This is a genomic window from Geomonas diazotrophica (assembly GCF_018919385.1).
Classification (GTDB): Bacteria; Desulfobacterota; Desulfuromonadia; order Geobacterales; family Geobacteraceae; genus Geomonas; species Geomonas diazotrophica.
In genome coordinates, this window is the sequence record NZ_JAHLMF010000007.1 from 113,505 (window position 1) to 227,122 (window position 113,618).

Genomic DNA, 113,618 nt, shown 5'->3' on the forward strand with positions numbered 1-113,618 from the left:
CAAGAGGTACAGATGACGCAATCCTTCATCCACATCGAATCCCCCAACTACCTTAGACTTCAAGACCTTCCCACCCCTCCCGACTGGCAGGGCATTTTCGGCAACGACAACAGGCTCGCCCTGGAGATCGGCTGCGGCGTGGGTGACTTCATGCTGAAGACCGCGCTGGACCAGCCGGAGACCAACTTCATCGCCATAGACTTCTACAACAAGGGGTGCGACAAGACCTGCCGCCGCATAGACCGCCACGGCGTCGGCAACGTGCGCGTGGTCCGTGACGAGGCGCGCGCCTTCGTCACCGAGCGCATCCCCAAGGGGAGCCTCTCCGCGATCTACATCAACTGCCCCGACCCGTGGCCCAAGAAACGGCATCGCAAAAGGCGTCTGGTGAACAAGGAGTTCATCGAATTCCTCCTCGATTACATGGTCCCCGGTGCCGATTTCTTCTTCGCCACCGATTTCGACGACTACGGCATCGACGTCGCCAACGCCCTCCCCGGGGTGACCGCGCTGGAGAACCAGTTCCTCCCGGACCTGTACCGCCACGAGTTCCCCGGCTACCACCTCTCCAAGTACATGCGCAAGTTCATGGCCGAAGGGAAGCAGATCTACTTCATGCACTACAAGGTGAAGTAGGGAGGCGGACAAGACGAGAAGAGGGGGACCCTGACTTTAGGGCCCCCCTCTTTTGCGTCTGACCCTGCGCAGCCTACTCCCCGAACATCCGCATCAGGTGCCCCTTGAGGGTCGCCTCGAAATCCGCCTCCCGGTCGCCGCGGTAGACCAGCGAAGAGCCGATCTCGGCGGCGAGTATCGCGAAGAGGTACTTCTGCGGGAGGTTCCTGATGCGCTTCGCGTACTTGGGTTCCTCCCTGAGCATCTTGGGCAGGTGCGAGAGGATCGCCTTCTTGTAGATCGGCTGAAGGCAGAGTTGCGGCCTTTTCTGGAAGAAGCGGTAGATGGTCGCGTAGTGCTCGTTGATCTCGCCGCTTAGGGCGTCGGAGATCTCGGTGCAAAGAAGCCCAGGCTGCTCGCGGCGCCGCTTCAGGATCAGCCGCGCCTCGTCCGCCGCGCGCTGCTCCAGTATCTCCAGGACGTCCTGGACGTAGCGCTCCTTGTGCGCCATGAACTCCGGCTCGGTGAGCAGCAGGTTGGCGATGATCTCGTAGGAGGAGGAGATGACGCCGCACTTGTTGGCCGAGGCGTCGCGCATGATGATGACCCCCTTCTTCTGCAGCTGCACGCGCGCCTCGGGGGTGATGAAGGAGTTTGCTCCCTCCACGATGGCGCTCGCGGAAGGGGTGCCGTTGGGCAGCAGGTAGCTCTGCCAGTTGTCCTTGTCGATGCTTTCCGGACGCCCCCCCGCCGGGATGAAGAGGTCGGTCTTCACGGTGAAGGGGAGGCTCGCGTAGACCCTGGAAAACTCGTCGGTGGAGATCCATTCCTCCCTCAGCCCCTCCGCGCTCCTGGTCACCTTCCGGTACAGTTCGCGCAGCCCGTCGCGCCGGCTGCCACTGCGGTAGAGCAGGAAACCACCCGGGTGCAGCGCCTGCGGGTCGAAGGCCTCGAGATCCTGCTGCAGCACGATGCGCCCGAGCTCCTTGCGATCCGCCCCCTCGGGGTCGCACAGCGCCGCGGTCCCGTCCAGGATCAGCTTGATCGCCACGTGGGGGGCGCGCTCCAAAAGGATGCGCATGGCGTTGCCCGCCACGTCTCCGTTGGGTCCGCCGGTGAACTTGACGCTGAAGGGATCGCGGTAGATGTCGATCCCCAACTCGGCCATGGTGATCTCGGCGAACTTCACCACCCCCGTTGAGGTGACGCCGTATTCCTTGTGGTTGATCCCCACCTCCTTGCTGGACATGATGCCGATGCCAAGGATGTAGCCGCGCCGCTTGGAGATCCGGGCGATGTTCTCGATCATGGAATCGTGCATGTTCTCGTCAGGTCCCAGTTCGATCGGCTCGTCCTCGCGGTAGTAATCAACCACCGCAGGCGACCTCGCCACCCCGTGGTCGGTGACGAAGATGTCCAAAAAGGCGTTGGTGACGCCGTGCTGCAGCTTGTACAGCCGCCAGTTCTCCATCTGGCGCTCGCCGCCCCGCTGCAGGTCGGAGGAGTCCAGGATCAGCACGAGCTTTGAGCCCCCTTCGTAGATGTCCTTGTTCTTCAGGTGCTGGGTGTGCGCCAGAACGAAGTTCTCCCTGAAGATGGTGTTCGAGTTGGTGATGAAGTCGTCCATGTTGCGGGCGATGACGGTGCGCCAGCCGCCGCGCGCGATGTCGGAGAAGCCGATGTGGTAGCCGAACCCGAAGCGGCTGAAGAAGAAGGTGACCCGGAAGGGAAGGGCCTGCGGCAGGTCGGCGGTGAAGGCCGGTCCGAGCTCGGTGAGGTAGGTGGGGTCGAGCCGGAAGGCGAAGGCCTGTTTCTCGAGCACGAAGAAATTCGTCTTCAGGGTATGGGTGATGAAGATGAGGCAGCAGCGGTAGATGGCCCTGCGCACCTCGTCCAGGTAGCGGTGACCGGTGTTGTAGTCGTTCACCGCCTGCACCGTTTCTGCCAGGATCGAGCCGTAGAGCGGATGGCTCTCGGTTATGGCCGGGTCGAAGCGCGCCTTGAACAGCTTCACGAGCTGCAGCGACATCTCGGGGTGCGCGTGAAAGGCGTTTTGCACGTCGTCCGGGCCGAAGCGGTCCGGCTGGTTGTGGGCGAGGTTCGTGTGGCAGAAGGCGATGAACGCGTTCACGAGGGACGCTTCCTCTCCGGTCATCACGTTGTTGGTGACGAACTCGCGGTAGGTGTGACTCTTGGTCGACACGATCTGGGTGTTGTAGAGCTCCTGCTGCAGCCTGCGGAACAGCTCCGAGCCCGGTTCCAGCACCTCGCCCGAGCGTCGGTTCACCAGGAAGGTCCCCAGGAAATAGGGGTGGACCCCGTTGGAGATGGTGAGGCAGTAGGCGCGGTTCACGCCGAGGTCGAGCCGGTTGAACACCTCCATGAGCTGCAGGAGGAACTCCTTCTGGGGCGGGTTGGCGACCGCGAAATGGACCCGCGATGTCTTCACGTCCGGGGTCGGCTCCACGTGCAGGTACAAGCCGCCGCTGCGGCTCGACTTCTGCAGCAGCTGCAGCACCTGGGCCACGCGCAGCGGCGAGGCCACCTTCACGTAGCTTTCGTTGTTGAGCCAGAGGATCTTGAGCAGTCGGTCGAACTCTTTCAGGTCGAACTCAGGGTAGGTGCTGCGCAGTTCCGCGGCGGTCCTGCGCATCAGCCCCTGCGGGAGTTGCACCTCTCTCCAGGCCTGGATGTCTTCGTTGCTCTTGCGGTCGAACTCGAAGCGCTGAATCTCCAGGGCCTGGCTCATCTCCGGCATGGGGGCGTCGGAGTGGGTGATCATGGCATAGGAGATCTCCCGGTCCTGGAAGTGCCGCAGCGAGTCGTACAGGGATCCCGGCTCGTTCACCCTGGCCAGGATGAGGCTCTTGTCGCGGTCGGCCAGGATCAGGCGCCTGTTGGTCTTGAGGGAACGAAGCTCGCGCTCCAGAAGCATCAGTGCTTCCGGCTCGTCCTGCATCGACGTGAAGAAGTAAGGATTGATCTGCTCTCTCAGCCATTTGCGGTTTTCGGAAAGCTCACTGGCGGCGCTTCTTCTGACACTGGCCTTGCTGGTCATGCTTCATTCCCCTTTAGCTTCGATATAACTGCTTCGAAACCAGTATATCAGCGACGACGGCATTTGCTAAATCGATCTTGCTTCTGGTTGAAAAAAAGTTTGTTCTGGGTAAACGTGGCATTCGCTGTCACCGTTGGTGAAGATTCTCGCTTCCGAGGTAACTTGGGCAGCGGTCGCGGGAATCTGTCAGGATCGGCGTGCAGGAACTCGGCAAAATCAGGAAGGGAAGACGATTTGGCTGCCGTGACAAAACCAGTTGAAACGGGGTCCCCGACTGAGTATGATGCCGTGATCGATAAAACGTTCGGGATGGAGGAGCGGTGCAGAGATATCTAACCGCCGAGGTACCTGGTACCGGCGGCACTATAAAGAACACCCCCGAGGACTTCATCGTCGAGGAGATTCCGGCGTACCTCCCCAGCGGGCAGGGGGAGCATTGCTACGTCGCCATCGAGAAGCGCGGCATCGCCACCCTCGAAGCGGTGCGCCGTCTCGCCAAGGCGCTGGGGGTGCAGGAGCGCGACATCGGCTACGCAGGCATGAAGGACGCAGTGGGCATCACCCGCCAGAGCGTCTCCATCCCCCGCGTTGCGCCGGAGAAGGTGCGCGCGCTCGAAGTTCCGGGGATCAAGGTGCTCTCCGCCGTGTTGCACGGCAACAAGCTGAGGCTTGGTCATCTGAAGGGCAACCGCTTCGAGATCAGGGTTCGCGATGTTGCAGCCGGGGCGCTGGCGCAGGCCGAGACCGTGCTTGCCGTCCTGACGACTCGCGGCGTACCCAACCGGTTCGGCGTGCAGCGCTACGGCGTGCAGGGGAACAGCCACGCCATCGGTGCCGCCATGCTGCGTCGCGACTTCAAGGCCGCGGTCGATACCCTGATAGGTGACCCCGCGCAGGTGACCGACGAACGCTGGCGTCAGGCCATCGAGGCTTACCGGCAGGGAGATTTAGCGGAAAGCCTCCACCTGTTTCCCGGCCACTTCCGGACCGAGCGCGAGCTGCTCGGACGGTTGCAGCAGCGTCCCGACGCGTACGAGAAGGCTTTCCACGCGGTGCAGCCGCGTATGAAAAGGCTGTACCTCTCCGCATTCCAGTCCTCGTTGTTTGACATGGTGCTGGAACAGAGGCTGGAGCGACTCGATCGGATCGAAGAGGGCGACATCGCCTTCAAGCATGACAACGGCGCCTGTTTCCTGGTGCAGGATGCCGCCGCCGAGGCGCCGCGGGTCGAGACCTTCGAGATTTCGGCGACCGGCCCCATATTCGGTTGCACCATGATGGAAGCCAAGGGTGCACAAGGTGAGCTGGAAGCCGGGATCCTGGCAGCCGAGGGGCTGACACCGGAGAGCTTCAACCTTTCCGGTGGGCTGCGCATGGAAGGTGAACGCCGCCCTCTGCGCGTACCGCTCTCGGCCGCATCGGTGCGGCAGGATGGGGGCGATCTGCTTTTCGATTTCTCCCTGCCGCGCGGAGCCTACGCCACCTGCGTTCTGGGCGAAGTGATGAAAGATCAATAAATCGCGTCCCTTTGTGGGGTGTAAGGAGCAAATCGTGGAAAAACTGCAACTGCTGGCGCCCGCCAAGGTGAATTACCGGTTGGACGTACTGGGGAAGAGGGCGGACGGCTACCATGAGCTGCGCATGGTCATGCAGCGGGTCGGCCTTTGCGACGAGATCAGCATTGCCCTGAGCGAGACTCCGGGCATCCGCGTTACCTGCGGCAAGAAGGGGGTGCCCGACGGGCCGGGCAACATCGCATGGCGTGCGGCCGAGGCACTCTTGAAGCTTTCCGGAAAAGAGATAGGCATCGACATCGCCATCGACAAGCGGATCCCGGTGGCGGCCGGCCTGGGTGGGGGAAGCAGCGACGCCGCGACCGTGCTCATGGGGGTGAACCAGCTTTTGGGATTGGGGCTTTCCGACGAGCGGCTCATGGAGATAGGTGTGAAGCTCGGGGCCGACGTACCCTTTTTCATCTTCAAGAAGACCGCGCTGGCAGAAGGGATCGGGGACAAGCTCACCGCCATGGAGTCGATGCCGAGACTGTGGGTGGTCCTGGTCAATCCCGGGATCCATGTCTCTACCGCCTGGGTCTACCAAAATTTAATATTGACAGCGAAAGGGGCTGCCACTATAATTCGCGGTTCGTACGGCAGCGCGGCAGAAGTTGCCGAGCTCTTGTCCAACGATCTCGAGCCGGTTACCTGCGGAAAGCATCCGCTTCTGAACGAGTTGAAGGACATGCTGCTGGCAGCCGGAGCAAGCGGTTCCTTGATGTCCGGAAGCGGCGCCACCGTCTTCGGTATATTCGAGGACGAGGCAGTAGCCCGCAAGGCCGCAGCGGAGATAGCGGCGGAGCGAGGCTGGTTCGCGGAAGCTGTGCAGACGCTGTAGGAAAAAAACAAATCATTGGGGCGTCGCCAAGCGGTAAGGCAACGGGTTTTGATCCCGTCATTCCCAGGTTCGATCCCTGGCGCCCCAGCCAAAAATAACGGGCATTTACCTTTTTAGGTAAGTGCCCGTTTCTACTTTGGTGACCTTTTTCGTGACCGTTTTGGGTACGCATTCAGATGCTGCATCAGGAGGGGAAACGCCCCCAGCCAGAAGCTCCTGAAGAAACTTATTGTGCTTATTTCTTGCTGCAACACCTTGCTCTTCCAGGCTGACCCTTTTCTTCCCGGCCCCGCCACGCCCCCCAACCCCATTTGCCCCGTATCAGCCTCTGCTTCTCCTCCATCCTCAATGAGCGCCAAATCAGGAACCTCTGTAAGGTAACGAATTAGAAATGTTTACATTAGAACAAAGTCACGATATATTGGCGTTCCCGCTCAAGCTTCTCGTGGAGGCGTTGTTGCAAATCTTCCATCTGAAACACATCTGGTGAGATTTTGCAGGGCGTTGATACCATTTTGACTCAAATTCGCGCTTCTCAAACGCAGGAAGCCTCAGAGGTGTCTGCAGCCTTTGGCTTCTTTTTGCTGATGTACATATAGCGGTCGATTAAGCATGGATTGAACAGGAGGAGTAGTATGAGACAGGGAGAACCTGCCAGCGAACACACGATCCTTCTCGTCGATGACGAGGCCCAAATCCGGTCGATGCTTCATGACCTCCTGGTTTGCCACGGTTATAAAGTGATACAGGCCGCTGATGGCTTAGATGCACTTGAAAAATTCAAGCTCAACGTACAAGAAATAAAGCTCGTCGTAACAGACATTGTTATGCCTCGACTGGACGGTTTGTCGAGCATCAAGATAATGAGGACCATCACTCCATCCGTCAAAGTTCTTCTTATGAGCGGATATGCTTCAGATCAACCAGCGCCCGATGGAGTTAGTCTCATCCCAAAACCCTTCACCCCTGCGGACTTTCTTCAAGCCATTCGCTCGAGCCTTGGTGACTAGCAACAAAGCGCCAATCTCTACATCCGGCCTCCGCTCAGTTCCGTGATTCGCCCGCTCCTCCTGCGCTCCTGTTCCGCAGCTCTCCAGAAAATCTCGGCAGGCGGATGCTCCCGCGTCTACAGAGCGGTGCGACCAGCTCGCAACTGTCAACCTTCGGCGTGTTGACAAGCGGTGATACCTGCCACATCTCCAACAGGTCGGACCACCCAGGCCATCGATGTCATCAATCACCGAGTCTTGGAATTACTGGAGCAAGGAACGGTTCCACCTGCTTAGATCCCGGTGCCCCAAGCCAATTTTCGTCTAACAGCCCGCACGTCCCTTCTGTTCTACCTTTCTCGCCAACATCAGGCGACCGGTCGGATTTTTTCATCCATATCAGCGCCTCATAAAGTTGCCCATGCCCTTTTCCTTCCCGGGAGTAGTTACCAATAACCGTTCATCAGCGAGTCGGGTCAAAGTAGAGTAACCATGATGTCTCTTGACTCGAATCGAGTCCCGATCTGATGTAGAATTACCCCCAACCAGACGCTCAGACCATGACCAGGCGATAAAGCGTCGCCCGGTAGTCAAGCGCCGCCTGTAAGACACATGGAGATTCTTATAATGCCGCGACCTCAAGGCGAATCTCACAAATCGAACAGAATTGGTTGGCTTCGAGCCGCCGTGCTTGGTGCTAATGACGGAACAATTTCGATCGCAAGCCTTGTCGTCGGCGTTGCTGCCTCTGGAGCACCACAAAATAGTATTCTGCTTACCGGTGTAGCCGGTCTGGTAGCTGGAGCTATGTCAATGGCGGCCGGCGAGTATGTCTCGGTTCAATCGCAGGCTGATACTGAAGGCGCAGACATTAAAAGAGAAAAGAGCGAGCTACAGACTCAACCAGAGAGCGAACTCGCGGAGTTGACGTCAATTTATGTGAGCCGAGGTCTCGATCAACCGTTAGCACGCCTGGTAGCAGAAAAGCTGACGTCCCGCGATGCACTTTTGGCACACGCTCGTGACGAACTAGGCATCACCGAGACCCTACGGGCTCGGCCGGTTCAAGCTGCTCTCGCGTCTGCCATTTCTTTCGCGGTGGGTGCCATTGTTCCGATAGTAGCTCTGTTGCTCGCTCCTACAGCCTGGGTTACCGAGGTTTTATCTGCGACCGCGCTGGTTACTTTAGCCATACTGGGGGCAACCGCAGCATACGCCGGTGGCGCGCCTATTGTGAAGGGTGCAATTCGTGTCGCTTTCTGGGGGGCGTTAGCAATGGGACTAACCGCTGGCGTCGGTAAGCTCTTCGGCACGGTTGTCTGAGTAATATGGCCCAACCATGCCATAGGTTGCTTCGATGACTGTGCCTCTAAAGCCGTACCACCTCTATGGCTACACTGGTATCAGAGGCTTAGTTTCGAAATTTTCGCAAGCCCCTGACTGATGTTCTTCCGCCCTGCGCCTTCTGTCGCCAATCTCAGGCGGGTGGCACCGATAAATGCATCCCCCGTTGTTGCGGTATGTTCAGATTTGATCGATTCCTGCCACACCGTTTCGCCGGTGGCGACCCGCTTCAGCGTCCAACCAGCCTCCATCTTCACGGTAAAGGACAACCCGAAAACCGGTTGCTCCATTGAGAAAATCATCACCGAGAGAAGGTAGTCACCCTCCTTGCCTTCAACGGTCCGTGAAAAAGTACCTGACTTGGTTATGGCGGCCAGCAGCGCCTTCTTGAACTCCTCGTTCGATATCCGTGTCCTCCCCAACTCGTCGAGTTCCTTGCCCCCTCCCACGTCAACGCCCACCGTTTTCTGGTTCTTCGCTCCTGTTTCAAAGGTGGTCGGGGTCATCCCTTCGTGCGTTGCCGTGGTGCAACAACCGGCAACCATGAGCGCGGAGACACAGAGAAAGAGAATCAGTAGCTTCGATATGAGTGTGGCGTCTTCGGGACTTCCATCTCTCTGGCGCATGGCGTCCTCCTTATTTAGCCGGCTTCGCGTTAAAGATGTTGGTCAGTACTTCATCAACCATATCCGCAGGAGGTTTTCTGGTCAGGGAGGCGTGGAGGGAATTGCCGGTGGCTAAGGGGAAGTCGGTCTTAGGATCCCGGAAGATGATGGTAAGCTCAAGCATGTACATCGTGATATCCCACATCCACTTATCGGCGTAGGTAACCACGGCGTCGCTTTGGTATGGTGGCTTCAACTCTGGACCGGTGGTTGCGCCGAATCCCCGCTTTTCCAAATTTTCCTTGATGAGTTGGTAGGTGTTCCTTTTGTCGTCGGGCGCCTGTACGACATAGAAGGTCTTGAGTTTGCCCAAATCTACGCCGGCAGTCAGTGTCCCTGTGGCACGGTTTGCACAGCCAGCCGTGACAGTCAGCGATACACCTAAAAGCAGGAAATAGCCGAGTTTTTTTAACATGGGGCAGTTCCTCCTTGATTGGGATCACTACTGATGCGTACTCAAGATTTTCTTTATACCCGCCATCTGAGATGTCAATTGAGAGGTGGATTATAAACGATTAAATCTGGGAGCAAGGGTGACCCTGCTGAATGGTTTTTACGACGCCACAAGGATCTCGAGCAGGTCCTCTTGCATAATGAAAAGGGATCGGCCTTCTGGCCAATCCCTCGGGCGATACGTCTATTTCTCTCATGATCGTGTGGATGATGTAGAGATGCCGTCGCCGGCGTCTAGACCGGCTGGACGTAGCAGCTGTAGCAGGTCCTGTAGCAGTAACAGCTGTAGCAGTAGCAACTGTAGCAGTAGCAACTGTAGCAGCTATAACAGGTCCCGGTCAGCTGTCCTGCGGCGCCCTCTGCTTGGGCTCCTTCTCCTGCACTCTGCAGGAAGGACTTCGATCCCTGCTGTTGCGGGGGCTGCTGGCTGCCCATCATCGGGTTCTGCACGGCGGTGGGGTTGATGACGTTTATCACCACCCCCTGGGGGCTGCCGCTGCTCTGAGGACCCATCATCTGCTGCCCCATTCCCATCTGGACGTTTTGGGAATACCCGCATCCTGATCCAAGTTTTGCCTGGACCTCTTCTGGGGGGACCTTGTACTGGTCGGCCATGTCGTCAGGAATCTCGTAAAAAGTGCCGTCTAGTCCTCTGGTAATCATGTTCATCCTCCTTTTTCCTGTTGTGGTTACGCGTTGGACAGCAGGTGCTACTCTCCTCCTTGTGCTCCGACCTCGATCTGACATCGGTGGTCGCCGTCTGTCGCTGTCGGTGGTTTCATGCACTGCTGCATTTTTCGCATGGTCATCTCGTGAAGCTTCCGGGCCTGATCGGGGTTGTTGCCGAAGTAGGTCCACATCTGCCTGGTGTAGTTGCAATGGTTCTCCCGGAAGTTTTCGGAAAGGTCGCAGGATATGGGGCAGCCGTGGGTGCAGAAGTGGTTGGCCTTGCAATCGAAGCAGCGGATATACCATGTTCCTTTCCTGGGGAAGTTGTCGCGCAGCCGTTGTACCCCGCATTCGTCGATCTCCTCGCCCAACCGGCCGAGCAGGTAATCCCTGTTCCTGGTTCCACCGCACACGAAGATGTTCCCCTCTGCATCTATGCCGACCTTGTCCTCCGCCGAGTCGCAGGAGCGGTTCCACTGCGGCTGGGAGGCGTTGCCATGGCTGGCGCAGAGGAATTGGTAGGCGAGTCTCCCGATCCTCATGTCGTCCACGGACAAGTCGGTCTTCAGCATGTGCTCTATCATCGCGACGGTGCTCCGGTACATCTGGTCCGCTGAAAGTTGCTCGGCATCGCCACGTCCCTGCGCGACCACGAAGTTCGAGATCATCCCCGCCACCCCCTGCTCACGCAGATACTCCATTACTTCCGGCATCCTGTCGCAGTTGTGCCTGTTTATGGTGGTGACCACGCCCACCTGAATGTTCCGCTTGCGTGCCGCCCCGAACAGTTCGTGGATCTTCGCTCCACCCTCGCGACAGGCGTCGTGGATATGGGGCGGCCCGTCGCAGCTTATCGAGAACGAGACGCCGAGGTCGTGCAGCCTCACCATGCGCTCCTCATCCAGCAGCGTCCCGTTCGTACTCAGGGGAAAGATCACTCCTTTGCCCTGCTGTTGGCCAAGCGCCCTGGCATAGGCGACGAACTCCGCGATCCAGGCGTCCTCGACCAGCAACGGTTCGCCGCCGTATAAATGCAGGACTACTTGTGGGTACTGGGAATTCGCGACCAGGAGACGGGCTATCTCCTTTGCGGTGTCGAGCGACATCCTTGAATCGTTGGCAGGCGTGCAGTCGATGAAACAATACGAGCACCGCAAATTGCAGCGATCGGTGAGCAGCATGGAAACGTTCGAAATTTTGCGAAAGAGCCTCTCCAAAGTGGCGTTGCCAACAGTCATGTTCATCCCTCCGAGGTTAGAAGTGCCGGGCATTGCGACGGAATAAAATTAAAACATGCTAATGGTATCGCGGCCCAGGTGGGAGTCAAGCCGTGATGTGGGCCGTCAGAGGCGACACCGTTGTGGCCGGTATCAACATCGTTGCGATGGTCATCAACACTGCTGCGATGGTCATCAACATCGTTTTGATGGTCATCAACACTGCTGTGATGGTCATCATCATTGTTTAGATGGTCATCAACACTGTTGCGATGGTAATAAACATTGTTGCGATGGTCATAAACATTGTTTTGATAGTCATCAACATTGCTGCGATGGGTATCAACATTGTTTAGATGGTCATCAACATTGTTTAGATGGTCATCAACATTGTTTAGATGGTCATCAACATTGGTGCGATGGTCATCTTCATTGCTACGATGGGTATCAACACCGTTTCGATGGTCATCAACATTGCTACGATGGTCATCAACACTGTTGCGACGGGTACCTTCACTGTCGTGAGGCGTTTCGAACTCGAAAATCAGAGATGGGGGGGCACCGGGGGCGTATTTGTAGAGGAGTTGACGCAGCGGCTGGGAAGGAAGCCCCCCCGGGAACTACGCCATAGGCCGGTTCCTCGGGGGGGATTTCATTTTAGCCTGCTTTAGCTGCTTGGGCCTGACGAAGTGATGTGGTCTTTTTTAACCTGCCATAGGTGCCGGTGCTGTCTTTTTGCGGTACACCGGAACATGGGCGTTGAACCCGGCTTGCATTAGAGCGGGGATATCCTCTTCTGTCGCTACTGACTGTAAGAACGAGACGATTTTCTTGAACATTTCCGTGACGACTTTGCGTGCGTTTTTACGCCTTTGGATCTGTGAACGATTACCGGATTTACCCTCTTCGTGCGCTGCATCATACTCATCTACAGCTTGTTGCACGATATTAATAGGGATGGGGCCGTTCTTGTACAGCTCCAAATCCGCCAATCCACGAGCACAGCGGCGAACGTTGCTTAGGCAGGTGGAGTCTTTACCTTTAACGTCAGCTGATACAGTGATGTAGGACATGGCTATTCTCCTCTTCTCCGGCAGGTTGCGGCCAGCATTAGCAGGATTTCACGAAGTCTAGGGCACGTTTTGGCGGTTTGCAAGCGGCTGAAACCCTCGCGAGCCATTCATTAGTTAAGTGGGGCGTAACGTGATTAATATCTTTGTGGGGAGAGCGGGATTAGCCTTGAAGAAATTGGAATCAATGAGAGCGTCGTCGGTTTAGCGTGCAGCAAAAAAAAGCCGCCCGGCCACGAGGGCAACGGGCGGCCTTCTGGTCTGGTGGGGGGATTACAGCAGGTCAAGCAGCTGCTTTACTTCCGGGGAGCGCTTGCCGGCCTGGCCGGCCGCTATGGTCCTTGGGTCGAGGTTGCCGTAGTATGCGCCGTTGGCATCGTCATCGATCATCAGGGCGGCGCCGTTGAGCGCGATACCGGCAAAGAGACCGCGGCTGCGAGAATAGGAGAGGATCTCGCTTTTCAGGGTGACGTCGGTCGCCCCCTCGGCGCTTCGACCGACCGGCCCTGCGGCCACAGATGCGTCGGCTCCGAGGGTAAACTTGCCCCTGAGGACGCCGTCCACTCCTTTTTTAGTCTTGAAGACCAGGATGAGGTCGGTCGACTCGGCACCGATCTGCCACCCCAGGCTGCCGCCGGCTATTTTTACGAAGACGGGATCGCTCCAGTTCCCTTTCTCGTCGCGTACGGTCAGCACGCCGGTGCCGTACCTGCCGCCGACTACGAAGCCGACCTTCAGCACTTCAGGAATGATCATGATCCCCTGCGCGTTCTTCAGCAGCATCGGGGGTATCCCATCCTCGGGGATGGCCTTGATCGCCTTGACCACCTCGATGCAGTCCTCGATCTTTCTCGACTCCTTCCCGGCATAGGCCGGCGTGACGGAAATGAACATTGCGACAGCCGCGACAGCTGCTGCCAATAGTTTCATCGTTTTCATATGCTCTTGTCCTCCTTTGCGTCCGTGCAGATTGTGGATCCAACCAATGCAAACCCCCTCAGTCTCCCCTTCACAAGGGGGAGGACGCGAGTTCTCGCGCAGCGGTTGATTTAAAAATATAATATTCCTTATATTCCAGGTGCGGACCAAAAAAAAGCCGGGGCCGAATATCAGGTGATAGTTCGGCAACCCGGCTGTCTCGGTGAGACCCTGTAGGCTTTCCGCCCCATCCTCGCGGATGGTTGAGTATTATCGCTTATCGATGCCCCCGCGGCGGCTTGCCTCCAGGTATATGTGTCGGTTCGCAGCTCCCCTTTAGCCGCGCCGGGACTGGGAGTTCAGGTACCTGCCGAAGTCCGCATCGGTTTCCCGTATGTGGTGGGTGACCCAGTTGCAGAGAAACCAGAGCAGCTCGACGGATGCCTTGGTGTCGAGGGGCTGTTTTTTCTTCAGTTGGGAGATCTTGGTGCGAAATTGCCGGTGCTCCTCCTTGTGCGGCCCGAGCTTTGGGTAGGAGGAGTTCTCCATCCAGCGCTCTTCGCAACCGAAATGCTGCATGGAATAGTCGATCAGGATCTCCAGCACGGAGGGGTCCAACGGGTGCCCCTCACGGAAGTGGTCATAGGTTTTGTTGAGATACTGCACCAGGCTTTGGTGGTGTTGATCGATCTCCTGTATGCCAACCACATAACAGTCCTTCCATTCAATTATAGGCATACACTTTCATCTCCTCTACGTTAATGCGCCCCCGGTCCTCCTCTGCGAGGACCGGGGCACTTCATGGCACTCTTATTGCGGAACCAGGACGATTTCACCCAGGTCCCTGGCCTGTCCCTGCACCACCGGTACTGCGGCGGAGGAGTAGAGCGCGAAGCCGTTGGAGTTGACGAAGGCCTTGTAGCCCCACCCCGGTTCGCTCGCCGGCACGAAGGCCGAGAAGGGGGCTTGCCACTTGCCGCTGGTATAGCCGGCGAAGATCTGGCCGGACGCGATGGGCGTGGTGTCGTTGATGGACCCGCGACGCTTGATGGAAACGGTCGCGCTGCTCCAATTCTGGAGGGTGCTGCTGACGTTGCCGATGATGGAGCCGAACTGCGTCAGGACGTCCGCCATCTGTATCAGCCTGATGCCGGTGGGTTTGAGGTTGTACTCGTTGGTGTTGCCGCGCTTGACCACCGCGGTGTTCGGGTCGAAGTCGATCATGACCGCGTTGATCACGCCGGGCTTGACCTCCATCGGCCCGAGGATCTTGAGCCCGGACTGCTGACCGCTCGGGGTGGTCAGCGGGATCTTGGTGTTCGGGTCGCTCTTCAGGGTAAGGTAGTTGACCGGCGCCTGGTTCCCGTTCGGGTTGGGGTACAGCACCAGGCGGATCTGGCGGTAGGTCCCGGCCGGGAGCACCAACTCGCCCAGGGCTTGCTGGACGAATTGCAGGGTCATCACGTCGATGACCTTTTCCTGCGGGTTGAACCTTGCCAGGACCGGGAGGGCGGGGTCGTCATCGGCGGCGTTCTCGTGGCCGGCCGGGACCACCCTGATCTCCTTGACGGAGATGACGAGGTTCTGGAAGTCGTCGCTTTGCTTGTCGGTGATGGCGAGCTTGAGGGTTCCTTTGCCGGCGCTGCTGCCGCCACCGCCGCAGCCGCTCAGGTACAAAAGGGTCGTGGCAACGGCGCAAACGAAAAGGATCATGATACGTAAGGCAGAACGTTTCTCTCGCATGGTGCTATCCTCCTGTCAGTGGGGAGTTATGCTCTCAGTCGCGATGATGTTTCTTGTGCCCTTTCTTTTTACCGTGGTCGTGATGCTCCTTTTCCTTCTGCTTCAGGTACACCCGCTGGTGGTTTTCGACGTAGTAGGGGCGGCCGGATTCGTAATAGATGTGGACTCCCGGCGGGGCGGGGATGTAGCCGTTCAGTTGGACGTTGACGCCGACGGATCCGGCTTGCGCGGTCGGGGCGGTTGCCGCTCCGAGCAGAACGAATGCGGCTCCTGCCGCCAAGACGCTCAGTAACGATTTCATGCTCATGTCAGTTCCTCCTGGGGTACCACTTCGCCCGGCTGGCCACATGAATGTGGAGTCAAAGCAAAGGTGAATACGGGGTTTTGGGCAATAAAAAAGCCGGGGCCGAATATCTAGTCTGATATTTCGGCGACCCGGCTGTCTCGGTGAGACCCAGTAGGCTTTCCGTCCCATCCTCGCGGATGGTTTAGTATTATCGTGTATCGTATGTGGATCTGGAAAATTTGCTGGAACGATAGCGCAAGGCTGGAACCGTGTCAAGGGAGCTTTTGCTTTGTCGGGGCTTTTTCTTCTAATCGAAAGCAGATACTGCAGTCAAAAACACTAAAGTTTCCCGAGCAGTTGCCGAAATCTTACTTCATGGAGGCGATCGTTGCGCCGTCTTCTTTTTAATGATTTCGAGTTGTATCGGGAGAGGGCATGGTTAGAAGCATCCTTGAAATAGGTAATGCCAAGTACAAGATCGACCGGCTTATCTTGGGACGGTTCAAAGAGGAGGTCCGTCAGCACTGGACCAAAGGGGACGCTGGCGTAGAAGCGCCGGTGCCGGGCCCCGCTCCCTCGTTGGATGAGTCGCTGGAGCTTGTGTTCAAGGAAGTGATGCAGTTGTACAACGAATACGCGAAGACCGAGAGTATCGATGTCCTGTTGCGTTTAAAGGACAAACTGGAGCAGGTCTCCCTGAGGTACAAGAGCCTCGCCCTGGCCGAGGAGGTGCTCAATATAAACAGTTGCCTCCCCTACGAGCGGCGCGTTCCCCAAGGCTCGGAGGAAGGCCCCGCAAAGCATTGAGCCGGGGCTAGCGCCGCGGTGATCAGTAGGTGGCCGCCACCGGTTCCGGCATGCCGGCCCTGTCTTCCTCCGCAACTGATTTTCCCTTCTTGAGACTCTCCCACTCCTGCATCAGCTTGTCAGGCTCCGATGTCTTCTGCTTCAGTAATTCGAGCAGTCTCAGTTCCGAATCGCCGGTAAACCCGGTGAACTTCACGCCGATCATCGAGAAGAAGCAGTGCACCACGCTGACCGTGAGGGTCAAAGGTTCTGTGCCCGGTTCGAGGGGGACCGTGAGCCTGCAGGATTCGTTGAGAGGCACCATGAGGCACTCGTCGGCACTGATAAGGGCTCCGCGCAGGGAGACGTTTTCCAGGCGGCAACGATATTTGATGTCATGATGAACCAATTCTCCAGGCGCACTGTATGTGACCCGGTGAAATCGCCGCTGTTCCATCTTGGTACCCTCCTCGCACACATCGGTGATGTTCGCCAGGCATCTTATCGTCAAGATCCCTTACTAGCTGAAGTCTTTTTTGTCAACATTCCGTTGTGCCGGAACTTTTCGACCGCGGCGCGCGAATGGTCCTTCCTGGCGCCGGCCAGAACTCGCCTGCGCGAAGGGGGAGGGAGCCCCGTCACGGTAGGTTTTCCATTGACTTCACCCGGCAACTATTGTATTAAGTAGCGTTTCCTGGGTTTTGGATGCAGGCTGCCCCGCCGTCGCGAGTGGTGCACGCGCAGCCAATTTAAAAAGAAAAAAGTAGAGAGGGCCGGTGCATTGATGGAAAACAAGATCAGGGTGTTCAGCGGTAACTCCAATCCGGTTCTGGCAGAGAAGATCTGTGACTGCCTCAGGGTCCCTCTGGGCAAGGCGAAGGTCAGGACCTTCTCCGACGGCGAGATCATGGTCGAGATCGGCGAGAACGTGCGCGGTCGTGACGTCTACGTGGTTCAGTCCACCTGCTGCCCGACCAACAACAATTTGATGGAACTGCTCATCATGATCGATGCCCTGAAGAGGGCGTCCGCGGCGACCATCACCGCCGTGATCCCCTACTACGGCTACGCGCGCCAGGACCGCAAGGCTGCACCGAGGACCCCGATCACGTCCAAGCTGGTGGCGGACCTGATCACCACCGCGGGCGCGCACAGGGTGGTCACCATCGACCTGCACGCCGGCCAGATCCAGGGCTTCTTCAACATCCCGGTGGACAACCTCTACGCCGCACCGGTGCTTTTGGCCCACCTGAAGAGCCGTTTCGCCGACGACCTGGACAACCTGGTCATGGTTTCCCCCGACGCGGGGGGTACCGAGCGCGCCAGGGCCTTCGCCAAGAGGCTCGGCTGCACCCTGGCCGTGATCGACAAGCGCCGCACCGGTCCCAACGTCGCGGAGATCATGCACCTGATCGGTGACGTGAAGGGGAAGTCCGCCATCATCCTCGACGACATGATCGATACCGCCGGCACCCTGACCCAGGCAGCCCTGGCGCTGAAGGAGCACGGCGCCGCCAGCGTCTACGCCTGCGCCACCCACGGGGTCCTCTCCGGGCCGGCCATCGATAGGATCAACAATTCCGTCATCGAGAAGGTCGTCATCACGGACACCGTTCCGCTGGGCGAGAAGGCGGAACAGACCGACAAGCTCAGGGTGCTTTCCGTGGCAGACCTTCTGGCCGAGGCGATCCGCCGCATCCACGAGGACGAATCCGTCAGCTCCCTTTTCGTGTAGTACTAAAATATAAACTGTCATTGGAAGATCAAATACCAAGATTGACATCGGAGGATGTATGAGTAAGCAGGTGCTTAATGTTGAACTGAGGGAAAAAACCGGCAAGGGGATCTGCCGTCGTCTGCGCGCCGCCGGCCGCGTTCCGGCCGTCGTGTACGGCAAGGGTATCGAGCCGGTCTGCATCTCGCTCGGGCTGAAGGAACTGACCGAAGCCATCGCCGGCGAAGGTGGCCGCAACCACATCCTGACCCTGCAGGGCGTAGCCGCACTGGAAGGCGCCAACGTCATCGTGGCTGACCTGCTGCGCGACTCCCTCAAGAACCACGCACGTCACGTCGACCTGCACAAGATCAACCTCGCCGACAAGGTGAAGGTACAGGTCAAGCTGAACCTGGTCGGCACCCCGACCGGCGTCAAGGCAGGCGGCTTCCTCGACTTTGCGATGCACACCGTTGAAGTCGAGTGCCTCCCGGTTCACATCCCGGGGCACATCAACGTCGACGTCACCGAGCTCGCCATCGGCCACTCCATCCACGTGGGCGACATCAGCGCGCCGGTGGGCGCCGCCATCCTGAGCGATCCGAAGGCTCCGGTGGTCAGCATCCTCGGCCGCAAGGCTACTGCCGAGGAAGAGGCCGCTGCCTAGTCCAGGATCCTTATGGCAGCAAAATTGATCGTAGGGCTCGGCAACCCCGGGCCCAAGTACACATGGACCCGCCACAACGCGGGTTTCATGGTTTTAGACCGTCTGGCGAGCCTGTCCAACATCGCCGTCACCAGGAAGGCGTTTTCCGGCCTTGCCGGTGACGGCAGCTGGGCGGGCGAGCGGGTCTATCTCCTCAAGCCGCAGACCTTCATGAATCTGTCCGGCCGATCGGTGGCCGAGGCGCTCCGCTTCTACAAGCTCTCCCTGTCAGATCTCATCGTGATCCACGACGACCTCGATATCCCGTTCGGCAAGGTGCGGCTCAAGGAAGGGGGCGGGCACGGCGGGCACAACGGCCTGCGCTCGCTGGGGCAGGAGCTGGGCTCCAACGCCTTCGCCCGGGTGCGAGTCGGCATCGGCCGGCCGCTGCACGGCGATGTGGTGAACTTCGTCCTGACCAACTTCGCCAAAGAGGAGATGAACGAGCTGCTGGAAGTGCTGGACACCTCCCTTGACGCCATGGAAATGGCGATCAAGGAGGGGATGCCCAAGGCGATGAGCATCTTCAACGCGAAGTAGCCGAGACCCGGATAGAGAATAACATCGAGACCAAGACCCCCTCGCCCTTTGGGAGAGGGGGGACAGAGATACCCCCTCGAGGGGCTTCAGCCCCGTTGAAGCGGGTTGATTTAAGCTAAAAGGAAACACACATGGGTTTCAACTGCGGCATAGTCGGTCTCCCCAACGTGGGGAAATCCACCATCTTCAACGCGCTCACCTCGGCCGGTGCCGAGTCCGCCAACTATCCCTTCTGCACCATCGACCCCAACGTCGGCATCGTCTCGGTGCCCGATCCCCGCATGGACAAGCTGGCCGAGATCGTGCTCCCGGAGCGGATCCTCCCCACCACCGTCGAGTTCCTCGACATCGCCGGTCTTGTAAAAGGGGCGAGCCAGGGTGAGGGACTGGGGAACAAGTTCCTGGGGCACATCCGCTCCGTGGACGCGATCCTGCACGTGGTGCGCTGCTTCGAGAACGAGAACGTGGTGCACGTAAGCGGCAGCGTCTCGCCGGTGCGCGACATCGAGGTGATCCAGACCGAGCTGGCGCTTGCCGACCTCGATACGGTGGAAAAGCGCATGCAGCGAACCGAGAAGCAAGCGAGAAGCGGCGACAAGAAGGCCAAGGAAGACGTCGAGTTCTGCCAGAAGGTGAAGGCGACCCTGGAGAAGGGGCTCTCGCCGCGGGATCTCCCCGAGAACGAGGACGAGCGGATGATCCTGCGCGACATGCACCTGATGACCGCGAAGCCGGTGCTCTACGTCGCCAACGTGGCCGAAGACGACCTCGAGGGGAAACACCCCTACGTCGACGAGGTGCGCCAGTTCGCCGCCAAGGAAGGAAACGGCGTGGTCACCATCTGCGGCTCCATCGAAGCCGAGATCTCCGAGCTGGCGGGGGAGGAGAAGCAGGCCTTCCTCGAGGAGATGGGGCTCGCCGAATCCGGGCTCGACCGCCTGATCCGTTCCGGCTACGAGCTGCTCGGGCTCATCACCTACTTCACCGCCGGGGTCAAGGAAGTGCGCGCCTGGACCATCACCAAGGGGACCAAGGCCCCCGGCGCCGCGGGCGTTATCCACTCCGACTTCGAGAAGGGGTTCATCCGTGCCGAGGTGATTTCCTACAACGACTACATCGCCTCCGGCGGCGAGAGTGGCGCCAAGGAAAAGGGGCTGATGCGCCTGGAGGGGAAGGAGTACGTGGTGCAGGACGGCGACGTCATGCATTTTAGGTTCAATGTATAAAAGCAGATAAAGATTGAGATTAAGATTAAGAAGACCCGGCCGCCATGGCGGGATTGCGGACAGGGGCTGGAACTTTATCTTAATCTTTGTCTTAATCTGATTCTTTTTCCCTTGTCAAATTTTCATAAGTGTAGTAAGAAGTACCGTTCACCAGAACGGCCTTAGGGCCGTATCTCCTTGCTCCGGGTTGGACCGGGGCTAAATTAACCGTGAGGAGGCTTAACAATGAGCAGGATGTACGAGACGATTTACATCGTCCAGCCGGACCTCGGTGACGAAGAGATCAAAGCTCTTTCCACCAAGGTGCAGGACGTGATCGCCAGCATGAACGGCGATTTCAAGAGGCTTGAAGACTGGGGCACCAGGAAGCTGGCTTACCCGATCAACAAGAACCCGCGTGGCCGTTACTTTTACCTCCGTTTCGACGCCGATGCCCCGCTGATCGCTGAGCTGGAGCGCCGTCTGCGCCTTGACGACAAGGTGATCAGGTACCAGAGCGTTAAGCTCGAGCAGGAAGTGGTTGTCCCGGCAGCCGCTCCGGCCAAGAGTGCCGAGGAAGGGACCGAGGAAGTGGCTGCTGCTGCTACCGAGGCTCCGGCCGAAACGACTACTACGGTGGAGGAATAAAAGATGGCTGACGAAAGAGCACCCCAGAGAACCAGCAGCGGGCCGAGGAAGAAGCGTCCGTTCCAGCGTCGTAAGGTCTGCCGTTTCTGCGCGGACAAGCAGGTTACCATTGACTACAAAGATCCCCGCACCCTCCGTTATTTCGTTTCGGAGCGCGGCAAGATCATCCCGCGCCGCATTTCCGGCAACTGCTCCAAGCACCAGAGGGAAATCACCGAGGCGATCAAGCGCGCCAGGAACATCGCGCTGCTTCCGATTGCCGGCAGCCACGCAACCGCCTAGGTGCCGCTGACGGTGAATCCGTTGCAGGGGAAGATTTTCGATGTGATCAAGGGGAGCGTCGCTACGGTGACGCTCTTCCTTGCTTTCGTCTATCTCCCCGTGGTCGGCACCATTCCCGGGCTCTTTGCCTCGGCTCCTGCCGCGTTCTACGCGGTCAAGCGGGGGAGGGTGACCGGGTTTGCGATTGTCCTTGCCAGCTGCGCCATTCTTCTCGGCGTCGGTGATCCGGCCGCGACGGCCGTCTATCTGTTGCAGGCCGGCGTGCTGTCCCTGGCGCTTCCCGAGTTCCTGCTCAGGAACAAGGGGGGAGCACGCTCCGTCATCTACTCGGTGGCGGTGACCATCGCGGTCCTGTTGGTCGCGGCGGTGGTGTACGGCATGGCGACGGGGGCCGACCTGCATGCCAAGATCAGCAAAGGGGTGCAGACGAGCATCAACCAGACCTCGCAGATCTACCAGAAGGCGGGTGTCAAGGGGGACGAGCTCAAGGCGCTGCAGGATTCGATGTCCCAGGCAGGACAGCTGGTTGTCACCATCTACCCCGCGCTGGTCACCGTGGCCTACGGGATGATCGCCTGCATGAACCTGATGCTGCTGGCCGGGATAGCGGCGCGCCTGCGCATGCCGCTGTTCGTCGGTGACTTCAGGAAGTACAAGAACCCGGAGCCGCTGGTCTGGCTTTTGATCGTGTCCGGTTTCGGCACCCTCGTGCCGGAACCCATCGTGCACCTCGCCTCCCTGAACGTGCTGATCGTTCTGGGCGCCGTGTACTCTGTGCAAGGGTTCGCGATCATCAGCTTTTTCTTCCGTAAGCTCCAGGTTCCGGTCTTTATAAGACTTTTGGCGAGCCTGCTCCTCATCTTTCAGCCCATGATGGTGCTGGCGGTGGCGGCGCTGGGCGTATTCGATCTCTGGGCGGACTTCAGGTCCCCCAATAAACAGGAAAACCTGTAATCAACCAGGCTAGGAGGCAACACATGAAGGTCATTCTCAAAGAAAACGTAGAACATCTCGGCCACATCGGCGACATCGTCAAGGTAGCACCGGGCTACGCAAGGAACTACCTGCTGCCCAAGGGCTTCGCCATCGAGGCCACCGAGAAGAACGCCAAGGCCCTCGAGCACGCCAAGCGCCACCTCGAGTACAAGAAGAACAAGGTCCTCGAAGCTGCCAAGCTGATCGCGGCCAAGATCGAAGGGATCACCCTTTCCATCGCTCACCAGGCCGGTGCTGACGACAAGCTCTTCGGCGCCGTCACCAACATGGAACTGGCCGAGCAGCTCAAAGCTGCCGGCGTGGAAGTCGACCGCAAGCGCATCGTGCTTGCCGAGCCGATCAAGCACCTGGGCGAGTTCACCGCAGCCGTGAAGCTTCACCCGGAAGTGGTCGCCACCCTGAAAGTCGTGATCACCAAGGCCTAAGCCTTGCTGCAAAGCTCGTAGTTTCTGGTAATAATGAAGGGCCGCCTCCCCAGGGAGCGCGGCCCTTTTCCGTTTGGGCCAAGTAACCGCCACAGGGGGAGCCGTGAACATAGAGAAACACCACAAGCAGGATATCGCCACGAAGCAACTGGAGACGGCGCTGTTGCTGTTCTTCGCCCAGAAGGAGCTCTTCAGCATCATCACCCTGGCCGGGGCCGCCGAGGAGATACTGGGGCAATTGCTTGGGTTGCGTGACCGAGGCGATAAGGAGAGCCCGTTTCGGTCGGTCCTGGAACTGCTGCGACCGGCCAAGGGGGGGGCGCGCCGGGACGTTTCGGCGGCGCACGAGACGGAGCTGTACGTGCACATGGACGCGAGGCACGAGGCGGAGTTCCTGCTGGGGCGGGCGATAGACGACTATTTCGCGCTCACCGGCGAGTTGAGCGCCAACATGCGGAAGTACAACGAGGAAGTGAGAAGCAGGAGAGGGTAGGCCGGCGGCGGTAGTAGTAAGGGGACTGCGACGTTCGACGCCGGCAGGACCGGGGCTTCGCCGCCCTGCCCCCCTCCCGCCTTGGCGGACCGTGGCGCTTCGGCGCGCAGGCCCGCAAGGGGAGGGGGTGCCAAGAGACGTCTGAAGGTCGGGGCGGTGACCTTTACTTCTTCAAGGTGGCGTCCTGGATGAGGACGTTGTAGCGGTAGCCGGAGCCGAAGTCGAGGTTGTTATAAAGTATGCCGGAAACGGTTACCACATCCCCTTCCTTGGGAAGGTTCTTCGAAGTGATCACCAGGTCGTCGGTCTTCTGGGCCTTCGATCCGGTGCCGTCCACGAGGTGGATCCAGTTCTTCTTCATGATCTTCTGCGCTACCCGCGCCACGCGTCCGCGGACCACCACCGGCTTTTTCTCCAGTTTCTTGCTCTTGGCGTAGATCTCGGCGATGGTGTAGGCGTTGGGACCCTTGGCTTTGGTCACCTTCTGGTTCTTGGCCAGGGGTGCGGGAGCAACCGCGCGGGCGGGTGCCGGTGCCGCCTTGGCAGCGTCCTGCTGGGCTCCGGGAACCCCCTGGTGCACGGCCTTGATGGCCGACGGGCTCATCTCGATCTTTTCCGCGTCGGCGAGGCCGCCGGAGAAGATAACCCTGTCGAACTTGCGGTTCAGCCCCTTGCTGGTGAAGTTCTTCATCTCGAAGCCGGGCATGAGCGACAACTGCTGCCCGACCTTCACCTTGGTAAGCGGGATGGCGACCCACACCTTTTCCGACCCGTTCTGCAGGTTCACGTAGGTATAGCCGCCGCCGTCCATGGTTTCCAGTACCTTTCCTGAAAGAGGTATTTCCTTGGGCTTGGTGTCCGCTGCACCCACCTGCTGCGCGGTCAGTACGGCGAGGACGATCAACAGAGAGAGAATCTTTACGAGGCGTTTCATTTATTGACTCCTTCAGGGGGTGCTTTTTGTTCACGGCAGACTACTTTTTTCCCGCACTATTGACAAGGTTTTTCTAGAAACGGTGCCGGTCCCCTGCGCGCAAGGCTCCCCTTCGCTTCCTTGCGTTTGGTCTTTCTCCCCCCCTCATGACCGGGCAAGGGTTGCACCCTCGAATTAACCAGTTATATTTTGTGTTGCTACATTAAAGCGCGATTTGCGGTGGATGCCCCAGCGGGGGCGTAGACAACGCCGGTGCGGGGACGCGCGGTGCGCCTGTTCCAATGGGGGGGCGCGAAAGGGGGCATACATGAACAAGAAAGTGGGTGTGCTGCTTGTGCATGGTATGGGGACTTTGGCCGACGATTTCGCTCACGACATGGTCTATGAACTGCGCGAGAGGATCTCCGGGCGCGGTCTGAACCGGGAGGAGATCGCCTGGCAGGGGGTCTACTGGGCTCCGCTGCTGTCAGCCAGGGAGCACCAGATCTGGGTCGACCTGGCGGCGAACAACGACCTGAACTGGGCAAAACTGCGCAAGTTCTTCCTGAACGCCTTCGGCACCATGAGCTCCTACCACGCCTTGGGCAGCCGCACCGACAGTCTCTATCACAGGATCCATGGCGTGGTGCACCAGGGGCTCCAGCAGCTGCGTGCCAAACTGGGCGACCAGGACAAGCCGCTCGTCATCGTGGCGCATTCCATGGGGTCGGTGTTCATGTCGAACTACATCTGGGACCGTCAGAAGGGGTACGACCTGGAGCGCTACGGAAGCACCCCGTTCGAGCGGATGGAAACGCTCACCGGCCTGGTCACGCTGGGGAGCAACATCCCGCTTTTCTGCGTGGACAAGGAGAACCTCGCCTGCATCGAGTTTCCCCCCCGGCACCTCGCCGAGCCGCTCAGGAAAAAGGCGAAGTGGCTGAACCTCTACGATTCCGATGACGTGCTGGGGTGGCCGCTGAAGCCGCTCAGTCTCAGTTACTCGGCATCGGTCTCCGAGGACATCGAGGTGAGCGTCGGCAACATCCTGACCTCATGGAATCCGGCGAACCACTCCGCCTATTGGAGCGACGAGAACGTGATCAAGCCCATGGTCTACCTTCTGAGCAGCATCCTGGAAGCGACCCATGCGCCGGCGACGGGCACCTCGGAGGCGCAGGCCCCGAACGTCGGCGAATGAGAAGCTCCCCCTCCCGCAAAGGGAAGGGGATCGACGAAACAAAAAAGGCGCTCAAACGAGCGCCTTTTTTGTCCTGACTATCCCTGCCTTGAAGACTTACACGATCTTCTGCATACCCTTCATTGCGGCGCGCAGTTCGGCGCCCACTTCCTCGACCAGGTGGTTGCGGATCTCGGCGTTGACCGCGACCAGCAGCTGGTTGTCGACGCTGTTGTCCTTCACGTCGAGCCCCTTGCCGATCACGTCGGTGCCGACCTCGGCCATGAAATCCTTAAGCAGCGGCACGCAGGCGTGGGAGAAGAGGTAGCAGCCGTACTCGGCGGTGTCGGAGATGACGCGGTTCATCTCGTACAGCTTCTTCCTGGCGATGGTGTTGGCGATGAGCGGGGTCTCGTGCAGGGACTCGTAGTAGGCGCTCTCCGGCTCGATGCCGGTGTTGACCATGGTCTCGAAGGCGAGCTCGACACCGGCCTTCACCATGGCCACCATGAGGATGGCCTTGTCGAAGTACTCCTGCTCGGAGATCTCGCCGGCCGCCTCGGTCTTCTCGAAGGCGGTCTGGCCGGTCTGCTCGCGCCAGGTAAGGAGCTTTACGTCGTCGTTGGCCCAGTCCTCCATCATGGTGCGGGAGAACTCGCCGCTCATGATGTCGTCCATGTGCTTTTCGAACAGCGGGCGCATGATGTCCTTTAGCTCGGCCGCAAGCTTGAACGCGACCAGTTTGGCCGGGTTGGAGAGGCGATCCATCATGTTGGTGATGCCGCCGTGCTTGAGGGCCTCGGTGATGGTCTCCCAGCCGTACTGGATCAGCTTGACCGCGTAGGGGGCGGCGATGCCGTTTGCGGTCATCTTGTCAAAGCAAAGGAGCGCGCCCGCCTGCAGCATGCCGCAGAGGATGGTCTGTTCGCCCATGAGGTCGCTTTTCACCTCGGCGACGAAGGAGGACTCGAGCACGCCGGCGCGGTCGCCACCCTGCGCGGAGGCGATCGCCTTGGCGATCTCGAGGCCGTCGCCGTTGGGATCGTTCTCGCGGTGCACCGCGATGAGGGTCGGAACGCCGAAGCCGCGCTTGTACTCGGCGCGCACCTCGGAGCCCGGGCACTTCGGGGCGATCATGACCACGGTCAGGTCCTTGCGGATCTGGGTCCCTTCCTCGACGATGTTGAAGCCGTGGGCGTAGCTGAACACGGCGCCCTGCTTCATGAACGGGATGACGGTCGCGACGACGTTGCTGTGCTGCTTGTCCGGGGCGAGGTTCATGACGATGTCGGCGGTGGGAAGGAGTTCTTCGTAGGAGCCGACCTTGAAGCCGTTGTCCACGGCGTTTAGGTAGGACTGGCGCTTCTGCTCGATGGCCTCTTTCCTGAGGGTGTAGGAGACGTCAAGCCCGCTGTCGCGCATGTTGAGCCCCTGGTTGAGCCCCTGTGCGCCGCAGCCGACGATGACGATCTTCTTGCCTTTCACGTACTCGCAGCCGTTGGCGAACTCGGAAGCGTCCATGAAGCGGCAGGTGCCCAGTTCCTGCAGCTGGCGCCGCAGCGGCAGGGTGTTGAAGTAGTTCTGTCCCATCTTTCCCTCCTGAATATATAGTGTGGTGTGGTTACTCGCGGTCGGTGGTGTGAAAGTGTGGCGAATGTATACCAAATTTCACGTTGCGTAAATTGATTTGTTGTGCATATTGTGTTGCGTGTCGCGCAATAAGTGGCGCGGGCGGTGAAGGCGAGGTCGCGGGTATGACCTCATCCCGACCCACTCCCGGAGGGGGAGGGGGCGGCACGCGTGCATTTATATAGAGGTAGAGGGTTCACATGGATCTTAGAGAGCTGGAGATATTCCTTGCGGTTGCGGAGCTCAGGCACTTCGGCCGGGCCAGCCAGGCCTGCAACCTGAGTCCCTCGGCGCTCACCCGCACCATCCAGCGCATGGAGGAGGAGCTGGAGCAGCCCCTGTTTCTGCGCGACAACCGCACGGTCACGCTATCGCCTGCGGGCGAACGCCTGAAGTCCTACGCGCGGCTTTGCCTCAGCGAATGGCAAAGCCTGCGCTCGTCGGTGAAAAACGAGCAGGCCGTGGCCGGTTCCCTCTCCATCTACGCATCGATCACCGCGGTGTACGGCCTTCTTCCCGAGCTGTTGGAATCGTACCGGGAGAAGTACCCCGAGGTGCAGCTGGAGCTGCGCACGGGTGCCGCGGAGCAGGCGGTGTCCCAGGTGCAAAGCGGCGAGATAGATCTGGCTGTCGCGGCCTTTCCGGACGGGGCGCGCGCGAACATCCAGTTTCTCCCCATCGTCACCATCCCGCTGATCTTCATCGCGCCGCGGCGGTCCGGTGCCGCCGAGGTGCCGGTCGAGGGGGACCGTCTCGATCTCTCCCGGGCGCCGCTTGTGCTGCCGCAGACCGGGCTTTCGCGCCGGCGCCTGGACCAGTGGCTCAAGGAGCACCGCATCACTCCCAACATCACCTCCGAGGTTTCCGGCAACGAGGCGATCATCGCCATGGTTCGCCTGGGGTGCGGGGTCGGCATCGTGCCGCAACTGGTCCTCGAGCGGAGTCCGTTTCGGGACGAGGTGGTTGTCCTGGACAACGCGCCGGTCTTGAAGCCCTACGAGGTAGGGCTCTGCACCAGCAAGAGGAACCTGCAGCGACCGAGCGTGAAGGCGTTCTGGGAACTGGCAGAGGAGCACAACCTGACGGGGATGAAAGGGATAAAAGGGATGAAAGGCAAAAGGTGAGGCCTTTCCTGTGAGGGTACTGTTTTTGGGTTATCCATTTGACCCGTTTTTATCCCTGTCAAAGGTGTCGGCCTGGCGTCTTTGCTGCTTTTCGTGAGTCGGTTTTCGCCTTGCCTTCGTTTCTACCCTGTGCTATATAAGTTTGCTGTTTAAAATTCGCACGCCATTGCAGCCGTGCCGGTGGTGCCCGCCCAGCGGGTTCCGGTATTAATGGGTGGCGGAGGGAAAACCAAAAGGAGAAAGAAAAAATGTCGAACATCACCATGAAAGAACTGCTGGAAGCCGGCGTCCACTTCGGGCACCAGACCAAGAGATGGAACCCGAAAATGAAGCCGTACATCTTCGGCGCACGTAACGGGATCTACATCATCGACCTGCAGAAGACCGTAAGGCTCTTCAAGAACGCCTACAGCTTCGTCACCGACGCGGCCCAGGCAGGCGAGACCATCCTCTTCGTCGGCACCAAGAAGCAGGCACAGGATTCCGTGGCCGAAGAGGCGCTGCGTTGCGGGCAGTTCTTCGTCAACGACCGTTGGCTGGGCGGCATGCTCACCAACTTCTCCACCGTGAAGCAGAGCATCGACCGTCTCAAGCGTCTCGACGCCATGATCGCTGACGGCACCATCGAGGCTTACACCAAGAAAGAGCAGCTCAAGCTCGCCAAGGAGCGCGAGAAGCTCGAGAAGACCCTGGGCGGCATCAAGGGCATGGGCAAGGTTCCGGGCGTGCTGTTCGTGGTTGACCCGAAAAACGAAGAGATCGCCGTCAGCGAAGCCAAGAAACTCGGCATCCCGGTCGTCGCCATCGTCGACACCAACTGCGATCCGGACGACATCAACTACGTCATCCCGGGCAACGACGACGCCATCCGCGCCATCCGCCTTTTGACCAGCAAGATGGCTGATGCAGTCCTCGAGGGTGCCCAGGCTCGCAACGCCCGTCTCCAGACCGGCGCCGAGGAAGAGTTCTCCACCGAGGGCGAGGAAGTGGCTGAAGAGGTTACCGCCGAGGCCTAAGCCTCCCCGTCCGCGGCGACCGCAACACCTTTCAATAACACAATGACTAAGAAACCCGCGCCGCGAGGCGCGGGTGACTGTGGAGGATAACGTGAGCATTACAGCTGCACAGGTAAACGAACTCAGGAAAGTAACCGGCGCCGGCCTCATGGACTGCAAGAAGGCCCTGACCGAAACCAACGGCGATCACGAGAAGGCGATCGACTACCTGCGTACCAAGGGTCTGGCCGCCGCCTCCAAGAAGGCCGGCCGCGCCGCCACCGAGGGTCTGGTCGGTTCCTACATCCACGCCGGCGGCAAGATCGGCGTCCTGGTCGAGGTCAACTGCGAGACCGACTTCGTGGCCAAGAACGAGAACTTCCAGGCCTTCGTGAAGGACATCGCGATGCACATCGCCGCCGCCTCCCCGCTCTACGTACGCCGCGAGGAAGTGCCGGCAGAGCTCATCGAGCGCGAGAAGGCGATCTACCGCGAGAAGGCCAAGGAGAGCGGCAAGCCGGCGGCCATCATCGAGAAGATCCTCGAAGGGCAGATCAACAAGTTCTTCGGCGACATCTGCCTCCTCGAGCAGGCCTACGTGAAGGACCCGGACAAGACCATCCAGACGGTCCTCAACGAGACCATCGCTTCCATCGGCGAGAACATGAGCATCCGCCGCTTCGCCAAGTTCGTACTCGGCGAGGGGCTCGCCAAGAAGGAGAGCGATTTCGCGGCAGAGGTCGCCGCGGCGGCCGGCGTGTAAGACGTTCCAACGGGAGCCGGCCATGAAAATGGGCGGCTCTTTTTTTATCTGCAGCAAGGCAAACGGCCCTGCGCGGGAGGTTCTCGCCCGGGCGGGCGCACCGGGGAGGCAAGCCCCCCCGGAACCTGTTCTGCGTGAAGGCTATTTGCCGTCAAGAAAAGGCAAGGTGACTACGATGGCAGAACCCTATTACAAAAGAGTACTTCTCAAGCTTTCCGGCGAGGCCCTCGGCGGCGAACAGGGGTACGGCATCGACCCGAACACCATCACCGCGATCGCCCGCGAGGTGAAGCAGGTGGTGGATCTCGGCGTCGAGCTGTGCCTGGTCATCGGCGGCGGCAACATCTTCCGCGGCGTCGCAGCCTCCTCCAAGGGGATGGACCGCGCCAGCGCCGACTACATGGGGATGCTCGCCACCATGATCAACTCCCTCGCCATGCAGGACGCCCTGGAGAAGGTCGGCGTCGACACCCGCGTCCAATCCGCCATCGGCATGGCCGAGGTCGCCGAACCCTACATCCGCCGGCGCGCCATCAGGCACCTGGAGAAGGGGAGGGTGGTCATCTTCGGCGCCGGTACCGGCAACCCCTACTTCACCACCGATACCGCGGCGAGCCTCAGGGCCATGGAGATCGGCGCCGACGTGATCCTCAAGGGGACCAAGGTGGACGGCGTCTACTCCGCAGACCCCAACAAGGACAAGAGCGCCACCAAGTACGGCACCCTCAGCTACCTGGAGGTCCTCAGGAAGGGGCTCCAGGTGATGGACGCCACCGCGATCTCGCTCTGCATGGACAACAGCCTTCCGATTATCGTGTTCGATGTGACGACCGACGGCAATGTCGTGCGGGTGGTCAACGGCGAACCGATCGGCACCATCGTCAAAGAAGGAGAATAGCATGATAAAGGATGTCATCGCCGATATGCACGTCCACATGGACAAGTCCATAGATTCGCTCAGGAAGGACTACCAGAAGGTCCGTACCGGCCGCGCCAGCACAGCACTTCTGGACGAGATCAAGGTCGATTCCTACGGGACGCCGTCGCCGCTGAACCAGGTGGCCTCCCTTGCCGTTCCCGAGGCGCGCACCATCACCATCTCTCCCTGGGACAACAAGATGATCGGCCCCATCGAGAAGGCGATCATGAACTCAAACCTGGGGCTCACCCCGGCCAACGACGGCAAGGTGATCCGCCTCGTCCTCCCGCCGCTCACCGAGGAGCGCCGCAAGGACATCGTCAAGCAGCTGAAGCGTGACGCCGAGGAGGCCAAGGTGGCCCTCAGGAACATCCGCCGCGACGCCATCGACAAGCTGAAGAAGCTCGAGAAGGACAAGCAGATCTCCGAGGACGAGCTAAAGCGCGCCGAGAAGGACGTCCAGGACTCCACCAACAAGTACGTCGCCAAGTGCGACGAGGTGCTGGCCCACAAGGAAAAAGAGGTAATGGAGGTCTAAGGACCGACAGATCAGGGGGGAGCTTCGCTCCCCCTTGATCGTCGCCGTCCGGCTGCCGCCGCTCCCTCAAGTGAACCCCCCGATTCAAGGGGATTTTTTGTTTTCAGGATGCTCATGGACAACAGCTTAGACCCGAAGAAACTCCCGAAGCACCTCGCCGTCATCATGGACGGCAACGGCCGCTGGGCCAAGCAGCGCATGCTGCGCAGGATCGTTGGGCATCAAAAAGGTGTGGAGACCGTTCGGGTCATCGTCGAGGAGTGTTCGCGCCTGGGGATCGGCTACCTGACCCTGTTCGCCTTCTCCGCGGAGAACTGGCTGCGCCCCAAGACCGAGGTCAAGGCGCTCATGGCGCTGTTGAAGCAGTACATCCGGAGCGAAACCGCGCGGATGATGCAGAACGACATCCGCTTTAACGTGATCGGCAACCGCGCCGACCTCCCCGAGGACGTGAGCCGGGAGATCCAGCACACCATCGACAAGACGGCCGGCAACGGCGGCATGCTGCTCACCCTGGCGCTCTCCTACGGCAGCCGCCAGGAGATCGTGTCGGCCGCGAAGAGGCTCGCCGGCGAGGTCGCCGCGGGAAGGCTCGATCTCGAGCAGATCGACGAGAGCGCCTTCACCCGGTCCCTTTTCACCGCGGGGATACCGGACCCTGACCTCCTGATCAGGACCAGCGGGGAGATGCGCATCAGCAACTTCCTGCTCTGGCAGCTTGCCTACGCCGAACTTTACTTCACCGATGTCAATTGGCCCGATTTCGACAAGCACGAGCTGGCGCGGGCCTTCCGCGACTTCCAGTCCAGAGAGCGCAGGTTCGGCATGACCAGCGAGCAGCTGGCAGAGACGCCGTCCTAGACCATTTCCGGGGTGCGCCCCGAAGGAGTCCGCCATCAAACGACTAGCCACCGCAGCGGTCCTGCTGCCCCTCGTGATTGTTTTCATCCTGAAGGCGTCGGTGTTCCAGTTCTCGCTGCTGGTGTTCCTGCTGGCCCTTCTGGGGCTGGACGAGTTCTACCGCATGGCGCTGCCGCAGCGCCGGGGGGAGGGGAGGGTCGCCACGGTCGCAGGGGCCTGCGCCGTGTTCGCCGTCTTCTCCACGAACCCGGTACTGCCGCTTTTCACGCTCACCGCCCTGGTGCTGGCCTTCACCCTGGTCGCCCTTTTCAGGCTCCAGGACGTCAAGCAGGCCGCACCCGACGTCGCCCTTGTGCTGATGGGCTTTCTCTACGTGCCGCTTCTGCTGGCGCACCTGGTGCTGGTCCGTTCGCTCCCCAACGGCGTCTCCTGGCTCTTCCTTATCATGGTGATCGTCATGGCGGGTGACAGCGCCGCCTACTACGTCGGCTCCTCCCTGGGGAAGCACCGCCTCTACCCCGCGGTGAGCCCCAAGAAGAGCGTGGAGGGGGCGATCGGGGGGCTTTCCGGGAGCGTCATCGGCGCCCTCATCGCCAAGTTCACCTTCTTCCCCGAGCTTGCCCTGGGCGACTGTTTCGCCGCCGCGCTCCTTCTGGGCACGCTGGGACAGTTGGGCGACCTGTTCGAGTCGCTGATCAAGCGGAGCTGCGGCGTGAAGGATTCCGGCTCCATCATCCCCGGCCACGGAGGCGTCCTGGACCGGCTGGATTCGATTTTGTTCGCGGCGCCGGCAGCTTACTATTACGCCAGTTTCCTGTTTTAGGCACGGCCGCTGCGTCCGTACTTTTTTCCGGTGCAACCCGCCGGCAAACTCGGCAAAAAAATCCGTTAGTTAGCCTGCCGCGCCACTTGACTTGAGGCATCTGCGAGGGAAAATGAAAAATCTTACCATTTTGGGCTCGACAGGATCGATCGGGGCAAGCACTCTCGAGGTCGTTGCCGCCCACCGGGACAAGTTCCGCGTGGTGGCGCTCACCGCGGGATCCAACCTGGAGCTTTTGAAAGAGCAGATCGAAACCTTCCAGCCCGACCTCGTCTCTGTGCTCTGCGCCGACAAGGCCAAGGCTCTCAGCCGTTCGCTGCGTGGTAAAAAACCCGAGATCATGCACGGCGTGGAAGGGCTCATCGCGGCCGCGACCGCCGCAGAGACCACCATGGTGGTGGCTGCCATCGTGGGGGCCGCGGGACTCGTTCCCACCGCGGCGGCCATCATGGCCGGCAAGGACGTGGCGCTGGCCAACAAGGAGACCCTGGTCACGGCGGGGCACCTGATCATGAGGATGGTGCGGGAGAAGGACGTCCGCCTCTACCCGGTCGACAGCGAGCACTGTGCGGTGTTCCAGTCCATGGCCGGCCACCGCAGCCAGGACATCCACCGCGTGATCCTTACCGCGTCGGGTGGGCCCTTTCTCAACTGGGGCAAGGAGAAGCTCGCCTGCGCCACGGTGGCGGATGCGCTGAACCACCCGAACTGGAGCATGGGGAAGAAGATCACCGTGGACTCCGCCAGCATGATGAACAAGGGGCTGGAGGTGATCGAGGCGCGCTGGCTCTTCGACATCCCGGTGGAGCGGATCGCGGTGAACATCCATCCCCAGAGCATCGTCCACTCCATGGTCGAGTACATCGACGGCAGCGTCATGGCGCAGCTCGGGGTGCCCGACATGAAGGGACCGATCGCCTACGCCCTCACCTATCCCGGGCGCGTCGCCTCAGGGGTGAAGCCGCTCGATCTCACCGAGCTTTCGGGGCTCACCTTCCTGAAGCCGGACACCGACCGTTTCCCGGCGCTGAAGCTCGCCTACGACGCGGTTCAGGCGGGAGAAAGCATGCCGGCCGTCATGAACGCGGCCAACGAGATCGCCGTGGAGAACTTCCTGTCCGGCAGGATCGGCTTCATGGCCATCTCCGAGACCATCGCCAGGGTGATGGAGCTGCACACCCCCCGGTCCCTGTACTCCATCGAAGAGGTGCTGGAAGCCGATCGCTGGGGAAGAAGGACCGCCAGGGAGCTCCTCGGCTGCACCAACTAACCTTTTACCGCCTCGTCCGCCGCCTTAACGCCGCAGTGGCGAGGCGCCGGCGTGCCCCCGGGCACACTTTAGAGGGGACCACATGAGCATAATTTTCGCCATCATAGCCCTCGGGGCGCTGATTTTCATACATGAGCTCGGGCACTTCCTGTTCGCCAAGGCCTTCAAGGTCGGGGTCGAGAAGTTCTCCCTGGGGTTCGGTCCCAAGGTGTACAGCAAGCAGGTGGGCGAGACCGAGTACCTGCTCTCCGCGCTGCCGCTTGGGGGGTACGTCAAGATGGTTGGGGAGGGGGAGGAGGTCGAGCTCACCGAGGAGGACCGCAAGCGCTCCTTCGCCGACAAGCCGGTGCTGCAGCGCATCCTCATCGTCGCCGCCGGCCCGGTCTTCAACCTCCTTTTCGCCTACGTCATCTTCGTCGTCATCTACATGTTCCTGGGCGTCCCCGCCGTCACCACCAAGGTGGGCGAGGTGCTCCCGGACAAGCCGGCCGCCCGCGCCGGGATCCTGACCGGCGATGCCATAAGGAGCGTGAACGGCAGGGCGGTGACCCGCTGGGACGAGTTCGCCAGGATCATCGTGGAGGGGAACGCCGCCCCGGTGCAGGTTGAGGTGCAGCGCGGCAAGTCGCTCCTGAAGTTCACCATGGTCCCCGAACGGCGCACCAGCAAGAACCTCCTGGGCGAATCGGTGACCCATCCCGTCATCGGCGTGGTCGCCGCCGGCGAGACCGTCGTCGACCATTTCCCTCCCGGCGAGGCGATCGTCAAGGGAAGCACCCAGTGCTGGAACGTGATCGAACTGACCGTGCTCTCCCTGGTGCGCCTCGTGGAGCGCGCGATCCCCTTGGACAACATCGGCGGCCCGATCATGATCGTCAAGATGGCCGGGGAGCAGGCGGCGGCCGGGGGGGTGAGCTTCCTCGCCTTCGTGGCGCTCTTGTCGGTGAACCTGGGCGTGCTGAACCTCTTGCCGGTGCCGATCCTGGACGGGGGGCACCTGGCCTTCTTCTTCATCGAGCTTGTGACCGGAAGGCCGCTCAGCAAGAGGACCCGCGAGATCGCGCAGCAGGTGGGGCTCGTGCTCCTGATCAGCCTGATGATGCTGGCCTTCTACAACGACATCGCGCGCATGATCGCGAGCAAGGCGTAACTCCTTGAAGATACTCACCGTCGATACCTCCAGCAACTGCTCCTCGGTCTCGCTCAGCGACGACGCGACGCTCCTCGGCGAGTGCCTCCTTGGGGAGGACCGCAGCAACTCGGGGCGCCTCATGGACTCCATCTCGGGTCTCCTGCGGGCCGCCCGGCTCGCCCCCGAGGGGCTCGACTGCCTCGCCGTTTCCCTGGGCCCCGGCTCCTTCACCGGCGTGCGCGTCGGCATCGCCACGGTAAAGGGGCTCGCCCTCGCCACCGGCAAGCCGGTGGTCGGCTTTTCCTCCCTCGCCATGCTCGCCATGAACCTTCCCTACAGCTCCGCGCAGGTCGCCCCCCTGTTCGACGCCAGGAAGGGGGAGGTCTACGGCGCGCTGTACCGCTGCGGCGCCCTTCCCGACGCGGTGGTCGCTGACGCCGTGCTTTCCCCCGCTGACTTCCTGGCCCTGGTCAGGGAACCCACCATCTTCGTCGGCGACGGCGCGCTCCGCTACTGCGACCTGATCCGGGACACCCTGGGAGAGCTCGCCATCTTCCCTCCCTGGCACACCAACCTGCCGCGCGCCAGCGCCGGCGCGGTCATCGCGCGCGAAACCGCCCGCGAGGGGAAGTTCACCCCGCTTGCCCAGTTGAACCCCACCTACCTGCGCGCCTCCGAGGCGGAGATCGCCAAGAGAAAGCGCGACTCTCTTTAACGCCGTTTTAGCCGGTTGACAGCTTGGTTTTAATGTATTATCGTGTCCATTCCTACCGTTCCCGGTAACTGCTTTCAACTATTGAGCTTTTGGTAAGACCAACAGCCGGTTTGGCGAACCTGAACAGGGTTCCCCGCCGGCGTCAGGGAGAAATGCATGCGTAGCGACATGATCACCCAAGGGCTGGAGCGCACCCCGCACCGCGCCCTTTTGAAAGGAACCGGCCTGCCGCAAAGCGAGATGGGGAAACCCTTCATCGGCATCGCCACCAGCTTCACCGATCTCATCCCGGGGCACGTGGGGATGCGTGATCTCGAGCGCTTCATCGAGAAGGGGGTCCACACCGGCGGCGGCTACTCCTTCTTCTTCGGCATCCCCGGCGTCTGCGACGGCATCTCCATGGGGCACAAGGGGATGCACTACTCGCTCCCCACCCGCGAGCTGATCGCCGACATGGTCGAGTCCGTGGCCGAGGCGCACCGCCTGGACGGCCTGGTGCTCCTCACCAACTGCGACAAGATCACCCCGGGCATGCTGATGGCGGCGGCCCGCCTGGACATCCCCTGCATCGTGGTCACCGCCGGTCCCATGATGAGCGGCCGCGGCGACGCGGGGAGGAAATACTCCTTCGTAACCGACACCTTCGAGGCGATGGCCCGCTACAAGGCAGGCGTCATCGACGACCAGGAGCTCGCCCGCTGCGAGGAGAACGCCTGCCCCGGCATGGGCTCCTGCCAGGGGCTCTTCACCGCCAACACCATGGCCATCCTCACCGAGACCATGGGGATGAGCCTGCCGCGCTGCGGCACGGCACTCGCGGTCTCCGCGCTCAAGCGCCGCATCGCCTTCGCCTCCGGCGAGCGCATCGTGGACCTCGTGCGCCAAAACATCACCCCGCGCTCCATCATGACCCGCGAGGCGTTCGAGAACGCGATCCGCGTTGACCTGGCGCTTGGGGGCTCCTCGAACACCGTGCTGCACCTCCTCGCCATCGCGCACGAGGCGGGTGTGGAACTGCCGCTTGAGACCTTCGACATCCTCTCCAAAACGACCCCGCAGATCGCCTCCATGAACCCGGCGGGGGAGCACTTCATGGAGGACCTCGACGCCGCAGGCGGCGTGGCCGGCGTCATGAAGCAGCTGGGCGACAGGATCCACGACTGCCCGACCCTTATGGGGCTCTCCACCAAGGAGATCGCGGCGAGCCTGAAAGGGGTGGACGACTCCGTGATCCGCTCCGTGGACGCGCCGGTCAAGAAAGAGGGTGGCATCGCCGTCCTCTTCGGCAACATCGCCCCGGAAGGCGCCGTGGTCAAGCAGTCCGGCGTGGGCGAGAAGATGATGCAGTTCACCGGCACCGCCCGCTGCTTCGACTCGGAAGACATCGCCATGGCCGCCATCATGAACGGCCAGATCAAGAGCGGCGACGTGGTGGTGATCCGCTACGAAGGTCCCAAGGGTGGGCCCGGCATGAGGGAGATGCTTGCCCCGACCGCGGCCATCATGGGGCTCGGCCTCGGCGATTCCGTGGCGCTCATCACCGACGGCCGCTTCTCCGGCGGCACCCGCGGTCCCTGCATCGGTCACATCTCCCCGGAGGCGGCCGTGGGCGGTCCCATCGCCCTGGTCGAAGACGGCGACAAGATCGAACTCGACATCCCGTCCCGTTCCCTGAAGCTCCTGGTGAGCGACGAGGAGCTGGCCAGCCGGCGTGCCCGCTGGGTCGCGCCCGAGCCGAAGATCAAGAAGGGCTGGCTCGCCCGCTATGCGAAGGTGGTCACTTCCGCCCACACCGGCGCCATCACCACCGCTGAATAAAACCCCGACCCCCTTTACCAAGGGGCAGAGGGAGGCCCTCCTTTCACCGGGGAGGGTCGGCCTCAGGGGAAGTCTTCATTACTAGTGATCCGGCGCTTACCGAGCGCGGGATCGATCAATAGCGGCAGGTTTCTGCCGCGGCATGGGGGTAATACATGAAGCTGAACGGAGCACGCATCCTTTTGGAGTGTCTCAAACGGGAGGGGGTCGACACGATCTTCGGCTATCCCGGTGGGACCGTTATCAACCTCTACGACGAGCTCTTCTCGTTCAAGGAGATCAGGCACATCCTGCCCAGGCACGAGCAGGCCGGGGTCCACGCCGCCGACGGCTACGCACGCGCGACCGGCAAGGTCGGCGTCGCCATCGCCACTTCGGGGCCCGGCGCCACGAACACCATCACCGGCATCGCCACCGCCTACATGGACTCCATCCCGATGGTGATCATCACCGGGCAGGTGCCCACCGCGCTGATCGGCAACGACGCCTTCCAGGAAGCCGACATCATCGGCATCACCCGTCCCTGCACCAAGCACAACTTCCTGGTGAAGGACGTCAAAGACCTCGCCACCATCATGAAGAAGGCGTTCTACATCGCCCGCACCGGCCGCCCCGGCCCGGTCGTGGTCGACCTCCCCAAGGACGTCCAGATCGCCCAGACCGAGTTCCACTACCCCGACAGCGTCGAGATCCGCGGCTACAAGCCGACCGTCGAAGGTCACCCAAAGCAGATCGAGAAGGCGGTCGCCATGATCATGCAGGCGAAGAAGCCGGTGATCTACGTGGGTGGCGGCGTCATCCTCGGCAACGCCTCCGCCGAGATGGTCGCGGTCGCCAAGCGCCTCGGGATACCGGTCACCACCACCCTGATGGGCCTTGGCTCCTATCCGGAGAACGACCCGAACTCCCTGGGGCTCTTGGGGATGCACGGCACCTACTACGCCAACATGGCCGTCTCTCACTGCGACGTGCTGATCGCCATCGGCGCCCGGTTCGACGACCGCGTCACCGGCAAGATCGCCTCGTTTGCGCCCCACGCCAAGATCGTCCACGTCGACGTCGACCCGACCTCGATCAAGAAGAACGTCCGCGTCGACCTCCCGATCGTGGGGGACGTGCGCGACGTCCTCGCCAAGATGCTGAAGGTGGCCGACGAGATCGGGCCGGACGCCAAGGCCTGCCAGGCCGCGCTCGCCCCCTGGATCGCCGAGATCGACGAGTGGAAGACCAAGCACCCGATGACCTACAAGCAGTCCAGCACCGTGATCAAGCCGCAGTACGTGATCCAGAGGCTGCGCGCCCTTTCCGACCCGGACGCCATCGTGGCCACCGACGTCGGCCAGCACCAGATGTGGACCGCGCAGTTCTTCGGCTTCACCGCCCCGAGGACGCTCCTTTCCTCCGGCGGCCTCGGCACCATGGGCTTCGGCCTCCCCGCCGCCATGGGAGCGCAGGCTGGCTTCCCCGAGCGCCAGGTCATTGTGGTCTGCGGCGACGGCGGTTTCCAGATGAACATGCAGGAACTCGCCACCATCGTGCAGAACCGTCTCAACGTAAAGATAGTCATCCTCAACAACAACTTCCTGGGCATGGTACGCCAGTGGCAGGAGCTTTTCTTCGACAAGCGCTACTCCTCGACCTGCATGGAACTCCCCATCGACTTCATAAAGCTCGCCGAGGCCTTCGGGGCCACCGGCCTGCAGGCCACCAAGGTGGAGCAGGTGGACGAGGTCATCAAGAAAGGGTTCGCAACCAACGGGCCCGTCCTGATGGAGTTCAAGGTCGCACGCGAGGAGAAGGTGCTGCCGATGGTCCCGGCCGGCGCTTCGCTGACCGAGATGGTGCTTGCCAGCTAATTTGCCAATTGCCCTAGGAGGTTAACATGAGACATACCATTGCTGTTCTGGTCGAGAACGAGTTCGGCGTTCTCTCCCGCGTGGTCGGACTTTTTTCCGGGCGCGGCTTCAACATAGATTCGCTCACCGTGGCCCCCACCAACGACGAGGCCCTCTCCCGCATCACCCTGGTGACCCGCGGCGACGAGCAGATCATCGAGCAGATCACCAAGCAGCTCAACAAGCTGATCGACGTGATCAAGGTGATCGACTTCGAACCTGAGCACGCCATCGAGCGCGAGATGGTGCTGGTGAAGGTCTCCGCGGAGGAGCAAAGCCGCGCCGAGGTGCTGAGGATCGCGGACATCTTCCGCGCCAAGGTCATCGACGTGACCCCGAAATCCTACACCCTGGAGGCTACCGGGGCTCCCGCCAAGGTGAGCGCCATGGTGGAACTTTTGCGCCCCCTGGGACTCAAGGAACTGGTCAGCACCGGCCCCGTCGTGATCGGGCGGGGGGCCAAGGCCTGGAAGGGGTAGTAGCTTCTTTTATTGCATGAAAGGCCGTTTTCGGGCTATACTCCCGCTTTGGTGCGCAGGGGCCCGGAAACGGCCTTTTTCTGTCCCGGTTCCGCCCGGAGCCTCCCCGGCTCCCGCTGTTCCCGCACGACTACTCAACAAGAGGTACTAGATGCGCAACACACATACCCCGGTCGCAGTCGAGGGGTACCCCTTCATTGCCGGTTTCGCCGCAGTCGCGGCACTGCTGGCGCTGCTCGGTCAGTTCCTGCATTTCGGCTTTTTCATCCTTGCGGCGCTCTTCGTGCTGCTCGCCCTGTTCTCCGTCTTCTTCTTCAGAAACCCCGAGCGCAGCACCCCCGCCGGTGAAAACGTGGTGGTGGCTCCCGCCGACGGCGAGGTGATCTTCCTCGGCAAGGTGACCGAGCCCCATACCGGCGCCGAGATGGAGAAGATCAGCATCTTCATGTCCGTCTTCAACGTGCACGTGAACCGCGCCCCGATCACGGCGAAGGTGGCCGACGCCTTCTACACCAAGGGCAAGTTCTACGACGTGCGCGACGAGCGCGCCAGCTTCGAGAACGAGCAGCAGGGATTGGTGCTGGAGACCGAAAACGGTCTCAGGATGGTGGTGGTCCAGGTGGCGGGCCTGATCGCGCGGCGCATCGTCTGCTACGCCAAGGTCGGAGACCTGTTGACCCGCGGGCGCCGCTACGGCCTGATCCGCTTCGGCTCGCGGCTCGACGTGTACCTGCCGCTTGGCACCCGCATCGACGTGGTCATGGGACAGAAAACCGTTGCCGGTGAAACCGTACTGGGGATACTGCCGTGAGCGAAGAGAAACCGAAAGTAGAAAGGGAAGGGATGCGCAAGGGGATCTACGTCCTCCCCAACCTGTTCACCGCCGGGAGCCTGTTCGCCGGCTTTTACTGCATGGTCTCCACCGTGAACGGCGATTACCGGACCGCGGCCCTGTGGATCCTTGCCTCCTCCATCTTCGACGGTCTGGACGGCAAGGTGGCGCGCCTGACCGGGACCGCCAGCAAGTTCGGCGTTGAGTTCGACTCGCTTGCCGACGTGGTTTCCTTCGGTGCCGCGCCGGGGCTTCTCATGTACTGCTGGGCCTTGAAGCCCTTCGGGCGACTGGGGTGGCTGGCCGGATTCCTGTTCCTCGCCTGCGCGGCGCTCAGGCTCGCGCGTTTCAACGTCCAGGTGGAGACGGTGGAGAGCAAGCGTTTCGTCGGCCTTCCGACGCCGGCTGCGGCCAGCATGGTATCCGCCACGGTCCTCTTCTTCTACCACATGGGGTGGCCCGCCTCCTACAACAAGCTCGCCATACTGGTGCTGATCTACTTCCTGGCACTGCTCATGGTCTCCAACGTGAGGTACTACTCGTTCAAGGACCCGAGCCTCATCAAGCGGCAGCCCTTCGCCATCCTGGTGCTCGCGATACTGCTGCTGATCGTGATCGCGGCGGAGCCGGTGATCATGCTCTTCACCATCTTCATCTGCTACATCCTCTCCGGTCCCATCGGCTTCGTGATCACCTACCCGCGCCGGCGCCGCCTGGAGCGCGCCATAAACCGCGGCCACGAGGTGAAGAAGAACCACTAGTCAGGTTCTGCGTTCTACGTTCTACGCAAAACCGGACTTCGTGCCGGGACATCAAATTGCGGTTTCGTCGGCTCAAAAGATGACGGCGTTGTCATAGCGACAACGCCGTTTTAGTAGCGGCTGCACGAAAATAAAACAAAAAGCGCTTGACAGCCGTCGGCGCCTTTTCTATTATCTCCCGAAACTAAAGGCAGTGATGAGGAGTAGTAGCCTTTCCCTTCCCCTACAGAGAGCCGGTGGTTGGTGCAAACCGGTGAGGAAGCAGGTGAACTCGCCTTGGAGCCGTCACGGTGAACAACGGTCGTTCTATTTCTGAAACGGGAACCGCCGGTAGTAGCCGTGGTCGTTGGCCCGCGTAAAGGGCGCAAGAGGTCCGTCGTTGACGGATGAATGAGGGTGGTACCGCGGAAGCTTTCAAAAGCCTTCGCCCCTTACTGGGGCGGAGGCTTTTTTTATTTCGGCCTGCTGGTTTTTACCACCCCGTCTGTTTTAATTAGCAGGCGGGGGAGGGTAGGCTAACGAGGCAGTACAACCACACAAGGGGGAAGCGCAAGTGAACAACACGGAACCGAAGACCATCAAGATCTTTGACACCACGCTCAGAGACGGGGAGCAGTCCCCGGGCGCCAGCATGAACATCGAGGAGAAACTTCGCCTCGCCAAGCAGCTCCAGAAACTGAACGTCGACGTCATCGAGGCGGGTTTCCCGATCGCCTCGGAAGGGGATTTTGAGGCGGTGAAAAAGGTGGCCCAGACCATCAAGGGGCCGGAGATCGCCGGCCTTTGCCGCGCCGGTTTCAAGGACATCGATCGCGCCTGGGAGGCCCTTAAGTACGCCGAGGAGAAGGGACGCATCCACACCTTCATCGCCACCTCCGACATCCACATGAAGTACAAGCTGCAGATGACCCCGGCCCAGGTGCTGGAGGCGGCGGTGAAAGGGGTGAAAAGGGCACGCTCCTACACGGGGAACGTGGAGTTCTCCTGCGAAGACGCGGTCCGCACCGATCTCAAGTTTCTGGCCGAGGTGGTGGGCGCCGTCATCGACGCGGGCGCCACCGTGGTCAACATCCCCGACACCGTCGGTTACACCATCCCCTTCGAGTACTTCAACATCATCAAGTACCTGAAGGACAACGTGAAGAACATCGACGACGCCGTCATCTCGGTGCACTGCCACAACGACCTCGGGCTCTCGGTGGCCAACTCCATCGCCGCCGTCCAGGCGGGCGCGGGGCAGGTCGAGTGTACCATCAACGGCATCGGCGAGCGTGCCGGCAACTGCTCCCTTGAGGAGTTCGTCATGGCCATCCGGACCCGCGGCGACATCCTCCCCTTCAAGACCAACGTGGTCACCGAACAGCTCACCCCGGCCAGCCGGCTCCTGACCCAGGTGACCGGGATCGCGGTACAGCAGAACAAGGCCATCGTCGGCGCCAACGCCTTCGCCCACGAGGCGGGGATCCACCAGCACGGCATGCTGATGGACAAGTCGACCTACGAGATCATGACCCCGGAGTCGGTCGGCCTCAAGGCGAGCGCCCTGGTGCTCGGCAAGCACTCCGGCCGCCACGCCTTCAAGAAGAGACTCGAGGAGCTGGGACACGAGCTGGACGAGGACGCGTTGAACAAGGCCTTCACCCGCTTCAAGGCCCTCGCCGACCTGAAAAAGGAGGTCTACGACGAGGACCTGGATACCATCGTCGCCGACCAGACCAAGAAGATCGACGAGAAGTACAAGCTCTCCCACATCACCGTGACCTGCGGCTCCTTCGCCGTCGCCACCGCGACCGTGCAGATGGAGATCGACGGCATGCAGGTGCGGACCGCCGAACTGGGCGACGGCCCGGTCGACGCGACGCTGAAGGCGATCAAGAAACTCGCCAAGCGCGACGCGCAGCTCTTGCAGTACAACGTGGGCTCCATCACCGGCGGCACCGATGCGCTTGGTGAGGTCACCGTGCGCATCACCGAAGGGGAGCGCACCCCCGTCGTCGGCCGCGGTTCCTCCACCGACATCATCGAGGCGTCGGCCAAGGCCTACATCGACGCCCTCAACCGTCTCTACTTCGCGACCGACCGCGACGTAGAGTCTCTCTAAGCCAACCTCCCCATAGGGAACAGGAAGCCCCGCTCTTGCAGTTTGAAGCTGTGAGTGCGGGGCTTTTGTTTCTCCGCTTCGCCCTGTCGGCGATGACGGCTTGATCGACTGTGCTGAAATTGCCTGAGAGGAGATTGCCCGGCTCGCCGGTTCTTTACATTTTTTTACTGTGATTGTTTTTCTACATGTGTAATGTTACAGTTCATTTCTCTAAAACTTTTGCGGCACCGTCCGATCCATAACAAGGTGAAAAACATGTCCAGTGGCCTTCGCTTTTGCCTCGTCGCTCTGACTTTAGCCCTGACCTGTCTGGCTGCGCACGGCTTTGCCAAGAGGCCGGCAGAGCTTTGGTCCTTCTTCTATTTCAACGGTACTGCCTTCGTCCCTGGCAGGCCTGCGCCGCTGTCACCCTTTGTGGCCGTAAGGGATGGGTTCCTTCCGGTGGTCGAAACCAGGGAAGAGCGGATCAAGGAAATGAAACTGCCCGAAGGGACGGGTGCGCTGGTCGGCATCTGCTACGTGCAGTCCTACGGGGGAAAGCTGAAACCGGCAGGAGGGTACCATCCCGTCCCCATGCTGGAGGTCCCGGTCTGGGCTGGCGAGAAGCCGGCGAGCCCGGCGCAAACCGACAGTGAGGGTTACTTCGTAACGCCCCTTCCCGCCGGCAGCTACCGGGTCGGGAACCAGAAAGTCGAGGTCAATGTGGAAAACGGCAAAATCAGTTTTATCCCACTGCGCGTGGGGAAAAGGATGGTGGACTAGTGGCAAAACTCAGATCTGTGCGTGCGCTCTGCTTATCACTTCTCTTCCCGGCAATCGCCTCCGCCGCGTCGCTTGACGACTACTACCTCTCCAAGTTCGGCCAGCAGGCACAGCTGGCCAAGGCGCTGGAGAGCGTGGTCGGACTCCAGGGCCAACACGCGGAACGCTGCCGCACCGATTTATACCGCAGCCTTAAACGGGATTTCACTTCCCTGCAGCCGGCCACCCAGAAGACGCTGGCCAAATATGTGGGGAGGCCGACCCTCTCGGGGCAGACCTCTCCGACCTCGTCGCCGAGCTACAGTTCAGCTCACTTTACCGTCCATTACACCACCACGGGCGCCGACGCCCCTGACCTGACCGATGCGGACGCCGATGGCGTGCCTGACCACGTGGAGCGCGTGGCCGCCGTCTTCGAGGAGGTCTACGCCGCCGAGGTCACCACCATGGGGTACCGCCCCCCCCCGGTGAGCTCGCGGTACGACGTCTACCTGCTCGACCTCATCCCCCAGGGGGCTTACGGCTTCACAAGCGACGACGGCGCTCCCACCGCTCCGAATCTCTCCGTGGGGAGCTCCATCGAGATCGACAAGGCGTTCACGGACCCGATGTTCACCGTCAACGGTCTCTACACCCCGGACCAGATGCTGCAGATCACCGCGGCGCACGAATTCAACCACGCCATCCAATTCGGCTACAACTACTACTTCGACATCTGGTACGGCGAGGCCACCTCCACCTGGATGGAAGACCAGGTCTACGATTCCGTCAACCAGTGCTACAGCTACCTGACCGATTACGTGCCCCTTGCCGCCACTATCTCGCTCAACGCCGGTCTCAACGGCGGCTCGGAGTACGGCCGCTGGATTTTCAACCGCTTCCTGACCGAGATGCACGACACTCAGACCACCTCCGTGGTCCGCTCCATCTGGGAAAAGCTCGGCACTCTCAGTCCGAGCAGCAACCCGAAGACCGCCGCCGGTGACGTGCAGATGCCGCCGGTGATAAATTCGGTGCTGGTCGGTTCGTACGGTAGTTCGCTGGCCACCGATTTCGTCGGCTTTGCCCAACGGGTCTACGCCAGGAGCTGGTCCAGCCACCCCGCCGACCTCAACAGGATTCCGGCTGCGACCATCGCCGCCAGCTATTCGAGCTACCCGGTTCCTTCCCAGGTCGTCACCATGCCGCATTACACCTTCGCCTTTCACAGGTTCGTCCCGTCGGCCGGCGTGGCAGACCTCACCCTCACCGTTGCCAAAACCAGCGGTGCGCAGGTGGCGGTGCTGAAGAGAAGCGGCGGCACGGTAAGCGAGATTGCGGCCAACAGTGGCGGAACCTCATACACCATCACGGGATTCGGATCTCTGAACCCGGCGACGGACGAGGTGGTGCTGGTGGTTGCCAACACCACCGACGTCGACAATCACCAGGTGAGTTTCAGCACCGACGGCACTCCTTCGACCCCCACCGAGCCCAAGGTGAGCAGCGGCGGAGGTGGCGGCGGGGGAGGGTGCTTCATCGCGACGGCGGCCTACGGCAGCTACCTGCATCCCAAGGTGGCGGAACTGCGGGCCTTCCGCGACCGGTACCTCATGACCAACGCTCCCGGACGTCTCTTCGTGTCGGCGTATTACCGGCTGAGCCCGCCGATCGCGGACGTCATCAGCCGGCACGGGTGGATGAGGAGCGGTGTGCGCTGCCTGCTGCTGCCGCTGATCTTCGCGGTCGAGCACCCGGCGGCGGCGCTGGCGCTGCTGCTGTTGGTGCTGGCGGCGTCCCTGCGTTGGGGCGTACTTTACCTGAAGGGGAGGGCGCGGGAGGCTGCTGCGGCCTGAGTTCGCCCTCAGCCCCGCCCTTTCCCGAAGGGCGAGGGGGGGACATATGGTGTGTTGTTATTGTGAAGAGGCGGGCGAATGATTATTCGCCCCTACAGGTCTTGTGTGCGCAGCAGGGAGGCATCGTGCGCCTCGTGCAAGGCCGTAGAGTTTACAGGAGTGCCGGGTGTGACAATAAAAAAAGGCCCCGCCGGAATCCCGGCGGGGCCCTTTGACGCTCGAGGCTAGATCTTAGCCCAGCTTCTTGACGTTGGCAGCCTGCAGACCCTTCGGCCCGTTGGTCACGTCAAAGGAGACCGCCTCCCCTTCAGCCAGGGACTTGAAGCCTTCCCCGGTGATTGCGGAGAAGTGCACGAACACGTCCTCGCCGTTCTCCTGCTCGATGAAGCCGAATCCTTTCGCGTCGTTGAACCATTTAACTTTGCCCTGTGCCATTTTCCTGCCTCCTTTTCTAACCTCCGGGACTCTGCCGGATCTACGTTTGATGCTGCAATTTCCGGAAGGTTCTTGGGCTGGAAATGGCACAAAGTGGCGGTAACCCTTTGGCTTTTCGGCGCGGCAAACTTCCAGAACTAGCTGCTGGAATAAAAATTAACATCGTGTAATAACCTTGTCAAGAAAATATTTACAAAACGCTTTTTTCTAAGCGTCTCTACTAAAAGGTGTTTAACCTCCTAATGAAGGCGATGAGAAGCCCGTAGTGCTGGTGGTGGAAGCGGAAGGCGATGCGCGGCAGATCAAGGAGATCCGGCTCGTCTGCCTCCTCGGGGCGGGCACTAATGAGCTCGATGCGGCTCCCTTCCATTCTCAATTCGGGGAACTCGTTTTCCAGCATCTCGATCTGCTCCGCGGAAAGAATCTTGTTGAGACGGATGATCAGCTCGCCGTTGACGAAGCGAATAGAATGATAGTTGGTGTAGAAGTCGTCGATGACCTGTACCGCTTCCTCGTAGCTCTTGGTGATGGTGAAGATGGAGAAGTCCTCGGCCGAGATGAAGCCCATAACCAGCAGCCGCTCCTTGATGAAACGGAAGAAGTGCTCCCAGTATCCCTCCTCGTCGTCCACCAGAACCAGCGGTTTGGGCGATGTCTTTCCGGTTTGAACCAGCGTGAAGACCTCCATCGCCTCGTCCAGCGTCCCGAACCCTCCCGGGAAGACGGCGATGGCGTCGGATTCCTTTACGAAGGCGACCTTGCGGTTGAAGAAGTACTTGTAGGTGATCAGCCTGGGGTTCTTCAGCATGATCGGGTTGGCGCTCTGCTCGAAGGGGAGCTTGATGTTGGCGGCGAAGGACGCCTCGCTCCCGGCGCCTTCGTTGCCCGCCTGCATGATCCCGCCACCGCCGCCGGTGATGATCATGTACCCTTTGTCGGCCAGGAGCCGGCTGAACTGGATGCACTTCTTGTACATCGGCTCCTCGGGGAGGGTGCGGGCCGAGCCGAAGATGGTCACCTTCTTCTTCTGGCGGTAGGGGGCGAACACGGTGGTCGTGTAGCGCATCTCCTTCATGGTGTTGCTCAAAAGCTTCAGGTCTGCCAGGTAGCTGGTGTCCTGTCCAGCCTTGAGCGCGGCGATGATCATCTCGCGCGTCTGCTCGGGGTGGTGCACCCCTCCGGCCTTCTCCATCAGTGCATCGATCATTTGGTCGATTTCATTGTTTGTTCTGTTGAAACGAAGTTGCATACCGGGCTCCCTGTTGAATTGAGGGGGCCATTATAGCACGGGTATATCTACAGGCAAATGTTTAATAACATTGAACAATTATTAGTTTGATTTGTTGCTGTTATTTTATTATCTTGGCACCTGTGAAAAACCATTCCAACCGTTAAAAGGAAGCGCAATTTATGGGTATGACTACGGCTCAAAAGATATTCGCGGCCCATCTGGTTGATGAGCCTTTTGCAGGAACCAAGGTGCTCGGCATCGACGTGGTGATGTGCCACGAGATCACCACCCCGATCGCCATCGCGGACCTCATGGCGCGCGGCAAGGACCGGGTGTTCGACAACACCAAGATCAAGGCCGTCATCGACCACGTGACCCCGAGCAAGGACTCAAAGACCGCCACCCAGGCGAAGATGCTCAGGGACTGGGCGCGGCGCCACGACATCAAGGACTTCTTCGACATCGGCGCCAACGGCGTCTGCCACGCCCTGTTCCCGGAGAAGGGGTTCATCCGTCCCGGCAACACCGTGATCATGGGTGACTCGCACACCTGCACCCACGGCGCCTTCGGCGCCTTCGCCGCCGGCGTCGGCACCACCGACCTCGAGGTGGGGATACTGAAGGGGGTCTGCGCCTTCCGCGAACCCAAGACCATCAGGATCAACCTGAACGGCACACTCCCCAAAGGGGTCTACGCCAAGGACGCCATCCTGCGCGTCATCGGCGAGCTCACCGTGAACGGGGCCACCGACCGGGTCATCGAGTTCGGCGGTCCGATCGTCGACGCCATGACCATGGAGTCCAGGATGACCCTGTGCAACATGGCCATCGAGGCGGGCGGCACCTCCGGCATCTGCGCCCCCGACCGGGTCACCGTGGAGTACCTCTGGCCTTTCATCTCCGACTCCTTCGCCTCCAAGGAAGCGGCAGTCGCCGAGTACAGCAAGTGGGTCTCCGACGCTGACGCCGAGTACGACAAGGTGATCGACCTCGACCTCTCCGACCTGACCCCGCTTTGCACCTTCGGCTACAAGCCGGACCAGGTGAAGAGCATCGACGAGATGGCCGGCGCCCCCGTGGACCAGGTCTACCTCGGCTCCTGCACCAACGGCCGCCTCGAGGACCTGAGGGTGGCCGCCCAGATCCTGAAGGGGAAGAAGATCGCCCCGACCGTGCGCGGCATCCTCTCCCCGGCTACCCCGCAGATCTACAAGGACGCGGTCGCCGAGGGGCTGATCCAGATCTTCATGGATGCCGGCTTCTGCGTGACCAACCCGACCTGCGGCGCCTGCCTCGGCATGAGCAACGGCGTCCTGGCCGAGGGGGAGGTCTGCGCCTCCACCACCAACCGCAACTTCATGGGCAGGATGGGCAAGGGGGGGATGGTGCACCTCCTCTCGCCGGCGACCGCCGCCGCCTCCGCCATCGAAGGGAAGCTTGCCGACCCGCGCAAGTACCTCTAGGCAATTGACAGTGGACAATTGACAATTGACGGCGAACGCGCCAATTGACCAGCGACCATTGACAGCTGACAACGAATACGCGGGCAGCTCCCCGCTAGACTAGGAGACCGATATGAAAAAATTTGGCGGCCCGGCCCTTTTCCTGGACCGTAGCGACATAAACACCGACGAGATCATCCCGGCCAAGTACCTGACCGAGATCACCAAGGAAGACCTGAAGCCCTACCTCCTGGAGGACCTCAAGCTCCCGGGCTTCGACCCCAAGAGCGAAAGGACCTACGGCGCCGGCGCCGTGGTGACCCGCGCCAACTTCGGCTGCGGCTCCTCCCGCGAGCACGCCCCCTGGGTCTTCGAGGTGAACGGCATCAACGTGGTCATCGCCCAGTCCTTCGCCAGGATCTTCCGCCAGAACATGTTCAACTGCGGCATGGCGGCCATCGAACTCCCCCCGGAGAAGATCGACCAGCTCTTCAGCTACGCGGGTGCCGCCGACGCCGCCATCGAGGTGGACGTCGCCAATTCCACCCTCACCATAAAGGGGGGCGGTCGGGAGGAGTCGATGCAGTTCGAAATCTCTCCTTTCGATAAGGCGCTGGTTCTCGCCGGCGGCTGGGTCGACTACGCGGACAGCAAGTACTGATTCGACCCGACATCAAAGCACAACATCATACAACGAGGCAGGAGACAGAGGTTTCCTGCCTCGTTGTTTTTCATTAGGGAGCTGGACATTTCCTGGATAAGTGGCATAACTTTCGCCTAGGGCTTGGAAATGGAGCCCAAGGGTGCGTCGATTCTACAGAGAGCGGTGGTGTATAACCAATCCTGTGCCCCGGGCAGACTATATTTTGATTGACTATGCCTGATTGCAGCAGTTACTATCCAAAATCCAACCCAATATATAACGGTTTGTAAGAGGTACATGACTCGTTCTACCCTGTCCATAGCTGCACTTTCGGCTCTGCTGTTCCTGTCACCCGCGGCCCACGCCGAGCCTCAGCCTCAGCCTGAGCCTCAACCCGTGCAGAAGCCGGAGCAGAAGCCGGAGCAGAAGCCGGAGCAGAAGCCGGAGGCCGATGAGAAAGGGACCATCTTCACCCTGTGGCCCCTGATCGACTACCGCGAGAGCCCGAAGGAGCGCTTCAGCAACCTCGCCATCCTCGGTCCGCTGTTCAAGTACCAGAAAAACGGGGAGGACAGGGACATCGCCCTGCGTCCGCTGTTCTACAGGACCAACCACGCCAAGGAGCAGGCCTCCTCGTCCTATTACCTCTATCCGGTCGCCACGCAGGAGAAGACCCCCGAGGCTGACAACTTCGAGGTGCTGCAGCTCTTCAGGACCTCGAGCTACCCGAAACAGGAACCGGACGCGGAACGGGAACGCTCGACCATGCTCTTTCCGTTCTACATCTCGGGCGACTCGGAGCGGCATGGGCGCTACCGTGCCTTCTTCCCGATCTACGGGGATATCTACGACCGGTTCTGGCGCGACGAGTACCACTTCGTGCTGTTCCCGCTTTACGGAAGCACCGTGAAGAGGGGTACCACGACCAGGCATTACCTCTGGCCTTTCTTCGCTACCACCTCGGGGGAGAACGAGTCCGGGTTCGATGTGTTCCCGCTGTACGGTCAGTCGCACAAGACCGGGGTGTACGAGAAGCGCTTCGTGCTCTGGCCCTTCTACACTTCGGAGAGCACCGGGCTTAACACGGACAACCCTACGCACAGGAAATTCATCTTCCCGCTTTACGCCTCCACGGACTCGCCCAAGAAGACCTCGCGCAGCTACCTGTGGCCTTTCTTCGGCTACACCGAGGATCGCGGCAAGAAGCAGGAGGAGACCGACTACTTCTGGCCCTTCGTCACCAAGATACGCGGCGAGAAGAAGAACAGCGACAGCTTCCTCCCGTTCTACTCGCACGAGACCTTTACCGGCGGCGAGAAGAGCTGGTATCTGTGGCCGTTGTACAGGCACGAGGAGCTGAAATCGGAGAGCTTCGGCCAGGACCAGGACCGGGTGCTCTTCTTCCTGTACCGCGATAACCGTGAGTACTGGCCCAAAGACGGCAACCAACGGCGCCGCACCACCATGTGGCCGCTGTTCTTGTATCGTAAGAACAGCGACGGAGTTTCCTCCTTCTCGTTCCCCGCGCCCGTCGAGTCGATCCTTGACAAGGAAGGGATCGAGAAGGATTGGGCGCCCTTGTGGCGCATGTACCAAAGGCGCTGGGACGAGGCCGGCAACTCCACCTCCAGTCTGTTCTGGAACCTGTTTTGGCACGAGAGGCGCGGCGACGACCTCGCCTACGAGCTCTTCCCGTTCATCTCCTACAAAAACACGGACAAGGAGAGGGAGCTGAAATTTCTGAAGGGGCTGGTCAGCCTGAAGCGCGACGGCGGACAGGAGGAGCTGAGCCTCTTCTGGCTCCCCTTCGGAGTGAAATGGGGGGATAAGTGACCCAAGTTTTCGAACCGCTAGGCAAGAGGGTGCTCTACTTCTACCAGGTGCTGGGGGAGATGACCATCCTCATGGGGAAGATCGTGTACTTCATACGCGAGGCGCCCCGCAACATCCCGAGCATCCTTACCCAGATGGCCATTATCGGTTGGGACACCCTTCCCGTCGCCTCGGTCATGGCCTTCTTCGTCGGGATGGTGCTCGCACTGCAGACCGGCGTCGAGCTGCAGAAGTACGGCGGCCAGAACATCATCGGCGCCATCGTCGGGCATTCCATGGTGCGCGAACTGGGGCCGGTCATGACCAGTTTCCTGGTAGCCGGGCGCTGCGGTTCGGCCATGGCTGCCGAACTGGGTGTCATGACCGTGTACGAGGAGATCGACGCCCTCAAGACGCTCGACATCGACCCGGTCCGCTATCTCGCCATGCCGCGCTTCATCGCCTGCATCATCTGCGTGCCGGCCCTGGTCCTTTACTCGGACCTGATCGGCATCATCGGCGGCGCGTTGATCAGCAACCTGCACCCGCAGATCTTCGTCTCCTACGCGACCTACTACGACAGCCTCACCGCCGCGCTCAAGATGAAGGAGATCGGCATCGGCCTCACCAAGTCCATGGCGTTCGGCGGCATCATCGCGCTGGTCTGCTGCTACGTCGGTTTCGCCACCTCGGGGGGCGCCAGGGGGATCGGGCAGTCCACCACCAGGTCGGTCGTTCTCTCGTTCATGCTGATCCTGGTCGCGGATTACGTCCTGACCAGGCTTCTTATGTAGCACTTTTTTGCTTTTGTTCCGGAGGTAGATATATATGGCTCTGTCAGTCGAGAAAAAGGTCGGCATGTTCTTCGTGTTCGGTCTCATCATCCTGGGCGTGCTGCTCGAGGTGGGCGAGAAATGGAACCCCTTCGAGAAGAAGATCATGTACCGGACCTACCTCACCAGCATCACCGGTCTCAAGGTGGGCGACCCGGTCCGCCTGGCGGGGGTCGACGTCGGGCGGATCACCAAGATCATCGTACTCAACGACAAGATCGAGATCGACTTCGAGGTGAAACCGGAAACCCGCATCAAGGTGGACACCGTTGCCGGCTTGAGGCTCACCAACCTCCTCGGGGGGCAGTTCCTGGGGCTTTCTTTCGGGTCGCCGAACGCCGCGCTCCTGCCGGAAGGGGGGACGGTGCGCGGCAAGGATGTCGCCAACATCGACATCATCGTGGACAACCTCTCGGACGTGGTGAAGGACACCAAAGTCCTCATCAACAACCTGAACAAGAACCAGGAGGATGTGCTGAAGAAGGTGTCGGGCATGCTGGACGAGAACCGCGGCAACCTGAGGGACTCGATCGCCAACATCAGCAGCATCACCGGCAAGATGGACCGCGGCGAAGGATCGCTGGCCATGCTCCTGAACGACAGGAAGCTTTTCGACGACGCCTCCAGCGCGGTCAGCAGCCTCAAGGTGGTCTCCAACAAGATCGAGAAGGGGGAGGGGACCCTGGGCAAGCTGGTGAACGACGAGACCGTGTACAACGATACCTCCGCCCTGATCAAGGATCTCAGGTCGGGGGTCAAGGATCTCAACGCCGGCATGAAGGACGTGAAGGAAATCACCGCCAAGATCAACCGCGGCGAAGGGACGCTGGGCAAGCTGGTGCAGGACGACTCCCTCTACACCGAACTGCGCGACGCCTCGAAGAACGTGAAGGAGATCACCCAGAAGATCAACTCCGGCCAGGGAACCATCGGGAAACTGGTGAACGAGGACCAGCTCTACCGCGACACCACCGCCACGCTGAAGAAGGCCGAGCGCGCCATGGAGGGGTTGGGCGACACCGGTCCCATCTCCGTCCTTGGGAGCATCGTGGGGACCCTGTTTTAATGGATAGCTGACCCCCTCCGGCTGGAGGGGGGATCGTGAGGTGCGGTAGGGGCGGACCATGTTCGCCCCTGCTTTGCGTATGCACCCGTTTAACTGGAGGCCTGCCCGGCATGACCCACATCCTCGATATAGCCGTGGGGACCGTCATCATGCGTCCCTACGTCTTCGCCTTTTTCGCGGTCTACCTGGTTGCGGCGGTTCTGCACCTGGGGTGGAAGAAGACCATCCTGTTCACCGTGTGCGGCTACCTGGTCGCCTTCGCCTCGGAGTTCTCCTCCATCAACAACGGCTTCCCCTACGGCTGGTACTACTACGTCGACGTGACCCGGGACCGTGAGCTCTGGATCGCCGGCGTTCCCTTCTTCGACTCCCTTTCCTACGTCTTTCTGACCTATTGCAGCTACGCCACCGCCCTTTTCGTGCTGGCGCCGGTCAAGCGGATCAAGGGGGACCTGGTCCTTCTCGAGACCGGCCGGCTCAGGCGTTCCTTCGCGGTGCTGCTGCTCGGCTCGCTGTTTCAGGTGTTCCTCGATATCGTGACCGACCCCGTGGCGCTGCAGGGAAGCCGGTGGTTCCTCGGGAGGATCTACGGCTACCGCGAGGTGGGCACCCACTTCGGCATTCCTATGTCCAACTACCTCGGTTGGTGGCTGGTGAGCGCCCTGCTGGTCCTGGTCCTGCAGTCGATCGACCGGATCGGCTCAGGCAAGGGGCGTCCCGCCGGGGTAGGTGCCGCACCGTACCGCGCGCTGTACGGACCCTTCCTCTACCTCTGCGTGATCGCCTTCAACCTGGGGGTCACCTTCTACATCGGGGAGAACCTGATGGGGCTCACCGGGGTTTTCATCTTCACGCTGCCGGTGGTGATGACCCTGGTGCTTTTCCGGCAGAGGCTGGACCGCTACCACAAGGACGAGCTTGCCGACCATCTTGCCGATTACCCCTGGTCCCCGGCCGGTTCTGGCGCCGCCGGACGCGTCACTGACAAATAAAAACAAACCCGGACTTTGAACGCGCCAACGCGCTGTGGTATCCCAGTAGGGCGATGATCATTCGCCCGTCCCGTCCCACGCAAGGACCAACTATTCAGTCTTCGGAGGCCTGACATGAAAAAAACGTTATCCATCCTTACCCTCGCGGCTTTGCTGAGTGCCGTCGGCGCGGCCTGCGCCGCCGATCAGGGCTCGCTTCCCAGGAACTACGAGAGCTGGGAAAAGAGCAAGGCCAGGGTAATCACCGACAAGAAATCGATGTTTTACGGGATCCACTACATCTACGTGAACAAGAAGGCGATGCCGACCTACAAGACCGGCGGCGCCAACTACCCGGACGGCAGCCGCTTCGTCGCGGTCAACTACTCCATCAAGGAAGAGGGGGGCAAGCAGGTGCCGGGGAAGAAAACCATGATCGTGATGATGCAGCGGGACAAGAAGCAGCAGGAGACCGGCGGCTGGCGTTTCGTCGGCTTCACCCCCGACGGCAAGCCCTCCGGCCTCGACGGCAAGCGGGACTGCTTCGGCTGCCACGAGAAGGACGCCAAGGATAGAGGCTTCGTCCTCTCCCGTTACCCCGACTTCAAGTAGCCTTCGCTTTAGCAGCGAAAGAGGGGAGAGCGCCTGCCGGAAAACCGGCGGGCCTCTTTTTTTCCCGGACTGTTTTTCCTTAAAGCGCACGTGTTATAATTGCTGACATCGAAACTAAAACGATTCCGTAGCTTTAAGGAGCCTTTATGTCTACTTCGTCGACTTACCCCAAGCTTCGCCTCAGCACGCTCCCCAACGGGGTGAGGGTGGTCAGTCAGCAGATCCAGGGAATGCAGAGTGCAGCGATCGGTATCCGCATCGACAGCAGCACCCGCAACGAGGAACCCGAGACCGGGGGCGCCTCGCACTTCATCGAACATCTCCTCTTCAAGGGAACCCCGAGCCGCAGCGCCGACCAGATCACCGATGAATTCAACAGCATCGGGGCACGGGCCAACGCCTACACCAGCCAGGAGGAGGTCTTCTACTACGCCACCTCGCTCGCTTCCATCATCCCGGCCACCTTCGAGATACTGGCCGACATGTTCGTCCACTCCTCACTTCCCGAAGAGGAGGTGGAGAAGGAACGCGGCGTGGTGCTGCAGGAGATCCTGATGAACCAGGACAACCCGAGCCGGTTCATCTACAACCAGTTCCACCAGGGGTTCTGGCAGGGGCATCCGCTGGGGACGCCGATCCTTGGAACCGCAGAAACCATCGGTGCCATCTCGCGCCAGCGCCTGATGGAGTACAAGTTCGCCAACTACCTGACCAACGCCACCATCGTCTCGGTGGCCGGCAACGTCGAGCACGACCTGGTCGTGGAACAGGCTGCGCGCCTTTTGGGCGAGCTCCCGACCGGCACGCCCCGCACCAAAAAAGCGGACCCGCAGCACCGGGTCGCCGTGGGGCAGAACGTACATTACCAGCGCTCCATGGAACAGACCCACTTCTACATGGGGTATCCGCTCCCCCCCGCCGGCAACGAGCACCGGCACAAGCTGGCGGTCCTGAACCAGGTGCTGGGGAGCGGCATGAATTCCCGCCTTTTCCGCGAGGTGCGCGAGCGCAGGAGCCTCGCCTACACCGTCTACTCCATGATGTCCTCCTACACCGACTCCGCCGGCCTCATGATCTACGCCGGGACCGGCCCGGAACGGGCCCAGGAGGCGGTGGACGTCTGCCATTGCGAGGTGCTGAGGTTTTGCGACGAGTTGGTGACCGAGGAGGTCCTGGCGGCCGCCAAGGAGCAGATCCGTTGCGCGAGGCTCATGGCGCTGGACGACTGCGAGACCCAGGTGCGCAGGATTTCCAACACCACGTCCCTTCTGGGAGCGCCGGAACCGATCGAGCTGTCCCTGGAGGGTATCGCCGCCGTCAGCGCCGAAGAGGTGCGGGACGTGGCCCAGTTGCTCTTCAGGGGTGTGGTGCCGAGGGTTGAATCGGTGGGGCCGGGGGAAGGGCCGGGACTGCCACGCTAGGAGGTGATTCCCGGCGCCTGACGAGAGGGCCTGCATTGCGGAAAATGAAAAGGGGTGGCTTTTATGCCGCCCCTTTTTTATGCGCCGCCTCTCAAAGAGACGCTAGCTCATCTGGTCGCTGTCGCCGCTTAGGTGAGGGAAGTGCTCGTGGTGCATTTCGTGGGTCAACCCCTCTATCGTGCCGCAGGTGGCGCAGAGGTACTTGTCGCTTTCATTGATGTACACGTTGCGCTGACAGGACGGACTCCAGACCCTGACGCCGCACGCGTGATCGTCCATTTCCACTCCCGTCTCTCTTCTCTCGTCTGTCATGGCCGCATCCTCCTTTCCCTGAGCATTTCTAAAGCCCGATGATCATCTGGCTTAATTTAAATATACCCCTTGCGAAGGAACCAAGCTCGGATTTTGTGAGGCTCTCGAAGATGAACTCGCTGCCGATCGGGTGCTCCGGGTCCACGACCCGCTGGATCGGCTCCAGCACGTCGGGGAGGTCGCTGTTCTCGAAGGTGGTGTCCGGCTGGTAGCGGCAGAGACGGGCAGCGCGGTCGTCGGCCAGGCATTCGAGGTTTCGGCTCAGGTCCTCCACCTCCTCGAAGCGCCATTCCTCGCCCGAGCCCAAAAGTCCGGCGTGCTCGGCAAGGAGCGAGGCGCGCAGACAGCGCACGGCGGCCGTCATCTCCTCTTTCCGACCGCACAGGCCGGCCTCCCAGGCCACGTTGAGCTCGGTGTCCAGCCCCATGCTTCGGTTGGTGGCGTTAGCCGAGCCTATAGTCACAAAGCGGTCGTCGACCAGGAGCAGCTTAGAATGGATGAACGTCATTTTCCTGGTGCCGTGGTCCATCTCGGCAGAGGAGTAGACGCTCAGGGTATGTCCGGTCTTCTCCGCAACCCGCTGCAGGGAACGGATCATGCGCATCTGGGGGAGCCCCAGGAACAGCTCTTCGGTGAGCGGCAGCCGGTCCGGGAGCAGCATGATGATCTGGAGGGGAGGGCGGTCCGCCATGCTCATCCGTGCCACCAGCGACCAGAACACCACCTGGGAGCTGAAGTACTGGTTTTCCAGGTAGATCAGCCTCTGCGCCGCCATGATGGCGTCCACGAAGAGGTGCCGGATCTCGTGGATCTCACGCTGGTCGGTGAGCGGGGTGCGCGCGACGGTGCGACAGACCGCCACCCTCGTCGCAGGGATGGGAAAGGCGCCGGGGGGAAGCGCTAGGCGCCCCTTGACGCCCCGCTGCACGTCGTGCAATTGCCGGGTAAGCAGCCGATAGACGTAGGAACCTGCCATGGCGTTGAAGTCGCCGCACAGGACCACCGGGCGCACGCATTCGGGGTGTTCCAGCCACTCGTGACCGGTCATGGCCCGGGCCTGTTTCACCCGTTCACCCCGGTTCAGCCCGAAATGGGTGGCCAGCACCTGGATGGTGTGGCCGCGCAGGGTCACCTCGGCCCAGACCGCGCCACGGCGCTCGAAAGAGGGGTTTAGCGGATCGGTAGGAACCGCGCCCGCCTTGATCAACCGTACGTCGCCGCGGCTGAGGACGGCGTTGCCGTACCCCCCTTCCTTGAGGTGGATGGAGGAGTGGAAATGAAAGGACATCTCCAGGGTCATGGCGATGAGATGGGCCTGGTCTATCATCTGGGTGCGGGGCAGCCCCGCATCGAGTTCCTGCAGAGCGACGATGTCCGGGTTGCATCGGTCGATCACCTCCGCGATGCGCAGCGGGGATAGTTTTCGATCCGTTCCGATGCAACTGTGGACGTTGTAGGTCATCACGGAGAATGTTTTGGGCATGGGGGGCTCCCTGGCCCGGGCTTAATATTAAAAACTTTTATAGATTAGCGGGCGCGAGGGGGATGTCAATTGAAGGTGCCGGTCGAGGCACGGCTGGGGGAGGCAAGGCTGCGGGAGGCAAGGCTGCGGGAGGCAAGGCTGCGGGAGGCAAGGCTGCGGGAGGCAAGGCTGGGCTTGTGATCAGGGACTAGGGATTAGGGACTGGGGACTGGGGACTGGGGACTGGGGACTGGGGACTGGGGACTGGGGACTGGGGACTGGGGGGCGTGCCCCCCTCCCGTCGTGGGAGGGGGAGGGACAAAGGACGATGCTTTCCGGAGAAACCGGAACCTGACTTCACCTGGCCTGCAGGAACTCGACGAGCAGCCGCACGCCCACGCCGGTGGCCCCCTTGGGGCCGTAGGGGCGGGCCTTGTCGTTCCAGGCCGTCCCGGCGATGTCGAGGTGAGCCCAGCGGGTCTCTCCGACGAACTGCTTCAGGAACCACCCGGCGCTGATGGCCCCGCCGTCCCTGCTGCCGGCATTCTTGAGATCGGCGATGTCGCTCTTCATCACCTCGCCGTACTCATCCCAAAGCGGCAGTGGCCAGACCCGCTCGCCGGTCTCCTCGCCGGCCCGCCTCAAGGCGTCGACCAGCCGCTGGTCGTTACCCATGAGGCCGCTCGCCTCGTGCCCCAGGGCGACTACGCAGGCCCCGGTGAGGGTGGCCAGATCCACCATGGCGGCGGGTTTGAACTGCTTCCGGGCGAAGTGGAGCGCGTCGCACAGGATCAGGCGCCCTTCGGCGTCGGTGTTGGTGATCTCGATGGTGGTCCCGGAGCAGGAGGTGAGGACGTCACCCGGCTTGAAGGCGTTGCCATCGGGCATGTTCTCGGCGGTGGGTATGATCCCCACCAGGTTCACCGGCAACTTGAGCCGTACCGCCGCTTCCAGGGTTCCCAGCACGGCCGCGCTTCCTGCCATGTCCGTTTTCATCGCCTCCATCCCGGCACCGGGCTTTATCGAGATCCCGCCGGAATCGAAGGTTATTCCCTTGCCGATTAGCGCCACCGGCCGCCCCTTGCCCCCGTGGTACTGCAGCACGATCAGGCGCGGCGGGATGGCCGCCCCCTTGCCCACGCCGACCAGGGCGTTCATCCCCATCTGTTCCAGTTCCCCGAGCTCGTAGACCCGGCAGTCGAGGGCGTTGCGCTCGGCCAGCTCCCGGGCGGCCTGGGCGAGGTAGGCCGGCGTCACCACGTTGCCGGGGTGGGAGACGAGGTCGCGCGCCAGCATGACGCCGTCGCCGATGATCTGTGCCCGTTCCAGCGCCTGGCGCCCGGCCGCCTCCTGGTCGGGGGACAGGAGCACGGTCATGGTGTCGAAGCCGAAGCGCTCCTCTTTTTCCTTGGTCTTGTACTGCTCGAAGCTATAACTGCCGAGCAGCATCCCGATCGTCGCGTTATCGATGGCGTCATAGAGGGGGGCGGCGAGATGCAGGGCGCTGCCGAACGAGGCGACGCGCGCGCCGCGCAGCGCGGCAACGGCGTTCCCCGCCCCCTGGCGCAGGCGCTCGGCGCTCAAATCCTTCTTCTTCCCCAGTCCGACCAGCACGAGGCGCTCGGCGGGGAGCCTGCCGAGCGTGTGCAGCAGGCGGGTGGACCCTTTCTTGCCGGTGAACTCGCGGCTCTGCGCCAGTCGGCCGAGCAGGCCCCCCAGGGCGGAGTCGCATGCCTGGTGGAGCCTGTCCTGCTCGTCCTCGAAACAGCCGATGACCAGGGCGGGGGTGGCATACTCAAGCGGTTGGGCTGAGCTGATTTCGATTCTCATGGCAAACCTCGCTAGGGATAGGTTACTTGCACGGGTGCAGCATCTCGGCCAGCTCGAAGGCGAGCTCCACGCTCTGCTCCGCGTTCAGGCGCGGGTCGCAGTTGGTCTGGTAGTTCAGGTGCAGGTGCTTGTCCAGAAGCTGGCGGCTCCCCCCGGTGCACTCGGTGACGTGGTCGCCGGTCAGCTCGAGGTGCACCCCTCCCGCGACGGTCCCCTCGGACTTGTGGATCGCCCAGAATGTCTTGATCTCGCGCAGGACGTCCTCGAACTTCCTGGACTTTTGCCCGAATTCGTTCTGGTAGGTGTTGCCGTGCATGGGGTCGCAGCTCCAGACCACCCGGTACCCCTCGCGCTGGATCTCGCCCAGGAGTTTCGGAAGGTAGTCGGAGACCTTGTCGGCGCCGAAACGGGTGATCAGGGTGAGGCGGCCCGCCTCGTTCTCCGGGTTCAGCCGCTCCACGATCGCCTTGATGTCGTCGATGTCGTACTTGGGGCCGATCTTCATCCCAAGCGGGTTCTTGACCCCGCGCAGGAACTCGATGTGGGCTCCCTCCAGCTGCCGGGTGCGGTCCCCGATCCAGAGCATGTGGCCGCTGCAGTCGTACCAGCCGCCGGTGGTGGAATCCATGCGGGTGAGGGCCTCCTCGTAGTCGAGCAGCAGCGCCTCGTGCGAGGTGTACAGGGTCACCTGGTTCAACTGCGGCGTGTGCTGCGGATCAAGGCCGATCGCGGTCATGAAGTTGATGGTTTTCCAGATCTGGCGCACCAGGTCCTCGTACTTCTGGCCGGCGGGGAGGGCGTCCAGCGAGGCGCGGTGCCAGGCCTGCACGCGGTCCAGTGCGGCGTAGCCGCCGAGGGTGAAGGAGCGCACCAGGTTAAGCGTGGCCGCCGCCCGGTAGTATCCCTCCAGCATCCGGCGCGGGTCGGGCGTTCTCGCCTCCATGGTCGGCTCAGGGCTGTTCACCATGTCGCCACGGTAGCTCGGGAGCTCGACCCCGTTCACGAGCTCGGTGTCGGAGGAGCGGGGCTTCGCGTACTGGCCCGCCATCCGTCCGATCTTGATGACCCGCTTCTCGCCGGCGTAGGCGACCACCACCGACATCTGCAGGATGACCTTCAAAAGTTCCCGGATGTCCGGCCCGGTGCAGCGGGAGAAATCCTCGGCGCAGTCGCCGCATTGCAGCACGAAGGCCTTCCCCTCGACGGCCTCGGCCAGTTGCGATTTGAGCGTCTGGCATTCGCCGGCGAAAACCAGCGGCGGCAGTTGCGACAGCGTTTTCAGCGACTCGTCCAGTGCGGGCCCTGCCGGCCACACCGGCTGCTGCAGGGCGGGAAAAGAGCGCCAGCTCGATTTGCTCCATTTCTTGGTAGGCATGCTGAAACCTCTTGATTGAGAGTGGGCATCCCGGCAGCGATACGTGCGAGCCGGGGAGCGCGCTGCAATGGTAGCAGGATTGCGGGCTATTGAAAAACTAAAAAGTTAATAAAATCAAGTAAGGTGGTGCTAAAGACTCTTCCAAACCGGCGCCATCGTGGTATGATGCACGACCATGAATGAGGATCGCCCCACAGACACGACACCGAACCGTCCCGCCGAACCACCTGCCGAAACTGCACCCGGCACCGCTTCGGGAGAAAACGAAGGCGTTCCCCGCGACGGGGTTCCCCAGGAGCCGGTAACGGTAAGGAACACCCTTGCCCGGCTCTGGTCCGACCTCTACGGCGGTCTGCGGGGCGCTCTCTTGCTGCGCTCCGGCTTCGAGCCGCTCTCATCCGCCCCCGCCGGCCTGGTGGTCCTGGTCGCCGCGGACCTGGTGCTGAACCTGCTGGTTTCCTTACTGCTGGTCGGGGGCGGCGGGAATTTCTCTTTCTCGTCGATACCGTACTTTCTTTTCTACCTGCCGCTTTTCCTGCTCTTCGGGGCGGCGGCAAGTGGGGTGGTGCACCGTCCCAAGGCGATCACCGGCCTCGCCGCCGCGCTGGTCGCCTTCAGCATCCCGATCGAAGTCAGCCACGGCATCCTGGAATGGCTCGCCCAGTGGCGCCCCTTCGAGTGGCTCTCGGACTACCTCGCCGCGCCGCACTACTACCGCTTCTTCGGCTGGTGGGTCGCTGCCTCCCTGGTATTCCTGCTGCGCCTGGATGGTCCCGGCGGCTTTGGTCGTCGCCTCCGGCTGGTGCTTCTGTTCCTGCTGCTGGTGGCGGCGCCGCTCTACTATTTCCAGCGCGGCGACCTCTGGGTCAGCAAGGAGGGGGGAAACGAGAGCGGCGAACTCTCCCTCACCGACGAGGTGCTCACCGCCCAGAACCGGCTCCTGGAAGAACAGCTCCGTTCCCTGCTTCACGGGCGTCCCGGCCACAGCGATCTCTACTTCGTCGGTTTTGCCGGGGACGCCTCGCAGGACGTCTTTTTGAAGGAGTTGAGCGCGACCCGGCAGCTCTTCGACAGCCGCTTCGGGACCGCCGGTCGTTCGGTGCTCCTGGTCAACAACCCGCAGAGCGCCACCGCGCTCCCTTTCGCCACCGCCGGCAACCTCGAGCGCGCCCTGGTGCGGGTCGGGGAGGTGATGAACCGCGACGAGGACGTCCTCTTCCTCTACCTCAGCTCGCACGGGTCGCGAGACCAGGAACTGGAGGTGAATAACCCTCCCCTGGAGCTGAAACAGGTCACGCCGGAGCTGCTGCGGCGCATGCTGCAGAAGGCGGGGATCAGGTACAAGGTCGTGGTGGTGTCGGCCTGCTTCTCGGGAGGGTTCATCCAGCCCCTGCAGGATGACGGCAGCCTGCTGATCACCGCCGCCGACGCGACCCACGAGTCCTTTGGCTGCGGCTTCGGCGAAAACTACACCTGGTTCGGCGAGGCGTTCGTCGGGGATGCGCTTAGGAACACGTTCAGCTTCACCGACGCTTTCGAGAAGAGCCGCGACACCATCAGGAAATGGGAAGAAGAGCGGGGCGAGACGCCGTCGAACCCGCAGATCTGGGCCGGGAAGGAGATATGGCCGGTGCTGAAGAGGGTGCAGGAGGAACTGGCGCAGCGGAAAGGGAGGTAAGGCAGCGGTAGGCCGCGCGGTGCGACCCTTACGCGCCCTTTTCGATTCAGCGTGCGCCGCCGACGGTGATGGCCGGGATGAGGAGCGTCGGCTGCGCGTCGGAGACCGGCACCCCCTGGCCGTCCTTGCCGCAGGTGCCGATGCCGAAACCAAGGTCGTTGCCCACCATGGCTATCTGCCGCAGCACCTCGGGGCCGTTCCCCGCCAGGGTCGCACCCCGGACCGGTTCGCCCACCACGCCGTTTTCGATCAGGTACCCCTCGGAAACCTCGAAGACGAAGTCGCCGTTCACCGTGTTCACCTGTCCCCCTCCCATGCGCTTGACGAAGAGGCCGTTGGTTACGCTCTTCACGATCAGGGCGGGATCGCTCTTACCGGGCGCGATCAGGGTGTTGGTCATGCGCACGATGGGACGGTTGCGGTAGGACTCGCGCCGCCCGTTGCCGGTGGAAACGCAGCCTTCCTTCATGGCCGAGAGCCGGTCGTACAGGTACCCCTTCAGGATGCCGTTTTCCACCAGCACCGTCTTCCGGGCCGGCGTCCCCTCGCCGTCGAAACCGAAGGAGCCGCGGGCGTAGGGGATGGTGGCGTCGTCGATGACCGTGATCAGCTCCGAGGCGACCTGCTCGCCGATCCTCCCCCGATACACCGAGCTTCCCGCCTGCACCAGGTCCGCCTCCAGGCCGTGGCCGATCGCCTCGTGCACCATGGTTCCCCCCGCCTCGCTGGAGAGGACAACCGGGAACTGTCCCGCCGGCGACTTCCGCGCCCCGAGCATCATCACCCCCCCGCGCCGCGGCCTTGAGCGCCAACTCCTCAGGCGATGAGGTGTCGAAGAGCTCGAAGCCGCGGGCCGCCCCCACCGGCTCGTACCCGGTCTGGGTCACCTTGCCGTCCTGGGCCACCACCTGGACCAGGAACACGGTGGAGCAGGAACTCTCCTCGTGGAACTCCCCCAGCGAGTTGACGCTCTGGGTCTTCACCCGGGCGTCGCGGTAGACCGCCATCACCTGCCGGACCCGCGCGTCGAAGCCGCGTGCGGCACGGTCGGCCCGGTTTACCAACGCGACCTTCTGCGCCAGCTCCACCTGGTCGGGAGGTACCGCTACCGCGTACCCCAGCGCCGACTTAGGGACGCAGAGGTTGAAATCGGGGTGGGGGACGCCGCCGCGCACGCCGCGGCTCACCGTGTCGGCCAGTTGCAGCAGGGACTCCTGGTTCAGCTGGTTGGTGTAGGCGTAGGCGGTCGAGAACCCGGAAACGACCCTGATCCCGATGCCGCGGTCCGCAGCCGACAGCACCCGCTCCACCTTGCCGTCCTCGCACAGCACGGAGGTGTAGGCGCCGTCCTCGTAGTAGATGTCGGCGAACTCCCCCCCCGCGGCGAGGGCACGCTTGAGGATTGCCCTGGCGTCTACGCTTTCGAGCACGGCTCACCTGCCTCGGTCACCTCGGTGACCACTATCTCCTGTCCCACTGCCCGCATCATGGAGTCCACCTCAGCCGCGAAACATACCGGGTAGTTGACCCGCACGATGCCCCGCTTGCCGTCGACGGTGCTCATGGTGGTGAGCCCCTCGTGGGCCTCCAGGATGTATTTCATGTAGACGATGTCGCGATTGGCCAGCTGGTAGTAGCGGTTGGCGGTTTCCATCATTCCTCCCTCGGGACCCTTCGGCCCGGTTTTCGTTCATACCATTTGAAGGGGGAAAAGACAAATTTTCTTTCCCCCGGTTGCCTATGCGCCGACGTCTGATATTTTCTAAGACATGATATTAGATGGTTCTAATAAGTCAACCGCATCCTCTAAGGTCCCGTTCCGACGGCACGCGCAGCTTTGCTGCGTTTTGTTTTTCCTGTTCTTCATGGGAAATGGGGCCCTGGCCGCGTGCCAGCCAGACCTCATGGTTCGCCTTGCCAGCGAAACCGATGCCGCTTATCTCGGGGGGGGAGTCTACGAGAGCACGGCGGTCCTCCAATCCCGCTCGCAGCCAGCCTATCCCGGGCTCCCGGCCCAGTTCCGGGTCCTGTTGAAGAACGCGGGAGACCAGCCGGACCGCTTCCTGCTCACCGGTCCCGGGAGCGGGGGGGGCGTTGCGGTCAGCTACCTCGACGCCGCCGGCGTCGACCGGGAAGCGGCCTTGTCCGGTGCAGGGTATCTAAGCGCCCTGCTCGCGCCGGGGGAGTCGCAGGTCTTGCTGGTCCGGGTGAGCCCGACGGCCTTCACCCCGGGGGCAAGCTACCGCGTGGCGGTGACCGCGGTCTCTGTCGGGGATCCGCTGGCGGTGGACCAGGCGAAGACGGAGACCGTCGCCTGCCTCGGGACCGCCGCCGTCGTCGTTTCTGCCCCCCCCGACGGTTCGGGGGCTCCCGGCACCGTGGTCAACTACCCCTACACGGTAACCAACGTGGGGAACGGCGACAACGCCTTCGCCCTCTCGGTGACTCTGCCGGGGGGGTGGAGGGGAGAGCTCTTCGCCGACGACGGCGCAGGGGGGGGGACGGCCGGCGACGGGATACGCCAGGGGGGGGAGAGCCGCGGCTCCACGGGAACAGGCAACCTGGCGCCGGGAGCGTCCTACCGGTTTTTCCTCGCGGTGACCGTCCCGGAATCGGGCAGCGACGGGGCGCGCGGTGAATCGCTCCTTTCCGTATCGGGGGATGGGGCGAGCGGGACCGACCGGGTCAACACCACGGCTGTCGCCCCCGTCGTGCTGCTGAGCGAGGGGGTGCGCAACCTGACCAGGGGGGGGATCTTCGCTGCCAACGCCGATGCGGTGCCTGGGGACCTGCTGCAGTACCGGATGGCCGTCACCAACGGCGGATCGGCCCCGGCCACCTCCGTTGCCATCGACAGCCCCATCCCTCCCGGGCTCTCCGTCGCGCCCGACTCGCTCTTGCTATCCCTGGCCCCTACCGGGGAAGGGTCCCCCTGTCCGGCGACGGAATGCGGCCTGGCGCGGATAGCGGACGGGACCCTGACCGCGCAGCTCGGAGAGGGGGCCACCGTTGCCACCGGCGGCAGCCTGTCACCCGGCAAGACCATCTATCTGTTCTTCAAGGCACAAATTCAATAATGCATCGTCAGACAGTGTTCTTCCGCCACATGCGCCGCGCCCCTCTCCCGCGGGAGAGGGGGAAGATGGGGGCGTTGCCGAGGGGAATGACCGCGGCGGCAGAGCCCCTCACCCCCTTCGGGCACCCTCTCCCGGTGGGAGAGGGGTAGCGGAAGGATCGTCGCCAATAAGGTAATGCATTGATCGGGGAAACTGATGATGGTCCCGGGATGGCGCAAGATGGGAGGGAGACTTATCCGGGCAGGCCTCCTCGGGGTGGCACTTGCGCTCGCCCTCCCCGGCGCTGCGCCCTGCCTCACCCCGTCGGGAACCGTGATCAGCCACGATTTCGCCGCGCGGTTCGCGACGCCGGCCCCGCGGCAGGCCCGCTCCAACCAGACCCAGATCACCGTGAGGGACCTGGCGGACCCGGAACTGGTCCCGCCGCGAACCGCGACCGCCAAGGCGGGGGTCCCGGTTGATTTCCAGCACGTTCTCACCAACAGGGGGAACTTCCCCGACAGTTTCCAGTTGAAGGCGGTGCTGCAGTGCGGGGTAACGGAATCCGGCCCGGCACCCGCCCTGCGCTTCTACTTGGCCGACGGCGTCACGCCGGTACCTGCGAACTCCGAGGGGGTCCAGGTCGTGGGGCCCGTGCCGGCGGGGGGGACGGTGAACCTGGTGCTGCGGGCCATCCCCGCCGCGGGAAGCGAGGGGAGGGTGGCGACCATCGTCCTTTCGGCGACCTCGCAGCTTATTCCGGCTCGAAGCAGCAGCGTCAATGACCAGCTGCAGGTTCCCGTCCCGGGCAGCGTCGCCGTGTTGAAGACGGTGAGCCCAGCGGGGGCGGTGCTGCCCGGTACCGTCCTCTCGTACCGTCTCACGCTGAATAACGGGGAGGCATCGCCGGTGACCGGCGTGTTGGTGGTGGACCCCCTGGACGAGCTCCTCGAGTACCAGCAGGGGAGCGCAGCCCTTCCCGAAGGAGTGGCTGGAACCGTGAACTACGATGCCGGCAGCAGGTCGCTGCGGTTCGACATCCCCCTGCTCCCCGCCGGTTTCAGCGGCTCGGTCGTTTTTCGCGCCGCGGTGCGCAGCGACGCCCCCGGCAACGCCCCCATCGTCAACACCGCCGGCGTCACCAGCAGCCTGAGCGGGACGCCGACCCTCAGCAACAGCACCTTCAACACGGTGCTGGCGCGCGCCCTTTTGGTCAGCAAGGAGGCCGGCAGTGCCGTTGCCGAGGCGGGGGACATCGTGCCCTATACCGTGCGGGTGGAGAACGTAGGTGCGGCGCTTTTGGAGCACGTAACCGTGGAGGATCGCATCCCCAGGGGGTTCCGGTACCTGAAGGGGTCGAGCCACCTGGACGGCTTCGCCGTCGCAGACCCGGTGGGGGGGGCGCAGCGGTTGAGCTGGGACGTGGGGACCCTGCCAGCCGGGGGGCGCAAGGTGCTTTCCTACCGGCTGGTCCTTTCCGCCGAAGTCCCGGTCGGCACCAGCGTCAACTGGGCCCGGGCCTCCGGGGTAACGGAAGCGGGGACTACCAGCATCGCCCCCCCCGCCAGTGCGGCCGTCAAGGTGCGGCCGTCGATTCTCGGGGATAAGGCGGTGATCATGGGGAGGGTCTTCAGGGACCGCAACGGCAACGGCGTTCCCGACCCCGGCGAGCCGGGGGAGCCCGGGGTCAGGATCTACCTGGAGGACGGTTCGTTCGTGTTCAGCGACGCCGAGGGGAAGTACAGTTTCACCGGGATCGCCTCCGGCGACCACGTGCTGAAGATAGACCGAAACACGCTGGACCCGACCCTGCGCTCGTTGCCGTACAACACCGCCTTCGCCGGGGTGGGGTGGTCGCAGTTCGTGACCGTTCCCTTCGGCGGCCCGGCGCGGGGCGACTTCGCCCTGGTGCCCGCTCAAGCGACCCCCGTGCCCCCGGATGCTGCCGCCACCGGGGCGGCTCCGCCTACCCCGGTGACACCCGCGTCTCCACTGGTCCCCACGGTTCACCAGGCTCCCTCGCTCACGGCCGACTGGCTCCTGGTCGGATTGGGCAGCGCCACCGTGGGGGGCAAGGCCGGCGGCGACCCGGGCCTGTTCCACGAGGAGCGCCTCGCCTTCTACACACGCGGCACCCTCCTGGGCGACTACCGGCTCACCGCCGCCTACGACTCGGACAAGGAGCGCCGCGACGGGGTGTTCCAGACCATCGACCCCGAGAGATACTACCCCGTCTACGGTGACGCCGGTGACATCGGCTACGACGCGGAGTCCAGGGGGAAGCTGTACCTGAAGGTCCAATCCGGCCGCTCCTATCTCATGGAGGGGGACTACCGCACCGACCTCTCGGAAAACGAGTTCTCCCGCTACGACCGGGCACTCAATGGGGCGAAGTTCGAAGTGAACCGGGAACATCTCGCCTTGAAAGGGTTCGAAAGCCGAACCGAGGAGACCATCGTCCGCGACCAGATCGCGGGAAACGGCACCTCCGGGCACTACCTTCTCTCCCGAAGGCCGGTCTTCGAGAACAGCGAGCGGGTCCGCATCGAGGTGCGCGATCGCTACCACTCCGAGCGCGTCATATCCGTCACCGAAAAGGTCCGCTACGCCGACTACTCCATCGATTACCTCGCGGGGACCATCCTGTTCAAGGAGCCGGTCCCTTCGCTGGACCAGTTCCTGAACCCGGTCACCATCGTGATCACCTACCAGGCCCAGGGGGGGGGCGAGAAGCGCTACGTCTACGGCGGGCGCGCCGAGTTACGCACCGACCAGGGCGCCCACCTCGGGGGGACCGCGGTCGTCGAGGAGCACGCCTTCAAGAACAGCTCCCTCTACGGCCTCGATGCCGGATGGCGCCTGGGCAGTTGGCTCGCGGTGAAAGGCGAAGGGGCGGTCAGCGAGAGCTGGGAAAAGGGAAGGGGGAGCGCCTGGAAGACGGACCTCATTTTGCGACCGGCCGAGCCCGTCTCCCTGGGGCTCTACTACCGCAAGGTGGATGCCGATTTCTTCAACCCTTCCATGAGCGGCAGCGAGACAGGTACCGAGAAGTACGGCGGTCGGCTCGATTACCGGGCGCCGGGCAACACCCTCGTCTTCGCGGAGAGCTTCGTGCAGCGCGACGAGACCGCGCGGCGCAGGCTGGTCGGGAAAGAGCTCGGGGTGACGAGGAAGTTCTCCCTGCTGGACGCGGATGCGGGTGTAAAGCTGCTGCGCGAGGAGAAGGAGGGGAGGAGCGGGGAGTCGGATCTCGTCTACGGCGGGGTCAAGGGAAGCCTCACACCAAGGCTCGACGCCGCGCTGCGGCGCGAACAGCTCATTTCCCCCTCCAGCATCGCGCAATACCAGTCCAAGACCTTCGCAAAGCTCGACTACCGCCTGAGCGAGCGGACCAAGGCCTTCATCACCGAGGAGTACCAGGAGGGCTCTCCGCTCCTGCGGCACGCGACCCTCTTCGGCCTTGAGAGCAGGCTTTCCGAGCGGATGCGCCTCACCACCGGTTATTCCCTTTCCAGCGGCGTCCTCGGGAGCACCGAGCAAAGCAACATCGACCTGCACAGCAAGCTGGTTGAGCAGGACGGGTTCAGCCTCTCCTCGCGCACCGGTTACCAGCTGGAAGACTCTCTCTCCGGGGAGCGCGGGCAGGCGGTCCTGGGGCTGAACAGCCGCTACCGCCTGGCGCAGGGGCTCTTCGTGAACTCCGGTTTCGAGCGGGTGCAGACGGTGCAGGGGGATGGCGGCACCCGCACCGCGTTCACCCTGGCGGGGGAATACCTGCGTCCCCGGGACCTGAAGCTCACCGGGCGCTACGAGATCAGGACCGGTCCGGGTGAGACCGCCTCGCTCTACGACGCCCATGCGGCCTACCGGTTGAACCCCTCCTTCACCCTTTTGGCCAAGGCCTCCCTCTGGGACCGCGACGCCGATGCCGGCAACGACGTCACGGCGGACAGCTACCTCGGGGGCGCCTTCCGGCCGCTGGCGGAGAACCCGCTCCAGCTCCTCTCCCTGGTGCGCTACAAGGTGGAGAAGCGGGGGACGCTGGCCGGGAGCCCCGACCTGCGCAGCGTGATCGTCTCGGCGGAGCCGACCTACCGCCTGGTGAGCCGGTGGACGGCACAGGGAAAATATGCCGGGAAAGTGAGCTGGTCCGAAGGGACCGGGGGGCGCTGGAACAGCTACACCGACCTGGTCCTCGCCGGGCTCTCCTACGACCTCGCCGAGCGCTGGGAGCTCTCCGCCTACCTGAAGCTCCTGAACCAGTACGACGCCGGGGTGCACTTCCTCGGAGCGGTGGGGAGCGCAGGTTACCGGGTCTACCGCAACGTGGTGCTTGCCGCAGGATACAACTACGCCCGGTTCGACGACCGCGACCTGACCGGGGAGACCTTCCGGGGGGAGGGCCCCTTCTTCGGGGTCAAGGTGAAGTTCGACGAGGATATGTTCGAATCGGCCGATGCAAGGCTCCTCCCCCTGCCTCCTCCCCCTCCGGCGCCGGTGGCGGCTCCAACGCCCGCTCCGGAACCGGAGCCGGAGCCGGTCCCCGCCGTGCTGGTGACCCTGGAGCGCCTGGACGAGCCGCTGCTTCTTTCCGGAAGCGCCGAACTCTTCACCCTGCTGGTGAACGGGGAGGCGGCCCGGCTTCCCTCCACCGCGGTCACCCTCTCCCGGGAGCGGCTCGCCTCGCTGGACCTCAGGGGGGGGAGGTTCGCAGCCCCGCTGCGCCTTCTCACCAGCGTCGATGAGCCGGACCAGGTCCGTTGCTGGAGCCTCGTCTACTTGAACCGCGCCGGAGCGGAAATCAGGAAGACGGGGGGCAACGGCCCCCCCCCGAAACGGATCGCCTGGGAAGGGGAGACCGACCGGAGCAAGGTGGAACAGGGGGAAATATACCAATGCCAGCTCCAGGTCACCTACCTGGACGGTTCCGTCTTCCGGACCGGCCGCGAGCTCTTCGGCGTCAACCGCCGCGAGGCGGTGCTATTGACCCTATCCGGGGGCGCCTTCGTCTTCGACAAGTCCGCCCTCACCACCGAGGCCAAGCGCCTCCTGAGCGGTGCGGCCCGGGTGCTGCGCGAGCACCCCGGCGAGAAGGTGATCGTCGAGGGGCACACCGACGGCATCGGCAGCGCGGAGTACAACATGGCCCTTTCCAAAAGACGCTGCGACGCGGCCGCGGATTACCTGGTGCGGGCGGAGGGGATCGCCCCGGCGCGCCTGTTGCGGCGCTGGTACGGAAAGTCGAGGCCGGTCGCGGACAACGTCACCACCCCCGGGCGCCGGCTGAACCGCCGCGTGGAGCTTAAGGGGGATTACGAGCAGCTGCGGCCGACCGAGCCGGACGACAGGTACCGCACCCGCCCCTTCGTGACGATCAACGGGCGGGAGATCCCGGTGGACCGGCTGGGGCGCTACGAAACCTCCCTTCCCGGGGAGACCGCGCGCCTCAAGGTGGAGATGGGGGATTCGCGGGGGAGGTTCCTCGCCACCGAACTCCCGCTTCCGGAGCTGACCGTGGCGCAGCCCCCCCCCTCCGTCCTGGTCGGGTACGGCGCCTCCGCTTCCGGCGTCAGCGTGTCCGCGGACGGCGCCATCCTCTGCCGGCTTTCGGGCTCGGCAGGGGAAGGAGAGCGGCTGGAGCTTGACGGCCGCGAGCTCCCCCTGACCTCCCTCGGGGCCTTCGCCGTCGAGTTTCCGCTGGGGAGCGGAGACCGGGTGCTGGGGATGGTGGTGAGAAACGGCGTCGGCTGCTCCAGGCTGCTCAACCTGCGGGTTCGCTCCGAGAAGCAGCTGGTCGCACCGGTCGGGGTGCAGCCATGACCCCCAAAGGCCGCTTGAGGAAATGCGCCGGCGTGGCCGCCGAGACCGGAGTCGCCCTGCTGCTGGTCCTGGCGCTCTTCTGGCTCTTCATCGTGCTCCTGTTCGCCGTCTTCCCCTCGGGCACCCCGTTGAAGGAGCTGGTGTCGGACCGGGGCGAACCCTCGCCCCTTGCGCGCGGCGTAAAACGCCCCGAGGCGGCCCTGCAATCGCTGGTGCGGGACGTTCGCTGCCGGCGCGGCGATTCCGTCGCCTGGGGGGACGCCAGCGAGGGGATGCTCCTGTACAACCGCGACGCCATACAGACCTTCGACCGCTCGGGCGCCACCATCTCCTTCGCCCCCGGCGATTTCCTCGCCATGGGGAGCAACTCCATGGTGGTGGTGACCCGCCTGAACGAGACGGTGGAGGGGGAACCGAGATCGTACCGTGTGCACGTGGAGGGGGAACTGCGGGGGAGCTTCTCCGCTGCGAAGAGGGTGCGCCTGGAGGTCGCCGCCGTCGGGCACCTGGCCAGGGTAACGCCCGGCGCTTCCCGCTTCAGCTTCACCCCCCTCGGGGAAAATGCCACCAGCCTTACCGTCCATGCCGGCGAGGTGCGGGTCCGGGGGGAGGACAGGGTGGTCAGGGTCCCGGCTCGTTTCGGAATCACGCTCAGGCGCGGGGTGCCGCTCGGGCCGCCGCTTCCCCTGCCTGCCTCCCCCAGGCTGAAAAACGACAACCTGCTCTACCGCTTCCGCGAGCTCCCCCCAAGGGTCCGCTTCAACTGGACCGGCGGCGAAGGTGTTTACCACTTCCAGCTCTCGCGGGAGCCGAACTTCGGGAGGGTGCTGTTGGACAGCAGGGTGAACGGCAGCGAGTTCAGCGCGGGGACGCTCGAGGCCGGGAGCTACTACTGGCGGGTGAGCCGCGTCGAGGAGGGGAGGGAAGGCCCCTTCAGCAGGACCGGGCGCTGCCGGCTCCTGCAGCTCCTGGCGCCCCCTGAGCTCCGGGTCGACTTCCCCCCCTCCACCGTCGGCGTCGGGGGATTCCGTCTCGCCGGAAGGTGCCAGCCCGGCTCCTCGGTCTACGTGAACGGGGCGGCGGCGACCATGGCCGACGACGGCAGCTTCAGTCACGAGCTCGAGCTCAGGTCCGGTGTCAACCTGATCAGGGTCGAGGCGGTCGACCAGGCCGGGAATGCCAGCTACGCCTCCCGGGTGGTGTACGGCAAAGAATAGGGGAGGCCTTACATGCAAAGCAGACTGAAATTCCCGCTCAGGTTCAAGATGCTCCTCTCCCAACTCCTGGTGGTCTCGGTGGTGCTGAGCCTCATCACCTTTACCATGGCCAACCTGTTCCAGAAGGACAAGACCGCCTACATCCACGACCTCACCTCGACCATGGTGCTGCACACGGCCGAGGAGACCAACACGCTGGTGGCGGGGTACGCCGAGAAGCTGAGGCTCTTCTCCCGGCTGATGGGGGACCGGGAAATGGGGGGGCGCGAGCAGGCGCTGCAGGGGCTTTTCGAGGAGTTCGGCGAGTTCGTCATGGTGACCAGAAGCGGCCCGGACGGCGAGCAGAACGTCTACGACCGGGATGCGCTGGCAGGCGCCGGCATCACCCCCGGGCAACTGCTGTCCTACCGGGAACGGCACCCGCTTCCCCCCATGCCGCCCCAGTCGGGACCGCGCCTGGAATTCTCCACGGTCGCCCCCGGGCTCCCCACCCTGACCCTCACCATAGCCGAGCCTGCCGCGAAAGGGGAGGAGCCGGTGGTCGCCTCCGGCGTGATCCGCCTGGATCGGCTGCAGCGGGTCGCCAGCCGCTCCAGGGTCTTCGACACCTTCCTGGTCGACGCCTCGGGGCGGTACCTGGCCCACGCCGACCGCCGCAAAATCGGTGCCTCCCCGCAGACGGGGTGGTGGGGCAAGGTGCGGGGCACCCCGCGGTTGAGCGGCCTGACCCTCGAGTACCTAAACGGCGAGCGCGCCATGGTGGGAGGCTTCTCCCGCACCGAGCTCGCTGGGGTCACCGTCGGGGTGCAGATCCCAAAGAGCGCCGCCTTCCTCACCTCCCGGGCCCTGTTGGTGGATCTTTTGGTCCTCTCCCTGGTCCTCCTGGGTGGGGCGGCGCTCTTGAGCCAGTTCTGGTCGCGACGGCTCACCCGCCCCATCGAGAAGCTCTCCGAGGCGACCGAGATGGTAGGGCAGGGGCGCTTCGAGATCGCGGTCCCCGCCCTCTCCCGGGACGAGATCGGCGCACTGGCGGGATCGTTCAACCGAATGGCGCAGGAGCTAAAGCAGCGGGAACAGGCTCTGAAGGAGCTTTACGGCCAGCTCGTGCAGTCGGAGAAGATGGCCGCCTTCGGTGCGCTCGGGGCGGGCATCGCCCACGAGGTGAAGAACCCGTTGGCGGGGATCCTCGGCATCACCCAGCTCTCGCTGCGCGGCGTGGAGAGCGGCCACCCGCTGGAGAAGAACCTGCACATCATCGAGAAGGAGACCAAGCGCTGCAAGACCATCATCGAAAACCTCCTGAAGTTCGCCCGGCAGGAACAGGTGGAGTTCGGTGAGGTGGACCTGGCCCAGGTGGTCGCGGACGCGCTGGCCATAGTGGACCACCAGCTGGGGATCAACAGCGTGAAGGTGGAAATGGAGGTGGAGCAGGGGCTGCCGGCCTGCCGCGGCAACGCGAACCAGCTGCAGCAGGTGCTCATGAACCTGATGATCAACGCACAGCAGGCCATGGGGGGGACGGCGGGGCTCGTGCGGCTTTCGGCGCGCCGGCTGGAGGAGGGGGCGCTGGAGCTGCGCGTCTCCGACAACGGCCCCGGGATCCCCAGGGAGATCCAGGCCAAGATCTTCGACCCCTTCTTCACCACCAAGCCGGCGGGGCAGGGGACGGGGCTGGGGCTTTCGGTGAGCTACGGCATCGTGAAGGACCACGGCGGCGAGATCCGCCTGGAGAGCGAGGAAGGGGGGGGGACCACCTTCATCATCACCCTCCCCACTCCTGCCGCCGCGAACGCGGCATAGAGGAGGACGGACATGCATCTACTAGTCGTCGACGACGAGGAGACCTTGAGAAGCGTGGTGTCGCAGGTGCTTTCCGCGGACGGGTTCACCGTTTCCGAGGCGGCCAGCGGGGAGGAGGCGCTGGAGGCATTCCGGGCCGTGTCGCACCCGCTGGTGATCACCGACATCAGGATGAGCGGCATGAGCGGCATCGAGCTTTTAAGCGAGATAAAGAGCCACAACCCGGACACCCAGGTGGTGATCATGACCAGCCACGCCTCGCTGGACAGCGCCCTGACGGCCCTCAGGGCCGGCGCCTACGACTACCTGGTGAAGCCGTTCGAGAGCCTGGACCTGATCTCGGCGGTGGCGGGGAGGGCGGCGGAGAAGGCGCGCCTCGTGGCGCAGAACCGGGAGCTCCTGGAACAGCTGACCAGGGCCAACCTCGAGCTGCAGGAGGCGAACCGGGCGCTCAAGGAGATGGCGGTGCGCGACGGTCTCACCTCGCTATACAATCACCGCTATTTCCAGGAGGCGCTGGCGCAGGAGGTGGCCCGCTCCAAGCGCTTCGACAAGCGCTGCAGCCTGATCTTTTTCGACGTGGACAACTTCAAGCAGTACAACGACACCCACGGGCACCCCGACGGGGACCGGCTCCTGAAGGGGCTGGCCCGGATCGTCATGTCCCACTCCCGGGCCTGCGACGTGGCGGCGCGCTACGGCGGGGAGGAGTTCGTGCTGCTGCTGCCGGAGACCGGCAAGGAGGGGGCGGTGAAGGCCGCCGAGGAGATGCGGGCGCGGGTGGCGGAGCACCCGTTTGCGGGGAGGGAGACCCAGCCCCTCGGGCGGGTCACGGTGAGCGTCGGGGTCGCCTCCTACCCGGAGGACGGGGGCGAGGCCCAGGCGCTCTTGGAGTGCGCGGACCAGCTTTTGTACCGCGCCAAGAACAGCGGCAGGAACAGGGTGGTGGCGGCCGGGGCTACCCCGTCTTCTCCCGCCTGATCAGGTCGAACTCGCCTCCCCCTTCCACGCCGGCGAGTATCACCTGCTGGTTGGGATGAGCAACGGCGAGAGGGATCCCCTCCAGGTCGGTCATCTCCGTCAGGGTGAAGCGGGTGAAGTGGGCACCTTGGCCGATCAGTTCCAGCACGTCCCCGGACTGGAGCCGGTTGCGCACCATGACCTGGACCCCCCCCGGCACCTCCTTTTCCACCAGCGCCACGAACTCGAAGTTGCGCACGTAGGTGGAGAGGTACTCGTGGTCGACATCGCGCGGCTTCCCGAGCAGGAAACCGGTGGTGTAGCCGCGGTGGCTGACCTTGGCCAGTTCCTCGAGCCACTCCGGCTTGAGCCGGTACCCCTGCGGGTCCTCCCAGTAGCGGTCCAGCGCCTCGCGGTAGATCCTGATCACGCTCGCCGCGTAGTAGATCCCCTTCATGCGCCCCTCGATCTTGAGTGAATCGACGCCGCACTCGACCAGCGCGGGGAGCTGCTCGATGAGGCAGAGGTCCTTGGAGTTGAAGATGAAGGTGCCGCTTTCGTCCTCGTGGATCGGGAAGTACTCGCCGGGGCGGGTCTCCTCGACGATGGAGTAGTTCCAGCGGCAGGGCTGGGTGCACTCCCCCTTGTTGGCGTCCCGCCCGGTCATGGCCGAGGAGAGGAGGCAGCGCCCGGAGTAGGAGATGCACATGGCGCCGTGGATGAAGACCTCGAGCTCCAGGTCGCAGCGCTGCGCCGTTTCCCTGATCCCGTCCAGGGACATCTCCCGCGCCAGGTTCACCCTCTTCACCCCCTGGGCCTGCCAGAAGCGGGCGGAGCGCCAGTTGGTGGTGTTGGCCTGGGTGGAGAGGTGGATGTCGCGCCCCGGGAAGCGCTCGGCGAGGAGTGCCACCACACCCGGGTCGGCGGCGATGAAGGCGTCGAAGGGGATGTCGGCCACCTCGGACAGGTAGCGCTCCAGGGTGGGGAGGTCGTCGTTGTCGGCGAAGGCGTTCACGGTGAGATAGACCTTCACCCCGTGCCGGTGCGCGTAGGCCACCGCCTCGTCGAGTTCGAGCCTGGTGAAGTTTCCCGCCAGGTTGCGCAGGCCGAAGGCCTTCCCCCCGAGGTAGATCGCGTCCGCACCGTAGCGGATCGCCACCTTCAGTTTCTCCATGTTGCCGGCAGGCGCCAGCAGCTCCGGTTTCACCCTCGGGCGTACCCGCCGCTCCCCCTGTGCCTCAGCCATTTGCAACGTCTCCAGCTCCCTATCGCTACCAGTCAAGCCATACTCCTTGTGGGCGTTTCGCCGCCGAACGGCATTTGCGCCGCGACGGCGTCCCCTGCACCGGGACAACCTAGCACATACCGGGCAGCCAAGGGAACCCCCCAAAGGCGCTTTCCCCTTGACATTGATAGGCAAAAGGCTTTAATTATGTTAAATTTTTTCCGGTACCAAGGGTTGTCGGCCCGAAAGAGCGGTCGTCTAAGTCTTCGGTTTTACGAATTTATTCGGCACCCTTTTTCCGCTCTACCCCTCGAAACGGGTCCCGGAAACTAATGAATGGTTGGTCGTCGTTCCGGTTACTGATGTCATGAGCGCTGTATCATTTTGCACGCCTCGCCGCCGGGTTAGGGCGAGGAGGAGGGTGGGGCGAGCGTGCCCCTAAAGGAGCCTATGAAAAAACACCTCTGTCTGGCACTGCTCTTACTGGGCCTGGCCGCTACCGTACCGTTTGCGGCGGCGCAGGAGCAACCCACCATCTACACCATCGTTCCCGGCGACACCCTCTGGGGATTGTCGCAGCGCTTCCTGAAGGACCCCTACTACTGGCCCAACGTCTGGGCCAACAACCAGGCCGTCGGCAACCCCCATTTCATCTACCCGGGCCAGAAGGTCCGCATCTATTCGGATCGCATCGAGATCGAACAGCTGCCGGTTTCTGCCTTGCCCAAGCAGGTGACCCCTCCCCAGGAACTGCGCGAGGAACCGCAGCCGGCGACCTTCGCCGTGAACGGCAGCGAAGGGTTCCTGATGGAGAACGGCATGCAGCCCTCCGGGACCGTGATCTCCCTGCACCAGAACAGAGAGATGGCCGGGACCGACGACATCGTCTACACCGACATCGGGCGCGTCCACGGCGCGAACCCCGGCGACCGTTACCAGGTCTTCAAGAAGATCGGCCCGGTGAGCCATCCGGTCACCAACGTCATCCTCGGGCAGCAGGTGATACCGCTTGGGGAGCTGCAGCTCTCCGAGCTCGAGGATAAGGCCTCCAGGGCCATCGTCACCAAGTCCTTCCAGGAAATCAGCGCCGGCTCCTTCCTGCTCCCCTACCAGGAGCGCAAGCTGACCATCACGCTTAAGTCCGCGGACCGCGACCTGACCGGCTACATCGTGCAGACCCAGACCGGCAACACCGCCCTCGCGGTGAACGACGTGGTCTTCCTCGACCTGGGCAAGGCCCAGGGGGTGCAGCCGGGCAACATGCTCTACATCGTGCGCGACGTGGTGCCCGACCAGCGCTACGCCAACGCCAAGATCGAGAAGCTCCCGGTTGAGGTGGTCGGCGCCCTGGTGGTGGTCTCCACCGGCATGAACAGCTCCACCGCCGTCATCGTGAAGAGCGTGGACACCGTGTACCGCGGCGACCGCGTGGAGATGAAAAAGAGCAGGTGACGCCAAAGGGGGTAACCCCATGGATCACTACTACTGGTTCGCGCTGAAATCGGTGCCGCAGGTGGGCAACGTCACCTTCCTGCGGCTTCTGGCGCACTTCGGTTCCCCCGAGAAGGCCCTCAAGGCCTCCCTCGATGAGCTCTGCTCCGTGAAGGGGGTGAGCGCTGCGGCCGCCCGATCGATTGCGGAGCACGACTGCCGCGACGAGGCCGCGGCCGAGTGCGAGAAGGTGCAGGCGGCAGGCGTCCAGGTGGTGGACGTCCTCTCCGAGCGCTACCCGCGCCTGTTGATGCAGATAGCGGACCCTCCCCCCTTCTTCTACCTCATGGGGTCGCTCCAGGGGAGCGAGACCGCCGTCGCCATGGTCGGCTCCCGGCACGCCTCCCAGTATGGGTTGTGCACCGCGACCCGCCTCGCCAGGGAGCTTGCGGAACAGGGGGTGACGGTTGTGTCCGGGATGGCTCGCGGCATCGACACGGCCAGCCACTGGGGGTGCCTGAAGGCTGGAGGGCGCAGCATCGCGGTCCTTGGCTGCGGCGTCGACGTGATCTACCCGCCGGAGAACGACGCCCTGTACCGCGCCCTGTGCGACGGGGGGGCGCTGGTCAGCGAGTTCCCCATGGGGACCTCCCCACTCCCCGAGAACTTCCCCCGGCGCAACCGCATCATAAGCGCCCTTGCCAGGGGCGTGCTGGTCGTCGAGGCGGGGGAGGGGAGCGGTTCGCTGATCACGGCGCAATACGCGCTGGAGCAGGGACGAGAGGTCTTCGCCGTCCCGGGCAACGTGACCACGTCCGGCAGCCGCGGCGTCAACGGCCTCATCAAGCAGGGGGCCAAACTAGTGGAGCGGGTGGAGGACATCCTCGAGGAGCTTGCCATAGAGCCGCAGGCGACGCACCCCCTGCAAAAGCCCCCCTCCTTCCCGCTCACCCCGCAAGAGGCAGAGCTTTACGCCCTGCTCTGCCAGGGCGTGCTGCAGATCGACGAAATCATCGTACAGAGCGCGTTGACAGCCGGCGAGGTTTCCGCTACCTTACTTCGCTTGGAAATGAAAGGGATCATCACCCAGCTTCCCGGCAAGCGCTTTGCGGTCGTCTGAACCAATACCGTACCCAGGTGGACACATGTCTCAGAATCTCGTCATAGTCGAGTCTCCCGCCAAGGCGAAGACCATTGAAAAATTTCTCGGCCCCGATTACAAGGTGCTTGCGTCGTTCGGCCACGTGCGCGCTCTTCCCAGCAAGCAGGGGTCCGTGGACGTGGAGCACGATTTCGAGCCCAAGTACGCGGTGCTCCCCGAGAGCAAGAAACACATAGACGCCATCAAGAAGGAGATGAAGGGGATCTCCTCGCTGCTCTTGGCGACGGACCCCGACCGCGAGGGGGAGGCCATCTCCTGGCACCTGCTGGCTGCGCTCGGTCTCGACGGCAAGAAGAAGGTTCCCTTCGACATCCAGCGGGTGGTGTTCCACGAGATCACCAAGGACGCCATCGTGCACGCGGTGCAGCACCCGCGCGGGATCTCCGAGCCCCTGGTCGACGCGCAGCAGGCGCGCTCGATCCTGGACTACCTGGTCGGCTTCACCCTCTCGCCGTTTCTGTGGAAGAAGATCCGCTACGGCCTCTCCGCCGGGCGCGTGCAGTCGGTCGCGCTGAGGCTCATCTGCGAGCGCGAGAAGGAGATCCAGGCGTTCAAGGAGCAGGAGTACTGGACCATCGGGGCGAAGCTCGAGACCGCGAAGAAGCAGGGGCTCACCGCGACGCTGGTAGAGGCCCACGGCAAGAAGCTCGGCAAGTTCGACATCCCCGACCGCGAGGTCGCCTTCGGGCTCTACGAGAAACTGGGCGGCAAGGGCGAATTCCCCAAGCAGGAAGGGGACGATGGCGCGACGCCGCTCGTGGTGCGGACGCCGGCGAACCCCGAGTACCGGGTCGACAAGGTCACCAAGAGCGAGAGAAAGCGCTCCCCGTCCCCGCCGTTCACCACCTCCACCCTGCAGCAGGAAGCGGCCAGGAAGCTCGGCTTCTCCGCCAAGAAGACCATGTCCACCGCCCAGAAGCTGTACGAGGGCATCGACGTCGGCGAGGGCGCGGTCGGTCTCATCACCTACATGCGTACCGACTCAGTGGCGCTCTCCAACGTGGCCCTCGAGGACGCCCGCCAGCTGATCACCTCGCTCTACGGCAAGGAATACGCACTGGAGAAGCCCCGCTTCTTCAAGAACAAGTCCAAGAACGCCCAGGAGGCCCACGAGGCGGTCCGCCCGACCTACATCTCCAAGACCCCCATCGAGGTGAAGAAGTTCCTCACCTCGGACCAGTTCAAGCTCTACGATCTGATCTGGAAGAGGACCGTCGCCTGCCAGATGGCCGAGGCGCTTTTGGACCAGACCTCCGTCGAGATCACCGCCGGGGCAGGTTTCCGCTTCCGCGTCGCCGGCACCGTGATCCGCTTCGCCGGGTTCATGAAGCTCTACATCGAGGGGGTCGACGACGAGGCGGAGGACAAGGAGAAGGAAGGGACGCTCCCGCCGATGGCCGAGGGGGACATCCTCAAGCTGCAGCAGTTGCTGCCCGAGCGCCACTTCACCCAGCCGCCGCCGCGCTACACCGAGGCGACCCTGGTGAAGACTCTGGAGGAGTACGGCATCGGGCGCCCGTCCACCTACGCCTCGATCATGAACACCATCATCGAGCGCAAGTACGCGCGCCTGGACAAGAAGCGCTTCTTCCCCGAGGACGTCGGCATGGTGGTCTCGGACCTCTTGACCAACCATTTCAACCAGTACGTCGACTACAACTTCACCGCCAATCTCGAGGAGCAGCTCGACATGGTGTCGCGCGGCGAGAAGCAGTGGCGTCCGCTGCTGCACGAGTTCTGGGGACCCTTCATCAACCTTTTGAAGTTGAAGGAAGGGGAGGTGAGCAAGTCCGACCTGACCACCGAGGCGACCGACGAGGTCTGCCCCGAATGCGGCAAGCCGCTGGTGGTGAAGCTCGGCAAGTTCGGCAAGTTCTACGCCTGCACCGGCTATCCCGAGTGCCGCTACATCCGTCCGCTGGACAAGGAGACCGGCGAGGTGGTCGAGCCGGTGGTGTCCGAGGAGGTGTGCGACAAGTGCGGCAGCCACATGCTGATCAAGGACGGGCGTTTCGGCAAGTATCTCGCCTGTTCCGCGTATCCCAACTGCAAGAACATCCAGCCCTTGGTGAAGCCCAAGGGAACCGGCATCACCTGCACCTCCTGCGGCAAGGGAGAGCTGATCGAGAAGAAGTCCCGTTTCGGCAAGCTCTTCTACTCCTGCAACCGCTATCCCGAGTGCAAGTTCGCCCTGTGGGACCTCCCGGTGCAGAAGCCCTGTCCCAAGTGCGGTTTCCCGCTTCTGGTGAAGAAGGTCTACAAGCGCGAAGGCGAGTTCCTGAAGTGTCCCAAGGAAGGGTGCGACTACCAGAGCAACAAGGAGTAGGTGCGAGGGGACTGGCTCCGCAGGTGCCTGTCCCCTTTAGCGCAGCTATGAATGGCGTACGCGGGGTCTTCGGACCCCGCTTTGATTTTGGCGGCACAAAGAACAGAAGCTTCAACGCAAAGGCGCCAAGCCGCAAAGGCGCAAAGGGAAATACGGGTTTGGTTTCCCATTTAAGAGTTTTGCTGGTTTCTTCGCGTCTCTGTGCCTTTGCGTCTTTGCGTTAAATTAATCGCTTTTGGTTTATCGGCTTGTTTTAGCGTCTTTACGGCTTCACGTTAAATAGAAGATTTTGGTTTGCGGCTTGTATCTATGCGCCTTCGCGACTTTGCGCCTTTGCGTTAAAGTTTTTGTTTAAAGATTTAGGAGACTGAATGACCCAGCAGATCACGGTAATAGGCGGCGGACTGGCCGGATGCGAGGCGGCCTGGCAGGCGGCGCAGCGCGGCGTGAAGGTCCGCCTGTACGAGATGAAGCCCAACCAGTACTCCGAGGCGCATCACCTCCCGGGGCTCTCCGAACTGGTCTGCTCCAACTCCCTGCGCGGCGATTCCCTGGAGAACGCGGTTGGGCTCTTGAAGGAGGAACTGCGCCGCCTGGACTCGCTGTTCATGGAGGGGGCGCAGGCCACCAAGGTCCCCGCCGGCGGTGCGCTGGCCGTGGACCGCGAACTCTTCTCCGCCTACATCACCCGCAAGATCGAGGAGCACCCGAATATCGAGGTGGTGCACGAGGAGGTGACCCACATCCCGCAGGAGGGGATCGTGGTGGTCGCCTCGGGACCGCTCACCAGCGGCGCCTTGGCTGAGGAGATCGGCCGCCTGGCCGGCAGCTACCTCTACTTCTACGACGCCATCGCCCCCATTGTCGCCGCGGACTCCATCGACTACGACAAGGCCTTCCGCGCCTCCCGATACGGCAAGGGGGACGGCGACGACTACCTGAACTGCCCGATGGACCAGGAGCAGTACCACGAATTCGTCAAGGAACTCCTGGCCGCCGAGAAGGTGGAGCCCAAGAGCTTCGAGAAGGTGGTGCACTTCGAGGGGTGCATGCCGATCGAGGAGATGGCGAGCCGTGGCGTGGAGACGCTGCGCTTCGGCCCGATGAAGCCGGTAGGGCTCGCCGATCCCCGCGTCGGGGAGGAACCTTACGCGGTGATCCAGCTGCGCCAGGAAAATCGGGAGGCGACCATGTTCAACCTGGTCGGTTTCCAGACCAAGCTCACCTGGCCCGAGCAGAAGCGGATCTTCCGGATGATCCCGGGGCTTGAACAGGCGCAGTTCCTGCGGCTTGGCTCCATGCACCGCAACACCTTTATCAACGCGCCGCAGCTTCTCCTGGCAACCTGCCAGCTGAAGAGCGATCCCCGGATCCTGTTTGCCGGGCAGATCACCGGTGTCGAGGGGTACGTCGAATCCGCCTCCAGCGGCTTCGTGGCAGGCGTCAACGCGGCGCGGCTGGCCAAAGGGGAGGCGTTGGTCGTTCCCCCCGCCGAAACCGCCATCGGCGCCCTGGCGCGCCACATCACCAACACCGAGGCGGCGCACTTCCAGCCGATGAACGTGAACTACGGGCTCTTTCCGCCGCTTGTCGGGCGGATCAAGAAGAAGGAAAAACGAGGGCTTTTGGCGCAAAGAGGCCTGGAGGCGCTGGAAAAGTGGCTCCCCGAGGTGAACGGGTAGCCGCCGCAGCGCTCCCCGAGGCGCGCCGAGGAGGGTGTCATGACGGGGAACAAGGAACAGCAGGAAATAAGCGTCATCGGGCGACTCCTTTCGCTGGAGGCCCTGGTCTTCGTGATGGGGGTGGCCTTGGTCATCTACGGTCTAGCCACCGGCACCCACTGGAAGACCATCATGGGTGTCGCCGTGGTGCTGGCGGTCGTCCTCATCTTCCGCTTCTGCCGCCGTCGTAGGGGCGAATAACAAACAGCCATTTGCCCGGCCGAGTCAGTAGCGGGGTAGAACTGAGCCCGGCCAACGGCGAATAAACATTCGCCCAGCCGCCGCTGCCCCGCCACCGTCAGTAGCATGGTAGAACTGAGCCCGGCCAACGACGGTTTCGTAGGGGCGAATAAACATTCGCCCGGACGCCGCTGCCCCGCCACCGTCATTAGCATGGTAGAACAGAGCCCGGCCAACGACGGTTCTGTAGGGGCGAATAAACATTCGCCCGGACGCCGCTGCCCCGCCACCGTCATTAGCATGGTAGAACAGAGCCCGGCCAACGACGGTTTCGTAGGGGCGAATAAACATTCGCCCAGCCGCCGCTGCCCCGACCACCGCTGATGCACGAGAGCCACTGGCGCGACCAAGGGGGGCGAATGATTATTCGCCCCTACAGTTTCCGCGATGAAGGAGAAAACATGTCTGCAACACCCATCGTACTAGCCTCCGCATCCCCCAGGCGCAGCGAGCTCCTGGAGTCGGCGGGGATCAGCTTCCGCGTCCTCCCCGCCGACATCTGCGAGGACCAGCTCCCCGGCGAGGAACCGGTCGACCACGTGCTGCGCCTGGCCGAGGGAAAGGCGCGGGCCGCTGCCGAAAAGACCGAGGGACGCTTCTTCCTCGGCGCCGACACCATCGTCCTTTGCGACGGTGAGATCATGGGCAAGCCCAAGGACCACGCCGACGCCACGCGCATGCTGAAGAAACTCTCCGGGGTGCCCCACGAGGTGGTGACCGGCTTCGCCATCTACGACCGCGAGCGCGACGGCGCCTTGGTGGAGGCGGTGCGCACCAAGGTCTTTTTCAAAAAGCTGCGCGACGAGGAGATCGAGGCCTACATCGCCACCGGCTGTCCCTTCGACAAGGCGGGGGGGTACGCCATCCAGGGGGGCGCCGCGCACATGGTGCAAAAGATCGACGGTTCCTACACCAACGTGGTGGGGCTGCCGCTGTGCGAGGTGGTCGAAAAGCTCAGGGTGCTGGGAGCGCTGTAAAGCGAAGGGGGATGCGATGGGAGAGATTGCCGAACATCTCAAGGAGATCCGGGAGCGCATCGCGCAGGCGGCTGCCAGGGGCGGCCGCGATCCGGAGGAGGTGCGCCTGGTCGCCGTCTCCAAGACCAAGCCTGCCGCGGCCGTAGCCGAGGCCTTTGCCTGCGGCCAGACCATCTTCGGCGAGAATTACGTCCAGGAACTGGTGGCGAAACAGCCCGAGCTTCCCGGGGGGCTTTGCTGGCATTTCATAGGGAGCCTGCAGAGCAACAAGGTGCGCCAGATCGCCGGCAAGGTCGACCTGATCCACTCGGTGGACCGCCTGAGCCTCGCCCGCGAGATCGACCGGCAGTGGGGCGCCCTGGGCAAGGCGTGCGACATCCTGGTCCAGGTGAACATCTCCCGCGAGGAGACCAAGGGGGGGACCAGCAGCGAAGAGCTCATCGGCCTGGTGCGCGAGCTGGCGCAACTGCCGCACCTCAGGGTGAAGGGGCTCATGACCATGCCCCCCTTCTTCGATGACCCCGAGGGGGCACGTCCTTATTTCCGGAAACTGCGCGAGCTGGCCGACGAGGTGAGACGGGCGGGCATCCCGGCAGTGGAGATGCGGGAACTCAGCATGGGGATGTCCGGCGATTTCGAGGCCGCCATAGAGGAAGGCGCCACCCTGGTGCGGGTCGGCTCCGCCCTGTTCGGCGAGCGTCACTACCACTGAAGGGGGAGAGCATGGTGCCACAGCAGATAAGGGAGGTGTCAAAGCTACGGCGCCCCTTCGTAGTCGCGGGCGCCGTGGTGGGGGCGTTGCTGAGCGGTTGGTATCTCTACGACAGTTTCGGCAGGAGCGGCATCTCTGCCGATCCCATCTGGACCCGGTTCGTCAACGTCGCCCTGATCATGTTCGTGGCCATCTACCTGGCCAACCTGCTGCGACGCGGCGTCGAGGCCTTGAAGAGGCGCTAGTCCTCCTCGGCTATCTTGGCACGTATCGGGACCAGCGCCAGGAAGCCGGAAGCCCTCTGAGCGATGAGCGATTCCAGTACGGCGAACAGCAGGGAGATGGTGGCGTAAAAGGCGAGCGCCGCCTCCATGGAGGTCGGGATAGAGAGGTCGTGCGGGGAGTTGCGCACCATCCAGATCATGGCGACCGCCGCCGCTCCGCAGCCGAACTGGCGCCACACCCAGCTGTTCTGCTCGACGAGAAGCTGCATCAGCTGCTCGATCTCCCCCTCGAGGAAGTACCGTTCCGCGACGATCCAGGACATGTAGATGCGAGGCAGCATGACTGCGGTCATGGTCATGGTGACGGTCATCATCAGTGCGCCGAACATGTTCATAAATCCCCCTCCTGCTGTTGGATCAGTTTCGTTTCCCTGCCTGTAGCACAAACAACGCCCAAAAACCTCCCCCGCGACATTATCTCTCATTAAGAACAAAGCCGTATCATTTCAGGTTGTTGTACGACTGCGAGCACCCTCCGGCGCGGAGCGGCAAGGGAGCGGGCTCTGCTCCCTGTACGGTATTTGAACAGTCGCTGTTCGGTTATTACGCGAAATGACCCAGGGTGCGCTCTGCTCCCCCGCGCGCAGTACCAAAGAACGGGTGATCCTTGACAAAATTTAAGTTGTCACTGCTGCGGCTTCGTGCTAACGCTGAAAAGTTGCGAATTCAGCATAGGGAGAAAGCATGATCCATCTGTCCAACATAACCAAACAGCACGGCTCGCAGGTCCTGTTCCGCGATGCCAGCTTCCAGATCCTTCCCGGCAGCCGCTCCGGCCTGGTCGGTCCCAACGGCGCGGGGAAGACCTCGCTCTTCAGGATCATCACCGGCGAGGAAGAGGTCGACGCCGGCGAAATCACCCTGGCCAAGAAGACCACCATCGGCTACTTCTCGCAGAATATCGGGGAAATGGCGGGGCGTTCGGCGCTGGAAGAGGTGATGGCGGTTTCGGCCGAGACGGTGCGCCTTGCCGCAGAGCTGAAGCAGATGGAGGAGCAGATGGGGCTTCCCATGTCCGACGACGATATGGCCTCCCTCCTGGAGCGCTACGGCTCCGCGATGGAGGAGTTCGAGCACAGGGGGGGCTACGACCTCGATTCGCGTGCCAAGGAGGTGTTGACCGGTCTCGGCATCGGACCGGAGCGCTTTCACAACCCGGTGGAGTCCTTCAGCGGCGGCTGGCGCATGCGCGTGGCCCTGGCGGGGATACTCACCCTGCAGCCCGACGTGCTGTTACTGGACGAGCCGACCAACCACCTCGACGTGGAGTCGATCATCTGGCTTGAGGAGTGGATCGCCAGCGAGTACAAGGGCGCGCTCCTCATGACCAGCCACGACCGCGACTTCATGAACCGCGTGGTGAACCGTATCGTCGAGGTGGCCAACAAGACCGTCACCACCTACGGCGGCAACTACGACTTCTACGAGAGGGAGCGCGAGATCCGCCGCGAGCAGCTCCTGGCGAGCTACAAGCGCCAGCAGGAGATGCTGGCCAAGGAAGAGGAGTTCATCGCCCGTTTCGCCGCCCGTGCCTCGCACGCGGCTCAGGTGCAGTCGAGGGTGAAGAAGATCGAGAAGATCGAGCGCATCGAGATCCCGCCCGAGGAGCGGGTGGTCAAGTTCGAGTTCGCCACCCCGCCCCGAAGCGGCGACGACGTGGTGGTGATGGACAACCTTGGTAAGAGCTGGGCGAACCCCGACGGCAGCGTGCATCCGATCTTCTCAGGGGTTACCGGCGTCATCAAGCGCATGAGCAAGATCGCCGTGGTCGGGGTGAACGGCGCCGGCAAATCGACCTTCCTTAAGACCGTCGCCGGCCAGACCGATGCCACCGAGGGGAGCGTGAACCTCGGGGCCAACGTCGAGCTCGGCTATTTCAGCCAGCACGCCATGGAGGTCCTCGACCCCAAGAAGACCATCTTCGAGACGGTGCAGGACGTCATCCCGCTGGCCACCATCGGCGTGATCCGCAACCTGCTGGGAGCCTTCCTTTTCCAGGGGGACGACGTCGACAAGCGGATCGAGAACCTCTCCGGCGGCGAGAAGAGCCGCGTGGTGCTCGCCACCTTGCTGGCGCGCCCGGTCAACTTCCTGGTGCTGGACGAGCCGACCAACCACCTGGACATCCGCTCCCGCGAGATTCTCCTGGACGCCCTGGAGAGCTTCCAGGGGACCGTTATCCTGGTGAGCCACGACCGCCACTTCCTGCGCAAGCTGGTGGACCGGGTCATCGAGGTCGATCACGGCGAGATGCGGCTCTACGAGGGGAACTACGACTACTACCTCTCCAAGACGGCCCATGCCTGAGCCGGGCGGTTCAAAGATTAGCGCCCCTTACATTCAGTGTTTGCCTTGAGCGGCCGCTCCGTGCTATAAGAGCGGTGCTCAAAATTCAATGACACCCGGACAAAGGAGATTGTAATGTCGAAAAAACAGAACGAAATGACCTTCAAATACATCTTTACCTACGATTACAACCCCGTCTACGTCAACGGTGCGCACGGCGGGATCTCCCCGCGCGGTGAACTGGTCATCAACTTCTACCTCGAGCGCCAGCCGCTGCCGAACGCCATCAGCCACGAGATCACCCAGGCGGGGCAGATCGGTCCGGAGACCGAGGTCGAGCCGTCGGATCTGGGGCGCAGCCTGGTGCGCCAGGTGATCAACGGCATCGTGGTGAACCACCAGACCGCACGCGAGCTGCACTACTGGCTGGGCGAGAAGCTCAAGGAGCTCGACGCGTTGGAGCAGGCGCGCCAGGCGATGGCGGCCGAGCAGGCCGGCCAGGTCACCCACTAGCAGAGCGCCACAATCTGAGTAAAAGGGGCGGCATCCCGCGGGGGATCGCCGCCCCTGTTTTTTGTCGATCCGGCATGGCAGCCGTCCCGTGCCCTCGGGGCGCAGGGGCGCGCACCACGATCTGTCGGGGCGAACAATCATTCGCCCCCCAACTGCGGACGGCGAGGGCGCTCCCCCCGTCTGGAGCGGTGGGCGAGGCGTAGCGCATAGTTTTTAGAAGGAGTCACATGTCCAGACAGTGCGTGGTAGGAAACGAGTCGGTGCGGATGATCGAGCTGGGGCACCCGTGGATCATCGCCGATGCCTATACCAGGAAGTGGCCCGCGGGTGAGGCGGGGGACCTGGTGGAGCTTGTGGACGGCGCCGGGCGCTTCCTGGCCGCGGCACTTCTGGACCCCAAGGACCGCATCGTGGCCCGGGTCCTGTCGCGGGAGCGGATGCGCCTGGACCGGGGCTGGGTGCAGGCGCGTCTGGAGCGGGCGGTGGCGCTGCGGAAAAACCACGCCGACCTGGACGACTCGGACGCGTACCGGCTGGTGAACGGCGAGGGTGACGGCCTACCCGGGCTGACGGTGGACCGTTACGGTGACTACCTCATGGTGCAGGTCTACTGCTCGGGGTGGCGCAGGCATCTGAAACTGGTGACGCAGTCGCTCGAGGAGCTCCTGGCGCCGGCGGGGATCTACGAGAAGGGACGCCCCCAGAACACCCGGGAGCTGGAATCGGAGAGCGACGACAAGAAGTACGGCCGCCTGCTTGCGGGAACGGCCGCGGCGGAGCCCCTGCTGGTCCGCGAGAACGGGCTCACCTACCGGGTCAGCCTGGAGCGCGGGCTCAACACCGGGCTCTTCCTCGACATGCGCAAGAACCGCCGCGACCTCATGGCGCGGGTCAAGGGAAAGCGCTTTCTGAACCTCTTCTCCTATACCGGCGCCTTCTCGGTTGCCGCCGCCGCGGCCGGGGCGAGCCTGGTGACCAGCGTCGACGCCTCCGCCGGCTACATGGCGCAGGCCCGGGAGAACTTCGAGCTGAACCGGCTGAACCCGAAGCGGCACGAGTTCCTGGTGGGGGACTGTTTCACCGTGCTGGACGAGCTGGCCCGGCAGAAGAAGGTCTACGACGTGATCCTCATGGATCCCCCCTCCTTCTCCACCACCGCCAAGAGCCGCTTCACCACGCGCGGCGGCACCTCGGACCTGGTGGCCGCGGCGCTCAAGCTGCTCAAAGGCGGAGGGTTACTGATCTCCTCCTCAAACCATCAGAAGGTGGACCTGGCGGACTACCTAAAGGAGCTGCGCCGCGGCGCGCTGCAGGGGGGGGACCAGCTGCAGGTGGTTTCCTTCAGCGGCCAGCCCGAGGATTTTCCCTACCCCGTGACCTTCCCCGAAGGACGCTACCTGAAGTACGTCATCGCCGTGAAGTGGTGAAAGGGGAGGGTCAGCTCACCCCGCAGTCGCGCAGGTACTTCGCGTAGCGCTTGTCGGTGAGCTCGATGTGGTTCAGCACCCAGCTGGACAGGAAGTTCAAAAGTTCCAGGGCGAGCCCCGGGCGCTTCGAACTGAGCCGCTCCTTGAAGGCGAAGGCCTTGGCGATGAAACGCTGGTGTTCCAGTTCGTGCAGCGCCATCTCCGGGTACTTGTGGGTGCGGAACAGCTCTTCCTCCACCGCGAAGTGCGCCTGTGCGTAGTTGAAGAGGTTGGTTAGGACATCTTCCACCACGTCGGCAGACTCGTTGTTCCTGATTGCCCGGTCCAGTTCCTCCATCAACTGGATCAGCTTCCTGTGCTGCTCGTCCACCTTGCCGATCCCCACCGACAGACTTTCCGACCACTCTATTATTTCCATGAACCTCTCCCTTAAGGGGCGTGCTGAAACCTCTATCCGTCTTGCTCCGTAGCCAACCGGGCCCACTCTGTGCTATGTTGTCCTTCGCCGCCAACTTCGCTGCATCACCCGGAGCCTTCATGGCCGAGCCCCTACAGCATGAACTGGAAATCTGCTGCCAGCAGATACTGCTACCCGACTCCTCCGTCTATTCGGTGCAGTGGATCGATATCCCCGCCGAGGCGGCGCTGCGGGCCACCCCGACCTTCCTGCTCGAGCACTACTTCAAGGTGGTGCGGCGCTGCACCCTAGGGCTGATCACCCCCGTCCAGGACCCGAGCGGCGTCGAGTTCCGGATCACCGGGACCCGTTGCGCCCTGCTCGCCTTCAGCGCGGCCCGCTTCGAGGAGGACCGGGGGACCCAGGCGGCCCATCTCTGCATCAGCGGAGGACTCCTGGTTCAGCCCGGGGAATGCGACAGCGGCATGTTCTCCCTGCTGAGCGCGGCCGGCACGGAGGGGGGGCGGGTCACGGTGCAGCTCTCCGACTACTGCCCGCTCCTTTTGGGTAGCAGGAACCCCTCCAGGCTGCGCAAGCTCTGCTACGGCATGACGCAGTCCTTCTTCCACAAGGTGGTGACCTTCAGGTACCTGGCCTCCCTTTTCCGCGAACTGTGCGGCGTGAAAGCGCGGGTGGCAGTCAGAAACGTGGCGGTGCGGCAGGGGACGGACATCTGACCCAAGCTACTATTCGGATCGAGGAAAGAGTACTTGAGGGATTTGAAAGGGGGGGGCTGAAACGGGGGTGGCTCTAGGCTGGCTTCTTCTGGTTCAGCGCTTCGTAAAGCGCGATCTGTTCGGCGCTGGAGAGTTTCTTTCCTGCGCAATGCTTGCCCCGGCACATCCTGCACCTGTCGTCGGAACACCACTGGCAGAAGGTGCAGTCAGGGCAGGGGTGTTTCTTGCAGCTCTGGGACCCTTTGTTGTCTTCCATGTAACCGTTCACCGAGGGTGTGACTTTGAAAGCGGCGCCGGCGCCATTGCCGTGCGCCGCTTCTGTTTTGCCGGGTCAGTAGACCAGGTTTCTCTTGGGAGCGGTCCCCTCGACGATGCGGGCGAAGGATTTTCCCTGGTCCGCATTGATCAGGAGGTAGCGCGGCAGCTTCATCGCCACGTCGCCGGGACCGGCGTGGTGCGCCTCGATGGTGAAGGTCGCGACGTAGCCCGCCTCGGCCGCCCTTTTAAGCAGGTAGTCGTCGTAGATGCCGAAGGGCCAGGCCAGGAGGTCCACCTTGGTCCCCAGCTTCTCTTCCAGCCGCGCCTTGGACTTCTTGAGCTGGGTCTGCACCGACTTCTCGAACTCGGCGGGGGGCATCTTCTTCCTGTCGTGCTTGAAGTTTGGGTGCCAGAAGGTGTGGGACTGGATGTCGAAGCCGTTCTTCTGCAGGATCTTCAGTTGTTCCCAGGTCATGGCGTACTTGGCGTTGGAGATCGCGGAGGGGTAGACGAAGACGGTGACCGGGACGTTGTACTTCTTCGCCAGCGGCAGCATGTCGCTGAAGACGGTCTTGTGCGCGTCATCTTCGACGATCACCACCGATTTGGGGGCGGGCGCGGGACCCTTCTTCAGGTAGTAGTCCACCAGTTTCCTGAGCGGGATCACCGTGTAGCCGTTGTCCCTGAGGTACTTGAGGTGTTCCTCGAAGACCGAGGTCTTGATGGTCATCCCGTCGGCCACGGTGGGCCCGAAGCGGTGGTACAGGAGTATGGGGACGTTGACCCCCTGGCTGACGGCGGGCTGGGCCGGCTTGGCGGCAGGGGTGACGGCCCGGGCGCCCGGTGCGGCCAATAGGGCGATGGCAAGGAGCAGGAAAAGGATACGGTACTTCATACGGTGCAAAACCTCCGGTTGATTTTGGAACATCCCAACATACCAGAAAGCTGGCAAATGTGAAACGCAGAATGCGGCTGGTATCGAAAGGAACGGGATGGACGGCCGGCGTGATGGTAGAATTCACCAGGTCAGACTCTTCGCAAAGGAGGTAACATATGTCATCCTTCCAGCTCAGATGTCCCGGCTGCGGCGCCTTGAACCGCATCCCCCAGGAAAAGGAGGGGGTGGCCGGGGTGTGCGGCAACTGCCGCGGCAAACTCCCGCCTCTCTACAGCCGTCCCCGCGAGCTCAACGACACCGATTTCGATGCCTTCATCGCCGCGTACCCAGGGCCGGTAATCGCCGAGTTCTGGGCCCCCTGGTGACCGCACTGCGTATCATTCGCACCGGCGGTGCGGAAGGTGGCGGCACTCCTTGCCGGGGAGGCCGTGGTGGTCCAGGTAAATACGGAGCAAAGCCCTGCGCTCTCGGGACGTTTCGGGGTGCGAGGCATCCCCGTGCTGCATCTGCTGCGCAACGGGAAATCTTTGGAGCAGTTGGCCGGGGCCCAGTCGGCGGAGGCGGTGCTCGCCTGGTTCAGGCGTTTGCAGGCGAGGGGATGACATGGTATTGGCACAGATGGGGTCGATCCTCATTGACAGTGACTCGGTGTTTGGCAGAATTACTCTCTGCAACTTCATAATGAGAATGGGGAGGTGTCAATGACGCGGGACCAATTGCAGATCCTGGAGAATCAGCTGGTGGCCAACTGCCAGTACAAGGGCATCCAGACCACCCTGCACAAGTTACTGGAGAGCCTTTATGAGGGTAAGACCCTCGATGCCATACTCACCGAGATGCTGGAATGAAACGCGCCACGCCGCGGGAGTGAGACCTGGGGGGTGGAGTAAGGAACTTGATGTTTCGACAGGGAAAACCCACAATACGCAGCCAGCTGTCCACCCTGGTTGCCGCCTGCGTCCTCCCGGTGTGGCTGATAGCCGCCCTGATGGCGCGTCATGCCTACGTCACCAAGCTGGACCAGGTGAGCCGCGACCTGCTCGAGAACGCGAGGGGGATGAGCATGGCGGTCGATCGGGAACTCGCCAACGCGCAGGCCTCCCTCACCGCACTCGGCAGTTCGCCGTCCTTCAGGAAGGGGGACTTCGTCGCCCTCCACCAGCAGAGCAAGGAAATCCTCAAGAACTACCCCGGCGCCGACATCATCGTTGCGGACGGCACCGGGCAGCAACTGGTCAATACCTACCGTCCCCTCGGGAGCAGGCTCCCAAAGCGCAACAACCCCGACACGGTGCGCCGCATCTTCGAGGGGGGGAAGCCCATCGTCAGCGACCTCTTTCGCGGCGCGGTCACCAAGCGCGCCGTCATCGCCATAGACGTGCCGGTCGTCATCGACGGCGTCGTCGCCTACGACCTCTCGATGTCCTTCCCCTCGCAGGTCCTTTCCTCCGTGCTGCAAAGCCAGAACGTGTTCAAGGATTGGTACGGGACCGTGGTGGACCGCAACGGGGTGATCACCGCCCGTACCCGTAACCTGGCCGAATTCGTGGGGAGGCAGATCACCGGGGATCTCCGCACGGCCATGTCGCGGGCCAACGAGGGGACCATCAGCCTGAAAAACTCCCAGGGGGTGCCCACCTTTTCCGCCTTTTCCAAATCCCCCTTCACGGGATGGACGGTCGCCGTCGCGGTCCCCACCGAAACCGCGCTCGGAGAGATCTACAGCTGGATGCGCTGGGCGGTGGGCGTCGGCGTCGCCATATCCCTGCTGGGGATACTGCTCGCTTCCTGGATCGCGAGCCGGATCGCAAAGGACATCCAGTCGCTGGTGGAGCCGGCGCTGGCCATCGGCCGCAGCGAGGTGGCGACGGCGATCGGCACGGACTCCAAGGAGGCCTCCGAGCTGGCGGAGGCACTGGTGCAGGCTTCCCAGCTGCTGCATCGCCGGGCCGAGGAAAGGGACCAGGCGGAGCGGCAGCTCTCCCTCACCATCGAGGAGCTCCGGCTCGAGACCGTCGAGCGGAGCCGGGCCATGGAGGAGGTGCGCCGGCAGGAACAGCTCCTTACCCAGCAAAGCCGTCAGGCGGCCCTCGGGGAGATGGTGGGCAACATCGCCCACCAGTGGCGCCAGCCGCTGAACGCGTTGGGGCTTTTGGTGCAGCAGCCCCTGCTGTTTCACGAGCTGGGAGAGCTCGACCGGGAGTTCCTGAAGGAACACGCGGCCAAGTCCATGGAGATCGTGAAGCACATGTCGCAGACCATCGACGACTTCAGGAATTTCTTCAGGCCGGACAAGGAGAAGATCCGCTTCAAGGTTTCCGACGAAGTCGCCAAGGTGCTGTCGCTGGTCGACGGCAGCCTTCAGTCCCTGGGGGTCTCCTTGCAGGTGCAGCAGGAGGGTGACCCCACCATCGAGGGATACCCCAACGAGTTCGCCCAGGTCCTGCTCAACGTCCTGCTGAACGCGCGCGACGTCATCGCCGAGCGCGCGGTGGTCGCCCCGACCGTGCGGGTCCGTATCACGGAACAAGCGGGGAGGACGGTGCTGACTGTGACCGACAACGCCGGCGGGATACCCGAAGAGATCATGGACCGGATCTTCGACCCCTACTTCACCACCAAGGGGCCCCAGGCCGGCACCGGTGTCGGGCTTTTCATGTCCAAGACCATCATCGAGAAGAATATGGGAGGCGTCCTCACCGCGTGCAACGTGGACGGGGGCGCCCAATTCAGGATAGAGGTTTGACATGCCAACCACGCTGATGCTTGTAGAAGACGATCGGGACACCCTGGAGATCCTCTCCGTCGTGCTGCGGCGCAAGTATGGCGACCTGCAGCTTTGCACCGCGGAGAACGGCAGGAAGGGGGTGGAGCTCTTCAAGGAACGGGACGTGGACATCGTCATCACCGACGTCAACATGCCCGAGATGGGAGGGGTCGCCATGGTCCAGGCCATCAGGGGGATCAAGCCGCAGGTGCAGTTCATCTTCATCACCGCGGATGCAGGAAGAGCTACCCTGGAACACTCGGTAGGGGCGGGTTTCAAGCTCGACCACTACATAGAAAAACCGGTCGACTACCGGGATCTGTTCTCGGCGATCGATGAGTCGCTGGCAACGGTGAGGGCCATGTCGTTTAACGGCGCCGGTAAGAACTGAACCGGTGCGGCGTAGCGATGCGTTATAAAGCGAGGTGAACAACGAGAGAGTGTACAAGCAGGCCGGTACGCTGTATACTTTCGTCGTTTGCTGTCAAGATGTCGATGCGATCAAAGAGACCTGCCGCACACAAGGAGGAAGCCCATGAAAAAGAACCTGCTCGCCATTCTCGTTCTGACTTTGCTTGCCCTTCCCGCCGCCGCTATGGCGACTCCCCCCCGCCCGGGACCGTACGTCGCCGGGTTTGTCGGGGTGACCGTCCCCGAGACCGTCGACGCCACCAGCTTCGGTGGGGGCACCGTCTTCAACGACCGGATCAAGTTCGATCCCGGCCTGAACGTAGGGGGTGCCCTGGGCTTCGACTTCGGCATGATGCGTCTCGAAGGGGAGATCTCCTACAAGGACCTGCAGCTCAACGCGGTCACCGACCGGGACACCGGTGAGCGGTTCAGGGTCGCGGACGGCAGCGTCGATACCACGGCCTTCATGGCCAACGCGTTCATCGACCTGCACAACGACAGCCCCATCACCCCCTACCTTGGAGGGGGCATAGGCTTCGCCGCGCTGCACCTGAACGACGTATTCAGCCGTGCTGGAGATTTCCTTTATGAGGCCGACGACCAGGTGGTGTTCGCCTACCAGGCGGGCGGCGGCCTGGAGGTCGCCCTGAACCGGCAGCTTTCCCTCGACCTCGCCTACCGCTACTTCGGCACCTCGAAGGCGTCCTTCATCAATACCGAGTTCGAGGTCCAGTCGCACAACGCCACGATGGGGCTCAGATTCAAGTTCTGACGGGGAGTTGACACGGGGCGACCATGGACGATCTGAGTGCTCAGAACCAGGAACTGGAACGGCAAAACCAGCAGCTGCTCGACGCCTACGCCCAGCTGGACAGGGCACTGGCCCAGTACGCCGAACTCTACGACTTCGCCCCGGTAGGCTACCTGACCATCGGGGAGGGGCGGCGCATTGAAAAGGTCAACCTTACCTGTTGCGCCCTTTTGCAGCGGGACCGCGTGGTGCTGCTGGGGAAGGACTTTTTGGAGTTGGTGGTCAAGGAGGACCGCCCGGCCCTGCTCGATTACCTGGAGCGCCTTTGCTGTCGCAGGGACGGCGTCAATTGCGAGGTAAGGCTGCACAACGAAACGCCGGTGCTGCTTGAGTCGGCCGTATCCAAGGAACACCACGAGTGCCGCATCGTCATGCTGGACGTGAGCCGGCAGAAGCAGGTCGAGGGGGCACTGCGTGAAAGCGAGAAACGTTTCAAGGCGCTGGTTGAGGTGACCTCGGACCTGGTGTGGGAGGTGGACGCCAATGGCGTCTATACCTATGTCAGTCCAAAGGTGTTCGACCTGCTCGGCTACACCCCCGAGGAGGTGGTTGGGAAGACCCCCTTCGACCTCATGCCGGCACACGAGGCAGACCGGCTGCTCATGATCTTCGGCGAACTCGCTGCCCGGCAGGAGCCGTTTGACAACCTCGAGAACGTCAACCTCCGCAAAGACGGCAAGGAGGTGCTCCTCGAGACCAGCGCCGTTCCCATCTTCGACGGGAACGGTGCCTTCGTCGGTTTCCGGGGTATAGACCGGGACATCACCCACCGGCCGGCTCCCAAACGGGAAGGTTAGGCTTTCATTTCGCCGCCGAACACAGGAAAAGGCCAAGTCCGCAAGACTTGGCCTTTTCTTTTGCGACGTCATGGCAGCGGGGGATGCTGCAATAGGGACGGGGCTCCCGCGAGATTATTTCGTTGTAATAAGCTTGTTGTATTGATATTTTGTGCTGACTCCAGGGGCGGTTTCCTCTCAGTAGAGGCGGCGAAACGGCTACAAAGAAGCAAAACGATATCAAGATGCACAGTCAACGAGTCGATTAGTCAGTAATTGTTACGTCACGTTCAGGTTCGCCCTGCAGGACGCTGTTAACGGTGGTTAGTTATGCTCAGATTCGGTAACATCGCGGCGCCGCTGCTCACCTGCTTCGCCACACTGATAGCCACGCTTTATTGGGCGGAGCCGCAGGCTGTTTTGGAGCCGACGGCACTGCTGCCGGTTCTCAACACGGTCTTCCTCGCCTTCATCCCTTTCTTCATCGTATTCATCTCGACCAGGCTGTTCCTGGCCGTCGGACGCGTCCCCCTGCTCATGCTCGGTTGCGGCATGCTGGCCCTGGGGGCCGGGGGGGCTGTCTCGGGATGGTTCATAGGTCAGCCCAACGGACCCAACATAACGGTCACCATCTACAACAGCGCAGCCCTCCTGAGCGGTCTGCTGCTCTTTGCGGGCGCGCTGGCTCCGCTATTAGGTGCCAAGGACACTCCCGCCGGGCTCCGACTCCCCCTGCTCCTTATGAGCTACCTCGGCGTCGTCCTGGTCTCAGGCGGCATCGTGGCAGCCGCGGTTGCCGGGTTTGCCGCCCCCTTCATCGTCCAGGGAGCCGGCCCGACCCTGACCGGGAAGGCGGTGCTGGCCGCCACCATCCTGTTTTACGCGGCGACTGCCGCTTTGTCCCTGAAACGGTACCTGAAGCTGCAGTTGGAACTGTTGCGCTGGTACGCGACCGGCCTGGCGCTCTTCGCCACGGGGCTCACGGGTGTCCTGCTGCAGAAGTCGGTGGGGAGCCCCATGGGGTGGGCGGGGAGAACGGCGCAGTACACCGGCGGGATCTGCATACTGATCGGCGTCCTGAGCTTCTGGAAATCCATCGTCGACACCGGCCACTCCATAGCCGAGGCCTTCGGCGAGGTGTCACGCAGGCGCATCAGCGAGCTCGAGCAGATGAACGCCCAGCTGCAGCGGGTCATTGCCGAGCAGCAGTCGACCCAAAAGGCACTGCAGGAAAGCCGCATGCTGTTGGCGAACATCATAAGCGGCACCTCCGATGCCATCTTCGCCAAGGACCTGCTCGGGCGCTATACGCTGTTCAACGCCGCTGCCGAACGGGTCGTGGGAAAGAGCGCCGCGCAGGTGCTCGGCCAGGACGACGGCTTTCTCTTCTCGCCGGAGGAGTCTGCAACGGTGATGGCCTACGATCGGAAGGTGATCGAGTCCGGTGTGGTCAACACCTACCAGGAGGTCGTTTGCGACGCGTCCGGCAGGACCGTCACCTTCCTTTCCACCAAGGGGCCCCTGTTCGACGTCACCGGGGAACCCTCGGGCCTTTTCGGCATCTCGCGCGACATCACCGAGCTTAAAAGGGCGCATGATGAGCTGGACCGCGTGATGCAGGAGCAGAGCATCATCCTTGAGAACGCACCCATCGCCATTTTCAAGATCGTGGACAGAAGGCAGGTCTGGATCAACCGCAAGGCGGAAGAGCTCTTCCAGTACTCGAAAAAGGAGATGGAACTGCAGACCACCCGGAAGCTTTATCCATCCGACGAGGCCTACGAAAAACTCGGCAGGGAAGCGTATTCCGTTCTGGCCCAGGGGCTGCCGTACGAAACCGAGCAGGAGCTGATAAGAAAGGACGGCGCCCGCCTGCGGGTCAGGTACGTCGGCAAGGCCATCTACCCCCCGGACCTGTCCAAAGGGACCCTTTGGCTGCTCGAGGACGTGACCGAGCGGAGGCTTATGGAGGAGGCGCTGCGCGAGGGAGAACGGCTCTACCGCAACCTCCTTGAGAACGTGCCGGCTATCATTTACAACTACTCAACCAAGCGGGGGGGGCTCTTCTACTCGCCTCAGGTCGAGAAGGTCTTTGGTTACCCGCTGCAGGCGTTTTACGACAACCCGATGCTCTGGAAAGAGTCCATTCATCCGGATGACATCGGCAAGGTGATGGGTGTAATCGCCGAGGTGCGGGCCAGGGGGCAGGGGGAGCAGCATGTCGAGTACCGCGTGCGTGACCGCAGCGGCGAATGGATCTGGCTCCACGACACCTTGATCAGACCGGAGGTCGCACACGATGATACCGTCATCTTCGGCATAGCCCAGGACATCACCGAGCGCAAGAATCTAGAACTGAAACTCGCCGAGAGCGAGCTCAAGTTCCGCAACCTGGTGATGAACGCCCCGTTCCTGGTCACCAACGTCGACCGCGCCGGGAACATCGAGTTCATCAACAGGTGCTCGGAGGGGTTCGATCCCGAAACGGTCATCGGAACCAGTTCGTATGACTATATCGAAGGGGAGAGCAAAGAGGTCTACCGCGCGGCGCTGGAGCGCACCTTCGCGCAGCGGCTCCCGCAGCGGATCATCGTCTCCGGCCTTGGGGACGCCGGCACCTCGCGCTGGTTCGAGACGGTGCTCGGGCCGCTGGTCAACGGCGGGAGGATGGAATCCGCCATCCAGGTCACCATCGACATCACCGAGCGCAAGCTGGCCGAAATGGCCCTCGAAAACGCCCGCCACGAGCTGGAGCGGCAGGTCGAGGCGAGGACGGAATCTCTCACCGCGACCAACGCCCGTTTGCGTGCCGAGGTCGAGGAACGCATGCGGGCCGAAGGTCAGATCCTCGAACACCAGAAGAAGATGGAGGCCTTGACCCAGGAGCTCTCCCTCACCGAGGAGCGCGAGCGGGAACGCATAGCGGGCGAACTGCACGACCAGGTCGGCCAGCACCTCATCCTGGTGAAGCTGAAGCTGCAGTGGCTCGCCAACGAGCTCTCTTCAGAAAAGGAGATCGGCCTGGCCGAGGAGATCGACAATCTCCTTTCCCAGTCGATCCAGGACATCCGGTCCCTGACCTTCCAGTTGAGGCCCCCCATCCTGGCCAACGCCGGGCTCGGTGCGGCCATAAAGTGGCTGGCGGAGGAGCTCAGGGAGAACTACGGGCTGAACTTCGAGCTTGTCGACGACCATACCCCGCTCCCCTTCAGGTACGAGGTCCGCTCCTCCATCTTCCAGGCGGTGCGGGAGATCCTTTTGAACGTCGTCAAGCATTCGCACTGCAGCCTGGCCCGGATCAGGCTCGGCAACGACGGCTCCCGCATGGTGATCGAGATAACCGATAACGGTACCGGCTTCGACCCGGAGGAGGTGGCCAGGAAGAAAAGCCGCTCCGGAGGGTTCGGCCTCTTCAACCTGCGCAGGAAGATCGAATACCTGGGGGGAGAGCTCAGGATCGAAACCGAAATGGGAGCGGGGACGCGGGTTACCATCGCCGTCCCCCCTGACCTGGCCGGCTCGGCCGAGGGATAGCTCCCGACGAAACAGCGCGGCTGACCCGGGCATCCGGCGAAGCCCTGCGAACCAGGCCGGTGCGGAGCCGGCGGATTAGCCCTGCGCCATACCCATCCACCCTTACCTTACCGGAGCACCTCATGAAAAAACTCGATTTCGACGATCTCACAAGCCTCAGCAGCGAAGCGCAACAATCCCCGCGCAAACGGATGAATCGCAACCTTCATTCCGATCTGTCCGACCCGGTTCAGCGCCTGGCGATCGCCATGGAGCCGGACACCTACATCCGCCCCCACCACCATCGGCAGACATGGGAGATCCTGATCCCTCTGCGGGGGCGTTTCGTGGTATTGACCTTCGACGATGGCGGCGTGGTGATCGAACGTGCCGTGCTGGGGGAGGGGGGCTTCGCCGTCGAAATCCCGGCGGGGGGGTGGCATGCCGTGCTTTCTCTTGACGACGGCGGTGTCATCTTCGAAGTGAAGTGCGGCCCGTACGCCCCCTTCAAGGAGGAAGACTTCTCCCCCTGGTCCCCTGCCGCCGATGACGATGCGTACAAGGAGCTCATGCGCTGGTTCCGTAATGCCGAAGTGGGGCAGCGCTGGCCGGGTTGCGGTGAAGGCGGCGCCTAGAGAGCCGATCCCTGCAAGGCCACAGGCATCGCCCTGCCGGGGAGATAAGCCATTTCCACGGAGCAGTCGGGCGCCTCGGCCCCGTACTCGGTGGCCGCTTCCCTGAGCGTAAGAAAGCGCACGCCGCGCCCGGTGAGGCGGGTGAGCAGGTCTTTGAAGGCGTGGGTGAGGGCTTTCCCCTCGAGTTCCGCGTGGATCGTGTGCACGTTCAACCCGGAACGCAGCCGCCTCAGGTAGATGTCGTTGACCGTGGCGGCGGTTATCCCGTTCTCGCCGATCAATTCGTCCATGGTGGGCCAGGTGGAAGGAACCTGCAGGGTCTGGAAACGTTTGCCGTTGAAGACGGGGTAGAAGGGGAACTCCCCCCTGGTGTCGCTGCAGTAGGCAAGGCCGAGGGAGTCCTGGACCTCGAACGACGCGGCACTTACGGTCCAGCCGGGGGCGGCGCAGGTGGCGGCGGGAGAGCCGAAGATCTCCTCGAAGCCGGCAAAGGCCCGCCCCAAGTCCGCTTCGACCTCCTGCCGGGAGAGCCTGTGCAGGTGGTCGTGCCACTCCACGTGGTCCCAGCAATGTATCCCGGTTTCGTGGCCGGCATCCCGCACGCTCCTTATCACCTCCCCCAGTTCCTTGCCGATCATCGGCGCGGGAAGCAGGGTCCCGTAGAGCATGGTCTTCAGACCGTACATGGCCGGCGCCTTGGTGCGCAGCATCTTGGCCAGGAAACCCTTGTGGAGGAGGCGGCGCACGGCCTTCCCCGAGTTGTCGGGGCCCAAGGAAAAGTAGAAGGTCGCTCGGACCCCGAAGGCTTCGAGAAGCTGCAGCAGGTTCGGGATCCCGTCACGGGTGCCGCAGTAGGTATCGACGTCGACCTTGAGGGCTACGGTCTGTGGCTCGTATTGGTGCATGCGGTCTAGGCTCCCTGGCTCAGGTGAAAAGCGCGCCGTGGCAAGGCGTGGCTGCGACGAAGTCGGCGGCGCAGAGTTCCGTCTTCCCTTCGAACTGAAGGCGCCGTATTTCCAAGAGGCCGCTGCCGGTGCCCACCAAAAGCGGTTGCGTCGACACGACGCGCCCCGGCCCCCCGGTTCCCTCGACAGGGAAGGCCTGCCAGACGAGGAGCTTTTGGCCGGCAAGGGTGGTGAAGGCTCCGGGGTAGGGGTGGGTGACGCCGCGCACCAGGTTGTAGATCTCTACCGCGCTCAGGTTCCAGTCGATGCGGCCATCCTCGGGCCTGCGGCCGCCGCAGTAGTTGCCCGCCTTCAGGTCCATCGGGATGCGCGGCGCGCTCCCCTCGATCAACTGCGGCCATGAACGGCGCAGCACCTCTACCGCCGCCTCGGTCACCTTGTTGAAGACGTCGAAGGCCGTGTCCTCGAAGGCGATCTCCACCCGCTCCTGGTCGACGATCTCGCCGGCGTCCGGCTTCTCCACCATGTAGTGCAGGGTGACCCCTGTGGAAGTCTCCCCCTTGATCACCGCCCAGTTGACCGGCACGCGCCCGCGGTACTTCGGGAGGTAGGAGCCGTGCATGTTGAGGGCGCCGCGCCCGGCCAGTGACAGCACCTCGGGGGTGATCATGTTGCGGTAGTAGAAGGAGAGCAGGAAATCCGGGGAGAGTTCCGCCAGGATCTCGCGGTTCTCCGGGGCGTTGATGCTGCTGGTCAGGCAGGGGATGCCGTGGCGTGCCGCGAGCCCGCAGACCGACTGGAACCAGATCTGCTCGCCCGGGGAGTCCTCGTGGCTGAAGACGAGACGGACGTCGGCCCCTTGGCGCAGCAACTCCTCGAGGCAACGATAGCCGACGTTGTGGTAGGCGCAGACGACGACCTTATCCTTCATCGCTCCCCCCGTAGATCCTGCGTACCACGAAACGCGGCCTGCGCCGCACCTCCTGGTAGATCCTTCCCACGTATTCCCCAACGATCCCGATCCCGAAGATGGTGATGCCGATGAAGAAGAACAGGATGGCGAACAGGGTGAAGACCCCCTCGACCTCGGCGCCGACCACGAAGCGCCTGATGAGCAGGAACAGGGCGAAGGCGACGGCGCCCAGCGCGGTGACGATGCCGGTCAGGGCGAAGAGCTGCAACGGCACCACGGAAAAGCCGGTCATGAGGTCGAAGTTCAGGCGGATCAGCTTGTAGAAGGAGTACTTGCTTTCCCCCTCGCTTCGCTCCGCGTGCGCCACCTCGATCTCGCTGGGGCTCGCGGCGAAGGTCTGTGCGAGGGCGGGGATGAAGGTACTCGCCTCGCTGCAGCGGTTGATGTTGTCCACCACGTTTCGGTGATAGGCCCTCAGCATGCAGCCGTAGTCGGTCATCTTCATGCCGGTCATCTTGCGGGTGGTGATGTTGACCAGACGCGAGGCGCTCTTGCGGAAGATCGAGTCCTGGCGGTTGTGCCGTATGGTACCCACCACGTCGTGCCCGTTCTCCATTTCCGCGACCAGCTTGGGGATCTCCTCGGGGGGGNTCTGCAGGTCCGCGTCCAGAGTGACAATGATCTCGCCCCGGCTGATCTCGAAGGCCGCCATGATGGCCATGTGCTGACCGAAGTTGCCGTTGAACTCGATCACCCGCACCTCGGGGTAGTCGTTCGCCAGCCGCTTCAGGATTTCCAGCGACCGGTCGCGGCTGCCGTCGTCGGTGAAGATGATCTCGAAGGGACGTCCCATCCCGGCCAGAGCCGGGTAGAGCCGCTTCATCAGGTTGTCCAGGTTCCCTTCTTCGTTGTAGACGGGAACGACGATGGAGAGGTAGGGGGTCATTTGCGGTTCCTTGCTATCACTTCCTTCACGGCATCGACCACGTCCCGTGCGTCATCCCGGGTCATCTTCGGGAAGAGCGGCAGGGAGAGGATCCGGTCGGAGGCATAGTCGGCGTTTGGAAGCGAGTTTTCGGGCTGCGGCAGGTTGGCCTGGTACCATGTGTGCCGGTGCACCGCCTTGTAGTGCAGGCCGCTGCCGATGTTGAGCTCCTTCAGCTTCGCCATGAAGCCGTCGCGGTCGATGCAGAGGCGCTCGATCTTCACAAGCGGCGTGTAGAGATGCCAGGCGTGCCGCTGCGGGTAGGGGGCGTACGCGGGGAGGCTCAGTTCTGAGACGTCGGCCAGTTCCTCGTTGTAGAAATGGGCGATCTCGGTGCGCCGGTCGATGAAGCCATCCAGCTTGGGAAGCTGGTGGATCCCGATGGCGGCCTGGATGTCCATCATGTTGTACTTGAAGCCGGGGAGCACGATGTCGTAGTTGGGAGTGCCGCTGGCGGCGAAGCGCTTCCATGCCTCGCGGCTCATGCCGTGGAACTTCAAGAGCGACACCTCCTCGGCAAGCGCCTCGTCGGGGGTGCAGAGCATGCCGCCTTCGCCCGTGGTGATGTTCTTGTTGGGGTGAAAGGAGAAGATGGAGACGCTGTCGAGGGAGCCGATCCTGCGCCCCTTGTACTCGGTTCCGGCGGCGTGGGCCGCGTCCTCGATCACCGCTAGGCCGAACTCGCGGGCCAGTTCGAAGATCGGGTCCATGTCGCAGGGCTGCCCGGCAAAGTGCACCGGTATGATGGCCCGGGTGCGGGGGGTGATCTTCTCGCGCACCAGGGAGACGTCCAGGTTGAGGGTCCCCGGCTCGATGTCGACGAGGACCGGTTTCAGCCCGCACAGGACGCAGATGCTCACCGTGGATGCGAAGGTCATCGGGGTGGTGATCACCTCGTCCCCCTCCTGGAATTTCAGGGCCAGAAGGGTCAGGTGCAGCCCGGCGGTCGCGGAGGAGAGGGGCACCGCGAACGGTGCGCCCACATAGGCACGGAACTCCTCCTCGAAGCGCTTCACCTTGGGTCCGGTGGTGATCCAGCCCGACTTGAGGGAGTCGACCACCTCGTTGATTTCGGCATCCTCGATGGTCGGTGTGGAAAAGGGTAGAAACTCGCTGCGCACGTGGCCTCCGGAGATTACAAAAGGTGCTGGATGGTTTCCCGCTGCTCGATCAGGTAGAAGTCGAGGGTCTGCTTCAGGGCGTCGTCCACGGAGGTGATAGGTTCCCACCCCAGGTGCTTCTTCGCGTTTTGTACCGAGGGGACGCGGTTCAGCATGTCCTGATATCCCTTGCCGTAGTACTCGCCCGAGGTGACCTCGATGATGCGGCAGTTTTCTGCCTTGTCCCGGTAATCGGGATACTGTTTGACCAGTTCGAGCAGCTTGTGCGCCAGCTCTTTCACGGAGAGGTCGTTGCCGGGGTTGCCGATGTTGAAGATCCGGGCGTCGGCGCAGCCGTCGCGGTTCTCGATGATGCGCATCAGGCAGTCGATGCCGTCCTCGAGGAAGGTGAAAGAGCGGCGCTGCTCGCCGCCGTCCACGAGCTGGATCGGTTCTCCGGCCAGGATGTTGTAGAGGAACTGGGTCAGCACCCGGGAGCTTCCCTCCTTGGCGGTGCTGATCGAGTCCAGCTTGGGACCGATCCAGTTGAAGGGGCGGAACAGGGTGTAGCGCAGACCCTCGTGGGCGCCGTAGGCGTAGATGACCCGGTCCAGCATCTGCTTGGCGCAGGAGTAGATCCAGCGTTCCTTGTTGATCGGGCCGAGCATGAGCGGCGAGTTCTCTTCGTCGAACTCGCGGTCGGGGCTCATGCCGTAGACCTCGGAGGTGGAGGGGAAGATGACGCGCTTGTTGTATTTCGCGCAGAGGCGGATCACCTTGAGGTTTTCCTCGAAGTCGAGTTCGAAGACGCGCAGCGGGTCCTTGACGTAGGTGATGGGGGTGGCGATGGCCACCAGCGGCAGCACCACGTCGCACTTCTTGATGTTGTATTCGATCCACTCCTTGTTGATGGTGATGTCACCTTCAAGGAAATGAAAGCGCTGGTGTCCCATGGACCGCTCCAGCTTGTCGCAGGCCATGTCGAGGCCGTAGACCTCCCAGTCGGTGGTGGTGAGGATGCGGTGGGTAAGGGCGTTGCCGATGAAGCCGTTCACACCCAGGATCAGTACTTTCATATGTCTCTCCTTTGCTGCTGATTGTCTCCGGCGGGCAGAGGCCGGCCGGAACAGAATTCTTTATCTGTTGGTTACGAGGTAGTGCTTCGAGCTCTGCCACAGTATGCGCGGCTTGATGGCGGAGCCGCCCGAGAGCTCGTCCAGATAGTCGCGCAGTATCATGGCGTACACGGGTTTGGGGCCGTTCCAGAGGGTACGGAACCCGTCGCGGTTCAAAAACCAGGCGGACTGGTCGCCGATTTTGCTGCCGAACTCGATCTCTCCGGGGCCGTCGAAGATGACGCAGCGGCGCTCCGCGTAGTAGCTCAGTCCCTGGCGCAACCCCTGGCTCACCAGCACCGCGTCCGGTTCGGCGAGCTTTTTGACGATCTGTCCCGGTTCGCGGTACGATTTGCGCTCCACGAAGAGCGGGAAGACGATGTGGGGCGCGGTCAGAAAGAGGAGGATGGAACCGGCGAGAAGGCCCACGAAGAGCTGCCGCGGGTCCCCGCGCTTCACCGCTGCCAGCGCGACGGCCCCCTGCAGGATGAAGATGGAGCCGATGACGAGCCCCCCGATGGGGCCGACCAGCGGTCTGTGCGCCACCAGCGGGTAGAGCAGCGCCGCGCACCCCAGAAGGACCAGGAGCCAGCCGAAGGCAAGGGCCGGGCGGCGCAGGGGACGGAAGTCGCCGTTGAAGGCGCGGTCGAACACCCCGGCGATCAGGATCGCCAGCGCCGGGTACACCGGCAGGATGTACGCCGGCAGCTTCGAGTTGGACTTCGAGAAAAACGCGAAGATGATGATGGCCCAAAGGGCGAGGTAAAGGCGCGCTTCTCCCCCCGGAAGGGCCCGGTTGCGCCAGAAGTTGCGCAGCGCCGTGGGGATGAAGAAGGACCAGGGGATCATGAAGCCGAACAGGATGGGGATGAAGTACCAAAACGGCTGGTAGCGGCGGTGCACCTTGGTCAGGAAGCGCTCGAAGTGTTCATGGATGAAGAAGAACTGGAAGAACTCCGGATTGCGCTGGCACACCAGTACGAACCAGGGTGCCGCAACCGCCAGGAACAGCAAGAGCCCCGTGCCCAGGCGCATTTCCTTCAGGATGCGCCAGCGGCGGGTCAGCACGATGTGCCAGAATATGACCGCGCCGGGAAGCACCATGCCGATCAGCCCCTTGGCCAGTACCGCCAGCGCGGCGAAGAGGTAGAAGAGATAGTAATAGCCCGGTCTGGGGTGGTCGGCGTCGCGGGCGGCCAGGATGTAGCTCCCCAGCGCCACGGTCATGGTGAAGGTAAGCGGTATGTCGGTGATGTTGATCCGCGCCTGAATCAGGAAACCGGTGCATCCGCCAAGTACCAGGGCTCCGAGGAGTCCGGTCCGGCGGCCGAAGAGTTCCCGCCCCAGGTGGTAGCTGAAAAGTACGGTGCCGAGGCCGCTCAGGGCGCAGACCAACCGGGCCGAGAATTCACTGATGCCGAACAGGTAAAAGGAGATGGCGTTCAGCCAGTACAACAGCACCGGCTTCTCGAAGTACTTTACGTAATTAAGCAGCGGGGTGATCAGGTCGCCGCGTTCCAGCATCTCCCTGGGGATCTCGGCGTAGCGCGCCTCGTCCGGGTCGACGAGGGGGAAGTGGCCGAGAAGTTGGAGAAAGAGCAACCCGAACAGTAAGGTGAGCAGCAAAAGGTCCCGGCGCCGCGATTCATGCGACCGGGTCAGATAGTCCAGCTGAAGTGGCATTGTGGATTGCTCCCCAGGTGACCGGTTCGTCACGCGACGGTGGGTATACTCACTCAAAGGGCCGATACTAGGTTATGCCGCATTACCCGGATATGACATCTAAATGACAATATTGTCATAAATGGAGCGCACGGTGTGGTTGCCCTGTAAAAGTGATTGCCATTCGCCGGAAGGGGAAGTGTCATCAACGGTGGGAAGGGAAATTTTTTGGACCGGCGTGCTGGTCAATAAGTGCGGACGGCATCGAAATAGTTGCGCTGCACGTTGCTGGGGACAGGTTGACTGCAGAGAAACAACCCTTGACATCGAAAAAGCCATCTGCTACATACACAGAACACTTCGGGCGATTAGCTCAGCGGGAGAGCACTGCCTTCACACGGCAGGGGTCACTGGTTCGAACCCAGTATCGCCCACCAAAGACACAACAAAGGCCAAGTCCCATGACTTGGCCTTTTTCGTTGCACCCTTCACCCTGATTCCTCCTTTCTGTTCACCATTTCTAGAACCACCTGCAGGTCGTTCACTCCCCCCTTGTTCGGCTAACGTCGTTCTAGCTGCGGCTCTTTCGCCTTGACACTTTACGTGAGCTGTTGCTATATTGCGGTCGCTCTTGAGGCTCCCCGTGCGGGGTCTCGGAGCGCGGTGTCAATTTCCCTGCTGCGGGCAGAGGTGATTCGTGAAACTGGAACGCGGTCTTATTCAGGTGTATACCGGCAACGGCAAGGGGAAGACCACGGCTTCGCTGGGGCTCGCCCTGCGCGCCGTCGGCCGCGAGCTCAAGGTCTGCATGATCCAGTTCATGAAGGGGGGAGGGCCCTACGGCGAGCAGATGGCCGCCGAGAAGCTGGCTCCCTTTCTCACCATCATCCAGACCGGAAGGCCGGGGTGGGTCAACAAGGACAACCCGCACCAGACCGACAAGGACCTTGCCGCAGAGGCGCTCGCGCTGGCGTCCGAGAAGGTCTGCGGAGGCGAATACGACCTGGTGATACTGGACGAGATCAACGGCTCGGTCTCCATGGGGCTGGTCCCGGTGGAGCGGGTGCTCGAGCTTTTGGCCAGCAAGCCGCCGCAGGTGGAGCTGGTGCTTACCGGCCGCAACGCCCACGAGAAGGTCATCGAGGCGGCGGACCTGGTCACGGAGATGTGCGAGATCAAGCACTATTACAAAGCCGGCGTCAACGCGCGCGTCGGCATCGAGAAATAGATTCCATTGAATTTACTGATATCGGAGGTTTGCCATGGCTGAAAGAAGAATTCGCGTGCTGGTGGGAAAGCCTGGTCTTGACGGCCATGACAGGGGTGCCAAGATCATCGCCCGCGCGTTTCGCGATGCCGGTTTCGAGGTGATCTACACCGGTCTGCACCAGACCCCGGAGCAGATCGTCTCCGCCGCCATCCAGGAAGACGTCGACCTGGTCGCGCTTTCCATCCTCTCCGGGGCCCACAACACCCTGCTTCCCGCGGTGAGGGAGATCATGAAGGAGAAGGATGCCTCGGACATCGTCCTGATGGCAGGTGGCGTGATCCCCGAGGACGACATCCCCGGGCTCAAGGCGGCCGGCATCGCCGAGGTCTTCACCCCCGGCACCTCCACCGAGACCATCGTCGGCTGGGTTCGCGACAACATAACGCCCCACGCCTAACAGCTAACGGACGTTCTACGTTCTAGGTTCTACGTTGAGCCCGGTAATGAAACAAGTGCGCCGCGCAGTTGCCAAAGAGGCAGCCCGCGGCGTATCACTTGGTGCACTGCGATTTTTAACGTAGAACGTTGAACATAGAACGTAGAACGTAGAACAGATTTCGGAGCCTCCCATGACCCTTGCCGAACGCGTGCTGGACGGCGACATACGCGCCGCCGCCCGCCTTATGCGCGATATCGATGACCGCTTCAAGAGCGCCATCGAGGAACTGAAAACCCTCTACCCCCACACCGGCAACGCCTACATCATCGGCATCACCGGCCCCCCGGGGGCGGGCAAGTCGACCCTGGTCGACCAGATCGTCTCCGCTTACCGCAAGAAGGACCTCCTGGTCGGGGTGGTGGCCATCGATCCCACCAGCCCCTTCTCCGGTGGCGCCATCCTCGGCGACCGCATCAGGATGAACCGCCACGCCGACGACGCCGGGGTCTTCATCCGCAGCCTCGCCACGCGTGGGGCCCTTGGGGGGCTCTCCCGCTCGACCACCGACGTGGTCAACGTGATGGATGCCATGGGGATGGACGTCGTCGTCATCGAGACGGTTGGGGTAGGACAGGATGAGGTCGACATCGTCAGCACCGCGCACACCACGGTGGTGGTCATGGTGCCGGGCCTTGGGGACGACATCCAGGCCATCAAGGCCGGCATCCTCGAGATCGGCGACGTCTTCGTGGTCAACAAGGCCGACCGCGAAGGTGCCGACCGCACCGCCCGCGAACTCACCACCATGCTGGAGATGAAGCACCCGGACCCGGCAGGATGGGCGCCGCGCGTGCTGCAGACCGAGGGGGCGCGAGGGGTGGGGATCGACGCGCTGGTGGAGGAGTTCGACGCGCACCACGTCTACCTGAAGGAGTCGGGGGCGTTGCAGCGCCTGATCGAGGAGCGTAACGTCAAGCTCTTCACCGACACCCTGAGGGAGGAGCTCTTCGAGACCGTCTTCGGGGCGATCAAGAGCAACGGCCAGTACCAGGAGATCCTGGCCGGCATGCGCGACAAGAGCACCGACCCCTACAGCGCGGTGCAGAAAGTCATGGCGGGACGCGCTTTTTCTTGACCGAGCGGGGGCAAAGGTGTTAATTAGAACGAAATGGGGCGCAAGGCCCCATTAGTCGTTTCTCGGTTGGGAGCTGGCAAGATGTTACGTAAGGTTTTGGCTTTTCTGGTCCTGGTGATCCTTTTTTCCATCGTCGTTTACAACCCCTCCGCAACTTCCGAGCCCGGACCCAACCCGCAGGACCCGGCCAAGGAAGACCTCTCCCGGGTAGAATATCCGAGCCTCGCCAAGGTCCCCTGGCGCGCCCATTTCATCGAGCCGCAGGAAACCCTGGAATCCCTCTACGGCGCCGACTGGGTCACCGTCGCCCGCTTCAACCGCATCGACCGCCGCCACGTCTATCCCGGGATGACCATCAAGGTCCCGGTCGACATGGTCGCCGCCCGCAGCTACACCCCCATGCCGCAGGAGTATCCCGAGGCCAAGCGCTACGACAAGTACATACTGATCGACATGACCGAGCAGTGGATGGGCGCCTACGAAAACGGCAGGCTCAAGTTCTCCGCGCCCGCCGCGACAGGTGCACCCGGCCACGAGACCCCGGTCGGCGTCTTCCGCATCGATGCCCGTCATCGCAACCACACCTCTTCCCTGTACAAGACCGAGGACGAGAGCGGCCAGTACCCGATGGACAACGCCATGCGCTTCCATATCGGCCCCGACAACGTCTCCTACTGGATCCACGCCCGCGACCTTCCCGGCAAGCCCGCCTCGCACGGCTGCGTGGGGCTCTACGACGAAGGGATGCAGAACAGGGTGTACGGGATCCCGGACAAGCCACAACTGGTCGACTCGCAGAAGTTCTACGCCTGGGCCGTAGGCGAGAACGAGTATGAAGGGGACACCGGGGACCTGGAGGAGCTGGAAGACGCTCCCGCTGTCGAAGTAAGAGGCACCAACCCCGTTTACCGCAAGTAATAACGCGCTATACTCTCCAGTTGTGTCCGCCACTGAATCTGCGGTCATCCCACTGTCACAACTGGAGCTTTTGTGCAGGAGCTATTCAGGGAATACCTGCAGGCGCACGGCTACTGGGTGCTCTTTCTCGGGACCTTCCTCGAAGGGGAGGCCATCCTCATCTTTGCGGGCTTTCTCGCCTTCCAGGGGTACCTCGACGTCTACCTGGTCATGCTTTCCGCGCTGGTCGGTTCCTTCCTCGGGGACCAGTTCTATTTCCACCTGGGCCGGACCAAGGGGGCGCAGCTGCTGCGGCTGTTCACCGCCTTCTCCCGGAAATTCGGGAAGGCCTTGCGGCTCATCGAGCGCTACGGTACCTTCGTCGCCTTCGTCTCCCGGTATACCTACGGGTTCCGGATCGTGCTTCCGGTCATCCTCGGGATGACCACCTTTCCCTCGCGCCGCTTCCTCTTCCTGAACTTCCTCTCCGCCCTTACCTGGTCCGTCCTGTTTTCCCTGGCCGGATACCTCTTCGGCAAGACCGCGTCGCTGTTCATCGAGGACCTGCATAGCTACGAGCCGTACCTGATGCTTGCCCTGGCCGGAATCATCGCCTGCCTGTGGTCCAGCCACTTCGTGGCGCACAGGTGGCGCAAGAGGCACGCGCGGGCCAGGCTCAAGCGGATCAAGTCCCGTCCCCACCGTCCCAAAATGAATCACAACCACCGTTAGAGGCCGAAACCTTTTCTCTCCCGGTTCTCCGTCGTCGACCCTCAATTGTCAATTGTCAATTCCCGTTGGTTGTGGTCTAATGCCGCCCGCGGTCCGGCTTCCGGTCGCACATTCCGCAGTAGAGACGAAGGGCATTTGCATGGATTTGAAGGAAAGAGTTTCCATCGTTTTGGTCGGGACCCAGAGTCCCGGAAACATAGGCATGGTATGCAGGGCCATGAAGAACATGGGGCTGCGCGACCTGCGCCTTGTCAACCCCTGCCAGGTGGATCACCTGGACGCCATCAAGTTCGCCGTCTCCGCGCGCGACCTTCTGGAGAGCGCGCGCGTCTTCACCTCGCTTGAAGACGCCATCGCCGACAGCGAATACTCGGTGGCCACGACGAGGCGCCACGGCAAGTACCGCTCCGAGATCAGCACCCCTCCCGAGATCGTGGAGCGCTTTGCCGTTTGCGCGCCGAACAGCCGGCTGGCGCTGGTG

At 62.5% G+C, this 113,618-nt stretch carries 107 protein-coding genes, 2 tRNA genes, 1 pseudogene, 2 riboswitches and 1 other annotated feature (1 of these 113 only partly in view); of the genes and pseudogenes, 78 read left to right on the plus strand and 32 right to left on the minus strand.

Features of this window, described 5'->3' with window-relative positions:
- The first annotated feature begins 12 nt into the window (after positions 1-12).
- Positions 13-636 (plus strand): tRNA (guanosine(46)-N7)-methyltransferase TrmB, encoded by a 624-nt coding sequence (trmB, locus tag KOM00_RS09380; RefSeq protein WP_216498660.1) that lies wholly within the window; start codon positions 13-15, stop codon positions 634-636.
- Positions 637-709: 73 nt separating this feature from the next.
- Here trmB and KOM00_RS09385 read toward each other — a convergent pair whose 3' ends face one another.
- Entirely contained in the window at positions 710-3,673 is a 2,964-nt protein-coding gene (locus KOM00_RS09385; RefSeq protein WP_216498661.1) for an NAD-glutamate dehydrogenase domain-containing protein, read from the minus strand.
- 320 nt (positions 3,674-3,993) lie between these two features.
- Between KOM00_RS09385 and truD the strand changes: the two genes are divergently transcribed.
- The 5 genes from truD to KOM00_RS09410 all read left to right on the plus strand — a co-directional run bounded on the left by truD (position 3,994) and on the right by KOM00_RS09410 (position 8,379).
- The gene (gene truD, locus KOM00_RS09390) at positions 3,994-5,190 is read left to right on the plus strand and encodes a tRNA pseudouridine(13) synthase TruD (protein ID WP_216498662.1); all 1,197 of its coding nucleotides are present in this window, start codon (positions 3,994-3,996) and stop codon (positions 5,188-5,190) included.
- Positions 5,191-5,224: 34 nt separating this feature from the next.
- Entirely contained in the window at positions 5,225-6,067 is an 843-nt protein-coding gene (ispE, locus tag KOM00_RS09395; RefSeq protein WP_216498663.1) for a 4-(cytidine 5'-diphospho)-2-C-methyl-D-erythritol kinase, read from the plus strand.
- 16 nt (positions 6,068-6,083) lie between these two features.
- Positions 6,084-6,158 (plus strand) — tRNA-Gln (locus tag KOM00_RS09400).
- A 544-nt stretch (positions 6,159-6,702) separates the two neighbouring features.
- Complete coding sequence (locus KOM00_RS09405) at positions 6,703-7,077, plus strand: response regulator (RefSeq protein ID WP_216498664.1); 375 nt, start codon at positions 6,703-6,705, stop codon at positions 7,075-7,077.
- A gap of 591 nt (positions 7,078-7,668) precedes the next feature.
- On the plus strand, positions 7,669-8,379 hold the full coding sequence (locus tag KOM00_RS09410; RefSeq protein ID WP_236026853.1) for a VIT1/CCC1 transporter family protein: 711 nt from the start codon (positions 7,669-7,671) through the stop codon (positions 8,377-8,379).
- A gap of 80 nt (positions 8,380-8,459) precedes the next feature.
- Here KOM00_RS09410 and KOM00_RS09415 read toward each other — a convergent pair whose 3' ends face one another.
- The 4 genes from KOM00_RS09415 to KOM00_RS09430 form a co-directional block, all read right to left on the minus strand.
- Complete coding sequence (locus tag KOM00_RS09415) at positions 8,460-9,026, minus strand: hypothetical protein (protein WP_216498665.1); 567 nt, start codon at positions 9,024-9,026, stop codon at positions 8,460-8,462.
- Between the two features lie 10 nt (positions 9,027-9,036).
- Complete coding sequence (locus KOM00_RS09420) at positions 9,037-9,480, minus strand: hypothetical protein (RefSeq protein WP_216498666.1); 444 nt, start codon at positions 9,478-9,480, stop codon at positions 9,037-9,039.
- A gap of 272 nt (positions 9,481-9,752) precedes the next feature.
- Positions 9,753-10,181, minus strand: a complete 429-nt coding sequence (locus KOM00_RS09425) for a hypothetical protein (protein WP_216498667.1) — start codon at positions 10,179-10,181, stop codon at positions 9,753-9,755.
- Positions 10,182-10,228: 47 nt separating this feature from the next.
- Positions 10,229-11,458: a radical SAM protein gene (locus KOM00_RS09430; RefSeq protein WP_328758281.1), complete on the minus strand. Its 1,230-nt coding sequence runs from the start codon at positions 11,456-11,458 to the stop codon at positions 10,229-10,231.
- Between the two features lie 59 nt (positions 11,459-11,517).
- On the opposite strand from KOM00_RS09430, the gene KOM00_RS09435 reads away from it, so the two are divergent.
- Positions 11,518-11,655, plus strand: coding sequence for a hypothetical protein (locus tag KOM00_RS09435; RefSeq protein WP_216498669.1), 138 nt, complete (start codon positions 11,518-11,520; stop codon positions 11,653-11,655).
- Between the two features lie 453 nt (positions 11,656-12,108).
- Here KOM00_RS09435 and KOM00_RS09440 read toward each other — a convergent pair whose 3' ends face one another.
- The 5 genes from KOM00_RS09440 to KOM00_RS09460 all read right to left on the minus strand — a co-directional run bounded on the left by KOM00_RS09440 (position 12,109) and on the right by KOM00_RS09460 (position 15,442).
- The gene (locus tag KOM00_RS09440) at positions 12,109-12,477 is read right to left on the minus strand and encodes a hypothetical protein (protein ID WP_216498670.1); all 369 of its coding nucleotides are present in this window, start codon (positions 12,475-12,477) and stop codon (positions 12,109-12,111) included.
- A gap of 270 nt (positions 12,478-12,747) precedes the next feature.
- Positions 12,748-13,413, minus strand: coding sequence for a lipid-binding SYLF domain-containing protein (locus tag KOM00_RS09445; RefSeq protein ID WP_216498671.1), 666 nt, complete (start codon positions 13,411-13,413; stop codon positions 12,748-12,750).
- 181 nt (positions 13,414-13,594) lie between these two features.
- A riboswitch (cyclic di-GMP riboswitch) is annotated at positions 13,595-13,671 on the minus strand.
- A 57-nt stretch (positions 13,672-13,728) separates the two neighbouring features.
- Positions 13,729-14,130 (minus strand): bacteriohemerythrin, encoded by a 402-nt coding sequence (locus KOM00_RS09450; protein WP_216498672.1) that lies wholly within the window; start codon positions 14,128-14,130, stop codon positions 13,729-13,731.
- 72 nt (positions 14,131-14,202) lie between these two features.
- Positions 14,203-15,135, minus strand: coding sequence for a DUF4382 domain-containing protein (locus KOM00_RS09455; protein WP_216498673.1), 933 nt, complete (start codon positions 15,133-15,135; stop codon positions 14,203-14,205).
- Positions 15,136-15,169: 34 nt separating this feature from the next.
- Positions 15,170-15,442: a hypothetical protein gene (locus tag KOM00_RS09460; protein ID WP_236026854.1), complete on the minus strand. Its 273-nt coding sequence runs from the start codon at positions 15,440-15,442 to the stop codon at positions 15,170-15,172.
- Between the two features lie 119 nt (positions 15,443-15,561).
- Positions 15,562-15,638, minus strand: a riboswitch (cyclic di-GMP riboswitch).
- Between the two features lie 218 nt (positions 15,639-15,856).
- Here KOM00_RS09460 and KOM00_RS09465 point away from each other — a divergent pair.
- Positions 15,857-16,228 (plus strand): hypothetical protein, encoded by a 372-nt coding sequence (locus KOM00_RS09465; protein ID WP_216498674.1) that lies wholly within the window; start codon positions 15,857-15,859, stop codon positions 16,226-16,228.
- Positions 16,229-16,250: 22 nt separating this feature from the next.
- Here KOM00_RS09465 and KOM00_RS09470 read toward each other — a convergent pair whose 3' ends face one another.
- Entirely contained in the window at positions 16,251-16,664 is a 414-nt protein-coding gene (locus tag KOM00_RS09470; RefSeq protein ID WP_216498675.1) for a PilZ domain-containing protein, read from the minus strand.
- A gap of 327 nt (positions 16,665-16,991) precedes the next feature.
- On the opposite strand from KOM00_RS09470, the gene KOM00_RS09475 reads away from it, so the two are divergent.
- From KOM00_RS09475 to KOM00_RS09515, 9 genes are all read left to right on the plus strand, one after another.
- Positions 16,992-17,942 (plus strand): ribose-phosphate pyrophosphokinase, encoded by a 951-nt coding sequence (locus KOM00_RS09475; RefSeq protein ID WP_216498676.1) that lies wholly within the window; start codon positions 16,992-16,994, stop codon positions 17,940-17,942.
- A 58-nt stretch (positions 17,943-18,000) separates the two neighbouring features.
- Positions 18,001-18,588: a 50S ribosomal protein L25 gene (locus tag KOM00_RS09480; RefSeq protein WP_216498677.1), complete on the plus strand. Its 588-nt coding sequence runs from the start codon at positions 18,001-18,003 to the stop codon at positions 18,586-18,588.
- A 12-nt stretch (positions 18,589-18,600) separates the two neighbouring features.
- The gene (gene pth / locus KOM00_RS09485; protein ID WP_216498678.1) at positions 18,601-19,167 is read left to right on the plus strand and encodes an aminoacyl-tRNA hydrolase; all 567 of its coding nucleotides are present in this window, start codon (positions 18,601-18,603) and stop codon (positions 19,165-19,167) included.
- 131 nt (positions 19,168-19,298) lie between these two features.
- A complete protein-coding gene (gene ychF, locus KOM00_RS09490) occupies positions 19,299-20,393 on the plus strand; it encodes a redox-regulated ATPase YchF (protein ID WP_216498679.1) in 1,095 nt (364 codons plus the stop codon).
- 225 nt (positions 20,394-20,618) lie between these two features.
- Positions 20,619-21,020, plus strand: a complete 402-nt coding sequence (gene rpsF / locus KOM00_RS09495; RefSeq protein WP_216498680.1) for a 30S ribosomal protein S6 — start codon at positions 20,619-20,621, stop codon at positions 21,018-21,020.
- A gap of 3 nt (positions 21,021-21,023) precedes the next feature.
- Positions 21,024-21,302 carry a 30S ribosomal protein S18 gene (gene rpsR / locus KOM00_RS09500; protein ID WP_183350613.1) on the plus strand — a complete coding sequence of 93 codons (279 nt, stop codon included), beginning with the start codon at positions 21,024-21,026 and terminating at the stop codon, positions 21,300-21,302.
- Positions 21,303-21,314: 12 nt separating this feature from the next.
- Complete coding sequence (locus KOM00_RS09505) at positions 21,315-22,256, plus strand: YybS family protein (protein ID WP_239027622.1); 942 nt, start codon at positions 21,315-21,317, stop codon at positions 22,254-22,256.
- Positions 22,257-22,279: 23 nt separating this feature from the next.
- Positions 22,280-22,723: a 50S ribosomal protein L9 gene (rplI, locus tag KOM00_RS09510; RefSeq protein ID WP_216498682.1), complete on the plus strand. Its 444-nt coding sequence runs from the start codon at positions 22,280-22,282 to the stop codon at positions 22,721-22,723.
- 103 nt (positions 22,724-22,826) lie between these two features.
- On the plus strand, positions 22,827-23,216 hold the full coding sequence (locus tag KOM00_RS09515; RefSeq protein WP_216498683.1) for a hypothetical protein: 390 nt from the start codon (positions 22,827-22,829) through the stop codon (positions 23,214-23,216).
- 163 nt (positions 23,217-23,379) lie between these two features.
- Here KOM00_RS09515 and KOM00_RS09520 read toward each other — a convergent pair whose 3' ends face one another.
- On the minus strand, positions 23,380-24,150 hold the full coding sequence (locus KOM00_RS09520; protein ID WP_216498684.1) for a DNA-binding protein: 771 nt from the start codon (positions 24,148-24,150) through the stop codon (positions 23,380-23,382).
- Positions 24,151-24,457: 307 nt separating this feature from the next.
- On the opposite strand from KOM00_RS09520, the gene KOM00_RS09525 reads away from it, so the two are divergent.
- Positions 24,458-25,330 (plus strand): hypothetical protein, encoded by an 873-nt coding sequence (locus KOM00_RS09525; RefSeq protein WP_216498685.1) that lies wholly within the window; start codon positions 24,458-24,460, stop codon positions 25,328-25,330.
- 96 nt (positions 25,331-25,426) lie between these two features.
- Here KOM00_RS09525 and ilvC read toward each other — a convergent pair whose 3' ends face one another.
- Positions 25,427-26,899, minus strand: a complete 1,473-nt coding sequence (gene ilvC / locus KOM00_RS09530; RefSeq protein WP_216498686.1) for a ketol-acid reductoisomerase — start codon at positions 26,897-26,899, stop codon at positions 25,427-25,429.
- Positions 26,900-27,138: 239 nt separating this feature from the next.
- Here ilvC and ilvY point away from each other — a divergent pair, with 239 nt between their 5' ends.
- From ilvY to KOM00_RS09620, 18 genes are all read left to right on the plus strand, one after another.
- Positions 27,139-28,062 (plus strand): HTH-type transcriptional activator IlvY, encoded by a 924-nt coding sequence (ilvY, locus tag KOM00_RS09535; protein WP_216498687.1) that lies wholly within the window; start codon positions 27,139-27,141, stop codon positions 28,060-28,062.
- Positions 28,063-28,310: 248 nt separating this feature from the next.
- Positions 28,311-29,078, plus strand: a complete 768-nt coding sequence (gene rpsB, locus KOM00_RS09540; RefSeq protein ID WP_216498688.1) for a 30S ribosomal protein S2 — start codon at positions 28,311-28,313, stop codon at positions 29,076-29,078.
- Between the two features lie 91 nt (positions 29,079-29,169).
- Complete coding sequence (tsf, locus tag KOM00_RS09545) at positions 29,170-29,820, plus strand: translation elongation factor Ts (protein ID WP_216498689.1); 651 nt, start codon at positions 29,170-29,172, stop codon at positions 29,818-29,820.
- A 175-nt stretch (positions 29,821-29,995) separates the two neighbouring features.
- Entirely contained in the window at positions 29,996-30,718 is a 723-nt protein-coding gene (pyrH, locus tag KOM00_RS09550) for a UMP kinase (protein ID WP_216498690.1), read from the plus strand.
- Between the two features lies 1 nt (position 30,719).
- The gene (gene frr / locus KOM00_RS09555; protein ID WP_216498691.1) at positions 30,720-31,277 is read left to right on the plus strand and encodes a ribosome recycling factor; all 558 of its coding nucleotides are present in this window, start codon (positions 30,720-30,722) and stop codon (positions 31,275-31,277) included.
- A 114-nt stretch (positions 31,278-31,391) separates the two neighbouring features.
- On the plus strand, positions 31,392-32,138 hold the full coding sequence (locus KOM00_RS09560) for an isoprenyl transferase (protein ID WP_216498692.1): 747 nt from the start codon (positions 31,392-31,394) through the stop codon (positions 32,136-32,138).
- 34 nt (positions 32,139-32,172) lie between these two features.
- On the plus strand, positions 32,173-32,961 hold the full coding sequence (locus KOM00_RS09565; RefSeq protein WP_216498768.1) for a phosphatidate cytidylyltransferase: 789 nt from the start codon (positions 32,173-32,175) through the stop codon (positions 32,959-32,961).
- A gap of 112 nt (positions 32,962-33,073) precedes the next feature.
- Positions 33,074-34,231 carry a 1-deoxy-D-xylulose-5-phosphate reductoisomerase gene (locus tag KOM00_RS09570; protein WP_216498693.1) on the plus strand — a complete coding sequence of 386 codons (1,158 nt, stop codon included), beginning with the start codon at positions 33,074-33,076 and terminating at the stop codon, positions 34,229-34,231.
- 82 nt (positions 34,232-34,313) lie between these two features.
- A complete protein-coding gene (gene rseP / locus KOM00_RS09575; RefSeq protein ID WP_216498694.1) occupies positions 34,314-35,381 on the plus strand; it encodes an RIP metalloprotease RseP in 1,068 nt (355 codons plus the stop codon).
- A 4-nt stretch (positions 35,382-35,385) separates the two neighbouring features.
- On the plus strand, positions 35,386-36,078 hold the full coding sequence (tsaB, locus tag KOM00_RS09580) for a tRNA (adenosine(37)-N6)-threonylcarbamoyltransferase complex dimerization subunit type 1 TsaB (protein WP_216498695.1): 693 nt from the start codon (positions 35,386-35,388) through the stop codon (positions 36,076-36,078).
- A gap of 156 nt (positions 36,079-36,234) precedes the next feature.
- Complete coding sequence (gene ilvD / locus KOM00_RS09585) at positions 36,235-37,896, plus strand: dihydroxy-acid dehydratase (RefSeq protein WP_216498696.1); 1,662 nt, start codon at positions 36,235-36,237, stop codon at positions 37,894-37,896.
- 155 nt (positions 37,897-38,051) lie between these two features.
- Positions 38,052-39,752: a biosynthetic-type acetolactate synthase large subunit gene (ilvB, locus tag KOM00_RS09590; protein WP_216498697.1), complete on the plus strand. Its 1,701-nt coding sequence runs from the start codon at positions 38,052-38,054 to the stop codon at positions 39,750-39,752.
- A gap of 26 nt (positions 39,753-39,778) precedes the next feature.
- On the plus strand, positions 39,779-40,270 hold the full coding sequence (gene ilvN, locus KOM00_RS09595) for an acetolactate synthase small subunit (RefSeq protein WP_199389755.1): 492 nt from the start codon (positions 39,779-39,781) through the stop codon (positions 40,268-40,270).
- 151 nt (positions 40,271-40,421) lie between these two features.
- Entirely contained in the window at positions 40,422-41,081 is a 660-nt protein-coding gene (locus tag KOM00_RS09600; protein WP_216498698.1) for a phosphatidylserine decarboxylase family protein, read from the plus strand.
- 32 nt (positions 41,082-41,113) lie between these two features.
- Positions 41,114-41,863: a CDP-diacylglycerol--serine O-phosphatidyltransferase gene (pssA, locus tag KOM00_RS09605; protein WP_216498769.1), complete on the plus strand. Its 750-nt coding sequence runs from the start codon at positions 41,114-41,116 to the stop codon at positions 41,861-41,863.
- Between the two features lie 184 nt (positions 41,864-42,047).
- Positions 42,048-42,298: a binding site (T-box leader), on the plus strand.
- A 118-nt stretch (positions 42,299-42,416) separates the two neighbouring features.
- Positions 42,417-43,964 carry a 2-isopropylmalate synthase gene (locus KOM00_RS09610; protein ID WP_216498699.1) on the plus strand — a complete coding sequence of 516 codons (1,548 nt, stop codon included), beginning with the start codon at positions 42,417-42,419 and terminating at the stop codon, positions 43,962-43,964.
- 255 nt (positions 43,965-44,219) lie between these two features.
- Entirely contained in the window at positions 44,220-44,726 is a 507-nt protein-coding gene (locus KOM00_RS09615; RefSeq protein ID WP_216498700.1) for a hypothetical protein, read from the plus strand.
- Positions 44,726-46,561, plus strand: a complete 1,836-nt coding sequence (locus KOM00_RS09620; RefSeq protein WP_236026856.1) for an MXAN_6640 family putative metalloprotease — start codon at positions 44,726-44,728, stop codon at positions 46,559-46,561. Before KOM00_RS09615 ends, KOM00_RS09620 begins: the two co-directional genes overlap by 1 nt.
- Before the next feature lie 231 nt (positions 46,562-46,792).
- On the opposite strand, the gene KOM00_RS09625 is transcribed toward KOM00_RS09620, so the two are convergent.
- Positions 46,793-46,996 (minus strand): cold-shock protein, encoded by a 204-nt coding sequence (locus KOM00_RS09625; protein ID WP_129126359.1) that lies wholly within the window; start codon positions 46,994-46,996, stop codon positions 46,793-46,795.
- A 220-nt stretch (positions 46,997-47,216) separates the two neighbouring features.
- Complete coding sequence (locus KOM00_RS09630; RefSeq protein ID WP_216498701.1) at positions 47,217-48,245, minus strand: LOG family protein; 1,029 nt, start codon at positions 48,243-48,245, stop codon at positions 47,217-47,219.
- Positions 48,246-48,406: 161 nt separating this feature from the next.
- Here KOM00_RS09630 and KOM00_RS09635 point away from each other — a divergent pair, with 161 nt between their 5' ends.
- From KOM00_RS09635 to KOM00_RS09670, 8 genes are all read left to right on the plus strand, one after another.
- Positions 48,407-49,690, plus strand: coding sequence for a 3-isopropylmalate dehydratase large subunit (locus KOM00_RS09635; protein WP_216498702.1), 1,284 nt, complete (start codon positions 48,407-48,409; stop codon positions 49,688-49,690).
- Positions 49,691-49,802: 112 nt separating this feature from the next.
- Positions 49,803-50,330 (plus strand): 3-isopropylmalate dehydratase small subunit, encoded by a 528-nt coding sequence (locus KOM00_RS09640; protein ID WP_216498703.1) that lies wholly within the window; start codon positions 49,803-49,805, stop codon positions 50,328-50,330.
- A gap of 279 nt (positions 50,331-50,609) precedes the next feature.
- Positions 50,610-52,145: a hypothetical protein gene (locus KOM00_RS09645; RefSeq protein ID WP_216498704.1), complete on the plus strand. Its 1,536-nt coding sequence runs from the start codon at positions 50,610-50,612 to the stop codon at positions 52,143-52,145.
- Positions 52,142-52,918 carry an MlaE family ABC transporter permease gene (locus KOM00_RS09650; protein WP_216498705.1) on the plus strand — a complete coding sequence of 259 codons (777 nt, stop codon included), beginning with the start codon at positions 52,142-52,144 and terminating at the stop codon, positions 52,916-52,918. Before KOM00_RS09645 ends, KOM00_RS09650 begins: the two co-directional genes overlap by 4 nt.
- 34 nt (positions 52,919-52,952) lie before the next feature.
- Entirely contained in the window at positions 52,953-54,023 is a 1,071-nt protein-coding gene (locus KOM00_RS09655; RefSeq protein WP_216498706.1) for an MlaD family protein, read from the plus strand.
- 110 nt (positions 54,024-54,133) lie between these two features.
- Positions 54,134-55,015, plus strand: coding sequence for a carotenoid biosynthesis protein (locus KOM00_RS09660; protein ID WP_216498707.1), 882 nt, complete (start codon positions 54,134-54,136; stop codon positions 55,013-55,015).
- Positions 55,016-55,129: 114 nt separating this feature from the next.
- Positions 55,130-55,606, plus strand: a complete 477-nt coding sequence (locus tag KOM00_RS09665) for a cytochrome P460 family protein (protein ID WP_216498708.1) — start codon at positions 55,130-55,132, stop codon at positions 55,604-55,606.
- Positions 55,607-55,752: 146 nt separating this feature from the next.
- Positions 55,753-57,027, plus strand: a complete 1,275-nt coding sequence (locus tag KOM00_RS09670; protein ID WP_216498709.1) for a M16 family metallopeptidase — start codon at positions 55,753-55,755, stop codon at positions 57,025-57,027.
- A gap of 102 nt (positions 57,028-57,129) precedes the next feature.
- On the opposite strand, the gene KOM00_RS09675 is transcribed toward KOM00_RS09670, so the two are convergent.
- Complete coding sequence (locus KOM00_RS09675; RefSeq protein ID WP_216498710.1) at positions 57,130-57,339, minus strand: hypothetical protein; 210 nt, start codon at positions 57,337-57,339, stop codon at positions 57,130-57,132.
- Between the two features lie 28 nt (positions 57,340-57,367).
- Positions 57,368-58,822, minus strand: coding sequence for an endonuclease/exonuclease/phosphatase family protein (locus tag KOM00_RS09680; protein ID WP_216498711.1), 1,455 nt, complete (start codon positions 58,820-58,822; stop codon positions 57,368-57,370).
- 75 nt (positions 58,823-58,897) lie between these two features.
- On the opposite strand from KOM00_RS09680, the gene KOM00_RS21010 reads away from it, so the two are divergent.
- On the plus strand, positions 58,898-59,002 hold the full coding sequence (locus KOM00_RS21010) for a pentapeptide repeat-containing protein (RefSeq protein ID WP_407931685.1): 105 nt from the start codon (positions 58,898-58,900) through the stop codon (positions 59,000-59,002).
- Positions 59,003-59,158: 156 nt separating this feature from the next.
- Here KOM00_RS21010 and KOM00_RS09690 read toward each other — a convergent pair whose 3' ends face one another.
- Positions 59,159-60,631, minus strand: a complete 1,473-nt coding sequence (locus KOM00_RS09690) for a leucyl aminopeptidase (protein ID WP_216498713.1) — start codon at positions 60,629-60,631, stop codon at positions 59,159-59,161.
- A gap of 22 nt (positions 60,632-60,653) precedes the next feature.
- Positions 60,654-62,006 carry a class II 3-deoxy-7-phosphoheptulonate synthase gene (locus KOM00_RS09695; RefSeq protein ID WP_216498714.1) on the minus strand — a complete coding sequence of 451 codons (1,353 nt, stop codon included), beginning with the start codon at positions 62,004-62,006 and terminating at the stop codon, positions 60,654-60,656.
- Positions 62,007-62,181: 175 nt separating this feature from the next.
- On the opposite strand from KOM00_RS09695, the gene KOM00_RS09700 reads away from it, so the two are divergent.
- Entirely contained in the window at positions 62,182-63,684 is a 1,503-nt protein-coding gene (locus KOM00_RS09700) for a C13 family peptidase (RefSeq protein WP_216498715.1), read from the plus strand.
- A gap of 46 nt (positions 63,685-63,730) precedes the next feature.
- On the opposite strand, the pseudogene KOM00_RS21015 reads toward KOM00_RS09700, so the two are convergent.
- Both KOM00_RS21015 and KOM00_RS09710 read right to left on the minus strand, forming a co-directional pair.
- Positions 63,731-65,114: pseudogene (locus tag KOM00_RS21015) on the minus strand (TldD/PmbA family protein).
- Positions 65,099-65,338: a DUF4911 domain-containing protein gene (locus tag KOM00_RS09710; protein ID WP_216498716.1), complete on the minus strand. Its 240-nt coding sequence runs from the start codon at positions 65,336-65,338 to the stop codon at positions 65,099-65,101. The pseudogene KOM00_RS21015 and the gene KOM00_RS09710 overlap by 16 nt, the downstream one beginning before the upstream one ends.
- A gap of 250 nt (positions 65,339-65,588) precedes the next feature.
- Between KOM00_RS09710 and KOM00_RS09715 the strand changes: the two genes are divergently transcribed.
- The 5 genes from KOM00_RS09715 to KOM00_RS09735 all read left to right on the plus strand — a co-directional run bounded on the left by KOM00_RS09715 (position 65,589) and on the right by KOM00_RS09735 (position 76,558).
- Positions 65,589-66,761, plus strand: a complete 1,173-nt coding sequence (locus KOM00_RS09715) for a COG1470 family protein (RefSeq protein WP_236026858.1) — start codon at positions 65,589-65,591, stop codon at positions 66,759-66,761.
- Between the two features lie 195 nt (positions 66,762-66,956).
- Entirely contained in the window at positions 66,957-72,560 is a 5,604-nt protein-coding gene (locus tag KOM00_RS09720) for an OmpA family protein (protein ID WP_236026859.1), read from the plus strand.
- Complete coding sequence (locus KOM00_RS09725) at positions 72,557-73,777, plus strand: hypothetical protein (RefSeq protein ID WP_216498718.1); 1,221 nt, start codon at positions 72,557-72,559, stop codon at positions 73,775-73,777. Before KOM00_RS09720 ends, KOM00_RS09725 begins: the two co-directional genes overlap by 4 nt.
- A 12-nt stretch (positions 73,778-73,789) precedes the next feature.
- The gene (locus KOM00_RS09730; RefSeq protein ID WP_216498719.1) at positions 73,790-75,577 is read left to right on the plus strand and encodes a sensor histidine kinase; all 1,788 of its coding nucleotides are present in this window, start codon (positions 73,790-73,792) and stop codon (positions 75,575-75,577) included.
- 12 nt (positions 75,578-75,589) lie between these two features.
- The gene (locus KOM00_RS09735; RefSeq protein ID WP_216498720.1) at positions 75,590-76,558 is read left to right on the plus strand and encodes a GGDEF domain-containing response regulator; all 969 of its coding nucleotides are present in this window, start codon (positions 75,590-75,592) and stop codon (positions 76,556-76,558) included.
- Here KOM00_RS09735 and KOM00_RS09740 read toward each other — a convergent pair.
- Positions 76,536-77,783, minus strand: coding sequence for a peptidase U32 family protein (locus tag KOM00_RS09740; protein ID WP_216498771.1), 1,248 nt, complete (start codon positions 77,781-77,783; stop codon positions 76,536-76,538). The two genes, KOM00_RS09735 and KOM00_RS09740, sit on opposite strands and share 23 nt — an antisense overlap.
- Positions 77,784-78,212: 429 nt before the next feature.
- Between KOM00_RS09740 and KOM00_RS09745 the strand changes: the two genes are divergently transcribed.
- The 8 genes from KOM00_RS09745 (at position 78,213) to KOM00_RS09780 (ending at position 86,576) form a co-directional block, all read left to right on the plus strand.
- The gene (locus KOM00_RS09745) at positions 78,213-79,214 is read left to right on the plus strand and encodes a LysM peptidoglycan-binding domain-containing protein (protein WP_216498721.1); all 1,002 of its coding nucleotides are present in this window, start codon (positions 78,213-78,215) and stop codon (positions 79,212-79,214) included.
- A gap of 19 nt (positions 79,215-79,233) precedes the next feature.
- Positions 79,234-80,313, plus strand: a complete 1,080-nt coding sequence (gene dprA / locus KOM00_RS09750) for a DNA-processing protein DprA (RefSeq protein WP_216498722.1) — start codon at positions 79,234-79,236, stop codon at positions 80,311-80,313.
- A 25-nt stretch (positions 80,314-80,338) separates the two neighbouring features.
- Entirely contained in the window at positions 80,339-82,681 is a 2,343-nt protein-coding gene (topA, locus tag KOM00_RS09755) for a type I DNA topoisomerase (RefSeq protein WP_216498723.1), read from the plus strand.
- 371 nt (positions 82,682-83,052) lie between these two features.
- The gene (gene trmFO / locus KOM00_RS09760) at positions 83,053-84,363 is read left to right on the plus strand and encodes a methylenetetrahydrofolate--tRNA-(uracil(54)-C(5))-methyltransferase (FADH(2)-oxidizing) TrmFO (RefSeq protein WP_216498724.1); all 1,311 of its coding nucleotides are present in this window, start codon (positions 83,053-83,055) and stop codon (positions 84,361-84,363) included.
- Between the two features lie 39 nt (positions 84,364-84,402).
- Positions 84,403-84,603 (plus strand): hypothetical protein, encoded by a 201-nt coding sequence (locus KOM00_RS09765; RefSeq protein ID WP_216498725.1) that lies wholly within the window; start codon positions 84,403-84,405, stop codon positions 84,601-84,603.
- Positions 84,604-85,043: 440 nt separating this feature from the next.
- Entirely contained in the window at positions 85,044-85,619 is a 576-nt protein-coding gene (locus KOM00_RS09770; RefSeq protein WP_216498726.1) for a Maf family nucleotide pyrophosphatase, read from the plus strand.
- Between the two features lie 16 nt (positions 85,620-85,635).
- On the plus strand, positions 85,636-86,331 hold the full coding sequence (locus tag KOM00_RS09775; RefSeq protein ID WP_216498727.1) for a YggS family pyridoxal phosphate-dependent enzyme: 696 nt from the start codon (positions 85,636-85,638) through the stop codon (positions 86,329-86,331).
- Between the two features lie 14 nt (positions 86,332-86,345).
- The gene (locus tag KOM00_RS09780; protein ID WP_236026860.1) at positions 86,346-86,576 is read left to right on the plus strand and encodes a hypothetical protein; all 231 of its coding nucleotides are present in this window, start codon (positions 86,346-86,348) and stop codon (positions 86,574-86,576) included.
- Here KOM00_RS09780 and KOM00_RS09785 read toward each other — a convergent pair.
- Entirely contained in the window at positions 86,573-86,950 is a 378-nt protein-coding gene (locus tag KOM00_RS09785; protein WP_216498729.1) for a hypothetical protein, read from the minus strand. The genes KOM00_RS09780 and KOM00_RS09785 overlap by 4 nt on opposite strands.
- Positions 86,951-87,299: 349 nt before the next feature.
- Between KOM00_RS09785 and KOM00_RS09790 the strand changes: the two genes are divergently transcribed.
- The 3 genes from KOM00_RS09790 (at position 87,300) to KOM00_RS09800 (ending at position 90,841) form a co-directional block, all read left to right on the plus strand.
- On the plus strand, positions 87,300-88,922 hold the full coding sequence (locus KOM00_RS09790) for an ABC-F family ATP-binding cassette domain-containing protein (RefSeq protein WP_216498730.1): 1,623 nt from the start codon (positions 87,300-87,302) through the stop codon (positions 88,920-88,922).
- A gap of 114 nt (positions 88,923-89,036) precedes the next feature.
- Entirely contained in the window at positions 89,037-89,414 is a 378-nt protein-coding gene (locus tag KOM00_RS09795; RefSeq protein ID WP_216498731.1) for a hypothetical protein, read from the plus strand.
- A 227-nt stretch (positions 89,415-89,641) separates the two neighbouring features.
- Positions 89,642-90,841: a class I SAM-dependent rRNA methyltransferase gene (locus tag KOM00_RS09800; RefSeq protein ID WP_216498732.1), complete on the plus strand. Its 1,200-nt coding sequence runs from the start codon at positions 89,642-89,644 to the stop codon at positions 90,839-90,841.
- 10 nt (positions 90,842-90,851) lie between these two features.
- Here the strand turns inward: KOM00_RS09800 and KOM00_RS09805 are convergent, their stop codons facing one another.
- Positions 90,852-91,259, minus strand: a complete 408-nt coding sequence (locus KOM00_RS09805; RefSeq protein ID WP_216498733.1) for a bacteriohemerythrin — start codon at positions 91,257-91,259, stop codon at positions 90,852-90,854.
- A gap of 119 nt (positions 91,260-91,378) precedes the next feature.
- Between KOM00_RS09805 and KOM00_RS09810 the strand changes: the two genes are divergently transcribed.
- A complete protein-coding gene (locus KOM00_RS09810) occupies positions 91,379-91,975 on the plus strand; it encodes a hypothetical protein (RefSeq protein WP_216498734.1) in 597 nt (198 codons plus the stop codon).
- Between the two features lie 73 nt (positions 91,976-92,048).
- On the opposite strand, the gene KOM00_RS09815 is transcribed toward KOM00_RS09810, so the two are convergent.
- Positions 92,049-92,231 carry a hypothetical protein gene (locus KOM00_RS09815; protein ID WP_216498735.1) on the minus strand — a complete coding sequence of 61 codons (183 nt, stop codon included), beginning with the start codon at positions 92,229-92,231 and terminating at the stop codon, positions 92,049-92,051.
- Between the two features lie 75 nt (positions 92,232-92,306).
- Positions 92,307-93,128: a polysaccharide deacetylase family protein gene (locus KOM00_RS09820; RefSeq protein WP_216498736.1), complete on the minus strand. Its 822-nt coding sequence runs from the start codon at positions 93,126-93,128 to the stop codon at positions 92,307-92,309.
- A gap of 158 nt (positions 93,129-93,286) precedes the next feature.
- Between KOM00_RS09820 and KOM00_RS09825 the strand changes: the two genes are divergently transcribed.
- From KOM00_RS09825 to KOM00_RS09860, 8 genes are all read left to right on the plus strand, one after another.
- Positions 93,287-93,733, plus strand: a complete 447-nt coding sequence (locus KOM00_RS09825; RefSeq protein ID WP_216498737.1) for a thioredoxin family protein — start codon at positions 93,287-93,289, stop codon at positions 93,731-93,733.
- Positions 93,734-93,832: 99 nt separating this feature from the next.
- Positions 93,833-93,979, plus strand: a complete 147-nt coding sequence (locus KOM00_RS09830; protein ID WP_216498738.1) for a hypothetical protein — start codon at positions 93,833-93,835, stop codon at positions 93,977-93,979.
- 50 nt (positions 93,980-94,029) lie between these two features.
- A complete protein-coding gene (locus KOM00_RS09835; RefSeq protein ID WP_236026872.1) occupies positions 94,030-95,877 on the plus strand; it encodes a sensor histidine kinase in 1,848 nt (615 codons plus the stop codon).
- A 1-nt stretch (position 95,878) separates the two neighbouring features.
- Entirely contained in the window at positions 95,879-96,289 is a 411-nt protein-coding gene (locus tag KOM00_RS09840; RefSeq protein ID WP_216498740.1) for a response regulator, read from the plus strand.
- A gap of 144 nt (positions 96,290-96,433) precedes the next feature.
- Positions 96,434-97,081, plus strand: a complete 648-nt coding sequence (locus KOM00_RS09845) for an outer membrane protein (RefSeq protein WP_216498741.1) — start codon at positions 96,434-96,436, stop codon at positions 97,079-97,081.
- A gap of 23 nt (positions 97,082-97,104) precedes the next feature.
- Entirely contained in the window at positions 97,105-97,917 is an 813-nt protein-coding gene (locus tag KOM00_RS09850) for a PAS domain-containing protein (RefSeq protein ID WP_216498742.1), read from the plus strand.
- A gap of 309 nt (positions 97,918-98,226) precedes the next feature.
- Complete coding sequence (locus tag KOM00_RS09855) at positions 98,227-101,430, plus strand: PAS domain-containing sensor histidine kinase (RefSeq protein ID WP_216498743.1); 3,204 nt, start codon at positions 98,227-98,229, stop codon at positions 101,428-101,430.
- Between the two features lie 122 nt (positions 101,431-101,552).
- A complete protein-coding gene (locus tag KOM00_RS09860; protein WP_216498744.1) occupies positions 101,553-102,044 on the plus strand; it encodes a WbuC family cupin fold metalloprotein in 492 nt (163 codons plus the stop codon).
- On the opposite strand, the gene KOM00_RS09865 is transcribed toward KOM00_RS09860, so the two are convergent.
- The 6 genes from KOM00_RS09865 to KOM00_RS09890 form a co-directional block, all read right to left on the minus strand.
- Positions 102,041-102,949, minus strand: a complete 909-nt coding sequence (locus KOM00_RS09865) for a polysaccharide deacetylase family protein (RefSeq protein WP_216498745.1) — start codon at positions 102,947-102,949, stop codon at positions 102,041-102,043. The two genes, KOM00_RS09860 and KOM00_RS09865, sit on opposite strands and share 4 nt — an antisense overlap.
- 19 nt (positions 102,950-102,968) lie before the next feature.
- A complete protein-coding gene (locus KOM00_RS09870) occupies positions 102,969-103,880 on the minus strand; it encodes a formyltransferase (protein ID WP_216498746.1) in 912 nt (303 codons plus the stop codon).
- Positions 103,870-104,808, minus strand: a complete 939-nt coding sequence (locus tag KOM00_RS09875) for a glycosyltransferase (RefSeq protein ID WP_216498747.1) — start codon at positions 104,806-104,808, stop codon at positions 103,870-103,872. Before KOM00_RS09875 ends, KOM00_RS09870 begins: the two co-directional genes overlap by 11 nt.
- Positions 104,805-105,968, minus strand: a complete 1,164-nt coding sequence (locus KOM00_RS09880; RefSeq protein ID WP_216498748.1) for a DegT/DnrJ/EryC1/StrS family aminotransferase — start codon at positions 105,966-105,968, stop codon at positions 104,805-104,807. Before KOM00_RS09880 ends, KOM00_RS09875 begins: the two co-directional genes overlap by 4 nt.
- A 14-nt stretch (positions 105,969-105,982) precedes the next feature.
- A complete protein-coding gene (locus KOM00_RS09885; RefSeq protein WP_216498749.1) occupies positions 105,983-107,023 on the minus strand; it encodes a bifunctional UDP-4-keto-pentose/UDP-xylose synthase in 1,041 nt (346 codons plus the stop codon).
- A 60-nt stretch (positions 107,024-107,083) separates the two neighbouring features.
- The gene (locus tag KOM00_RS09890; protein ID WP_216498750.1) at positions 107,084-108,745 is read right to left on the minus strand and encodes a glycosyltransferase family 39 protein; all 1,662 of its coding nucleotides are present in this window, start codon (positions 108,743-108,745) and stop codon (positions 107,084-107,086) included.
- Positions 108,746-109,086: 341 nt separating this feature from the next.
- On the opposite strand from KOM00_RS09890, the gene KOM00_RS09895 reads away from it, so the two are divergent.
- From KOM00_RS09895 to KOM00_RS09925, 7 genes are all read left to right on the plus strand, one after another.
- Positions 109,087-109,161: transfer RNA gene (locus tag KOM00_RS09895), tRNA-Val, on the plus strand.
- 260 nt (positions 109,162-109,421) lie between these two features.
- Entirely contained in the window at positions 109,422-109,952 is a 531-nt protein-coding gene (gene cobO, locus KOM00_RS09900) for a cob(I)yrinic acid a,c-diamide adenosyltransferase (RefSeq protein WP_216498751.1), read from the plus strand.
- A gap of 34 nt (positions 109,953-109,986) precedes the next feature.
- Entirely contained in the window at positions 109,987-110,391 is a 405-nt protein-coding gene (locus KOM00_RS09905; RefSeq protein ID WP_216498752.1) for a cobalamin B12-binding domain-containing protein, read from the plus strand.
- A 172-nt stretch (positions 110,392-110,563) separates the two neighbouring features.
- The gene (gene meaB / locus KOM00_RS09910) at positions 110,564-111,508 is read left to right on the plus strand and encodes a methylmalonyl Co-A mutase-associated GTPase MeaB (protein ID WP_216498753.1); all 945 of its coding nucleotides are present in this window, start codon (positions 110,564-110,566) and stop codon (positions 111,506-111,508) included.
- Between the two features lie 81 nt (positions 111,509-111,589).
- The gene (locus tag KOM00_RS09915; RefSeq protein ID WP_216498754.1) at positions 111,590-112,426 is read left to right on the plus strand and encodes a L,D-transpeptidase; all 837 of its coding nucleotides are present in this window, start codon (positions 111,590-111,592) and stop codon (positions 112,424-112,426) included.
- 72 nt (positions 112,427-112,498) lie between these two features.
- Entirely contained in the window at positions 112,499-113,137 is a 639-nt protein-coding gene (locus KOM00_RS09920) for a DedA family protein (RefSeq protein WP_216498755.1), read from the plus strand.
- Between the two features lie 139 nt (positions 113,138-113,276).
- Positions 113,277-113,618, plus strand: the 5' end (the start) of a protein-coding gene (locus tag KOM00_RS09925; RefSeq protein WP_216498756.1) for an RNA methyltransferase. The gene runs 396 nt beyond the window's last position; the window shows 342 of its 738 coding nt (coding positions 1-342); its start codon is at positions 113,277-113,279; its stop codon lies off the right edge, out of view.

Excerpts from the sequence above, each read along its gene's own strand:
- trmB (WP_216498660.1), top strand. The coding sequence starts at position 13 with ATGACGCAATCCTTCATCCACATCGAATCCCCCAACTACCTTAGACTT.
- KOM00_RS09385 (WP_216498661.1), bottom strand. The coding sequence starts at position 3,673 with ATGACCAGCAAGGCCAGTGTCAGAAGAAGCGCCGCCAGTGAGCTTTCC.
- KOM00_RS09405 (WP_216498664.1), top strand. The coding sequence starts at position 6,703 with ATGAGACAGGGAGAACCTGCCAGCGAACACACGATCCTTCTCGTCGAT.
- KOM00_RS09410 (WP_236026853.1), top strand. The coding sequence starts at position 7,669 with ATGGAGATTCTTATAATGCCGCGACCTCAAGGCGAATCTCACAAATCG.
- KOM00_RS09415 (WP_216498665.1), bottom strand. The coding sequence starts at position 9,026 with ATGCGCCAGAGAGATGGAAGTCCCGAAGACGCCACACTCATATCGAAG.
- KOM00_RS09420 (WP_216498666.1), bottom strand. The coding sequence starts at position 9,480 with ATGTTAAAAAAACTCGGCTATTTCCTGCTTTTAGGTGTATCGCTGACT.
- KOM00_RS09425 (WP_216498667.1), bottom strand. The coding sequence starts at position 10,181 with ATGATTACCAGAGGACTAGACGGCACTTTTTACGAGATTCCTGACGAC.
- KOM00_RS09430 (WP_328758281.1), bottom strand. The coding sequence starts at position 11,458 with ATGCCCGGCACTTCTAACCTCGGAGGGATGAACATGACTGTTGGCAAC.
- KOM00_RS09440 (WP_216498670.1), bottom strand. The coding sequence starts at position 12,477 with ATGTCCTACATCACTGTATCAGCTGACGTTAAAGGTAAAGACTCCACC.
- KOM00_RS09445 (WP_216498671.1), bottom strand. The coding sequence starts at position 13,413 with ATGAAAACGATGAAACTATTGGCAGCAGCTGTCGCGGCTGTCGCAATG.
- KOM00_RS09450 (WP_216498672.1), bottom strand. The coding sequence starts at position 14,130 with ATGCCTATAATTGAATGGAAGGACTGTTATGTGGTTGGCATACAGGAG.
- KOM00_RS09455 (WP_216498673.1), bottom strand. The coding sequence starts at position 15,135 with ATGCGAGAGAAACGTTCTGCCTTACGTATCATGATCCTTTTCGTTTGC.
- KOM00_RS09460 (WP_236026854.1), bottom strand. The coding sequence starts at position 15,442 with ATGAGCATGAAATCGTTACTGAGCGTCTTGGCGGCAGGAGCCGCATTC.
- KOM00_RS09465 (WP_216498674.1), top strand. The coding sequence starts at position 15,857 with ATGGTTAGAAGCATCCTTGAAATAGGTAATGCCAAGTACAAGATCGAC.
- KOM00_RS09470 (WP_216498675.1), bottom strand. The coding sequence starts at position 16,664 with ATGGAACAGCGGCGATTTCACCGGGTCACATACAGTGCGCCTGGAGAA.
- KOM00_RS09475 (WP_216498676.1), top strand. The coding sequence starts at position 16,992 with ATGGAAAACAAGATCAGGGTGTTCAGCGGTAACTCCAATCCGGTTCTG.
- KOM00_RS09480 (WP_216498677.1), top strand. The coding sequence starts at position 18,001 with ATGAGTAAGCAGGTGCTTAATGTTGAACTGAGGGAAAAAACCGGCAAG.
- pth (WP_216498678.1), top strand. The coding sequence starts at position 18,601 with ATGGCAGCAAAATTGATCGTAGGGCTCGGCAACCCCGGGCCCAAGTAC.
- ychF (WP_216498679.1), top strand. The coding sequence starts at position 19,299 with ATGGGTTTCAACTGCGGCATAGTCGGTCTCCCCAACGTGGGGAAATCC.
- rpsF (WP_216498680.1), top strand. The coding sequence starts at position 20,619 with ATGAGCAGGATGTACGAGACGATTTACATCGTCCAGCCGGACCTCGGT.
- rpsR (WP_183350613.1), top strand. The coding sequence starts at position 21,024 with ATGGCTGACGAAAGAGCACCCCAGAGAACCAGCAGCGGGCCGAGGAAG.
- rplI (WP_216498682.1), top strand. The coding sequence starts at position 22,280 with ATGAAGGTCATTCTCAAAGAAAACGTAGAACATCTCGGCCACATCGGC.
- KOM00_RS09520 (WP_216498684.1), bottom strand. The coding sequence starts at position 24,150 with ATGAAACGCCTCGTAAAGATTCTCTCTCTGTTGATCGTCCTCGCCGTA.
- KOM00_RS09525 (WP_216498685.1), top strand. The coding sequence starts at position 24,458 with ATGAACAAGAAAGTGGGTGTGCTGCTTGTGCATGGTATGGGGACTTTG.
- ilvC (WP_216498686.1), bottom strand. The coding sequence starts at position 26,899 with ATGGGACAGAACTACTTCAACACCCTGCCGCTGCGGCGCCAGCTGCAG.
- ilvY (WP_216498687.1), top strand. The coding sequence starts at position 27,139 with ATGGATCTTAGAGAGCTGGAGATATTCCTTGCGGTTGCGGAGCTCAGG.
- rpsB (WP_216498688.1), top strand. The coding sequence starts at position 28,311 with ATGTCGAACATCACCATGAAAGAACTGCTGGAAGCCGGCGTCCACTTC.
- pyrH (WP_216498690.1), top strand. The coding sequence starts at position 29,996 with ATGGCAGAACCCTATTACAAAAGAGTACTTCTCAAGCTTTCCGGCGAG.
- frr (WP_216498691.1), top strand. The coding sequence starts at position 30,720 with ATGATAAAGGATGTCATCGCCGATATGCACGTCCACATGGACAAGTCC.
- KOM00_RS09560 (WP_216498692.1), top strand. The coding sequence starts at position 31,392 with ATGGACAACAGCTTAGACCCGAAGAAACTCCCGAAGCACCTCGCCGTC.
- KOM00_RS09570 (WP_216498693.1), top strand. The coding sequence starts at position 33,074 with ATGAAAAATCTTACCATTTTGGGCTCGACAGGATCGATCGGGGCAAGC.
- rseP (WP_216498694.1), top strand. The coding sequence starts at position 34,314 with ATGAGCATAATTTTCGCCATCATAGCCCTCGGGGCGCTGATTTTCATA.
- ilvD (WP_216498696.1), top strand. The coding sequence starts at position 36,235 with ATGCGTAGCGACATGATCACCCAAGGGCTGGAGCGCACCCCGCACCGC.
- ilvB (WP_216498697.1), top strand. The coding sequence starts at position 38,052 with ATGAAGCTGAACGGAGCACGCATCCTTTTGGAGTGTCTCAAACGGGAG.
- ilvN (WP_199389755.1), top strand. The coding sequence starts at position 39,779 with ATGAGACATACCATTGCTGTTCTGGTCGAGAACGAGTTCGGCGTTCTC.
- KOM00_RS09600 (WP_216498698.1), top strand. The coding sequence starts at position 40,422 with ATGCGCAACACACATACCCCGGTCGCAGTCGAGGGGTACCCCTTCATT.
- pssA (WP_216498769.1), top strand. The coding sequence starts at position 41,114 with ATGCGCAAGGGGATCTACGTCCTCCCCAACCTGTTCACCGCCGGGAGC.
- KOM00_RS09615 (WP_216498700.1), top strand. The coding sequence starts at position 44,220 with ATGTCCAGTGGCCTTCGCTTTTGCCTCGTCGCTCTGACTTTAGCCCTG.
- KOM00_RS09625 (WP_129126359.1), bottom strand. The coding sequence starts at position 46,996 with ATGGCACAGGGCAAAGTTAAATGGTTCAACGACGCGAAAGGATTCGGC.
- KOM00_RS09630 (WP_216498701.1), bottom strand. The coding sequence starts at position 48,245 with ATGCAACTTCGTTTCAACAGAACAAACAATGAAATCGACCAAATGATC.
- KOM00_RS09635 (WP_216498702.1), top strand. The coding sequence starts at position 48,407 with ATGGGTATGACTACGGCTCAAAAGATATTCGCGGCCCATCTGGTTGAT.
- KOM00_RS09640 (WP_216498703.1), top strand. The coding sequence starts at position 49,803 with ATGAAAAAATTTGGCGGCCCGGCCCTTTTCCTGGACCGTAGCGACATA.
- KOM00_RS09645 (WP_216498704.1), top strand. The coding sequence starts at position 50,610 with ATGACTCGTTCTACCCTGTCCATAGCTGCACTTTCGGCTCTGCTGTTC.
- KOM00_RS09655 (WP_216498706.1), top strand. The coding sequence starts at position 52,953 with ATGGCTCTGTCAGTCGAGAAAAAGGTCGGCATGTTCTTCGTGTTCGGT.
- KOM00_RS09660 (WP_216498707.1), top strand. The coding sequence starts at position 54,134 with ATGACCCACATCCTCGATATAGCCGTGGGGACCGTCATCATGCGTCCC.
- KOM00_RS09665 (WP_216498708.1), top strand. The coding sequence starts at position 55,130 with ATGAAAAAAACGTTATCCATCCTTACCCTCGCGGCTTTGCTGAGTGCC.
- KOM00_RS09670 (WP_216498709.1), top strand. The coding sequence starts at position 55,753 with ATGTCTACTTCGTCGACTTACCCCAAGCTTCGCCTCAGCACGCTCCCC.
- KOM00_RS09675 (WP_216498710.1), bottom strand. The coding sequence starts at position 57,339 with ATGACAGACGAGAGAAGAGAGACGGGAGTGGAAATGGACGATCACGCG.
- KOM00_RS09680 (WP_216498711.1), bottom strand. The coding sequence starts at position 58,822 with ATGCCCAAAACATTCTCCGTGATGACCTACAACGTCCACAGTTGCATC.
- KOM00_RS09690 (WP_216498713.1), bottom strand. The coding sequence starts at position 60,631 with ATGAGAATCGAAATCAGCTCAGCCCAACCGCTTGAGTATGCCACCCCC.
- KOM00_RS09695 (WP_216498714.1), bottom strand. The coding sequence starts at position 62,006 with ATGCCTACCAAGAAATGGAGCAAATCGAGCTGGCGCTCTTTTCCCGCC.
- KOM00_RS09700 (WP_216498715.1), top strand. The coding sequence starts at position 62,182 with ATGAATGAGGATCGCCCCACAGACACGACACCGAACCGTCCCGCCGAA.
- KOM00_RS09710 (WP_216498716.1), bottom strand. The coding sequence starts at position 65,338 with ATGGAAACCGCCAACCGCTACTACCAGCTGGCCAATCGCGACATCGTC.
- KOM00_RS09715 (WP_236026858.1), top strand. The coding sequence starts at position 65,589 with ATGGTTCGCCTTGCCAGCGAAACCGATGCCGCTTATCTCGGGGGGGGA.
- KOM00_RS09720 (WP_236026859.1), top strand. The coding sequence starts at position 66,957 with ATGATGGTCCCGGGATGGCGCAAGATGGGAGGGAGACTTATCCGGGCA.
- KOM00_RS09725 (WP_216498718.1), top strand. The coding sequence starts at position 72,557 with ATGACCCCCAAAGGCCGCTTGAGGAAATGCGCCGGCGTGGCCGCCGAG.
- KOM00_RS09730 (WP_216498719.1), top strand. The coding sequence starts at position 73,790 with ATGCAAAGCAGACTGAAATTCCCGCTCAGGTTCAAGATGCTCCTCTCC.
- KOM00_RS09735 (WP_216498720.1), top strand. The coding sequence starts at position 75,590 with ATGCATCTACTAGTCGTCGACGACGAGGAGACCTTGAGAAGCGTGGTG.
- KOM00_RS09740 (WP_216498771.1), bottom strand. The coding sequence starts at position 77,783 with ATGGCTGAGGCACAGGGGGAGCGGCGGGTACGCCCGAGGGTGAAACCG.
- KOM00_RS09745 (WP_216498721.1), top strand. The coding sequence starts at position 78,213 with ATGAAAAAACACCTCTGTCTGGCACTGCTCTTACTGGGCCTGGCCGCT.
- dprA (WP_216498722.1), top strand. The coding sequence starts at position 79,234 with ATGGATCACTACTACTGGTTCGCGCTGAAATCGGTGCCGCAGGTGGGC.
- topA (WP_216498723.1), top strand. The coding sequence starts at position 80,339 with ATGTCTCAGAATCTCGTCATAGTCGAGTCTCCCGCCAAGGCGAAGACC.
- trmFO (WP_216498724.1), top strand. The coding sequence starts at position 83,053 with ATGACCCAGCAGATCACGGTAATAGGCGGCGGACTGGCCGGATGCGAG.
- KOM00_RS09765 (WP_216498725.1), top strand. The coding sequence starts at position 84,403 with ATGACGGGGAACAAGGAACAGCAGGAAATAAGCGTCATCGGGCGACTC.
- KOM00_RS09770 (WP_216498726.1), top strand. The coding sequence starts at position 85,044 with ATGTCTGCAACACCCATCGTACTAGCCTCCGCATCCCCCAGGCGCAGC.
- KOM00_RS09775 (WP_216498727.1), top strand. The coding sequence starts at position 85,636 with ATGGGAGAGATTGCCGAACATCTCAAGGAGATCCGGGAGCGCATCGCG.
- KOM00_RS09785 (WP_216498729.1), bottom strand. The coding sequence starts at position 86,950 with ATGAACATGTTCGGCGCACTGATGATGACCGTCACCATGACCATGACC.
- KOM00_RS09790 (WP_216498730.1), top strand. The coding sequence starts at position 87,300 with ATGATCCATCTGTCCAACATAACCAAACAGCACGGCTCGCAGGTCCTG.
- KOM00_RS09795 (WP_216498731.1), top strand. The coding sequence starts at position 89,037 with ATGTCGAAAAAACAGAACGAAATGACCTTCAAATACATCTTTACCTAC.
- KOM00_RS09800 (WP_216498732.1), top strand. The coding sequence starts at position 89,642 with ATGTCCAGACAGTGCGTGGTAGGAAACGAGTCGGTGCGGATGATCGAG.
- KOM00_RS09805 (WP_216498733.1), bottom strand. The coding sequence starts at position 91,259 with ATGGAAATAATAGAGTGGTCGGAAAGTCTGTCGGTGGGGATCGGCAAG.
- KOM00_RS09810 (WP_216498734.1), top strand. The coding sequence starts at position 91,379 with ATGGCCGAGCCCCTACAGCATGAACTGGAAATCTGCTGCCAGCAGATA.
- KOM00_RS09815 (WP_216498735.1), bottom strand. The coding sequence starts at position 92,231 with ATGGAAGACAACAAAGGGTCCCAGAGCTGCAAGAAACACCCCTGCCCT.
- KOM00_RS09820 (WP_216498736.1), bottom strand. The coding sequence starts at position 93,128 with ATGAAGTACCGTATCCTTTTCCTGCTCCTTGCCATCGCCCTATTGGCC.
- KOM00_RS09830 (WP_216498738.1), top strand. The coding sequence starts at position 93,833 with ATGACGCGGGACCAATTGCAGATCCTGGAGAATCAGCTGGTGGCCAAC.
- KOM00_RS09835 (WP_236026872.1), top strand. The coding sequence starts at position 94,030 with ATGTTTCGACAGGGAAAACCCACAATACGCAGCCAGCTGTCCACCCTG.
- KOM00_RS09840 (WP_216498740.1), top strand. The coding sequence starts at position 95,879 with ATGCCAACCACGCTGATGCTTGTAGAAGACGATCGGGACACCCTGGAG.
- KOM00_RS09845 (WP_216498741.1), top strand. The coding sequence starts at position 96,434 with ATGAAAAAGAACCTGCTCGCCATTCTCGTTCTGACTTTGCTTGCCCTT.
- KOM00_RS09850 (WP_216498742.1), top strand. The coding sequence starts at position 97,105 with ATGGACGATCTGAGTGCTCAGAACCAGGAACTGGAACGGCAAAACCAG.
- KOM00_RS09855 (WP_216498743.1), top strand. The coding sequence starts at position 98,227 with ATGCTCAGATTCGGTAACATCGCGGCGCCGCTGCTCACCTGCTTCGCC.
- KOM00_RS09860 (WP_216498744.1), top strand. The coding sequence starts at position 101,553 with ATGAAAAAACTCGATTTCGACGATCTCACAAGCCTCAGCAGCGAAGCG.
- KOM00_RS09865 (WP_216498745.1), bottom strand. The coding sequence starts at position 102,949 with ATGCACCAATACGAGCCACAGACCGTAGCCCTCAAGGTCGACGTCGAT.
- KOM00_RS09870 (WP_216498746.1), bottom strand. The coding sequence starts at position 103,880 with ATGAAGGATAAGGTCGTCGTCTGCGCCTACCACAACGTCGGCTATCGT.
- KOM00_RS09885 (WP_216498749.1), bottom strand. The coding sequence starts at position 107,023 with ATGAAAGTACTGATCCTGGGTGTGAACGGCTTCATCGGCAACGCCCTT.
- KOM00_RS09890 (WP_216498750.1), bottom strand. The coding sequence starts at position 108,745 with ATGCCACTTCAGCTGGACTATCTGACCCGGTCGCATGAATCGCGGCGC.
- KOM00_RS09905 (WP_216498752.1), top strand. The coding sequence starts at position 109,987 with ATGGCTGAAAGAAGAATTCGCGTGCTGGTGGGAAAGCCTGGTCTTGAC.
- meaB (WP_216498753.1), top strand. The coding sequence starts at position 110,564 with ATGACCCTTGCCGAACGCGTGCTGGACGGCGACATACGCGCCGCCGCC.
- KOM00_RS09915 (WP_216498754.1), top strand. The coding sequence starts at position 111,590 with ATGTTACGTAAGGTTTTGGCTTTTCTGGTCCTGGTGATCCTTTTTTCC.